Source organism: Streptomyces pallidus (ex Mingjun et al. 2026), from assembly GCF_051550185.1.
Classification (GTDB): domain Bacteria; phylum Actinomycetota; class Actinomycetes; order Streptomycetales; family Streptomycetaceae; genus Streptomyces.
In genome coordinates this window covers 7,485,626-7,597,490 of the sequence record NZ_CP196181.1, presented here as the reverse complement: position 1 = coordinate 7,597,490, position 111,865 = coordinate 7,485,626, and the positions used below count along the sequence as shown (strand labels likewise).

Annotated in this window: 103 protein-coding genes and 5 pseudogenes (3 of these 108 running past the window's edge); 51 read left to right on the top strand and 57 right to left on the bottom strand. The window is 72.5% G+C overall.

Features of this window, described 5'->3' with window-relative positions; genetic code table 11:
* Position 1 (top strand): annotated as a pseudogene (locus ACSHWO_RS34030) (transposase family protein); its annotated part reaches 149 nt to the left of the window's first position; the annotation flags it as partial.
* Positions 1 to 555: the 3' portion of an ISAs1 family transposase gene (locus ACSHWO_RS34025; RefSeq protein ID WP_438318413.1), read on the top strand. 30 nt of this gene lie to the left of the window's left edge; 555 of the gene's 585 nt are visible here — the last part of the coding sequence; its start codon lies beyond the left edge, outside the window; it ends in the stop codon at positions 553 to 555. The pseudogene ACSHWO_RS34030 and the gene ACSHWO_RS34025, both read left to right, overlap by 31 nt.
* Before the next feature lie 86 nt (positions 556 to 641).
* Here ACSHWO_RS34025 and ACSHWO_RS34020 read toward each other — a convergent pair whose 3' ends face one another.
* Positions 642 to 1,253, bottom strand: coding sequence for a CGNR zinc finger domain-containing protein (locus tag ACSHWO_RS34020; RefSeq protein ID WP_438318410.1), 612 nt, complete (start codon positions 1,251 to 1,253; stop codon positions 642 to 644).
* A 104-nt stretch (positions 1,254 to 1,357) separates the two neighbouring features.
* Between ACSHWO_RS34020 and ACSHWO_RS34015 the strand changes: the two genes are divergently transcribed.
* The 4 genes from ACSHWO_RS34015 (at position 1,358) to ACSHWO_RS34000 (ending at position 5,648) form a co-directional block, all read left to right on the top strand.
* Positions 1,358 to 2,206 (top strand): SDR family NAD(P)-dependent oxidoreductase, encoded by an 849-nt coding sequence (locus ACSHWO_RS34015; protein ID WP_385809192.1) that lies wholly within the window; start codon positions 1,358 to 1,360, stop codon positions 2,204 to 2,206.
* 353 nt (positions 2,207 to 2,559) lie between these two features.
* The gene (locus ACSHWO_RS34010; protein ID WP_438318407.1) at positions 2,560 to 3,321 is read left to right on the top strand and encodes a maleylpyruvate isomerase family mycothiol-dependent enzyme; all 762 of its coding nucleotides are present in this window, start codon (positions 2,560 to 2,562) and stop codon (positions 3,319 to 3,321) included.
* A gap of 498 nt (positions 3,322 to 3,819) precedes the next feature.
* Positions 3,820 to 4,356: an ArsR/SmtB family transcription factor gene (locus tag ACSHWO_RS34005; protein ID WP_438318404.1), complete on the top strand. Its 537-nt coding sequence runs from the start codon at positions 3,820 to 3,822 to the stop codon at positions 4,354 to 4,356.
* A 17-nt stretch (positions 4,357 to 4,373) separates the two neighbouring features.
* Positions 4,374 to 5,648 carry an MFS transporter gene (locus ACSHWO_RS34000; protein WP_438318401.1) on the top strand — a complete coding sequence of 425 codons (1,275 nt, stop codon included), beginning with the start codon at positions 4,374 to 4,376 and terminating at the stop codon, positions 5,646 to 5,648.
* A 532-nt stretch (positions 5,649 to 6,180) separates the two neighbouring features.
* Here ACSHWO_RS34000 and ACSHWO_RS33995 read toward each other — a convergent pair.
* Entirely contained in the window at positions 6,181 to 6,357 is a 177-nt protein-coding gene (locus tag ACSHWO_RS33995; protein WP_438319336.1) for a DUF3117 domain-containing protein, read from the bottom strand.
* 298 nt (positions 6,358 to 6,655) lie between these two features.
* On the bottom strand, positions 6,656 to 8,005 hold the full coding sequence (locus ACSHWO_RS33990; RefSeq protein ID WP_438318398.1) for a diacylglycerol/lipid kinase family protein: 1,350 nt from the start codon (positions 8,003 to 8,005) through the stop codon (positions 6,656 to 6,658).
* 578 nt (positions 8,006 to 8,583) lie between these two features.
* Between ACSHWO_RS33990 and ACSHWO_RS33985 the strand changes: the two genes are divergently transcribed.
* Positions 8,584 to 8,871 (top strand): hypothetical protein, encoded by a 288-nt coding sequence (locus tag ACSHWO_RS33985; RefSeq protein ID WP_385809277.1) that lies wholly within the window; start codon positions 8,584 to 8,586, stop codon positions 8,869 to 8,871.
* A 48-nt stretch (positions 8,872 to 8,919) separates the two neighbouring features.
* Here ACSHWO_RS33985 and ACSHWO_RS33980 read toward each other — a convergent pair whose 3' ends face one another.
* From ACSHWO_RS33980 to ACSHWO_RS33965, 4 genes are all read right to left on the bottom strand, one after another.
* Positions 8,920 to 10,503, bottom strand: a complete 1,584-nt coding sequence (locus tag ACSHWO_RS33980) for an FAD-dependent oxidoreductase (protein ID WP_438318395.1) — start codon at positions 10,501 to 10,503, stop codon at positions 8,920 to 8,922.
* A 422-nt stretch (positions 10,504 to 10,925) separates the two neighbouring features.
* Positions 10,926 to 11,450 carry a VOC family protein gene (locus tag ACSHWO_RS33975; protein ID WP_438318392.1) on the bottom strand — a complete coding sequence of 175 codons (525 nt, stop codon included), beginning with the start codon at positions 11,448 to 11,450 and terminating at the stop codon, positions 10,926 to 10,928.
* Between the two features lie 80 nt (positions 11,451 to 11,530).
* Positions 11,531 to 12,169 (bottom strand): glyoxalase, encoded by a 639-nt coding sequence (locus ACSHWO_RS33970; RefSeq protein ID WP_385809338.1) that lies wholly within the window; start codon positions 12,167 to 12,169, stop codon positions 11,531 to 11,533.
* Between the two features lie 538 nt (positions 12,170 to 12,707).
* Positions 12,708 to 13,682, bottom strand: coding sequence for an AraC family transcriptional regulator (locus ACSHWO_RS33965; protein ID WP_438318389.1), 975 nt, complete (start codon positions 13,680 to 13,682; stop codon positions 12,708 to 12,710).
* A 142-nt stretch (positions 13,683 to 13,824) separates the two neighbouring features.
* Here ACSHWO_RS33965 and ACSHWO_RS33960 point away from each other — a divergent pair, with 142 nt between their 5' ends.
* Positions 13,825 to 14,541 (top strand): SDR family oxidoreductase, encoded by a 717-nt coding sequence (locus tag ACSHWO_RS33960; RefSeq protein ID WP_438318386.1) that lies wholly within the window; start codon positions 13,825 to 13,827, stop codon positions 14,539 to 14,541.
* A gap of 113 nt (positions 14,542 to 14,654) precedes the next feature.
* Here ACSHWO_RS33960 and ACSHWO_RS33955 read toward each other — a convergent pair whose 3' ends face one another.
* The 4 genes from ACSHWO_RS33955 to ACSHWO_RS33940 form a co-directional block, all read right to left on the bottom strand.
* Positions 14,655 to 15,371: a hypothetical protein gene (locus tag ACSHWO_RS33955; protein ID WP_385809391.1), complete on the bottom strand. Its 717-nt coding sequence runs from the start codon at positions 15,369 to 15,371 to the stop codon at positions 14,655 to 14,657.
* 176 nt (positions 15,372 to 15,547) lie between these two features.
* Positions 15,548 to 15,919, bottom strand: coding sequence for an STAS domain-containing protein (locus ACSHWO_RS33950; RefSeq protein ID WP_438318382.1), 372 nt, complete (start codon positions 15,917 to 15,919; stop codon positions 15,548 to 15,550).
* Positions 15,920 to 16,210: 291 nt separating this feature from the next.
* Positions 16,211 to 16,615, bottom strand: a complete 405-nt coding sequence (locus ACSHWO_RS33945; protein WP_361083557.1) for a transglycosylase SLT domain-containing protein — start codon at positions 16,613 to 16,615, stop codon at positions 16,211 to 16,213.
* 525 nt (positions 16,616 to 17,140) lie between these two features.
* Positions 17,141 to 18,973 (bottom strand): glycoside hydrolase family 15 protein, encoded by a 1,833-nt coding sequence (locus ACSHWO_RS33940; RefSeq protein ID WP_438318379.1) that lies wholly within the window; start codon positions 18,971 to 18,973, stop codon positions 17,141 to 17,143.
* Between the two features lie 214 nt (positions 18,974 to 19,187).
* Between ACSHWO_RS33940 and ACSHWO_RS33935 the strand changes: the two genes are divergently transcribed.
* The 3 genes from ACSHWO_RS33935 (at position 19,188) to ACSHWO_RS33925 (ending at position 21,235) form a co-directional block, all read left to right on the top strand.
* Positions 19,188 to 19,961 carry an SDR family oxidoreductase gene (locus ACSHWO_RS33935; protein WP_438318376.1) on the top strand — a complete coding sequence of 258 codons (774 nt, stop codon included), beginning with the start codon at positions 19,188 to 19,190 and terminating at the stop codon, positions 19,959 to 19,961.
* A 10-nt stretch (positions 19,962 to 19,971) separates the two neighbouring features.
* Positions 19,972 to 20,178, top strand: coding sequence for a hypothetical protein (locus tag ACSHWO_RS33930; RefSeq protein ID WP_438318373.1), 207 nt, complete (start codon positions 19,972 to 19,974; stop codon positions 20,176 to 20,178).
* Positions 20,179 to 20,935: 757 nt separating this feature from the next.
* Positions 20,936 to 21,235: a DUF6342 family protein gene (locus ACSHWO_RS33925; protein WP_438318370.1), complete on the top strand. Its 300-nt coding sequence runs from the start codon at positions 20,936 to 20,938 to the stop codon at positions 21,233 to 21,235.
* 118 nt (positions 21,236 to 21,353) lie between these two features.
* On the opposite strand, the gene ACSHWO_RS33920 is transcribed toward ACSHWO_RS33925, so the two are convergent.
* Together ACSHWO_RS33920 and ACSHWO_RS33915 are read right to left on the bottom strand one after the other, a co-directional pair.
* The gene (locus tag ACSHWO_RS33920) at positions 21,354 to 23,762 is read right to left on the bottom strand and encodes an ABC transporter substrate-binding protein (protein ID WP_438318367.1); all 2,409 of its coding nucleotides are present in this window, start codon (positions 23,760 to 23,762) and stop codon (positions 21,354 to 21,356) included.
* Positions 23,763 to 23,872: 110 nt separating this feature from the next.
* Positions 23,873 to 24,415 carry a GNAT family N-acetyltransferase gene (locus ACSHWO_RS33915; RefSeq protein ID WP_438318364.1) on the bottom strand — a complete coding sequence of 181 codons (543 nt, stop codon included), beginning with the start codon at positions 24,413 to 24,415 and terminating at the stop codon, positions 23,873 to 23,875.
* A gap of 281 nt (positions 24,416 to 24,696) precedes the next feature.
* On the opposite strand from ACSHWO_RS33915, the gene ACSHWO_RS33910 reads away from it, so the two are divergent.
* Entirely contained in the window at positions 24,697 to 25,785 is a 1,089-nt protein-coding gene (locus ACSHWO_RS33910; RefSeq protein ID WP_361099572.1) for an alpha/beta hydrolase, read from the top strand.
* Between the two features lie 121 nt (positions 25,786 to 25,906).
* Here ACSHWO_RS33910 and ACSHWO_RS33905 read toward each other — a convergent pair whose 3' ends face one another.
* Positions 25,907 to 27,136, bottom strand: coding sequence for a GNAT family N-acetyltransferase (locus tag ACSHWO_RS33905; RefSeq protein ID WP_438318360.1), 1,230 nt, complete (start codon positions 27,134 to 27,136; stop codon positions 25,907 to 25,909).
* A gap of 464 nt (positions 27,137 to 27,600) precedes the next feature.
* On the opposite strand from ACSHWO_RS33905, the gene ACSHWO_RS33900 reads away from it, so the two are divergent.
* Positions 27,601 to 27,822: a hypothetical protein gene (locus tag ACSHWO_RS33900; protein WP_438318357.1), complete on the top strand. Its 222-nt coding sequence runs from the start codon at positions 27,601 to 27,603 to the stop codon at positions 27,820 to 27,822.
* 159 nt (positions 27,823 to 27,981) lie between these two features.
* Here ACSHWO_RS33900 and ACSHWO_RS33895 read toward each other — a convergent pair whose 3' ends face one another.
* Complete coding sequence (locus ACSHWO_RS33895) at positions 27,982 to 28,404, bottom strand: MarR family winged helix-turn-helix transcriptional regulator (RefSeq protein ID WP_438318354.1); 423 nt, start codon at positions 28,402 to 28,404, stop codon at positions 27,982 to 27,984.
* Between the two features lie 157 nt (positions 28,405 to 28,561).
* Between ACSHWO_RS33895 and eno the strand changes: the two genes are divergently transcribed.
* Positions 28,562 to 29,860 carry a phosphopyruvate hydratase gene (eno, locus tag ACSHWO_RS33890; protein ID WP_438318351.1) on the top strand — a complete coding sequence of 433 codons (1,299 nt, stop codon included), beginning with the start codon at positions 28,562 to 28,564 and terminating at the stop codon, positions 29,858 to 29,860.
* Between the two features lie 13 nt (positions 29,861 to 29,873).
* Here eno and ACSHWO_RS33885 read toward each other — a convergent pair whose 3' ends face one another.
* A complete protein-coding gene (locus ACSHWO_RS33885; RefSeq protein WP_438318348.1) occupies positions 29,874 to 30,785 on the bottom strand; it encodes a LysR family transcriptional regulator in 912 nt (303 codons plus the stop codon).
* Positions 30,786 to 30,918: 133 nt separating this feature from the next.
* Between ACSHWO_RS33885 and ACSHWO_RS33880 the strand changes: the two genes are divergently transcribed.
* From ACSHWO_RS33880 to ACSHWO_RS33870, 3 genes are all read left to right on the top strand, one after another.
* Positions 30,919 to 31,410: a cupin domain-containing protein gene (locus tag ACSHWO_RS33880; protein ID WP_438318345.1), complete on the top strand. Its 492-nt coding sequence runs from the start codon at positions 30,919 to 30,921 to the stop codon at positions 31,408 to 31,410.
* 280 nt (positions 31,411 to 31,690) lie between these two features.
* Positions 31,691 to 35,809, top strand: coding sequence for an nSTAND1 domain-containing NTPase (locus ACSHWO_RS33875; RefSeq protein ID WP_438318342.1), 4,119 nt, complete (start codon positions 31,691 to 31,693; stop codon positions 35,807 to 35,809).
* A 168-nt stretch (positions 35,810 to 35,977) separates the two neighbouring features.
* Positions 35,978 to 36,334 (top strand): hypothetical protein, encoded by a 357-nt coding sequence (locus ACSHWO_RS33870; protein ID WP_361099593.1) that lies wholly within the window; start codon positions 35,978 to 35,980, stop codon positions 36,332 to 36,334.
* Positions 36,335 to 36,411: 77 nt separating this feature from the next.
* Here the strand turns inward: ACSHWO_RS33870 and ACSHWO_RS33865 are convergent, their stop codons facing one another.
* On the bottom strand, positions 36,412 to 37,155 hold the full coding sequence (locus tag ACSHWO_RS33865; RefSeq protein WP_438318339.1) for a hypothetical protein: 744 nt from the start codon (positions 37,153 to 37,155) through the stop codon (positions 36,412 to 36,414).
* A 554-nt stretch (positions 37,156 to 37,709) separates the two neighbouring features.
* Between ACSHWO_RS33865 and ACSHWO_RS33860 the strand changes: the two genes are divergently transcribed.
* From ACSHWO_RS33860 to ACSHWO_RS33850, 3 genes are all read left to right on the top strand, one after another.
* The gene (locus tag ACSHWO_RS33860; protein ID WP_438318336.1) at positions 37,710 to 38,825 is read left to right on the top strand and encodes a glutamate--cysteine ligase; all 1,116 of its coding nucleotides are present in this window, start codon (positions 37,710 to 37,712) and stop codon (positions 38,823 to 38,825) included.
* A gap of 239 nt (positions 38,826 to 39,064) precedes the next feature.
* Positions 39,065 to 39,706, top strand: coding sequence for a GNAT family N-acetyltransferase (locus ACSHWO_RS33855; protein WP_438318333.1), 642 nt, complete (start codon positions 39,065 to 39,067; stop codon positions 39,704 to 39,706).
* Positions 39,707 to 39,955: 249 nt separating this feature from the next.
* The gene (locus ACSHWO_RS33850; RefSeq protein ID WP_438318330.1) at positions 39,956 to 41,152 is read left to right on the top strand and encodes a hypothetical protein; all 1,197 of its coding nucleotides are present in this window, start codon (positions 39,956 to 39,958) and stop codon (positions 41,150 to 41,152) included.
* 372 nt (positions 41,153 to 41,524) lie between these two features.
* Here ACSHWO_RS33850 and ACSHWO_RS33845 read toward each other — a convergent pair whose 3' ends face one another.
* The gene (locus tag ACSHWO_RS33845) at positions 41,525 to 41,872 is read right to left on the bottom strand and encodes a DoxX family protein (RefSeq protein WP_404242726.1); all 348 of its coding nucleotides are present in this window, start codon (positions 41,870 to 41,872) and stop codon (positions 41,525 to 41,527) included.
* 221 nt (positions 41,873 to 42,093) lie between these two features.
* A complete protein-coding gene (locus ACSHWO_RS33840; RefSeq protein ID WP_438319335.1) occupies positions 42,094 to 42,942 on the bottom strand; it encodes a sigma-70 family RNA polymerase sigma factor in 849 nt (282 codons plus the stop codon).
* 222 nt (positions 42,943 to 43,164) lie between these two features.
* Here ACSHWO_RS33840 and ACSHWO_RS33835 point away from each other — a divergent pair, with 222 nt between their 5' ends.
* The 3 genes from ACSHWO_RS33835 (at position 43,165) to ACSHWO_RS33825 (ending at position 44,517) form a co-directional block, all read left to right on the top strand.
* A complete protein-coding gene (locus tag ACSHWO_RS33835; protein WP_361099611.1) occupies positions 43,165 to 43,650 on the top strand; it encodes a DUF2975 domain-containing protein in 486 nt (161 codons plus the stop codon).
* The gene (locus ACSHWO_RS33830; protein WP_062039671.1) at positions 43,650 to 43,871 is read left to right on the top strand and encodes a helix-turn-helix domain-containing protein; all 222 of its coding nucleotides are present in this window, start codon (positions 43,650 to 43,652) and stop codon (positions 43,869 to 43,871) included. Before ACSHWO_RS33835 ends, ACSHWO_RS33830 begins: the two co-directional genes overlap by 1 nt.
* Before the next feature lie 205 nt (positions 43,872 to 44,076).
* Complete coding sequence (locus tag ACSHWO_RS33825) at positions 44,077 to 44,517, top strand: carboxypeptidase regulatory-like domain-containing protein (protein WP_385849542.1); 441 nt, start codon at positions 44,077 to 44,079, stop codon at positions 44,515 to 44,517.
* A gap of 46 nt (positions 44,518 to 44,563) precedes the next feature.
* On the opposite strand, the gene ACSHWO_RS33820 is transcribed toward ACSHWO_RS33825, so the two are convergent.
* Both ACSHWO_RS33820 and ACSHWO_RS33815 read right to left on the bottom strand, forming a co-directional pair.
* Positions 44,564 to 45,082 (bottom strand): hypothetical protein, encoded by a 519-nt coding sequence (locus tag ACSHWO_RS33820; RefSeq protein WP_438318325.1) that lies wholly within the window; start codon positions 45,080 to 45,082, stop codon positions 44,564 to 44,566.
* Positions 45,083 to 45,177: 95 nt separating this feature from the next.
* The gene (locus ACSHWO_RS33815) at positions 45,178 to 46,254 is read right to left on the bottom strand and encodes an RNA-guided endonuclease InsQ/TnpB family protein (RefSeq protein ID WP_438319334.1); all 1,077 of its coding nucleotides are present in this window, start codon (positions 46,252 to 46,254) and stop codon (positions 45,178 to 45,180) included.
* 32 nt (positions 46,255 to 46,286) lie between these two features.
* Between ACSHWO_RS33815 and ACSHWO_RS33810 the strand changes: the two are divergent.
* Positions 46,287 to 46,481 (top strand): annotated as a pseudogene (locus ACSHWO_RS33810) (IS200/IS605 family transposase); the annotation flags it as partial.
* A gap of 62 nt (positions 46,482 to 46,543) precedes the next feature.
* Here the strand turns inward: ACSHWO_RS33810 and ACSHWO_RS33805 are convergent.
* Entirely contained in the window at positions 46,544 to 46,723 is a 180-nt protein-coding gene (locus ACSHWO_RS33805) for a hypothetical protein (protein ID WP_438318322.1), read from the bottom strand.
* Positions 46,724 to 46,999: 276 nt separating this feature from the next.
* Positions 47,000 to 47,713 carry an SDR family oxidoreductase gene (locus ACSHWO_RS33800; protein ID WP_361099623.1) on the bottom strand — a complete coding sequence of 238 codons (714 nt, stop codon included), beginning with the start codon at positions 47,711 to 47,713 and terminating at the stop codon, positions 47,000 to 47,002.
* 228 nt (positions 47,714 to 47,941) lie between these two features.
* Between ACSHWO_RS33800 and ACSHWO_RS33795 the strand changes: the two genes are divergently transcribed.
* Entirely contained in the window at positions 47,942 to 48,724 is a 783-nt protein-coding gene (locus ACSHWO_RS33795) for an aquaporin (protein WP_438318319.1), read from the top strand.
* A gap of 66 nt (positions 48,725 to 48,790) precedes the next feature.
* Positions 48,791 to 49,018 (top strand): hypothetical protein, encoded by a 228-nt coding sequence (locus tag ACSHWO_RS33790; protein WP_361099629.1) that lies wholly within the window; start codon positions 48,791 to 48,793, stop codon positions 49,016 to 49,018.
* Between the two features lie 82 nt (positions 49,019 to 49,100).
* On the opposite strand, the gene ACSHWO_RS33785 is transcribed toward ACSHWO_RS33790, so the two are convergent.
* Entirely contained in the window at positions 49,101 to 49,649 is a 549-nt protein-coding gene (locus ACSHWO_RS33785) for a YceI family protein (RefSeq protein WP_404242740.1), read from the bottom strand.
* Positions 49,650 to 49,883: 234 nt separating this feature from the next.
* Between ACSHWO_RS33785 and ACSHWO_RS33780 the strand changes: the two genes are divergently transcribed.
* The 4 genes from ACSHWO_RS33780 (at position 49,884) to ACSHWO_RS33765 (ending at position 54,292) form a co-directional block, all read left to right on the top strand.
* On the top strand, positions 49,884 to 50,975 hold the full coding sequence (locus tag ACSHWO_RS33780; RefSeq protein ID WP_438318315.1) for a PP2C family protein-serine/threonine phosphatase: 1,092 nt from the start codon (positions 49,884 to 49,886) through the stop codon (positions 50,973 to 50,975).
* 31 nt (positions 50,976 to 51,006) lie between these two features.
* Complete coding sequence (locus ACSHWO_RS33775) at positions 51,007 to 52,326, top strand: PIG-L family deacetylase (protein ID WP_438318312.1); 1,320 nt, start codon at positions 51,007 to 51,009, stop codon at positions 52,324 to 52,326.
* 212 nt (positions 52,327 to 52,538) lie between these two features.
* Positions 52,539 to 52,838 (top strand): TetR-like C-terminal domain-containing protein, encoded by a 300-nt coding sequence (locus ACSHWO_RS33770; protein ID WP_438318309.1) that lies wholly within the window; start codon positions 52,539 to 52,541, stop codon positions 52,836 to 52,838.
* 140 nt (positions 52,839 to 52,978) lie between these two features.
* Positions 52,979 to 54,292, top strand: coding sequence for a hypothetical protein (locus ACSHWO_RS33765; RefSeq protein ID WP_385849534.1), 1,314 nt, complete (start codon positions 52,979 to 52,981; stop codon positions 54,290 to 54,292).
* 51 nt (positions 54,293 to 54,343) lie between these two features.
* Here ACSHWO_RS33765 and ACSHWO_RS33760 read toward each other — a convergent pair whose 3' ends face one another.
* On the bottom strand, positions 54,344 to 56,479 hold the full coding sequence (locus tag ACSHWO_RS33760) for a transglycosylase domain-containing protein (protein ID WP_438318305.1): 2,136 nt from the start codon (positions 56,477 to 56,479) through the stop codon (positions 54,344 to 54,346).
* Positions 56,480 to 56,749: 270 nt separating this feature from the next.
* Here ACSHWO_RS33760 and ACSHWO_RS33755 point away from each other — a divergent pair, with 270 nt between their 5' ends.
* From ACSHWO_RS33755 to ACSHWO_RS33725, 7 genes and pseudogenes are all read left to right on the top strand, one after another.
* On the top strand, positions 56,750 to 57,889 hold the full coding sequence (locus tag ACSHWO_RS33755; RefSeq protein WP_361099646.1) for an amidase domain-containing protein: 1,140 nt from the start codon (positions 56,750 to 56,752) through the stop codon (positions 57,887 to 57,889).
* Positions 57,890 to 58,047: 158 nt separating this feature from the next.
* Complete coding sequence (locus ACSHWO_RS33750; RefSeq protein WP_438318301.1) at positions 58,048 to 58,992, top strand: MerR family transcriptional regulator; 945 nt, start codon at positions 58,048 to 58,050, stop codon at positions 58,990 to 58,992.
* A 96-nt stretch (positions 58,993 to 59,088) separates the two neighbouring features.
* On the top strand, positions 59,089 to 59,505 hold the full coding sequence (locus ACSHWO_RS33745; protein ID WP_438318298.1) for an SsgA family sporulation/cell division regulator: 417 nt from the start codon (positions 59,089 to 59,091) through the stop codon (positions 59,503 to 59,505).
* Between the two features lie 343 nt (positions 59,506 to 59,848).
* Positions 59,849 to 60,022 (top strand): annotated as a pseudogene (locus tag ACSHWO_RS33740) (MBL fold metallo-hydrolase); the annotation flags it as partial.
* 376 nt (positions 60,023 to 60,398) lie between these two features.
* Positions 60,399 to 60,665: a metal-sensitive transcriptional regulator gene (locus ACSHWO_RS33735; RefSeq protein ID WP_361099655.1), complete on the top strand. Its 267-nt coding sequence runs from the start codon at positions 60,399 to 60,401 to the stop codon at positions 60,663 to 60,665.
* Between the two features lie 127 nt (positions 60,666 to 60,792).
* On the top strand, positions 60,793 to 61,152 hold the full coding sequence (locus ACSHWO_RS33730; RefSeq protein WP_385848879.1) for an STAS domain-containing protein: 360 nt from the start codon (positions 60,793 to 60,795) through the stop codon (positions 61,150 to 61,152).
* A gap of 145 nt (positions 61,153 to 61,297) precedes the next feature.
* Positions 61,298 to 61,777, top strand: coding sequence for an ATP-binding protein (locus ACSHWO_RS33725; RefSeq protein WP_438318294.1), 480 nt, complete (start codon positions 61,298 to 61,300; stop codon positions 61,775 to 61,777).
* A 35-nt stretch (positions 61,778 to 61,812) separates the two neighbouring features.
* Here ACSHWO_RS33725 and ACSHWO_RS33720 read toward each other — a convergent pair whose 3' ends face one another.
* The 3 genes from ACSHWO_RS33720 to ACSHWO_RS33710 form a co-directional block, all read right to left on the bottom strand.
* Complete coding sequence (locus ACSHWO_RS33720; protein WP_438318291.1) at positions 61,813 to 62,745, bottom strand: SigB/SigF/SigG family RNA polymerase sigma factor; 933 nt, start codon at positions 62,743 to 62,745, stop codon at positions 61,813 to 61,815.
* 102 nt (positions 62,746 to 62,847) lie between these two features.
* A complete protein-coding gene (locus ACSHWO_RS33715) occupies positions 62,848 to 63,153 on the bottom strand; it encodes a hypothetical protein (protein ID WP_438318288.1) in 306 nt (101 codons plus the stop codon).
* Positions 63,154 to 63,235: 82 nt separating this feature from the next.
* Entirely contained in the window at positions 63,236 to 63,760 is a 525-nt protein-coding gene (locus ACSHWO_RS33710) for a hypothetical protein (protein WP_438318285.1), read from the bottom strand.
* 235 nt (positions 63,761 to 63,995) lie between these two features.
* On the opposite strand from ACSHWO_RS33710, the gene ACSHWO_RS33705 reads away from it, so the two are divergent.
* The 3 genes and pseudogenes from ACSHWO_RS33705 (at position 63,996) to ACSHWO_RS33695 (ending at position 69,333) form a co-directional block, all read left to right on the top strand.
* A complete protein-coding gene (locus tag ACSHWO_RS33705; RefSeq protein WP_438318282.1) occupies positions 63,996 to 65,585 on the top strand; it encodes an alpha/beta fold hydrolase in 1,590 nt (529 codons plus the stop codon).
* Between the two features lie 50 nt (positions 65,586 to 65,635).
* Positions 65,636 to 65,734: pseudogene (locus ACSHWO_RS33700) on the top strand (VOC family protein); the annotation flags it as partial.
* A gap of 179 nt (positions 65,735 to 65,913) precedes the next feature.
* Positions 65,914 to 69,333, top strand: coding sequence for a BTAD domain-containing putative transcriptional regulator (locus tag ACSHWO_RS33695; protein ID WP_438318279.1), 3,420 nt, complete (start codon positions 65,914 to 65,916; stop codon positions 69,331 to 69,333).
* A gap of 9 nt (positions 69,334 to 69,342) precedes the next feature.
* On the opposite strand, the gene ACSHWO_RS33690 is transcribed toward ACSHWO_RS33695, so the two are convergent.
* On the bottom strand, positions 69,343 to 70,281 hold the full coding sequence (locus ACSHWO_RS33690; RefSeq protein ID WP_385848886.1) for a TIGR03619 family F420-dependent LLM class oxidoreductase: 939 nt from the start codon (positions 70,279 to 70,281) through the stop codon (positions 69,343 to 69,345).
* A gap of 105 nt (positions 70,282 to 70,386) precedes the next feature.
* Positions 70,387 to 71,070, bottom strand: a complete 684-nt coding sequence (locus tag ACSHWO_RS33685) for a hemerythrin domain-containing protein (protein ID WP_438318275.1) — start codon at positions 71,068 to 71,070, stop codon at positions 70,387 to 70,389.
* Positions 71,071 to 71,210: 140 nt separating this feature from the next.
* Here ACSHWO_RS33685 and ACSHWO_RS33680 point away from each other — a divergent pair.
* A pseudogene (locus tag ACSHWO_RS33680) lies at positions 71,211 to 71,944 on the top strand (hypothetical protein).
* Between the two features lie 67 nt (positions 71,945 to 72,011).
* Here the strand turns inward: ACSHWO_RS33680 and ACSHWO_RS33675 are convergent.
* The 5 genes from ACSHWO_RS33675 to ACSHWO_RS33655 all read right to left on the bottom strand — a co-directional run bounded on the left by ACSHWO_RS33675 (position 72,012) and on the right by ACSHWO_RS33655 (position 77,131).
* On the bottom strand, positions 72,012 to 72,422 hold the full coding sequence (locus ACSHWO_RS33675; RefSeq protein ID WP_438318272.1) for a MarR family transcriptional regulator: 411 nt from the start codon (positions 72,420 to 72,422) through the stop codon (positions 72,012 to 72,014).
* A gap of 64 nt (positions 72,423 to 72,486) precedes the next feature.
* Complete coding sequence (locus tag ACSHWO_RS33670) at positions 72,487 to 73,149, bottom strand: deoxynucleoside kinase (RefSeq protein WP_361099680.1); 663 nt, start codon at positions 73,147 to 73,149, stop codon at positions 72,487 to 72,489.
* Positions 73,150 to 73,539: 390 nt separating this feature from the next.
* Complete coding sequence (locus ACSHWO_RS33665) at positions 73,540 to 74,169, bottom strand: histidine phosphatase family protein (protein WP_438318269.1); 630 nt, start codon at positions 74,167 to 74,169, stop codon at positions 73,540 to 73,542.
* Positions 74,170 to 74,246: 77 nt separating this feature from the next.
* Entirely contained in the window at positions 74,247 to 76,082 is a 1,836-nt protein-coding gene (gene asnB, locus ACSHWO_RS33660) for an asparagine synthase (glutamine-hydrolyzing) (protein ID WP_438318266.1), read from the bottom strand.
* Positions 76,031 to 77,131: a hypothetical protein gene (locus ACSHWO_RS33655; RefSeq protein WP_438318263.1), complete on the bottom strand. Its 1,101-nt coding sequence runs from the start codon at positions 77,129 to 77,131 to the stop codon at positions 76,031 to 76,033. Before ACSHWO_RS33655 ends, asnB begins: the two co-directional genes overlap by 52 nt.
* A 120-nt stretch (positions 77,132 to 77,251) precedes the next feature.
* Here ACSHWO_RS33655 and ACSHWO_RS33650 point away from each other — a divergent pair, with 120 nt between their 5' ends.
* On the top strand, positions 77,252 to 77,752 hold the full coding sequence (locus tag ACSHWO_RS33650; protein WP_438318260.1) for an NUDIX domain-containing protein: 501 nt from the start codon (positions 77,252 to 77,254) through the stop codon (positions 77,750 to 77,752).
* Here the strand turns inward: ACSHWO_RS33650 and ACSHWO_RS33645 are convergent.
* Together ACSHWO_RS33645 and ACSHWO_RS33640 are read right to left on the bottom strand one after the other, a co-directional pair.
* Complete coding sequence (locus tag ACSHWO_RS33645) at positions 77,709 to 78,809, bottom strand: hypothetical protein (RefSeq protein WP_438318257.1); 1,101 nt, start codon at positions 78,807 to 78,809, stop codon at positions 77,709 to 77,711. The genes ACSHWO_RS33650 and ACSHWO_RS33645 overlap by 44 nt on opposite strands.
* Positions 78,810 to 78,937: 128 nt before the next feature.
* Positions 78,938 to 79,639, bottom strand: coding sequence for an SDR family NAD(P)-dependent oxidoreductase (locus tag ACSHWO_RS33640; protein WP_438318254.1), 702 nt, complete (start codon positions 79,637 to 79,639; stop codon positions 78,938 to 78,940).
* A gap of 162 nt (positions 79,640 to 79,801) precedes the next feature.
* Here ACSHWO_RS33640 and ACSHWO_RS33635 point away from each other — a divergent pair, with 162 nt between their 5' ends.
* Both ACSHWO_RS33635 and ACSHWO_RS33630 read left to right on the top strand, forming a co-directional pair.
* Complete coding sequence (locus ACSHWO_RS33635; protein ID WP_404242805.1) at positions 79,802 to 80,368, top strand: hypothetical protein; 567 nt, start codon at positions 79,802 to 79,804, stop codon at positions 80,366 to 80,368.
* Entirely contained in the window at positions 80,365 to 81,348 is a 984-nt protein-coding gene (locus ACSHWO_RS33630; protein ID WP_438318250.1) for an aminoglycoside phosphotransferase family protein, read from the top strand. The genes ACSHWO_RS33635 and ACSHWO_RS33630 overlap by 4 nt, the downstream gene beginning before the upstream one ends.
* 47 nt (positions 81,349 to 81,395) lie before the next feature.
* Here ACSHWO_RS33630 and ACSHWO_RS33625 read toward each other — a convergent pair whose 3' ends face one another.
* The 14 genes from ACSHWO_RS33625 to ACSHWO_RS33560 form a co-directional block, all read right to left on the bottom strand.
* A complete protein-coding gene (locus ACSHWO_RS33625; RefSeq protein WP_438318247.1) occupies positions 81,396 to 82,538 on the bottom strand; it encodes a hypothetical protein in 1,143 nt (380 codons plus the stop codon).
* A 54-nt stretch (positions 82,539 to 82,592) separates the two neighbouring features.
* Entirely contained in the window at positions 82,593 to 83,408 is an 816-nt protein-coding gene (locus ACSHWO_RS33620; protein ID WP_438318244.1) for a histidinol-phosphatase, read from the bottom strand.
* The gene (locus ACSHWO_RS33615) at positions 83,405 to 84,193 is read right to left on the bottom strand and encodes an SDR family NAD(P)-dependent oxidoreductase (RefSeq protein ID WP_385848898.1); all 789 of its coding nucleotides are present in this window, start codon (positions 84,191 to 84,193) and stop codon (positions 83,405 to 83,407) included. Before ACSHWO_RS33615 ends, ACSHWO_RS33620 begins: the two co-directional genes overlap by 4 nt.
* Positions 84,190 to 85,194, bottom strand: a complete 1,005-nt coding sequence (locus ACSHWO_RS33610; RefSeq protein ID WP_438318241.1) for a hypothetical protein — start codon at positions 85,192 to 85,194, stop codon at positions 84,190 to 84,192. The genes ACSHWO_RS33615 and ACSHWO_RS33610 overlap by 4 nt, the downstream gene beginning before the upstream one ends.
* The gene (locus ACSHWO_RS33605; protein ID WP_438318238.1) at positions 85,191 to 86,381 is read right to left on the bottom strand and encodes a methionine adenosyltransferase; all 1,191 of its coding nucleotides are present in this window, start codon (positions 86,379 to 86,381) and stop codon (positions 85,191 to 85,193) included. The genes ACSHWO_RS33610 and ACSHWO_RS33605 overlap by 4 nt, the downstream gene beginning before the upstream one ends.
* A gap of 33 nt (positions 86,382 to 86,414) precedes the next feature.
* Positions 86,415 to 87,482: an inositol-3-phosphate synthase gene (locus tag ACSHWO_RS33600; RefSeq protein WP_438318235.1), complete on the bottom strand. Its 1,068-nt coding sequence runs from the start codon at positions 87,480 to 87,482 to the stop codon at positions 86,415 to 86,417.
* Between the two features lie 104 nt (positions 87,483 to 87,586).
* Positions 87,587 to 88,603, bottom strand: a complete 1,017-nt coding sequence (locus ACSHWO_RS33595) for an NAD-dependent epimerase/dehydratase family protein (RefSeq protein ID WP_438318232.1) — start codon at positions 88,601 to 88,603, stop codon at positions 87,587 to 87,589.
* Positions 88,600 to 89,043, bottom strand: a complete 444-nt coding sequence (locus ACSHWO_RS33590; RefSeq protein WP_438318229.1) for a type II toxin-antitoxin system RatA family toxin — start codon at positions 89,041 to 89,043, stop codon at positions 88,600 to 88,602. Before ACSHWO_RS33590 ends, ACSHWO_RS33595 begins: the two co-directional genes overlap by 4 nt.
* 38 nt (positions 89,044 to 89,081) lie before the next feature.
* Positions 89,082 to 90,251, bottom strand: coding sequence for an acyl-CoA dehydrogenase family protein (locus ACSHWO_RS33585; protein WP_438318226.1), 1,170 nt, complete (start codon positions 90,249 to 90,251; stop codon positions 89,082 to 89,084).
* 162 nt (positions 90,252 to 90,413) lie between these two features.
* Complete coding sequence (locus ACSHWO_RS33580) at positions 90,414 to 91,067, bottom strand: HAD family hydrolase (RefSeq protein WP_438318223.1); 654 nt, start codon at positions 91,065 to 91,067, stop codon at positions 90,414 to 90,416.
* A 41-nt stretch (positions 91,068 to 91,108) separates the two neighbouring features.
* Entirely contained in the window at positions 91,109 to 91,891 is a 783-nt protein-coding gene (locus ACSHWO_RS33575) for an ABC transporter permease (RefSeq protein WP_385848906.1), read from the bottom strand.
* A complete protein-coding gene (locus ACSHWO_RS33570) occupies positions 91,884 to 92,903 on the bottom strand; it encodes an ABC transporter ATP-binding protein (RefSeq protein ID WP_385848907.1) in 1,020 nt (339 codons plus the stop codon). The genes ACSHWO_RS33575 and ACSHWO_RS33570 overlap by 8 nt, the downstream gene beginning before the upstream one ends.
* Positions 92,893 to 93,462 (bottom strand): hypothetical protein, encoded by a 570-nt coding sequence (locus tag ACSHWO_RS33565; RefSeq protein WP_438318220.1) that lies wholly within the window; start codon positions 93,460 to 93,462, stop codon positions 92,893 to 92,895. The genes ACSHWO_RS33570 and ACSHWO_RS33565 overlap by 11 nt, the downstream gene beginning before the upstream one ends.
* Positions 93,459 to 94,502, bottom strand: coding sequence for a hypothetical protein (locus ACSHWO_RS33560; protein ID WP_438318217.1), 1,044 nt, complete (start codon positions 94,500 to 94,502; stop codon positions 93,459 to 93,461). The genes ACSHWO_RS33565 and ACSHWO_RS33560 overlap by 4 nt, the downstream gene beginning before the upstream one ends.
* A gap of 325 nt (positions 94,503 to 94,827) precedes the next feature.
* Between ACSHWO_RS33560 and ACSHWO_RS33555 the strand changes: the two genes are divergently transcribed.
* Positions 94,828 to 96,102 carry an aspartate aminotransferase family protein gene (locus tag ACSHWO_RS33555; protein ID WP_385848910.1) on the top strand — a complete coding sequence of 425 codons (1,275 nt, stop codon included), beginning with the start codon at positions 94,828 to 94,830 and terminating at the stop codon, positions 96,100 to 96,102.
* Positions 96,103 to 96,131: 29 nt separating this feature from the next.
* Positions 96,132 to 97,082, top strand: coding sequence for a class I SAM-dependent methyltransferase (locus ACSHWO_RS33550; protein WP_438318213.1), 951 nt, complete (start codon positions 96,132 to 96,134; stop codon positions 97,080 to 97,082).
* 165 nt (positions 97,083 to 97,247) lie between these two features.
* Here the strand turns inward: ACSHWO_RS33550 and ACSHWO_RS33545 are convergent, their stop codons facing one another.
* Both ACSHWO_RS33545 and ACSHWO_RS33540 read right to left on the bottom strand, forming a co-directional pair.
* Positions 97,248 to 97,952, bottom strand: coding sequence for an IclR family transcriptional regulator (locus ACSHWO_RS33545; protein ID WP_438318210.1), 705 nt, complete (start codon positions 97,950 to 97,952; stop codon positions 97,248 to 97,250).
* A gap of 548 nt (positions 97,953 to 98,500) precedes the next feature.
* Positions 98,501 to 101,329, bottom strand: a complete 2,829-nt coding sequence (locus ACSHWO_RS33540) for a LuxR C-terminal-related transcriptional regulator (protein ID WP_438318207.1) — start codon at positions 101,327 to 101,329, stop codon at positions 98,501 to 98,503.
* 363 nt (positions 101,330 to 101,692) lie between these two features.
* Here ACSHWO_RS33540 and ACSHWO_RS33535 point away from each other — a divergent pair, with 363 nt between their 5' ends.
* Positions 101,693 to 102,022 (top strand): hypothetical protein, encoded by a 330-nt coding sequence (locus tag ACSHWO_RS33535; protein ID WP_385848914.1) that lies wholly within the window; start codon positions 101,693 to 101,695, stop codon positions 102,020 to 102,022.
* 67 nt (positions 102,023 to 102,089) lie between these two features.
* The gene (acs, locus tag ACSHWO_RS33530) at positions 102,090 to 104,045 is read left to right on the top strand and encodes an acetate--CoA ligase (protein ID WP_438318204.1); all 1,956 of its coding nucleotides are present in this window, start codon (positions 102,090 to 102,092) and stop codon (positions 104,043 to 104,045) included.
* An 83-nt stretch (positions 104,046 to 104,128) separates the two neighbouring features.
* Here the strand turns inward: acs and ACSHWO_RS33525 are convergent, their stop codons facing one another.
* The 4 genes from ACSHWO_RS33525 to ACSHWO_RS33510 form a co-directional block, all read right to left on the bottom strand.
* The gene (locus ACSHWO_RS33525; RefSeq protein ID WP_438318201.1) at positions 104,129 to 106,918 is read right to left on the bottom strand and encodes an AAA family ATPase; all 2,790 of its coding nucleotides are present in this window, start codon (positions 106,916 to 106,918) and stop codon (positions 104,129 to 104,131) included.
* A 129-nt stretch (positions 106,919 to 107,047) separates the two neighbouring features.
* Positions 107,048 to 108,451, bottom strand: a complete 1,404-nt coding sequence (locus ACSHWO_RS33520) for a DUF2252 domain-containing protein (RefSeq protein ID WP_438318198.1) — start codon at positions 108,449 to 108,451, stop codon at positions 107,048 to 107,050.
* A gap of 151 nt (positions 108,452 to 108,602) precedes the next feature.
* A complete protein-coding gene (locus ACSHWO_RS33515; RefSeq protein WP_438318195.1) occupies positions 108,603 to 109,178 on the bottom strand; it encodes a hypothetical protein in 576 nt (191 codons plus the stop codon).
* The gene (locus ACSHWO_RS33510) at positions 109,175 to 110,125 is read right to left on the bottom strand and encodes a LysR family transcriptional regulator (protein WP_438318192.1); all 951 of its coding nucleotides are present in this window, start codon (positions 110,123 to 110,125) and stop codon (positions 109,175 to 109,177) included. The genes ACSHWO_RS33515 and ACSHWO_RS33510 overlap by 4 nt, the downstream gene beginning before the upstream one ends.
* A gap of 58 nt (positions 110,126 to 110,183) precedes the next feature.
* Here ACSHWO_RS33510 and ACSHWO_RS33505 point away from each other — a divergent pair, with 58 nt between their 5' ends.
* The 3 genes from ACSHWO_RS33505 to ACSHWO_RS33495 form a co-directional block, all read left to right on the top strand.
* Positions 110,184 to 110,996, top strand: coding sequence for an NAD(P)-dependent oxidoreductase (locus ACSHWO_RS33505; protein ID WP_438318189.1), 813 nt, complete (start codon positions 110,184 to 110,186; stop codon positions 110,994 to 110,996).
* Positions 110,997 to 111,257: 261 nt separating this feature from the next.
* Positions 111,258 to 111,641, top strand: coding sequence for a twin-arginine translocation signal domain-containing protein (locus ACSHWO_RS33500; RefSeq protein ID WP_438318186.1), 384 nt, complete (start codon positions 111,258 to 111,260; stop codon positions 111,639 to 111,641).
* A 36-nt stretch (positions 111,642 to 111,677) separates the two neighbouring features.
* Positions 111,678 to 111,865, top strand: the 5' end (the start) of a protein-coding gene (locus ACSHWO_RS33495) for a DUF2809 domain-containing protein (protein WP_438319333.1). The gene runs 244 nt beyond the window's last position; only the first 188 of its 432 coding nucleotides appear in the window; it begins with the start codon at positions 111,678 to 111,680; its stop codon lies beyond the right edge, outside the window.

Below are 111,865 nucleotides of genomic sequence, written 5' to 3'. Positions count from 1 at the left end.
CGCCCGGCTCGGCATCCGCGCCCACGGACCGCTCGGGGTCCGCACTCCCACCCAGCTGCGGGTCCCGACCAAGACCAACGAGGTCACCGGCTTCGCCCGCCTGCTCGCGCCGACCGCGAACGCGGGCACGGGCGGCGCGAGACCCGCTCCACCCGCGTGCTCACCGTCACCGACCTCCACCTGGACTTCCCCCACGCGGTCCAGGCCGCGAAGATCCTGCGGCACCGCACGGACGTCCGCACGGGCAAGGTCACCCGCCAGACCGTCTACGTCATCACTGACCTGACGGCCCAGCAGGCATCCCCGCAGGGGGTCGCGCACCTCGCCCGCTCACAGTGGACCACCGAGAACCGGCTCCATTTCGTGCGCGACACCACCTTCGCCGAGGACGCCTCCAAGATCCGAACGGGGCACGGCCCGGAGAACATGGCCACCCTGCGCAACCTCGCCATCGACACCCTCCGTCGGGCCGGGAACCGCAGCATCGCGGCTGGCCTGCACGAGGTCTCCTACGCGCCCCACACCCGTCCCCTCAACCTACTCAGGCTGCCCTGACCAGCAACAACCTGTGGCCACGACAACTATGAGCCAGCCCTGGACGGCCGCCGGATTCCGACGGGGTCACCCGTGGAGCCGCGGCGTCACGCCTCGGGATGCGCCTCGCTCACCCGGCGCTGCCGCTGGCGGTAACTGCGCATGGACACCTGGGAGCCGCACCCGGTACTGCAGTAAAGCCCCGCCCCATTGCGAGTGCGGTCGAAGAAACCGAAATGGCACGGCGGGTTGCGGCAGGCCTTGATGCGCCCCCAGTCACCGGTCTGCGCGGAGGTCGTCACCGCGGCCAGTACGGTCCCGAACACCCGCGGCACCCCTGCCTGCGGCGACGCCAGCTCGACACCACCGGCTGTGACCACGGTCGCCAGCGGGTAGAGCGCACCCGCGCGCCGCAGGTGTTGTTCGGCGTGCTGGAGCGGCTCGCCCAGGCTCTCCTCATCGCCCGAGTGCGCGAGCAGCAGCGTCACCAGGGCGTCACGCAGCTCGCGCGCGGCCGCGGCATCGGCATCGGTCGCCACGGTTTCGCCGCCGAACTCGTCGTGCTCCGCGAGCCATGCCGCGAACGAGTGCCCGTCCCCGAACAACTCGCGCCGGCCACCTCCGTCCGCGCGCGTGTTCACGAACGCGAGCACGGTCTCCACCACCGGCATGACGGTGCGGGGGCTGGGTTTCGCAGATCCGGCTGCAGCGCTGCTCATCACCCCATCCTACATCGACAGGAAGAGGCGCTAAGCCGCCTAACAGGCAACGTGCAGCGCGGCTCCACTTGACTCGTTATGAGCTAACCGCTTACGGTCGCAACATGAACGAAGCACTGAACCAACAGACCAGCCCCCGCACATGGCTCATCACCGGCGCGACGTCCGGCATCGGCCGCGAACTGACCCTCCAGGCGCTGGCGAACGGCGATGCCGTCTCGGCGATCGCCCGCGACACCGCCCCCCTGGACGAACTGACCGAAGCGCACGGCGACCGACTGCTCCTCATCCGGGCGGACGTGCGTGACGAGCAGGCCGTCCGAGAAGCGGTGGAGCGCACGCTCTCGCGGTTCGGCCGCATCGACGTCGTGGCCAACAACGCGGGCTACGGACTCTTCGGAGCCGTCGAGGAAGCCTCCGACGCGCAGGCCCGCGCGGTGTTCGACACCAACGTCTTCGGAGTCCTCAACGTGCTCCGCGCAACCCTGCCGGTACTCCGCGCCCAGCGATCCGGACACGTCCTCCAGGGTTCATCGGTCTACGGGCAGTCCGCCCACCCCGGCGTGGGACTGCTGGCCGCGACCAAGTACGCGGTCGAAGGGCTGTCGGACGCACTGGTGGCCGAGGTCGCACCGCTCGGCATCAAGGTCACGATCATCCAGCCCGGAATGACCGCCACCCCCTTCCTGTCCAACCTCCACGTCGCCGCCGGCCTCGACGACTACGACCAGACCGTCCGCGAAGTCCACAAGGGCATCGGAGAACTGCCCGCATCGGCGTTCTCCTCCGCAGCCCGGATCGCCGAAGGCATCCGAACCGCGGTCGACAGCCCCAACCCCCCACTGCGCCTGGCCCTCGGCACCTCCAGCGCCACCGGCATGCGCACCGCCCTGCAGGCCCGCACCGCAGACCTGGACCACTGGAACCGTGTGACCGACGCCGTCGACAGGTGACCACGACGGGCCTCGGCGCTGACGCAGCCGAGGCCCACCGGCGACGCAGTCCGCACAAGGACCACCCGGGCCGCGGTGCGGTCATGAGTGCGGGCCGGGCAGTGCGGGTGAGCAACCCGTCCGCCACGCCGCGCCAAACGGCCGGCCGGCACCAGGGTGCAGCAGCCGGGGCCGCGTCGGGCGCCACCTCCGAGGCCGGCTCGCTCCCGTGCACGGGGGCAGCGTGAGCGTGCCGGCGTTTGACATCTTCAGCGCGCGCCCTCTACCTTCAGCGTTACTTGAGGATATGAATCATCTACTTCCTTAAGCATCCTCGCCACCGAGGGCGGCACGATCAGAGGAAGGCCACGCACATGAACCCCGCCCAGCACGGAGCGGCCGTCGCAGCCGAGACGGCCGGACTCGTCGCCGCGGTCAGCGGAGCCGACCTCTCCGCCCCGGTACCGACCTGCCCCGCGTGGACGCTCGCCGACCTCACGCAGCACATCGGCAGCGTCCAGCGCTGGTTCACCGAACTGCTGCGCCAACGCATCCAGCAGCCGCCGACCAGCCGTGAGGTCGACCTCCGCCTGCCGGCGCACCCCGACGGCCTCCCGGACTGGCTGGCCGCAGGTGCCGCGGAGGCGGCCGAGGTGTTCGCCGCCACCGACCCGGATGCCCCCATGTGGGCCTGGGGAGTCGACCAGCATGCCCGGTTCTGGGTCCGGCGGATGCTCTTCGAGACCCTCGTCCACCGCGCCGATGCCGAACTCGCCCTCGGGATCCCACCGCACATCGACCGCGAGTTGGCGGTCGACGGCATCGATGAGTTCCTCACCAACCTGCCGTTCGCGTCCTCCTTCGCCCCGCTGACCACCCGGCTGCGAGCCCCGGACCGGACCATTCGCTTCAGCTGCACGGACGGCGACGGCGAGTGGCTGGTGCGCTTGCGCCCTGACGGCTTCGCCCTGGTGGCTCGCCGCGGCGAACCCCATGCGGCCGACGCCGCGGTCAGGGGAACGGCCGCGGACCTGCTCCTCCTCCTCTACGGCCGCCTGGCCCATCGCAGCGACGCCTTCGACCTGCTCGGCGACCGCGCCCTGCTCGCCCACTGGTTCGCCCACGCGGCCTTCTAGACGCAGGCGGTCGCCTCGCACACACCCGTCTCCCCGAGACGAGTGGCGCGCGGTCACCGGACGTGCCGGAGCCGGTGGGTGTGATGTCCCGGGCGGGGACCGCCGGGCTCGCGCCCTTGCCGTCCGCGGCGCCCACGAGCATCTTCCTGCGGGCTTCTGCGGGGCCTTTGAACTGGCCGAATACCCCCGACAGGACGAGGACGCCCGGACCGGCCGGGGTGCCGGAGGTGTACCGGCCGATGGCTGGCCGGGAGTTGCGGATCTTCGGGCTGTAGGTGTTCCCGAGCCCTTCCCTGCCCTTCGTTTCCGAGGCGTCCTGGGCCAGTTCGAACGTGCCGCCCACCAGGGTCTTCGGGCACGATGAGCCGGTACTCGGCCTTGGGGAATCCGGCTCCGCTCACCCTGGACGCGGCATCGTCCGTCACCCCCTCCCCACCCTTCTGGAGGACCGGGCGAATTCCCTTGCGCAATGGTCAAGATTCGTTGACCATTGCTCGCATGCCTACCGATGATCTTCCCGAGACGTTTCACGTCACCACGGACGAGCAGCTGCGCGCCGTCTCCAATCGCACGCGCCACCGGATCATGGCCGTGCTCCGCTTCGAGCCGGCGACGATCACGCAGATCGCCGAGCGGGTGGGCCTCGCGAAGGGGAGTTCCAGCTATCACGTGCGGCTGCTGGAGCGGGCCGGCCTGGTGAAGGTGGTACGCACGCGCAAGGTGCGGGGTGTCACCGAGCGGTACTACGCGATGGCCGCGCGGGCGATCGTGCTGCCGGATCCCGGCGAGGGAGGGCCGGATGTGCTGATGCGGCATGCGGTGGCGGACCTTGAGGCGTCGCCAGTGGGTGAGCGGCACGTACGGATGGCGCATCTGCGGCTCACCGACGAGCAGTTCGCCCAACTGGGGGCGCGGCTGGAGGCACTGGCGGACGAGTACCGGGAGCTGTCCGATCCGTCGCTGCCGGACGCGTCACTCGTCTTCGCGCTGTTCCACCCGGCATCGCGCGAGCAGGCCGACGAGGGCGCCAAGTGACGTCGGAGGTGCGGAAGTTGCCGACCGGGTTCGGGCGGCTGTGGACTGCACAGACGGTGTCCTCGCTGGGTGACGGGGTGTCGCATGCCGCGCTGCCGCTGCTCGCGTTGACGTTGACGCGGGATCCGATGGCACTCGCCGTCGTCACGGCCGCCGGGACGCTGCCGTGGCTGCTCTTCGGGGTGCTCGGCGGTGCGCTGGTGGACCGGTGGGACCGTCGGCGCACGATGTGGGTCGTGGACGCGGCGCGTGCGGTGCTGCTCGCGCTACCGGCGGCAGCGGCCGTGCTCGACGTGCTGAGCATTCCGCTGCTCGCGGCCGTCGCCTTCCTGCTCGGCCTCGGCGGACTCTTCTTCGACACGGCCGCCACGGCCTATCTGCCGGATCTGCTCGGCCGCGACCCCGCGCTCCTGGAACGGGCCAACTCCCGCCTGCGCGGAGCTCAGACCGCCATGTCCGGCTTCGCGGGGCCACCTGCGGGCAGTGCGCTGCTCGCGCTCGGGCGGGCGGTTCCGCTGCTGGCCGACGCGGGGTCGTTCCTGCTCTCCGCGCTGCTCGTACGGTCCCTTCCCGCCGTGCCCCGGCCGGTGCCGGAGGTCCGCGAGTCGTTGGTCCGGCAGGCGCGGGCCGGGGCGTCGTACGTCTTCGGGGACCGCTTGCTGCTCGGGCTCGCGCTCCGCCCGGCGGTCGGGAACGTCGCCTTCCTCGCCGTGGAGACCGTGCTCGCGCTCTTCGCGCACGACCGCCTCGGCATCGACACCTACGGCTTCGGCCTGCTCCTCACGGCGGAGGCCACCGGCGGTCTGCTCGGCGCGGGCATCGCCTCCCAGCTTGGCCGACGGCTCGGCACCGGCACCGCGCTGACCTGCACGGCCGCCGTCGAAGGGCTTGCCGTCCTGGGTCTTGCCGCTGCCCCGAACCCGTACGTGGCCGGGCTGGCGCTCGCCGTCTGCGGGGCCGGCATGGGTGCCACGATGGTGCTGGCGCCCTCTCTCCGGCAGGCGATCGTCCCGCCCCACCTCATGGGCCGGGTCGCCTCCACCTCCCGCATGCTGGCCATGTGCGCCGCCCCCTTCGGGGCCCTCGTCGGCGGCTGGCTGGCCACCACGTACGACATCCGCACCCCGCTCTACGCCGCCGCCGGCCTCCTCCTGGCGATGACGGCCGTCACGGCCACCATGACCAGCAACCGCCGGGTCGAGGAAGCGCTGCGCGCCGCTGCCCCGGTCGGCGGTCCGGACCTTCCGGCAACCGCGGAACGCGCCCGGAAGAGCGCGTCCGACGTGCTGTGACGCCTGCGGCGAAGGCACCGCAACACGTCGGGGACCGGCTCCCGGGGGAGCGCCCCGGGTCAGGAGTACGCGCGCCGGCCGGTCGTCGAGCTGTCGAGCGCCTGATCGCGGAGGGGGTCCCGGCCACCCGGCCGGCACCAGGCTCTCCGGTGACATCCCCTCCACCCGCGACCGCCGATTCACGTCAACTCCCCTTCGACGGCCCGAACTGACGGGACATGGAAGGCGGGAGCGGGCGACCCGCGTATGGAGTGCGCGCGATCGGTTGCGACGCTCGCGGGAGGGGCGACCCAGGCCGCCGCCGACACCACAGCGCGAGGTCGTCATCAAGGCCCCGGCGGGCCATCCGTTCAAGGTGCGCCTGGCCGCCTACCACTCCGACAGCACCGCCGTGATGCACAAGGACATCGCGAAGCTCCAGCCTCCCGGCCGGAGGGGGCAGCCGGCCCGGACGGTCACCCGACCGGGCCGACCCGTTCCCGTAGTTCGAGGTCCCGCCCAGGGGCCCGCGAACAGGGCCTCCTGGTCGGTCTCACCGACGGGCCGCGTCAGCCGACGACGCGTTCCCGAGTTCGTCGGCGAGGGCACCAGCCTCTTCCGGGGTCGGTACGACTACGAGCCGACCGCCGCCTTCGAGGGGCACGCGCATCACAATGCCCTGCCCTTCCTTGGTGGCTTCGAGCGGACCGTCTCCCGCTCGCGGCCTGATCCTGTCACGAGGCAGTTCGCCATCGCCGGCGGACAGCGCACCCGTCCCGTTTGCCCTTGTTCATGGCTGTGCACGTCCCCGGAGCATTGAGTGTCCTCCCTGCACGATGGGTGGAAGCGCCCGCGGAAACACCGGGGCAAGATGCCGCACCAACGCTGCGGGAGTGGTCTTCTCCGCCCGCAGCCGCGACAACGGATGTCGGCTGTGGCGGCCGCCGGGGCGCCGGACTGATCCAGAGCGGCGCCTCCCGCTCGCGCTGAACGTCTGGACGGGCGTCGGCCATCTGACGGCGACCGGTTCACGAAGGCGTGGTCCGTCGGATGCGCCCCCACGCGAGGTCGATGACCCGCCGCCAGTCCACGGGCGGCCCGGGCACGACGACGCCCGGACGGTCGCGCGGCACCAGGACCCGCAGCGCGCCCGGGTGCAGCGTGCACACGACCGGGGTGGGCATCCGCAGTGCTTCGCCGTCGACCGCCACGGGGATCTCGTCGGTGTCGGCGGTCACTTCGACGCGCTGTGCGGTCATGACGGTCAGCCCCGTGGACTGCGGGCCCCGCACAGCCAGATCGGCCGCCTGCGCCGCATCCTCCACCCGGACGCCGAGCACTCCCAGTAGCCCGTCGTCGAGATGCGGTCGTCGGCCGCCGCGACCTAGCCCGTCGGGCAAGGCGTACGGGTTGTTGCTCACCAGCAGAGCCTGCTGGGCCGAGAGCGCCGTGCCGTCGACCTGCGCGTCGAGTCGCGGCGCCCCTTCGCCGACCAACAGGTCCGGCATGAGGGCCAGTGCGGTACCCGCCTTGTCGTCGCGGTACTCGGGCCGTTGTACGACATCGGCATACACGCCGAAGGACACGGTGTTGACGAAGGGCCGGCCCGAGACTTCACCAAGATCGACCCGGAGCTCCTCGCCGTCGGTCAGGGCGTCGAGACAGCGCGAGGGGTCGGAGCGGTCGAGGCCCAGGTCCATGGCGAAGTGGTTGCGGGTGCCGGCGCAGATCACGAGGAACGGCAGGCCGTGCTGGGCGGCGACGGCCGCGACCAGGGCCTGGGTCCCGTCACCACCAGCAACGCCGAGCAGGTCCGCGCCCTCGGCCACGGCGGCCCGGGCCAGTGCGGCCACATCGGCCGGCACGGACGGATCGAGCAGAACGACCCGCGCGCCGAGATCCTCGGCACGCTCGACCAACCCGAAGCGGCCGACCTTCCCGCCCCCCGACTGCGGATTCATGATCAGGGCCGGCTGCTTCGGCCGGGTGGCGGGGATCGCCGCCGGACGCGACCGCTCCGGACTCGTCCTGCGCAGCGCAGCCCGGGCGCAGGCCAGCGCCGTACCCCAGCACAGGCACAGGACCAACGCCGTGAGCCATAGACCGTCGTGTGCGAAGACCACCAGGACGGCGAGAGGTGCCGCGGTCGCGAGCAGCCCCCCGAGGAGTCGCGCGGCCCCACGACGCGTCACGAACCACCACACCCCGACGGAGCAGAGGACCAGACCGAGGAACCCTGCCGTGACGACGACCAGCCCGCCGTCTCCCAGAGCGATCACCAGGACGACCAACGAACCCACCGCGGCGAGCACGGCCAACCGTGCCAGCAGCCGCCCGGACCCACTCCCGCCCGAGCTCGCCTCACCCGTCCCTCCCATGGCTTCCTCTCCGCGCCGTGGCCGATGACGACTCCGGTCCTGGGCACCAGCCTGCACGCGCGCTGCCCGGTGAGCACCCCAGCGGGGCCGCGAGGATGAAGCGGGCGAAGCCTGCCCGGGCCGCCGCCCCCCTCCTTCGGCACGAACCCCCGGAGCAGGGCGGAACCCGAACACCACTGCCAAGGACGCAACCCCACGAACCGTCGCGGTACCCCTGGATTCTGGTTAGCCTTGATCAACTGTTGCTCTCGCAGGAGGAGTGGGGGGACGTGAGCGGCGTAGGTGACGAGGAACCGGCGCGAGCCGAGCAGGCACACCCGCAGTCGGACGGTCCGGGAAGCGATCCACCCAGATGGGCCTGGTGGGTGATCGGAATCGTGATCCCGGTCTTGGGCATCGCGGCCACCGTGTGGACCACCTCCACCAAGTCTCCTGGCTCCAGCCCTCCCCCAGCCCGGACTCCACACACCACCGCGCAGGGAAATCCGGCACCCACCCCGTCGCCGGCGCCCCCTCTCGCCGCGTCCTCCTCCATGGGAGCCATACCGACGGTGTTTCTCGGGGTGTGGGAGGGAACCGTGGACGACGGCTCCGTGCAGCTACAACGACGCCTGACCATCCGGCAGGGGAAGGTCGGCGACGAGGTGGTCACCACACGCACCACCAGCGGCAACGTCCAGTGCAGAGGAGCGGGCACCCTTCTGGGCGCCGGCGCGGACACGGTCGAACTCGACACGGTCGTCACCGAAAGCATCCCCAGCGGCAGGTGCCACAGCGTGGGCGAGCAGACGCTCACCGCTCTGGACGACAACCGGGTCCGCTACCAGGCGGGGAAGCAAACCGGGATCCTCACCCGCAAGGGCTGAGGCAATGGCCACCGTCACTCCTTCTCGCTGAGGCGCTCGCGGGCGGGCTCACGGCCGACCGGAACCTGTGTGCAGGGGTGCGGGTCCGGGGTGGGCGGAGCCGGTGGGTCCGGCCGCGGCCGGAGCACCGAACCAACGGCTCGCGGCCCGCTCGAACTCCTCCCGATCAGGTTCCCGATCACCTGCCCAGGCGATCACACCGTCGGGCCGCACCAGCACGGCACCTGACCCGAGGTCGTTCCTCGCCGTCCCGGCCGCGTACCGTATCCGGCGCTCCCAGCCCGTCGCCGAAGCCTGCAGGCGCTGTCCGACGCTGAAATCGAGCACGACGCCCCGGCCGTCCACCATGAGGTCGCCGAGGCGGGTGCCGTCCTCTAGACGGAAGTCAGGGGCGCTGCGGCCGACCAGCGGATGGTCGCTGCCGAGGTCGTACCGGATCCACGATCCCGACAGCTTCTCGAACACGTAGGTCGCTCCGTCACGGGTCCCGATGAGATCGCGAACCACTGCCTGGATCGCCTGGGCGTACGGGTCCGGCCTCATGGTCGCCACCTGGGCGCGCGACCAGTCGAGCACCGCCGCACCGATCGGATGGCGCTCGTCGGCGTACGTGTCGAGAAGCCGGTCCGGCGCGTGGCCGTGCACGGTCGCGGCGAGCTTCCACCCCAGGTTCACGGCGTCGCCGATGCCGGTGTTCAGCCCCTGGCCGCCGAGGGGCGAGTGGATGTGCGCGGCGTCGCCAGCGAGGAGGACGCGTCCTTGCCGGTAGGCCGTCGTCTGCATCGCCCGATCGGTGAAGCTGGAGGCGATGTGGACCGTACGGATGGTCACGTCGGTGCCGGACACACGGCGCAGCACCGCCTGGAGGTGGTCGCGGGTCGGCGGCTTCGAGCGGTCGAACGCACCGCCGTCGAAGTCCGTCATGGCGATGTGCCCGTCGGTGGGCATCCGGATGTACATGCCCGTCGGCGTCAGGTGGAAGCCGGGGCGCAGCTTCTCGGGATCGGCGAGCGTCGCTTGCATGGTGTAGCCGGTGAACTGCGGCTCGGTACCGACGAAGTCGAAGCCCGCGAGCCTGCGCACCGTACTGCGTCCGCCGTCGCAGCCGACGAGCCAGCGCGCCTCGTACGCGTCCGCGCCGGCTTGCGCGACCACGCTCTCCCCGTTCTGCGAGACGGCCGAGACCGTGACGCCGCGCCTGATGTCCACTCCGAGCCTGGACGCCTGCTCGGACAGCACCGTCTCGACCGCTTCGAGGTCCGTCATCACGGCTTCGAGTGCCGGGCCGGGCAACCGGAACGGCAGGGCGTCGACGTCGACCCGGGCCCCGTCGAGCATCATGCCGGCGAAGTGTCCGAAGAACCGAGGACGTGACGGCGCACCCGCTGCGGGGGCCGCACCGAACACCTCTTGGACGCCCGAGGCCGTCAGCAGCGGTTCCAGCATGCCGCGTCGGTAGAACGCCTCGACCGACGCGGCGGACAGCCCCCGCCTCCCGAGCGGGGCCGCCCGGAGCGGGGAGCCGAGCCCTGGCTCCCGTTCGAGTACCAGTACGGAACACCCTGCGAGGCCGAGCTCGCAGGCGAGGGCCAGACCGACCGGACCGGCCCCCACGATCACTACGTCATGCACGACAGATCCCCTCCTCGAACTCCGAGCCGGATGGGTACCCGGCTCGACCTCTCGAAAGGTGTCAGCCCCCACCGACATCGCAGCGACAGCCCCGACAAGCCACCGACAGGCCGCCGACACCACCGGCTCGGCGGCCCGATCCGGGCACGTCGACACCGGTGTGGTGGAAGCCCGTCGACCCCCGAGCCGGCGCCGCGACGCCTCACGTGCCCGTCGTACGGGGGCTCAGCCGCCCGGCCCGCCTCCGGTTAGGCCCGGTTCAGGTAGGCGATACCGGCACGGACGCGGCGCTTGGTGTCACCGTCGTCGGCGACGTACGCGCCTTCTTCAGCAGCCTGCGCTAGAGGAGCTGCGCCCTTCCGCGGGCGCCGTGCGCGGCGGGCGGCCGTGACACGGAAGCGCCACCCGCGCGACAGGGGGCGTCAGTCGGCCGGCCGCAGCGGGGCACGGGAAATCCCGGACGCGCGCCCGCTGAGCGCGGTGTCGAGCGTCCGCTGTGCCACGCGCATCGACTCGACGTACTTCGGCTCGGACATGCGCTGCCACGCCGTGTCCGGGTCGACGTCCTCGACGTGGCTCATCACCCACCAGATGTTCCCGAACGGGTCGCGGACGCGGCCGCCGCGGTCCCCCCATGCGTTGTCGCCCACCACGGTGATCACCTCCGCCCCGTGCGCCACGGCAGCCGCCACCGCCGCGTCCGCGTCAGGGACGTAGACACGCAGCAGCGAGGGCATCACGGGCCAGTCGGGGCGACGGTCGAAGGCCAGGACGACCGTGTCGCCGATGCGGATCTCCCCGTGTCCGATGGTGCCGTCCTCCACGGCCACCCGGGCCAGTTCCTCACCGTCGAAGGCAGCGGCGACGAAGTCGAGCAGCGCTCCCGTGTCGTCGGTGACCACCCACGGTGCCACGGAGGTGTACCCCTGGGGTGTGGTGTGTTCCATCGGACTTCCCTTCCGTGCCTCCCGCGGTCTTCCCGCGCAGTGGGCACGACCATACGGCGCAGCCAGGCCAGAAGAGTGGGTTACGCGGCGGTCTCCCAGACGAACCCGTCGGGGTCGGTGAAGGTGTCGGTGGTGCTGCCGAGGGTGATGCGGTGCGAGCCGGTGCCGTCGGCGGGGACGCCGAGGTCCTTGGCCAGGGCGCGTCGCTTGTACAGGGCGAGCTTGACGGGGCTGGAGGCGTGGGCGGCGAACTCGGTGTACTTGCCGCCGAAGCTCTTGGTCACGGTCAGGCCCCGGTCGACGTAGAACTGCCGGGTGGCCTTCACGGCCTCGACGCCGAGCAGCAGGACGATCTCGTCGATGTCGCGGGTGTCGGGGCCGGTGTCCTTCTTCGCCGAGGTCGCGATCTTCCAGATCGTCCCGTCGGGGGCCTGGACGACGCCGCTGTAGCCCCACAGTGACTTCGCGGCGGGCTTGAGGACGGTGGCGCCGGCGTCCACGGCCGCGCGGAGGAAGCCGTCGACGGTGGCCGGGTTGGACACCGTGAGCCCGAGGGTGAAGCCGCGGAACCCGGCGGAGTGCGCCTCCGAGGCCCGCAGGCGTATGTACGTGTCCACGCCGAAGGCGGTGTAGAAGCGGCGCGCGGCCTCGGGATCGGCCACCTCCAGGGTGACGGACGCGAGGGACGTGGGGGCTGAGGTGGAAGCGTTGGTTGCCATGACCGTCACGCTAGGGGCTGCGCGGCGGCCGGGGCTTCTCGATTCCTGACCGGTCTCGCGACCCGCCTCACCCGCTCGGGCAGCCACGGCCCGCCGGTCGGGTCAGACGGGGGCTCCGGGGTCCGGCAGCACGCAACGTTCGTCGTGGCGGAGTTGCTCCGGCGATACCGCCACGACGCCGCCGCTCGCCGCAGCCCCGAGTCGGTCGGCCGACTCGCCCGTCTGTGCCGCGGGGACGCCGGAACTCAACGGGAACGGGCGGCCCTCCGCACCGCGCGCCCTTCCGTCCGACCTCCCCTCGGCGCCGCGGCCCGTCTGGTCAGGCGCCGTCGATGCGGATGAGCAACGCCCGGGCGTCACCGGTGCGGACGTTGTCCGGGCCGAGGCGGGTAGGCGAGGGGCGGCCTCGTCCCCGCGGGTCGCCGTGCGGCCCTGGTGGATCGCACTCTGGTCGCGCAGGACACCGCCGGCCGTACCCGACCCCGCGGGCTCCAGCCCGCCCCGCAGGCCGGGGCCTGTCCGTAGGCCTCGTCGCCGGTCACCGCGATGGCCCGGCCGTCACCGTCAGTTGTATCGGCGTCGCTACGTCGCCTGCCGTCTCGACCTGCTTGCGGTAGGCCCCCGGCGGCGATCCGAAGTGCCGTTTGAAGGCCTTGGCGAAGGCGAACTCCGACGTGTACCCCGTCTGCTGCGCGATCGTGCTCAGCGGGGCCGGCGATCGGTGCAGCAACCGCGCCGCGGTGGCCATCCGCCAGTTGGTCAGGTAGGTCAGCGGCGGCTCGCCGACCACCGAGGCGAAGCGGCGGGCGAACGCCGCACGGGACAGACCGGCGCGGGTGCCCAGCGACTCCACGGTCCACGGACGGCCGGGATCGTCGTGGATCGCCTTCAGGGCCGGGGCGACTGCCGGGTCGGTCAGCGCGGCCGCCCAACCCCGGGTCCGCTCCTTCGGCAGTTCGGCGTACCACGACCGGAGGATGTACAGCAGCAGCAGATCGACGAGCGCCGTGACGACCGCATCGGAGCCCGGCTGCGGCGCGTGGAACTCGGCGCACAGCTGATCGACCGCCGAGCGCAGTGCCGGGTGGCGGCCCGGAACCGCGGGGAGGTGGATGACCTCCGGTAGATCGCTGAACAGTGGATGCGGGCGATCGACGTCGATCGCGTACGCGCCGCACACCAGCACCGTGTGCGGCCCTGGTCCGTCCACGGTGACCCGGCCGATCGGCGAGGAACGGTCCACGCGCTCCGGTACGAAGTCCACCGGATCGCGGCCCGGCACATCGCACAGCACGTGTCCGCTGCCGCGTCGCAGGAACGCGATGTCGCCGGGTCCGAGCGCGAGGGGTTGGCCGTGCGGTGGCAGCAGGTGGCAGTGACCTTCCAGGACCAGATGGAATCCGGCTCCTGAGATGGGTTGGAACCTCAGGGCCCACGGGGCGTGCGCGTCGGTGCGAGTCACCATCGGGCGTCCCGTGCGCAGGACTTCGAGTGTGTCGCTCAGGATGTCCACAGCGCTACTCTAGCGCCTGCGACGCGAGACGATATGACAGGGAATCGAGACTTCAAGTCATTCATCGTCTCGATGTGGAGGCGTACGTTCTTGCCATGGCGGTGCCGAACCCCGGCACCGCATCGACGAAGGAACGGATCCCATGTCTCTGGCCGGCAAGAAGATCGTGATCATCGGTGGAACCTCCGGCATCGGCTTCGCAGTAGCCCAACAGGCCGCGGCGGCTGGCGCGGACGTCGTGGTCGCCTCCAGCAGTCAGGACCGCGTGGCCGCCGCGACGAAGCGGTTGGGCGAGCCGACCGAAGGCCGCCGCCTGGACGTCGCCGACGGCGACGCCATCGCCGCGTTCTTCGAGCAGGTCGGGGAGTTCGACCACCTCGTCTACACCGCGGGCGAATCTCTGCTGATCAAGCCGTTGGTCGAGACCACCCCGCAGGAGGCCAGGGCCGTCTTCGAGCGCCGGTTCTGGGGCGCGTTCCTCTCCGCCAAGTACGCTGCACCGCGTCTGCGCGACGGCGGCTCGATCACTTTCAGCTCCGGCGTCCTCGCGATCCGCCCCCTGTCCGGAACCGCGCTCACGTCAGGGATCACCGGCGGCATCGAGGCCCTGTCCCGGGCACTCGCCGTCGAACTCGCCCCTCTGCGGGTCAACGTGATCCAGCCCGGTGTGATCCGCACCGAGCTGTGGGACGGCAGCGTCCCGGACCCGGAGGCCTTCCTCCAGGGCGCCGGAGCCGAGCTGCTCACGCGGCGTGTGGGCACTGCCGAGGAAGCCGCGGCGGCCTATCTCTTCGTCTTGTCCAACGCCTACGTCACCGGCACCACGCTCGCGGTAGACGGCGGCGCGGCGCTGGTGTGACGCAGACGCCACGCATCACGAGCCCGGGTGTTGCGGCGTCACCGTTGCCGACGGCCTGGTGCAGAAGCCGGGTGAGACGTCGACGTGGACACGGCGCAGTGCGCCCGATTCGGTCAGGCCAGTTCCTTGTCGTTGTGGACGTGCCGCGCCCTCGGCACTCCCCCGTACCGGCCGGACTTGCCCGCCGGCGCGGACCGCATGGCGAGCTCCGCCTCCGCGCGCCGCCCCTCACCCTCGTCCACGGGCAGCACGTCGCTCCAGTAGATGTCGAGCATGGTGCGGAGCGTTACCTGTTCCTGCTCGGCGCCGACCGGTACGGTCAGCCGGTCCAGCATCCGCCACAGCTCGTAGTCGCTCTGCGCGGCGATACCGCCCTCCCTGGCGTGGTCCGCCTGGTGCCGGTGGACCGCGAGGGCGAGCCTGCGCAGCGTCTCGCGCTGCTCCTGTGCGAGCCGGTGGTTGGCAGACCGATTCACCGAGCGCTGCACCTTGCCCAGTTCGGAGATCGCCCGCTGGATCATCTGGTGGAAGTTGGCCGCCCGCTTGCGCCAGCTCTCGTACTCGGCGCGGGTGGCGAACCACTCCCGCTTGCCCGCCTCGCCGCGGGAGAAGCACTCCGTCTGGAAGAGCTCGCGCTCCGCCTTGCGCTTGCGCAGCACGTTGCCAGCGCGCTGGTGGACGTTGGTGATGATGTCGTACGTGCGCGCCAGGTTGTCCGGGTGGGTCAGAGCCGTCCACACCTCGGGGTCGCGGGCCGGGGGGTGGGAGTTCGCCACGATCAGGTCCTCGTACTCCTTGTCCTCGAGGTCGGCGATGTCTCGGGCATCCATCAACGGGCCTCCAAGCCGGTGGCAGGCGGTGTACCCATGGTGACGGATTGTTCCGCCTCAGGTGGTGCGATGCCCGCAATCCGGCCGAGGTCGACGGCGGGTCCGCCCCCGGGACGTGATCGCCATCGCTGCGGAGGAGGACTGCTCGGGAAGCCGCCTGGCGGAGGGGCCCTTGCTCAGAACGGCGGCGCGGGCTCGATGGTGAACAGGTGCTGGGTGCCGGTGTGTTCCAGGAGGCGCAGGAACTGTTCTCGTGGGGCCGCCAGAAAGAGGCGCTGGCCGGTTGCGGCGACCGCGGTCCGGGCGTCCAGCAGAACGTTCAGGCCCGAGGAGTCGCAGAAGGACAAGTACTGCAGATCGACCACCACGTCACTCAGGCGCGGCTCACCGGCCAGCGCCTCGAACAGCGCCTGGCGGAAGGCCTGGGCACGGGAGATGTCCATCTCGCCGTGCGGGCGGACCACGGCCGTACCGCTCCGGGCATCGACCTCGATGTCCGGACTGCCCTTTTCGCCGTGTTGGTGCACGTAGGTCCTCTTTCCGGTCATTCCACCCTAGGCACAACGGGCGGGGATCGACCAGTGCTACCCCGGCACCCCTGAGGTGCCGGCCGGCCGGCCACCACCTGCCTGGGCGGTTCCCCGCCGCCTCACCGGCCCGCTGCGGCAGGCCGCTGAACGCTGCCGGGTCCGCCGTCCACCGCCCAGCGTTGGGCCACCCGCCACCCAGGCACTGGAAACCGGCATGAGCGACCGGTCCTCGCCGGATACGCCGGGACGCCCGTCCGGGAGGATCCGGCCGAGCGTCGTGGCGTGTCGTGTCTGCAGCTGGTGACCGGCTTAGTACCAGTGGTTGGCCTGCCAGAAGTTCCAGGCCTGGACCGGGGAGCCGTAGCGGGAGTTCATGTAGTCCAGACCCCACTTGATCTGCGTGGCCGGGTTGGTCTTCCAGTCGGCACCGGCGGAGGCCATCTTCGACGCCGGCAGGGCCTGGACCAGGCCGTACGCGCCCGAGGAGGCGTTCGTGGCGGTGTGGTTCCAGCCGCTTTCATGGGAGACGATCTTGTCGAAGGCCGCGAACTGCGCCGGGTCCTTGATCATCTGCTGGGCGATCGCCTTGGCGCTCGTCGGGGCCGCCTGGGCGGGAACCGTGGCGAGCATGGAACCGGCGACACCCAGGGCGACGACGGAACCCGCGAGGGTCTTCTTGGAAGCGGCGATGCGGCGGATGACGGAGCGGGACACGGAAAGCCTTCCGTAGGGGACAAGGACGATCGCGGCATGCCGGGGACATGCGTGAGCCACTCACGCGAGGGAGAGGGGTTCGTCTGCGGCCCGGGGAACCCGTGCCGGCTGGCGACGCATCCAGTTCTACCGACGCCCCCACGGCCTGGCAACGACCCCGCCTACTAGGCACCCCCGTGGTCTCGGCCTTCTGCGGCGACGGCAGTGGCGGAGAGATCCGTGCAGGTGGGGCCGGCATAGGTGGGCGAGATCGGGTGCCTGAGGAGCTACTAACGCGTCTCGTATGTGACGTGGCTCCTGTGGGACGGGTCACCGCAGGAGCGCCCGGATCTCACGTGCTGTAGCTATCCGCTCGCGCGGCGGAACCGGCCGGGGACCTCGCCCCCGACGACACATCGGCAGTCGGCGTAGCCCCACGGCCCGGGCCGCTGGCGCGGCGGGTTCCCACCGGCCTCCACCTGTACGCCGACGGCCGCTGCCGCCCGCTGCGACGGGAACACGGGCGCCGCCCGGCCGCCGGTGGGCTCAGCCGAGGGCACGGTCGAGGTTGAAGGCGGCGCTGATCAACGAGAGGTGGGTGAACGCCTGGGGGAAGTTGCCGAGTTGTTCTCCGGTCCGGCCGATCTCCTCGGCGTAGAGGCCGACGTGGTTGGCGTAGGTGAGCATCTTCTCGAAGGCCAGTCGGGCCTCCTCCAGGCGTCCGGCGCGGGTGAGCGCCTCGACGTACCAGAAGGAGCAGATCGAGAACGTGCCCTCTGCACCCCGCAGGCCGTCCGGGCTGGCCGTCGGATCGTAGCGGTAGACGAGGGAGTCGGAGACCAGATCGGCGGCGAGCGCGTCCAGGGTCGAGAGCCACTTCGGGTCGGTGGGTGAGATGAACTTGGCCATCGGCATCATCAGCACGGATGCATCCAGTACGTCGTCCCCCAACCCCTGGACGAACGCCCCGCGCGTGGCCGACCAGCCCTGTCGCATGATCTGCCGGTAGATCGCGTCCCGGCTCTGCTGCCAGCGGGAGAGGTCGGCCGGCAGGCCACGCCGGTTGGCCATCCGGACGGCCCGTTCGATCGCCACCCAGCTCATCAACCGCGAGTAGACGAAGTTCCTCCGGCCGCCCCGGGTCTCCCAGACGCCCTCGTCGGGCTGGTCCCAGTGGTCGCAGAGCCAGTCGACCACGGTGCCGACCTCGTCCCAGTGATCGCTGCTGATGGGCTGCCCCCATTTGTCGTACAGGTAGACGGAATCGATCAGTGCTCCGTAGATGTCCAGTTGGAGCTGCTTGGTGGCGGCGTTGCCCACCCGTACCGGAGCCGATCCCAGGTACCCCTCGAGGTGGGGCAGCTCGGACTCCGGCAGCTCGCTCCGCCCGTCGATGCCGTACATGATCTGCAGCGGACCGGTGGGTCCGGCGCCCCGCAGGATGCCCCGGTCGGACAGGAAGCCCATGAACGCCTCGGCCTCCGAGGTGAAGCCCAGGCGGAGCATGGCGTAGACGCAGAAGGCGGCGTCGCGGACCCATACGTACCGGTAGTCCCAGTTGCGCTCACCGCCGAGCTGCTCGGGCAGGCTGGTCGTCGGAGCAGCCACGATCGCACCGGTCGGCACGTAGGTGAGCAGCTTCAGCGCCAGCGCGGAGCGGTGCACCATCTCCCGCCACCGGCCGCGGTAGCGCGAGCGGCCCAACCACCGGCCCCAGAACCTGACCGTCGCCTCGAACTGTTCCTCCGCCTCGGCGCGCGGACAGGCCCGCGGGCGGACGTCATCGCTGATCTTGTCGAGGGCGAACACCACGGACTCGCCTTCGAGGAGCTTGAAGTGCGACCACACGTCCGTGCCGTCGCACTCGAGCGGCGCGGTGGAGGTCAGCGCCAGCGAGATCGACGGAGACTCGAAGACGGCCTCATGGGCTTGCGCGCGTACGGTGTGCCGCTCGGTGCCGTAGCCGAAGCGAGGAGCTATCCGCGCCGCGAACGGAAGGGTCCCCCGAACGCATATCACCCGGCGGATCAACCGGTGCCGGGCCGTCTCGCGCGACTCGTCGACGACCGGCATGAAGTCCTGGATCTCCGCCACCCCGTCAGCGGCGTAGAACCGCGTGATCAGCACGTTGGTGTCGGGGAAGTAGAACTGCCGCGTGCGCGTCGGCACGTCGGCGGCCAGCTCGAAGGATCCGCCCCGGTCGGCGTCAAGGATCGAGGCGAACACGCTCGGCGCGTCGAAGCGCGGGCAGCAGTACCAGTCGATCGTGCCGTTGGTCCCGACGAGCGCGGCAGTGCGGAGATCACCGATCAGGCCGTGCTCGGAGATCGGCAGATAGCGTGAGCCGTCCACTCGCCCGGCTCCGTTCCCGAACTCCATGCCGGCCTCCCTACCGTTTCGCCGTGGGCAGGTGCGGGGTTCGAAGAGAACTGGTCTTTCATGTTAGATCGCCCCCTGATGCCGGCGCAGCGAGCCGGAGGACCGCTCGGACAATTGTTCGCATTGTGTCTTCCGCTTTACATACAAGGCCGAATGCGATCACTTCGGGATCATGTGTCCTGTAACGGATGCACATCCCGACGAAAGGCGCGTCATGAGGGTCGCAGTCATCGGTGGTACCGGGCTGATCGGACCGCAGATCGTCAAGATTCTCAACGCCGCCGGTCACGAGGCGGTACCCCACGCACAGTCCACCGGAGTTGACGTCATCAGCGGCCAGGGACTGGACGAGGCGGTGGCGAAAGCCGACGTCGTCGTCAACCTGACGAACTCCCCGACCTTCGACGACGCCTCTGCGGCCTTCTTCCAGACCTCGATGGACAACCTTGTGGCCGCGGCCCGGAAAGGCGGCGTCGGCCACTTCGTCATCCTCTCGATCGTCGGCGCGGACCAGGTTCCGGAGCTGGACTACTACCGGGCCAAGGTGCTCCGGGAGGACGTCCTCGCGGCCGGGCCCATCCCCTACTCGATCGTCCGGGCAACGCAGTTCATGGAGTTCGTGGCCGCCGTCCTGTCCTGGACCACCGACGGCGACACCGTCCGGTTGCCCAGCACGCCGATCCAGCCGATCGCCTCCAAGGACGTGGCCGACGCGGTGGCGGAGATCTGGGCGCAACAGTCTGCTGAGGCGCCCGTTCACAGCGAGCGGGAGCTGGAGAGCCGTGGCGTGGGTCAGCCGTGGTCCTCCCACTCCGCTCTGCAGAACCGCGGGAGCGGCGTGTGTGCTGGTTCCGGTCGGGAGGCTGCGCAAGCATGGCTGTATGCCGATGTGGATCCGCGTGTCCGACGAAGACCTCGATCTGTGGCAGTACTTCGAAGGCGACGGGGGAGGGCAAGTAACACGGCAGGTGGATCTGCGCGGCCGTGACGGCACTCCGGTGACCGCCGCCTCCCTGGACGAGGTGCTGCGGTTCCAGGAGCGGTCGGACATCGACACGATGAGCCGCTACCAGCAGCGATACGGTGCGATCGCCGAAGGCCGGCTCACGATTCGGGACGGAGCGCGGCGGGGCGGTGAGATTTCGGCGGAGGAGTTCGAGCGGGTCTGGCTGGACGCCCGACGCGCCCTCGGCTCCACACCCTGAGATCGGCGTGGGTGATCGTGCGCTTCCGGCTCCATCCGACGGAGAAGACGCGGGTAGCCCGCATCCATGCTGCGGCGCCCCGCCCGGCAGTCTTCGGAGCCGGGCGGGGCGCCGCTGTGCGCCGGGCGTGTTACAGCAGGGCGATCGAACTCGCCCGGTCGTTCATCGCGCCCGAGGTACGAGAAGGCTCTGGCAACACCGTGGGTACTTCCGTCTCCAGCCGCATGGGCCAATTGCCGCGGTTCAGCGCGGGATGCGTGGCGCTATGCGTGGTTGTTGACCTGCCGGACTCCTGCGCACTTCAACGGCTTCCGCTGACGGCTGTTCACGGTTCGCCGTCTTCCGCGCTGACCTGCGCAAGGCCGTTCCATGGGACCAGTGCACGAGCCCGGCGCCCCTGGGAGCGGTGGTGGACGGAGCCGCTCGAAGCGCCGGCAGCCTGCGCGACCTCCGCCGGGTTACGGCCGCCGAATCCCTCGGGCCGCCCGGCACAAACGGCACACCACGAAAAGCAGACGCCACAGCCGACTCGATCAAGAATGGTCACTTCCGATACGAAGTGAACGTTTTTGAAGTTTGATCCCTACAGATGACCGAGCTGTATAGGCTTTTGATCGGTTCGGGTGATGCCGCTGTCACCCGACCGAGGAAGTTCTTTCACTGGGGAGCGGGCACGTCCTGACGGGCTTCTTGCACGGAACGACGCGGCCGGAGCCCGCGAGGCGGAAACAGCCCGCCCAACTCGAGGGGAAGCCTCATGGCTGAGATCGATCTCGGACTGGCGTCGGACTGGGACGAGGGTGACACCCACGGCCGCATCAAGCTGCGGCAGAACCAGACCTACCCGAACTCGCCCAAGAAGGACGTGCTCATCAGCTCCCCGGTGAGCATCGAGCTGTCGGTGAACACGAACTACTCCAGCTCCCAAGAGGCGGACAAGATCTACTTCACGACCCACCACGGCTCGACGAAGAAGATCATCGCCGTGCTCGACTCCGACGGCAACCTGCACATCGCCGGTCGTCTGATCACGGACCAGAAGGACCTGTCGTACTGAGCAGCGACACGGGCATGACGGGCGTCCGGGCGTTCCAGCCCGCCTGACGGCCGGGGGCGGTGACGGATCGACATCTGTCGCCGCCTCCGGCATGCGCGGACGGTCTGCCCCGTCGGGTTCAGCGTGCGGCCGGTCCGCTCGTCACGGACGCCCAACTGCCGCCGGTCACCGCGTACACCGTCAGCTGACGGGTGACTGCGTCGCCGCTCCCGTCGAAGGCGACGCGGCCGGTGACTCCGCCGAAATCCAGCCGCGCCACGGCCGGTGGCAGCTTCGCCCGGGCGTCGCCGGGGAGGGAGCCGCCGTTGGCCGTCACGACCGTCTTCACCGCCTCGATGAGGGCCCAGGTCGCGTCGTACGCGTACGGCCCGTACCAGCCGGCCGCTTCCGGATAGCCCGCCTTCCGGTACCGGGCGAGGAAGTCCTGGCCGGCCGCCGATCCCTCGGCGGGCACGCCGATGTTGGTCGCGAGGTCGCCCTCGGCCTTCGGGTTCGTCGTGAGGTACTGCTGGTCGAAGATGCCGTCGCCCCCCATCAGGGGGACGGTGACGCCCGCCTGCTCGAGCTGCTGGGAGAGCGGTGCTGCGGTGTCGTAGTACCCACCGAAGTAGACGGCTTCCGCTCCCGAGGACCGCACTCTTTCTGCAAGGCCCGCGAAGGCGCGTTCCGCGGGATCGACCTGCTCGGTACCCACGACGGTCCCGCCGAGCTTCGTGAATTCGGCCGTGAGACCCGAGGTGAGGGCGGTGCCGTGGGCACTCGCGTCGTTCACCACGTACAGCTTGGTCTTCTTCGCCTCGCCGTGCAGGTACCGGGCGGCGAACGGCCCCTGGTCGACGTCCGTTGCGATGGTGCGGAAGTAGGTGGGGTAGGGACGCGTCCTGGTGCCGGAGGCCCAGGCGGGTCCCAGCGTGAGCACCGGGTCGGTGTTGCCCGGCGACACGACGGCCATGTTCGCCCGGGAGAGCGGCGCCACCAGCGTCTTGGCGACGCCGGAGTTGAGGGGGCCGACCACTCCCACGACCTGCTCGTCGGACACGAAGCGGGCGGCGTTGGACGCACCCTTGGCGGGGTCGGCCGCGTCGTCCAGGGCCTTGATCTCGAAGTTCACCCCGGGGACGTGCCCGGTTTCGTTGGCGGTCCTGGCCGCCAGCTCGGCCGAGTTCCTGATGCCGACGCCCATGGAGGACAGCCCGCCGCTGAGCGGTGCGTCCACCCCGATCACCACGGTGGTGGAGGAAGCCGCCGACCCGCTGCCGCCCGCCCCGCGCCCGTGATGCGTGTCCTCGTCACGGGTGAGGGTCCAGGTGAGGACGGAGCCCGTGGCGAGCGTGGCGAGGACGGCGGCCAGGACCACGGAGCGCCGGGTGGGGGGCCGCCGCCGGGTGGACGCCCGCTCGCCGTCTCCCCTCCCGGGGGTGCCCCCCTGCGTGACCGGCCCTTCGGCAGGGGGCACGGGCGGGGCGGTCGGCCGGGCCGGCAGGGGGCGCTGCGGGGCGCCCACTGCGGATCCGGAGTCCAGGACCGTCCGGGTCTGCGGTGACGGCGTCGTCGACGGCGGTTGCTGCTCCGGCGCCGTTGGAGCGGGAGCGGGCGTCCCGGCGTCCGGTGCCGGTACGGGGGTCGACCGCGGGTCGGGAGTGCGCGGGTCGGGAGTGCGCGGGGAAGCCGGCTCGGAGGCGGATCCGCGGGGGCCGGGCGCGGAGGACCGCAGTACGGATGCCAGCATCGCGGCCGCTTCGCCGGCACTCACGCGCTGCGCGGGGTCCTTGGTGAGGAGTGCGTCCAGCACGGGTGCGAGCGGGCCGGCGTGGACCGCCGGCCGATGGGGTCGGGTGAAGACCGCCACGGCGAGGGCACGGAGCCCCTCCGCATCGAACGGCGGGTGCCCCTCGACGGCGTGGTACAGGGTCGCGCCGAGCGCCCACAGGTCGTTGGCGGGGGTCGGGCGCTTGCCCTCCAGCTGCTCCGGCGGCATGTAGTGCGGCGTGCCGATGACGATCCCGCTGTGGCTCAGCTTGGTCGTGGCGTCCGCGAGGTGGGCGATGCCGAAGTCGGTCAGGACGACGCGGTCCTTGGCCAGGAGCACGTTGTCCGGCTTGATGTCACGATGGATGATCCGCGCCCTGTGCGCCTCGGCCAGCGCGTCGAGCACGGCGGCGCCGATCTCGGCCACCCGCTGGACGGGCAGTCGCCCCCCGCTGCGGAGGACAGCGGCCAGGGACTGCCCGCGGACCAACTCCATCACGATGACGGGGGCACCCTCGTGCTCCACGACGTCATGGATCGTGATGATCCCGGAGTGGCTGAGGGTGACCGCTGCGCGAGCCTCGCCGATGAACCGCCGGAGCAGCGCTGTGCGATCGGCGGCCTCCATGCCTGGCGGGAAAAGGATCTCCTTGACCGCCACCTCACGTCCGAAGAGGTGCTGGTCGAGGCCACGCCACACCCGGCCCATACCACCCTGGCCGATGCGTTCGACCAGCTGGTACCGGCCGGCGATGAGTTCGGGGTTCTGCTCGGTCACGCGCACACTCTAGGTCCTGCCGAGCCGATCAGGTGGCGAGAATTTGGCTTGATCACACCCATCACGAGTGCCCCTGCCGAGCCGGACCAGGCGTGCGCGCGCGAACCGGGTCAGGGGCGGTCCAGACCCCAGGTCTGGAGGGAGTAGGGCCGCCCCTTCTCCTCACCCGTGATGAGCGGCACGTCGAGCAGCCTGAAGCCCGCCCTGGTGGCGACGGCGACGCTGGCCGCGTTCTCGGCTTCCAGTTCCAGGATCACCTGCTCGGCACCCAGCTGCTCGAAGGCGTACGAGGCCATCACCCGCACCGCCCGCGCCGCAAGCCCCTGGCCGCGGTGCGCCGGGCCGACGGCGTACCCGAGCTCCGTGCCTTCGGGAGCGCGCCGCAGCATCACCTCGCCGAGCGGCGCGCCACCGTCGACGGTGATGGCGAGCAGGATGGTCGTGCCCTCCGCCCGGAGCCGCCGGCTCCGGACCAGTCGTGCGTCGGCGGCGGCAGCGTCGAAGGGCGAGACGATGGGCGTCCAGTAGGCGATGTCGGCGTGGTCGAACAGCTCGGGCATCGCGGCCAGGTCCGCCTCGGTCCAGTCGCGCAGGACGAGACCTTCCCCGGATATCTCGATCCGCTCGGGAAAGGACGAAGTGGCGCCGCTCATGGTGGGTGACCCTCCTTGGCCTGTACAGGACGAGGCAGGATAGCCGGAGGCAGGCGAGGTCCCACCAGCGATTTTCCCCGACCTCCCCTCCTGTGTCCTGCGTCCTGCGGCGTGCGCGGTGAGCCGCGGCGGCGGGGGACGGCGGCTTGGGCACACTCATTTGAAGCCTAAACGACATTTGTTGCATATTTTTGCAACCCGACGGTCGAGAAACGCCTCCAAAGAGGAGGACCCACAAGTTCTGCCCACCCAGGGCAGCCGCACCGTTCGGAGCGAAGTTCGTGCACGATTACTCGCAGTCGCAGCAGCCGAGGCGATCCCGCAGGAAGGTGTGGATCGGCTCCGCGGTGGCCGTGGCCCTGCTCGCCGGCTCCTGCGCCGGGTTGATCTACTGGACGACGGACTGGTTCGACGGGAACGGCGAATCCGTCAGCTACGCGAAGCCCTCCACCGGAACGGAGAAGGGCAAGGAGACCGGCAGCGGGAAGCAGGCAGCCGCGCCGAGCGCGGACCCGGACGTGTCCCTCCCCACGGGTCCCTTCGCCGACTTCAAGCAGACGGTCAAACTGGACGACGGCACCCGCATATCCAAGGCCCGGATCAAGGGCGCCAAGTCCGGGTTCGAAGGCAGCGTCTGGGTGTGGACGCCCAAGGAGTACGACCGCCCCGAGTACGCGAAGAGCGCCTTCCCGGTCATGATCGCACTCCCCGGAGGCAACGGGAACGCCGACAACTACTGGGCGACCCTGCCGAAGCTGGGCCTCCAGGAGGCCATAGCCCAGGGCGCCGCAGCAGGCAAGAACCTCCCGTTCATCCTGGTCATGCCGATCCTCAACCCGGACAACAAGTACTACTACGACGGCTCCGACATCCCGGGCCAGGCCAAGATGGGCACCTGGATCGGCGAGGACGTGCCCGACCTCGCCCGGGCCAACTTCCGCACCTACAAGTCCCGCGAGGGCTGGGCCTTCATGGGCAACTCCTCCGGTGCCTTCGTCGGCCTCAAGCAGCTCCTGCAGAAGCCGGACCGCTTCCGGGCCGTCATCGCCAACGGCGGCGAGATCGTCCCGGACTCCCCGCTCTGGAAGGGCCATCAGGCGGAAATGGACGCGAACAACCCGGAGAAACTCGCCCCGAAGCTGATCACCGACAAGGGCCCCGAGGTGAACGTCTTCTTCCAGTACGGCACCAAGGAGGGCGGCCGCGACCGGATGGAGAAGTTCCAGCAGCAGTTCGGCAAGGGCCCGATCAAGGTCACGATCCACGAGATCCAGGGCGGCGACCACAACGGCTGGGACTACGTCCGAGGCATGAAGGAAGGCCCCCTGGAAGAGCTCAGCAAGCTGATGAAGGGCCCGAAGCCGCAATAAGGACAGGTGGACGGGCTCGGCGCGCCCGTCCACCGAGGGGAGGACGGGCCGCCGGAGGCTCGTACCCCGCCGGACGAGACCTGTGCGGGGTCTGCGCGCGTGGTCAGAACCAGTCGCGTGGTCAGAACCAGTGCAGGCAGTGCGGGGAGCGCTCGGCGCGGAACAGGGCGTCGGCGAGGGTGGCCGCGCCGGGGCGGTGGGCCCGGACGTGTCCGGCGCTCACGAGCGTGCTCGGGGCGGTACCACCGAGGTAGACCGAGCCCAGGTCGCTGACGTCCAGGGACAGGTCAGGCTCCCGGTCCGTGGCGACGCAGTCCGCCTTGCCGTCCCGGACGGTCAGCAGGTAGCGGCCCTGTTCCCCGAGGAACGGGTCGTCGACGTCGAGGACGAGCTCGCCGTCCGTGAACCAGCCGCGCGCGGTCAGCGCACGCGGGACGTCCAGCAGCCGCACCCACAGCCAGTCGGTGTCGCCGCTCACCTCGCCCGCGCGGAAGTCAGCAAGCTGCCAACGCAGCGCGTGGCCGGGCGGGACGTGCTTGAACACGACCTTGGTGACCAGGTCGTGTTCAAGCACGAACCGTGCCAGGGCCGTGAAGACGGCGTCGTCGGTGGCGATGGTCTCGTCGACCGTCAGGGTGCCGGACTCCACCGAGTAGCTGGCGTACCCGTCCGGGACGCCGTCGGGGTCACGGTGGACGGCGACGTGACGCGGCGCCGGAGAGACCGGGGGCTGCCCCGCGCGCAAGGCCCACCAGCGGTGCGGCCGGGACAGCGCGCCGGGCTGGGCGCGCCGGTACCGGTCGTAGACCTCCTCCAGGATCTCGCCGCACTGGGTACGCCGCAGCAGCTCGACCGAGCCGGTGTCCGACCCGGTCGCCGGGGCGCCGGCCGTTCCACGCGCCCTGGGGAGGGAGAACGCGGCCTGGTGGCGCGGAACCGTCAGCCGCTGCGTGTAGGTCGCCGGCCCGTAGCCGAATCTGCCGTAGATCGGGGCCTCGGAGGCCAGCAGCACGGAGAGGAACTCCCCACGGGCCCGCAGTTCGGCGAGCTGATGCCGCATCATCGCGCTGAGCACGCCGCGGCGCCGGTGCGAGGGCAGGACGCCGACGGCGGTGACTCCGGCGGCCGGCACGAGGGTCTCACCGGGAAGGGTGAGCTCGAAGGAGTACGCGGCCGCGGTGCCGACGGGCCGCCCGTCCGCCGTGCTGGCCAGCAGGCAGCGGTCCGCTTCGAGCGCCGACCACCAGAGCCCGCCGCCCTCGATCGGGGTTTCCGGGAAGCGCCCGAACGCTGCATGGACCGTGTCGACGAAGACGTCGAGGTCCTCATTCGTCGTGGGACGGATCTCCATTGCTGCCACTGCCTCCTCGCAATACCGGCACCACGGCTCATGGTGTCCGGCCACAGTGCAACGTCGACCCGTGGCCGGGGCAAGCGAATTACGGCCGGACCGCGGCCACATCGGCGGTCGCCACCCGCGGCCCGACCGGCATCACCGGCACCTGCTCAGCCGCTGGGCCGAGCCGGCACGTGATCCGAAGTCGACCTGCTGTGGAGAATTGTCACTGTGCGCCGGGGGGGTGATGAGGGGGAGGTAGGAAAGTTCGCTCTTTGTAGCCGCTCGGGCCCAGGTCACCCGCGACAACTGCCATGACGTTCGCCGTGCTTTCCTCCGCGATCCGCTGTTCCGCGAGACGATGCTCCACGCGGACCGGGAACGCGACTGGTGGATGTTCCACGACGTCCCGTGGCAGACGCCGGACTCACCGTCGGGGGCATGCGGCGCGGGCTGCGACCGTCGACGGGTACCAGGTGGTGAAGCTGCCGAACGCGAACGTGCCGAACCTCCAGCGGCGGACGGTGTACTGCCCGGCGGGGAAGATCGCCGTCGGCGGCGGTGCCGAGGCACAGGGCGACGACGCCGTCCTGGTCGCTTCGTTCCCGACGGATGACGGGCGGGGCTGGATCGGTCTCGGACGTCAGAACGCGTACAGCAGCGTGGGCCTCTCTGTCTGCGCGATCTGCGCATACGCCTGATCTCCCGCACGGCCGCTGCAGCCCGCTCTCCGTCGAGGGCGGGGTGCAGCGCTGTCCGGCAGCCCCTCTGGTCAAGGGCCGACCGGGCCTCAAGGAGGGTTCGCCCTTGGGGTCGGCGGCGGCTAGTGCCGTGACCCGAAGGGTCTGCCGGACACGGAACTAGCGCGCGGCCAGCCGCTCCATCAGGGCCGCGCTGCGAGCGAGCAGCTCCCGTTCGGCTGGCGTCAGCTCGGCGTCGATGGCCAGGGCCAGCCATCCGGCCCTGCGGCCGCGCTCCGCTTCCAGCGCGACCCGGCCGGCCTCCGACAGCTCCAGCAGGGTCTTGCGACCGTCCGTGGGGTGGGCCCGGCGGGTGACCAGCCCCTGCTCGACGAGGAGGCCGACCGCACGGGCCATCGACTGCGGCCGCACGCGCTGATCGGCCGCGAGATCGCTGGTGGTCATGGCGCCGTCGCGGTCCAGAACGCCGAGCACGGCGACCTGCCCGTGCGGGATCCGGTCCTCGTGCTTCACGCGCCGCGTCAGCTTGCCCATCGCAATACGCAGTTCGGCGGCGACGGTGGCGGCATCCGGGGAGGTCATAGGGCACTTTAACCCGGAAAGGCCATTGCACAGCCGAACTGAACAGCAGGACTGAACAGCAAGACTGAACAGCATTGCTGTACAGTTTCGCGACGTCGGGCCGAGCGCCAGCGTCGTCGCAGCCGGGGCCCGGCAGACGACCACGGGAAGGACCCCCATGCCCGCACGCCGAGACGAGCCGACCACCGTCCGCAGCGTCACCGCCCGCGCCGTCCTCGACAGCCGCGGAAACCCCACCGTCGAGGTCGACGTCGTCCTCGCCGACGGATCCCTGGGACGCGCCGCCGTCCCCTCCGGCGCCTCCACCGGCGCCCGCGAAGCCGTGGAACTGCGCGACGGCGACCCCCGGCGTTGGCACGGCCGGGGTGTCGAACGCGCCGTGGCCCACGTGAAGGGCGAGATCGCGGATGCCGTGACAGGGCGCAACGCCGACGACCAGGCCGGCCTCGACGCCGCGCTCGTCGCGCTCGACGGCACGCCCACCAAGGCGCGGCTCGGCGCCAACGCCCTGCTCGGCGTGTCCCTCGCCACCGCGAAGGCCGCCGCCCACTCGCACCGCCAGCCGCTGTACCGCTACCTGGGCGGGGTCGACGCCCGCGTGCTTCCGGTACCGATGATGAACATCGTCAACGGCGGCGCCCACGCCGACAATCCGCTGGACTTCCAGGAGTTCATGATCGCGCCGCTGGGTGCGGGGTCCTTCGCGGAGGCCGTCCGGATGGGATCCGAGGTCTTCCACACGCTCCGCCGCGACCTGCTGGCTGCGGGCCACTCCACGGGCGTCGGCGACGAGGGCGGCTTCGCGCCCGCGCTGCGTACGGCCGAGGAGGCGCTCGACTTCGTCATGGCCGCGATCGAGAGGACCGGCTACCGGCCCGGCGCGGACGTCGGCCTCGTCATGGACCCGGCGTCGTCGGAGTTCTACCGTGACGGGGTGTACGCGTACGCGGGAGAGGGCGTCCGGCGTACGTCCGCCGAGCAGGTCGACTACCTCGCCAAGCTGATCGACGCGTACCCGATCCTCTCGGTGGAGGACCCGATGGCCGAGGACGACCTCGACGGGTGGCGCGAGCTGACCGCACGGGTCGGGGACAGGTGCCAGCTGACCGGGGACGACGTGTTCTGCACCAACGAGGCCCTGGTACGGGAAGGCATCCGCACGGGCGTGGGGAACGCCGTGCTGATCAAGGTCAACCAGATCGGCACGCTGACCGAGGCGCTCGGAACGGTCGGCACTGCGCGGAGGGCCGGCTGGGCAGCGGTCATGTCCCACCGCTCCGGCGAGACGGAGGACACGACCATTGCGGATCTGGCCGTCGCCACCGGGTGCGGGCAGATCAAGACCGGGTCCTTGTCCCGATCGGACCGCACGGCGAAGTACAACCAGCTCATCCGGATCGAGGAGGAGCTGGGGGCCTCCGCGACGTACGGATACGCCGCCGCGCCCTCCGCGTAGGAAGCCCAGAAGCTCAATCGGGAGGCGGAGTCCTGGTCGGTGCCGTTTCCGGCTCCACGCCGTGCAGGGCCGCCAGGAGATGCCGCAGGGCCGGATCGGGTGGCCCCGGACGGACGGCCAAGGACGTCGTCACCCTCAGGCCGGCGAGCGGGCGCAGCACCACCCGGGGGATGGACGGCAGGCCGTGGACCTCGTAGAAGACGGTCCATGAGGGCTCGTGAGCCGTGCCGATCGCCGTGAGCGTGGCCTGGAGGCCGGTGAAGGGAGGACCTGCCGGCGGCATGGCGCCTGCGCTGCGGCACGCGTCGCTGATCAGATCGTGGAAGTAGGGGTTGTCCGGGCGCGGGGCGAGACGAAGGGGAAGCCCCGCCAACCGGGCCAGGTCCAGGCTGGGTTCGGCCGACAGCGGATGGCCTTGGGGCAGGGCGACATGGAGCGGGTCGCTCCACAGGGGCAGCAACTCGAGGCCGGCGGCCCCCGGCACGGCCCGTACCAGAGCGGCGTCGAGCTCCCCGGCGCGTACGGCGGCCAGCCGGTCGGCAACCGGAAGCCGCTGCAGCCGTACCTGGAGCCGGGGCGCGGACACGGCGAGCAGCGCCAGGGCGCGGCCCAGCCGGTCCCGGGGGCCGTGGACGCCACCGATGCGCAGCATGCCGTCATCCCCCGCGGTGATGTCGGCGGCCACCCGCACCGTGCGGTCGGCAGCCGCCAGGACCGCGCGGGCCTCCGGGAGCATCCGCTCGCCCGCGGCGGAGAGCCGCACCCGCCGGGTGGTGCGCTCGAAGAGGCCCACGCCCCAGGCGCGTTCGAGCCGGGCGATCTGCTGACTGACGGCTGACGGGACGATGCCCAACTGTTCCGCGGCCCGTCCGAAGCCGCCTTGTTCGGCGACCGCCACGAAGTACCTGAGCTGCCTCAGCTCCACCCGTCCGCCTCCCGAGCGATTCGTCACGACCGGTGATCTCTGTCTTCCCCAACCGACTGTGGATCACGGCTTCTTCCCGGCGTCGAATGGAACCGCACCCGGAAAGGGCCGCGGACGGCAGGAGTGACGAACCATGAGCGACACCCGACAGCCCCTGATCGCGCACGCCGAGCAGGCCGAGCGGATCGGATTCCCCCAGGGCGGAGGCTTCCTCCTGCTCGCCGATGCGTGCGACACCGGCGGGGTGGCGGGCGTCAACCGCCTCACCCTCCCGCGCGGTGCCACCGGCGCCCGCCCTCACCACCACACACGGTCGACAGAGCTGTTCTACGTGCTGGACGGGAGCGCGTGGTTCACCCTGGACGGCCGCACGACGACCGTGACCTCCGGCGGACTCGTGTCCGTACCGCCCGGCCTCCCCCATGCGTTCGGCGCCTCCCCCGGAGCGACGGCGGATCTGCTCATCCTGCTGACGCCGGGGGTGGACCGCTTCGACTACTTCCGCACGTTGGGCCGTATCCAGCACGGCCTGGACACCTTCGACAGCCTCCTGGCCGAACAGGACCACTACGACGTTCACTTCGAAGACGAAGGCCATGTCCTGCGCTCCGGCGGTGGGAGGTAGGGGCTGAAGTGATCTGCGACGATCTCCGCGATCGCAGCGGCGTCGCGGGAACCGTAGAGCGCGATCACGGGGATGCCCAGCCTTCGGCGATGACCGGGCGGCCGGACACGAGGGCGCGTAGGTCGTCGTGGCGGTGGGCGGGATGCGCAGGAACGCTTGCCGTGGTGCGCGCGGCGTACGGAAAAGAGACCGGTTCGCGGCGGACCGCGGGGTGACGGTCCGTCCGGGCGTGCACGATGCCTGCGCATGCGTCCCACCGACACCCTAACGCGGAGGCGCGATGGACCGTCCGCCACAACCGTCACCCGCACCCGAACCGGGTGCCGGCCCCTGGCCCCTCCCCTCCCCGGACCCGCCGGCGGCGCCCCCGGACCCGCCGGCCGCGCCGGCCGGTGGTCCGACGCCCCGGGAGGAGTTCGCCGCCGATCTGACCCGGCTGAGGGAGGAGGCGGCCCTCACCGTGCGGGTGCTCGCCGCCCGTGTGCAGTCCCCCGGCGCGCACACCACCATCGGCGGCTGGCTGGCCGGGCAGAGCCTCCCGTCGCTCGGCTCGCTGCAGCTCTTCCGGCGGGTACTCGAGGAACTGGGCGTCAAGGACCCCGTGGAGATCGCCGGGTGGCTGGAGCGACTGGCCGACCTGCGCCGGGCGCGCACGCCGCGAGCGGCCCGGGGCGTGGCACCGTACCGGGGGCTCGCCCGGTTCGAGGAGCACCACGCGGACTGGTTCTTCGGCCGGGACCGGCTGCGGGACGTGGTGGTCGAGCGGCTGCTCGCCGACGGGCCGGACTTCCCCCACCTCCTGGTCGGCGCCTCCGGCTCGGGCAAGTCGTCGCTGCTGCGGGCCGGGGTTCTGCCCCTCCTGCGCGCGGCGCACGGGTTCGTCCCCTGCCTGCTGGCCCCGGGACGGGCCCCGGCATCGGAGCTGGTCCGGGCCGTGCGCACCATGACGAGCACCGCCGACTCCGCGACGCTGGCAGCGGTGGCGGACGGGGCCTGCGCCGCTGCGGACGCCGTGCCCGAATCCGCGGCCGGGCTCGCCGTCCACCTGCGGGACTGGGCCGAACGCCGCGACGTCCGTGTCCTCGTGGCCGTGGACCAGTTCGAGGAGGTCTTCACCGTCTGCCAGGAACCCGCCGAGCGGCAGCGGTTCCTGGCCGTCCTGGCCGCACTCCCCTCCCCCCGCGTCCACGTCCTGGGCGCGCTGCGCGCCGACTTCTACGCCCAGGCCCTCCAGGAGCCCGCCCTCGGCACCGCCCTGCAGCGCGGCCAGATCGTGGTCGGGGCGCTCACCACCGAGGAGATCCGCAGCGCGGTGCACGGGCCGGCCGCGAAGGCCGGGCTCACCGTGGACGAGGGCTTCGCCGACCTGCTGGTCTCGGACCTGCGGGACTCCGGCGCGGGCGGGCTGCCGCTGCTCTCGCACGCCCTGCTGTCCACCTGGGAGCGCGGCCGCGGCAGCGTCCTCACCCTCGCCGACTACCGGGCGGGCGGCGGCATGTCCGCCGCTGTCTCGGCCAGCGCGGAGGAGGCCTACGCCGCACTCAGCGAGGGTCGGCGCGACCTCGCCCGGGCCCTGTTCCTGCGCATGGTGATGGTAGGGGACGGGGTGCCGGACACCCGCAGGGTGCTGCCGCTGCCCGGCCCCTCCTCCCCCGCGGACGAGTGGCGCGACGAACGCGCCGAGCAGGTGTACGAGGTGCTGGAGTGCTTCGTGGACCGGCGTCTGGTCGGCCTGGACGGCGACGGGGCCCGGATCACGCACGAGGCGCTCCTCACCGCCTGGCCGCGCCTGCACGGCTGGATCGAGGCCGACCGCGCCGGACACCTGGTGTGGCAGGACCTGGCGCGCGACGCGGAACGCTGGCGGTCGGCGGACCGGGAGCCCTCGCTGCTGTACCGCGGTGCCCGGCTGGCGCTGGCCGCCCGGTGGGCCGAGCACGGCGGCCGCGGCCACGAACTCATGGCCACGGAGCATGAGTTCCTCCTCGCGAGCCGGACCGCGGAGGAGCAGCGGGTCCGCCGGGAACGGCAGCACACCAGGCGGCTGCGGCAACTGCTGGTCCTGCTCACCGTCCTCGCGACGCTCGCCGGCTGCCTGGCCGCCGTGGCGCTGGTGCAGCGGCGGGACGCCGAACAGCAGCGCAGGACGGCCCTGTCCCGGCTGGTCGCGGCCCGCTCGGAGCGGCTGCGGGGCAGCGACCTCGCCCTGGCCGCCCAGCTGAGCCTGGTGGCGTACCGGACGGCACCGACGGCGGAGGCGCGGGCGGCGCTGACGGACACCTCGGCGATGCCCACGGTCACCCGGCTGCTGGCGTTCCGCGGTGTGGTGCAGGCGGTCGCCCTCAGCCCGGACGGGCGGACGCTCGCGGCGGCCGGGCTGGATCGCACGGTCGCCCTGTGGGACCTGCGCGACCCGGCGCGGCCGCAGCGCCTGGACGCTCCGTCGCCGCCGTTCGCGGACACCGTGTACGCGCTGGCGTTCAGCCCGGATGGCGGGCTGCTCGCGGCGGGCGCCGGCGACGGGACCGTACGGGTGTGGGAGCCGCCCCACACCAACGCCGCGGCTGCCTCGCCGGCCGGGGGCGCCTCGGTCGGGACGGTGTTGCCGGGGCCCTCGTCCGCCGTGTACGGGCTGGCGTTCGCCCCGGACGGTGCCCGGCTGGCCGCCGGGTCGGCCGACGGCGGGGTGTACGTGTGGGAGCGCGGCACGGCGGCCCGCCCGGCGGCGTCCGCACCGGACGGCACCGGCCCGGTCGCCGGCGGCGGTACGGGAGCCGGTACCGGCGGCTTCGGACCGGCCCGCCGGCTCGGCGGGTCCGACCGGCCCGTCCACTCGGTCGCCTTCCGGCCCGGTGGCCCGGCCGTGCTCGCGGCCGGCGGGGCGGACGGCGCGGTCCGGCTGTGGGACGCCTCCGGCAGCGGCGAGCCGGTGCCCCGGCAGCAGCCGCTGACCGGGGCCGGCGGGCCGGTGTTCGGGCTGTCGTTCAGCCCCGACGGCCGGCGGCTCGCGGCCGGCAGCCAGGACCGGTCCACCCGGCTGTGGGCGGTCCCCGACCCCGGGGACGGCGCCCCGCCTCCCCCGGACGTCCTCGCCGGTGCCCCCGCGACCGCGGACGGGCCCGCCAGCTACGTGAACACGGTCGCGCACAGCGCCGACGGACGGTGGCTGGCCACCGGCAGCGCCGACAACCAGGTGCGTCTGTACGACGCCGCCACCCGCACCTCCCTGGGCTCGTTCCCGCACCCGGGGCCGGTGACCTCCCTGGCGTTCCTGCCGGACGGGCAGGGCATCGTCAGCGGCGCCGCCGACGGCACGGTACGGATCTGGCGGATGCCCGCACGTCCCCTGCACGGCGTGCAGGGGACCGTCAACGCCGTCGCGTACAGCCCGGACGGAACGCTGCTGGCGGTCGCGGGCCGCGAGGTGCACCTGTGGGACGTGCGCGATCCGTGGCTCCCCCGCCCGGTGGGCACGCCCCTGGCCAACCCGACCGGCTACTCGGGCACACTGTCCTTCACTCCGGACGGCCGCACACTGGCCGTGGGCGGCCGCGACGGCAAGGTGTGGCTGTGGGACACGAGCCGACCGGACCGGGCCGCACCGCGCGGCGAACCGCTCGCCGGTGGCACCGGAACCGTCCAGTCCGCAGTGTTCTCGCCGGATGGCCGGACCCTGGCGGTCGGCAGCGAGGGCCGTACCGTCCGGCTGTGGGACACCCGGGACCCGGACCGGCCCCGGACCGCGGGCGAACTGACCGAGCCGACCAACTTCGTGTACTCGGTGGCGTTCAGCCCGGACGGCCGGCGGCTGGCCGCGGGCACCGTCGACAAGCAGGTGCTGGTGTGGCAGCTGCCGGCGGAGGGCGGCGCCCCGCGGGCGGAGGCCACGCTCCAGGGACCGGGGAGCTACGTGATGTCCGTGGCCTTCAGCCCGGACGGGCGGACGCTCGCCGCCGGCACCGGCGACCGGGACGTGTGGCTGTGGAGGTTCGACGGCCCGGCGGACGGTGGAGGTCCGGTGAGCGCCGGACCCCCGCTGACCGGCCCGAGCAGCTACGTCTACGCGCTCGCCTTCGCACCGGACGGCGCGACCCTGGCCGCCGCGAGCACCGACGGCACCGTATGGCTGTGGGACACCTCCGGGGCCGGCCGCGCCGGATCGAAACCGCCGCAGGCCCGGGCGGTCCTGAACGGCCTCGGCGGCAAGGGGTACGCCATCGCGTACAGCCCGGACGGGCGTTCGCTGGCGGCCGGCGGCTCGGCCCCCGCGGCGCTGGTGTGGAGCACCGGTGCCGAGGACGCCGCCCGGCACGTGTGCGAGCGGGCCGGCTCTCCGATCACCCGGGCCGAGTGGGCGTCCCTGCTCCCGGGCCTGCCGTACGCACCACCCTGCCCCTGACCTCCCGTCGCCGTACGGAGTTGTACGGAGCTGCGTCCGGACCCGTCCGACCTGCGGTTCCGTGCTTCCGCCGGGCGGGTCCGGTCGGGCTTGCTGGTGGAGCGCCGCCAAGCGAACGTACGCAACCCGGCGGCGGATCCGACCACCACGACGCGAAGGAGCACCACCATGCGACGCTTCACCAACAGCCTGCGGACGCGGACCGCGCTCGCAGCGGCCACTGCGGGCCTGGCCCTGACCGGCATGCTCGCCGGTGCCGGCGGGGCAGAGGCCGCCGGCAGCTACATCTCGTCCAACAGCGGTGGGGCGAACGTCCGCTCCTGCGCCAACACCGGCTGCGGCTCGTACGGCTACCTCGGCAACGGCACCGGAGTGGGCATGCAGTGCTGGCTGGACAGCCAGTGGGTGTACCCGCCGAGCTCGAACTACGCCTCCAACCGCTGGTTCCGGGTCTCCAGCCCGGTCGGCACCGGGTACGTGCACTCGTCGCTCGTCGCCGCGCAGACGTCCGTGCCCCACTGCTGACCCTTCCCCCGCAGCGCACGGCCGAGGCCGCTCCGGATCCCTCCGGGGCGGCCCCGTACCGCGAGCGGCCCGACCCCCTACACCGCCTGCGGGGCCGCGGGGGTGGCGGGCAGGGCGCAGGCGGCGTGGTCCGTGCGGTGGCGTTCGAGGTCGAGGGCGAGGTCGGCGCGTTCGCGGCGGGCCGTGTCGGCTTCCTCGCGGACCTTGTCCAGGCGCTCTTCCAGCTGGGCGACGCGCTCGCGGTAGCGCCCGAGCTCGGCCCGTACGAACTCGACGTCGGCGATCTGCTGGGCGGTTTCCGTGCGGATCCGCCCCGTCTCCTCTTCGAAGCCCTGCTTGGCCTTGTCGAGCTCGGCGATGGCCTGCTCCGCCGCCTCCTCCGCCAGCACGGTGCGCTGCTCGGCAGCCAGGGTCCGCTGGGCGGAGGCCTTGGTCACCGTCTCGATGCGCGCCTCGGCGGCCACGGAGTCCGTGATGATGGCCAGCTCTTCGATGTAGACCGGCAGGTCCGTGACCAGACGGGACATCAGGGCCAAGAGGTCCTCCCGCGTCCCGGATTCGTTCGGGACGGACTCCACCACGTCCTCGACGGGCTCGGGGGCGGCCATCGCAGGGGCCGCTGGTGCGGGTGACGTCGTTGCCTTGGCGGCCTTCCTGGCTTCGGCCGCCTGGCGCTTCTCCTCCTTGCGCTCCTGTCGCTTCGCGCGGAACCGGCGGAAGGCGCCCAGGGAGTTGTGGTCCGGGTGGGCGCAGTAACGGGGTGCCGGGGCGTCCGGCGTGGGCGCTTCGGCGTGGTTGGTGCAGTCCGGGTAAGCGCACACCGGAAGAGTTTCAACGGCCCCAACGGTCATGTTTCCGTCCTTCGAGTTCAGGAGACTTGCCGATCACGCTAGACGCGGGACCGGGTCAACGGGCGCTGTGGAGAGGCCTCGTAAGCGATCGGTAAGATCACGCGGCTCCTCGCATCGGGCCGGGTGGACGAGCCGCTGCCAGAGGCGTCAGGGGGCGCGCTTCGACGAGGCGCAGGCGCCGCCCCCCGTGCGCGGACGGCCCGCGCGTAGCAGGCGGCGGCCTCGTCCGCCGGCATCACGGGCCGTCCCTCCTGTCGGCCCGTCGTCACCAGCCGGGGGCCGAGGAAGCCGCGTACCGCGTGGACCCTCGCGACCGGTGTCTCGCCGAGCGCACCGCCGCCCGGTAAAGGAGCCGCGCCACACGGTCGTGCACCGGACGCGCCTCTGCCACCCGGGCCGCCCCGGCTGGTGTGCTGAAGCCTGGACCTCCGTGGTCGACGGTGCGCCGGGGCCGCCCGGCCGCGCATGAAAACGGAAAAAGCGGCAAGCGGTCCCGGTGACGGGCCAACAGAACGGACGGACGTATGCGCAGTGTGGGCGTGGAAGAGGAACTGCTGCTGGCGGACGCGGACACGGGCGAGCCGCTGGCCGTGTCGAGCGTGGTGCTCGCCGCGGCGGACCGGGCCGCCGCAGGACCCGTGGCCGACCCGGGCGGCGACGGCCACGCCTTGGAGTCCGAGCTGCAGGAGGAACAGGTCGAGTTCGCCACGCGTCCGGTGACGAAGATGGGCGAGCTGCAGGAGGAGATCGTCCGCCACCGCGCGGAGGCGGCACGGCACGCGGCCACGGCCGGGGCGGTCGTCGCCGCCTTGGCCACCTCACCGCTCCCGGTCCGGCCGTCGATGTCGCCGGGACGCCGCTACGAGTGGGTGGCACGGAAATTCGGCCTGACCGCTCAGGAGCAGCTCACCTGCGGCTGCCACGTCCACGTGTCGGTGGAGTCGGACGAGGAGGGCGTCGCGGTCCTGGACCGGATCCGGCCCTGGCTGGCCTTGCTCACCGCGATGAGCGCGAACTCGCCGTTCTGGCAGGGTGAGGACACCGCGTACGCCGCATATCGCAGCCGGGTGTGGAACCGGCTCCCCTCCGCGGGCCCCACCGACGTCTTCGGGTGCGCCGACGGCTATCACGCCGAGGTGCGGGCCATGGTCGAGTCGGGCGTGCTGCGGGACAGGGGAATGGTCTACTTCGACGCGCGGTTGTCCGCCTCCTACCCCACCGTGGAGGTCAGAGTGGCTGACGTCTGCCTCCACGCGACGACGCCCGTCCTCCTGGCCGCCCTGGTACGGGGGCTCGTCGAGACGGCGGCCCGCTCCTGGCGGGCCGGCGAACCGCCCGCCCGGATCAGCACCGGCCTGTTGCGCCTCGCCAACTGGCAGGCCGCCCGGTCGGGCCTCGACGGGCCCGTGCTGAACCCGGCGTCGATGCTGCCGACCGCGCCCGTGGCCGCGCTGGACGCACTGTGCCGACATGTCGAACCGGCCCTGGCGGACGCCGGTGACCTCGACCTGGTCCGGGCCGGAATCTCCGAGCTCGTCGAGCGCGGCAACGGGGCACGCGTCCAGCGGGAGCTGCTGCGCTCCGAGGGGTCGTTGGCGGCCGTCGTGCGGGAGTGCGCGCGGATCACGACGTCTCGGTAGACGACTCGTACGTAGCGCCTTCCGCGAAGAGGCGCCTGATGGAGGCGGCAGCCTCTTCGTCGTCCATGGCGCCGTGTGTGGCGGCGAAGTCCCTGAGGGCCTGGTCGACGTCCTTGGCCGTGCGGCCCGCGTCACCGCAGACGGGGAACACGTGGCGCGGTGATGTCGGACCCGGATGATGTAATGACCCTTGCAGGAATCGACTCATTACATGCGGCTTATCACATGCAGGGGGAACCATGTCCGAGGACCAGCTCACCGGCTGGGTGAAGCAGTGGATCGACGGCTGGACCGTCTCGCGCGGCGCGGCCGACCCGGTCGGGGAACCGTGGGGGTGGACCATCGCCGTGGGGCTGTCGAAGGAGGTCGCCCGGCACGTGGTGCCCCTGCCCACGGAGGCCGATGTCCGCAAGCTGGCCGCCACCGCCCCGCCGGCCACCTGGCTCAAGCTCTTCGCTCCGGACGAAGCGGTGCGGCCCTGGGTGGGGGACGAGTGGGAGACGGACATCGCCGGCTTCCTGATGACCCTGCCGCTCGCCCCGGTACCGACCGGGCCGCCGCCGGCCGGGTACACCGTGACGTCCTGGAGCCGGGGCGGGGTGGTCAAGACCCTGGTCCGCACCGGGGACGGGCGGCTGGCCGCGAGGGGTCAGGTGGGCCTGGCCGGCCGCACCGCGGTCGCGGACCAGATCGAGACCGCCCCGGACCAGCGGCGCCGGGGCCTGGGCGCCCTGGTGATGCGCACACTGCAGAACGCCGCGTGGGAGGCGGGGGCCCGAGAGGGGGTGCTGGTGGGCACGCCCGACGGCAGAGCCCTGTACGAGGCTCTGGGCTGGACCCTCCGCTCACCCATGGTCAGCCTGGTCCGCCGGGCGGACTGACGGCAGGGCGGGAGCGGCGGGTGGCGGTGCCGGCGCCGGCGCCGGCCGTCAGCGCGTGCCGACGAAGGGGGCGGCCGTACCGGGACCGTGCCGTACTCGTGGCCGACCGCCCACTGTTTGGCCGATCGGAACTGATGTACAAGTGGGTGCTCTGCACCATCCGGCCGACCGGCCGGCCCGGTTCCGGGAGGCCGCCGCGGCCTGCCGAACCGTGCTCGCTTCGATCGATAGGTCGTCTCAGGGGGCGTCATGCACATACGTTTACGTGCCTGGATTCTGGTGGGCGCGGGCCTGCTCGCCGTGGGCGGCGGTCCGGCGTACGGGGCTGACACGTCGTCGGGCGGGTCGGCGGCGGCGGCGGCCGTGCAGTACACCGTGCAGGACCTCGGCACCCTGGGCGGAAGCCGCAGCAAGGCGACCGCCATCGACGGCGACACGGTCGTCGGGAGCTCACTCACGAGCGGCGACGCCGTCGAGCACGCCTTCGCGTACGACCTGCGCAGGCACACCATGACCGATCTCGGCACGCTCGGGCGCTCCAGCCGGGCGACTGATGTGGAGGGTCACCACATCGTCGGGGAATCGAACCTCGCCGCCGACGGCCCGACGCACGGATTCGCCTACGACATCCGGACCCGCCAGCTCGTCGACATCGGCACTCTCGGCGGCAGCAGCACCAACGTCACCGGCCTCGCCGGCGACACCGTGGTGGGGACGTCGTCGCTGCCCGGCGATGTCGTCACCCACGCGTTCGCGTACAGCCTGCGCACCCGGACCATGACCGATCTCGGCAGCCTCGCAGGCCCGTCGGGCAACAGCACGGCGGCGGCCGTCAGCGGTGCGGTCGTCGTGGGCAGCTCCTCCCTGCCGAAGACGCCGGCCACCACGACACACGGGTTCGCGTACAACCTGCGCACCCGGACCATGACCGATCTCGGCACACTCGGCGGAGGCTCCAGCACGGCCAACGCCATCAGCGGTTCGACCGTGGTCGGGCAGTCCCGAACGGCCGGCAACCGCCTCAGCGGATACGCCTACGACCTCCGCACCGGCATCCGCACCGACCTGGGGTCCCACTTCCTGACCAGGCAACTGATCAGCGGGAGCACCGTGGTGGGCGGCGACGGCCTGGTCGCCAGCTCGTTCGACCTCACGACGCACACGAGTGCCGTCATCGGCTCCGGGCGAGGCGTCACGGAGGTCAGGCAGATCACCGGGAGCGTCATGGTGGGTGACAACTTCGCCCCCAACTCCTTCGCCTTCGTCGCCCACGCCGACAACGGCGACTTCACCTACCTGCCCTCGCTCGGCGGCCTCAACTCCGCCGCGGCGCAGGTCAACCGCGAGGGCGTCATCGCGGGCAGCGCTGCGCTTCCGCCCGCTGACCCGTTCACTGCCAACGGCCCGTTCCACGCCGCCGTCTGGGTTCCGCACACGGTGGCGTGAGGGAGCGGATCGCAGAACGGGAAGGGCGGGGCCCTGGTGCATCGGGGGCAAGACGCTCCCCTACCGGCACGACGAGCGTTCCCGCCGCCGGTACGGCCATGCCGAGCTGAGCTTCATCCGCGTTGCGCTGCTGCGCGTCCTGTTCACGCACGCCATGCTCGTACGGCCCCACTCGCGCTCGGTCGACTGGCCGTGCCGGGACCCCCGCTGGCCGACCCGCGCCGTCGGACCGTGCAGATGTTCCTCGACCTCGGCCGGTCCTTCCCCACCGAGTACCCGGTGGCCGCGCCGAGCACCTGCGTGTGATCGCCCGAGCCTCCGGAACGCGCCTGCTCCGGCAGCGGTCACCCCTGGCCCCCTCACCCGTCCGGGTCAGGCGGGGAAGCCGAGGGCGAGGGCGGCGACGACCGGGGCCATGTAGAGGAGCGGGAAGGCCACGTGCGGGTAGGCGTGGGCCCGGATCACGGTGATGACGGCGCCCGTGAAGTACAGGATCAGGCCGATCGCCGCGAGGAGGCCGATGACCGGGACGAACAGGCCGACCAGCAGGCCGACGGCGCCGGCGCTCTTCGCGAGGCCCAGCCGGGTCCACCAGGTGCGGGGGACCTGGAGCTGGGCGAGCGAGTCGAGCACCCACCGGGCGCCGGTGAGGACCGAGTAGCCCGAGAAGCCGGCCATGAGGGCGGCGATGACGGTGACGACGGTGGCGGTGGTGGACATCCGGTGCTCCTTCGGCGGGGCCGGGCCGTTTCCCGGCCGGCTGCTTCGTCCTTCACCCCCATGACCCGCGGGCGCGCAGATGTGTGACGGGACCGCCCGAGATTCCGAGAAACCTTCTCGGGTGTCCGGGTGTCCGGGTGTCCGGGTGTCCGGATGTCCGGATGTCCCGTGCAGGCCGGCTGCGGGGCCGTTCGCGTGACTCCCGCAGCCGGGGCAGGTCCTCAGCCCAGGGCGGCGCTGAGGTCGAGGGTGCGCAGACGGTCGGGGTCCACGATGACGTCGATGGCGACGATCAGGCCGTCGCTGACCGTGAAGGCCATGACGGACAGCGGGATGCCGTTGGCCGCGACCACGGCGCCGGCCGCGCCGTTGATGAGGGCCGGACGTACGAAGGGGGCCATCCTGCGGTAGGTGGCTGCCTGGGAGGCCACGGTGTGCGCGCCGTTGAGGACGACCGTCTGGCCGGCCCGCTTGGGGCCGCCGTCGGAGCGCAGGACGACGTCGGGGTGGAGGACGGCGACGAGGGCGTCGAAGGCCCCGTCGCGGGAGGCGGCGAAGAAGGCGTCGACGACCTCGCGCTGGCGGATGAGGTCCGGGTCGGGCGACGGGGCCTGCCCCTGGACGCGGCGACGGGCTCGGCTGGCGAGCTGGCGGGTCGCGGCCGAGGTCCGCTCGATCAGCGGAGCGATCTCGTCGAAGGGCACGGCGAACATGTCGTGCAGGACGAACGCGACGCGCTCGGCCGGGGAGAGGGACTCGAGGACGACGAGCAGGGCGAGTCCGACCGAGTCGGCGAGGAGCACCTGCTGTTCGGGGTCGATGCCACTGGGGTCGCTGACCACCGGGTCGGGTATGCGGACGCCGTCTCCGGTGCCGGTCCGGGTGCCGGTGCCTGTGTCGAGGGGTTCCTCGCGACGGGTTTCGCGGGTGCGGAGCATGTTCAGGCAGATCCGTGCCGTGACCGTGGTCAGCCAGCCGCCGAGGTTTTCGATCCCGTCGACGCCGGTGCGGTTCAGGCGCAGCCAGGTCTCCTGAACGGCGTCCTCGGCTTCGGCGAAGGAGCCGAGCATCCGGTAGGCCACTGCGCGCAGGCGCGGGCGGTGTTCTTCGAAGAGGTCTGTCACCCGTGTTGATCTATCACCTGCCGTTGGTCGCGGAGGCCGGCGGGTGGCCCAGTCCCGTCCCGCTCCACGCTTCCCCGTCCCCGAACCCGGGCGCTCTCCGTCCCCGACCCTTGCCCCACCTATCGACATTCGATAGATTTCCATCGCAACTCGATGGAAGGATGGGTCGTGGGAAAGCTGACAGTGGGTGCGCTGCGCGCCGTGCTCGTGGTGGTGCTCGCCGGCACCGGGTTCGTACAGGCGTTGATGGTGTGGGCGTTGGCCACCGACCCGGAGGACGGGTCGCTGCCGCTCACCCCGCTGCGCGTGATCACGATCCTGGGCATGGTGTCGGTCCAGGTCGCCCTGGTCTGCGTATGGCGACTGGTGACGATGGTGCGACGCGGAACCGTATTCTCGCACGCCGCCTTCCGGTACGTGGACGGCGTGATCGGCTCGATCGTGGCGGCCGCCCTCGTGTGGTTCGCGGTCACGGCCGTCAATGCGCCGGGCCAGCGGGAGGACCCGGGCGTCACCGTGATCATGGCCGGGGTCGGCGTGGCCATCCTGGGGGTGGCGCTGATCGTGCTCGTGCTGCGGATGCTGCTCGCCCAGGCCGTGGCGCGCGACGTCGAAGCGGCGCAGATGCAGGCCGAGTTGGACGAGGTGATCTGATGCCGATCGCCGTCGACATCGACGTGATGCTGGCCAGGCGGAAGATGTCCGTGGGCGAGCTCGCCGACCGCGTCGGGATCACGCCCGCCAACCTGGCGGTGCTCAAGAACGGCCGCGCCAAGGCGGTGCGCTTCGCGACGCTCGCCGCGCTGTGCGAGGTGCTGGAGTGCCAGCCGGGCGACCTACTGCGCTGGGAGGCCGAGGACGCCGCAGGTGAATGACCTGCCCGGGCATTCCGCGGCCACAGCGCAGCAGTGCGCCCCGGCACGAGGTCGTCGTGCCGGGGCGTGCCCGTGCCCGGGTCGACCGCAGGAACCCGTGTCCGGATCACACGACTGGCGGCAGTAGTGGGGCACACACAGACTGGATGCAGGGCTGGCCTTCCAGCGGTAGCCGACCGGGAGGGAGACCCAGATGTTCGGGCACGTGCGGGCAGTCTCTGACAGCAGCCCCATCTTCATGATCAAGGTCAGCGTCTATCGCAGTGGTCTGACCGAGATCGACCACGTCTTCACCGACGAAGCGGGCCAGTACAGCGTGGCGATCCCCGAGGGGGAGACGATCACTGTTCGATTCGACACGCACCACTCGCTCACCAATGCCATGGACTGGCAGCCGTCCGTGGTCGTCAACGTGATCGCCAGCGACACGACTCCCCTGGACCGCTACCTGCTGCCCACGGGTCAGGACTTCGGCGCGGCGTCGGACATGGACGCTCTGAACGGGTACGTGATAGCAGCGGCCGTGGGTGAGGACGAGGCATACGCCGCCACAGCGGTGCGGCGCCTGTCCATGCTCAAACAGCCGAGCCTGGTGCTCCAGGAACTGGAGCAGAGGCTTCTGGAGCACTTCAGCGGGTTGACCTGATGCAGTGACCGCGCCCCGGGGATCACGTCACGGACGGTGGAACGCGTCACGCGTGGTTCGCGGCGTGGGCAGAGGCCGCACGGTAGCAGGCGGAGTGGACGGAGAAGTCGAACCTCGGCTCCCTCTCCCCGCGCTTGAGGGTGGCCTTCACCGAGAAGTGCTCCGCCTCGTTCGCTGCGTAGATCTCGGCGTGCTGGTCCGAACTGTCGGCCTTGGTCTCACTGATGATCGTCCAGCCGTTCCCGACGAGCGCCTTGTGCAGGGTCTCCATGCCGTTGCCGACCTGCTCTCCGGTCAGGCCGTACAGCGACCAGGAGTGATGCATCATGAAACGGTCGTCGCCGCCGTACGTGTCACAGTTGCCGCCGCTCATGTGGGACTCGATGACCCGGCCCTTGACTCCGGTCATTTCCACCAGGCGGCTGGAGACCTCCCTCGTCTTCTTGCGCACCGGGTCGGGATCCATCCGGGCCGGCGTGTAGCCGAGTTGCGTGGGGTCCGCCCCACATCCCACGGACAGCACCGACAGCGACGCGACGGCGACCGCGACAGCCAGACCCCTCACGGCTGAGACGACGCGGCGACCGCGTGCGCTTCGCGCGTCGGCCGGGTTGTGCCTGGCCGCCCTGTCCAGCGAGCACTCCGGCCTGGTTCCGATGCTCAACGAGTGATCCCTCCAGCAGTGGGTGCAGCTTCCGGAGCATTGACGTGCTCCCCGCCCTGAAGGACGGGGATTCCAGCCCGGGCCGTCTGGCCCTTCCGGGGGCTTCCTGCTTCACGGCGCTGTGCGGGCACAGGTGCCCGTCTTACCGGCGCTCCACAGGCGTTTAGCCTGTCCGCCCGTCCGGCGGCCAGGATGTTGCGTGCGGCGTTGACGTCGCGGTCGTGGACGGTCCCGCACTCGTTGCATGTCCATTCGCGGACGTGCAGGGGCTTGGGGCCGTCCTTGATCCCGCAGGTTGAGCAGACCTGGGAGGTCGGCTCGAAGCGGCCGATCCTGCCGAAGTACCGTCCGTGCTCGGCGGCCTTGTACTCCAGCATGCCGAGGAACGCCGACCATCCGGCGTCGTGCACGGACTTGGAGAGGCGGGTGCGGGCGAGCCCGGACACCGTGAGGTCTTCCACGTACACCGCTTGGTTCTCGCGGATGATGCGCGTGGATTCCTTGTGGTGCCAGTCCCTGCGCCGGTCCGCCACGCGGGCGTGCTGGCGCGCCACCTTGACGCGGGCCTTGGCCCGGTTCTTCGACCCCTTGGCCTTGCGGCTGAGGTCCTTCTGCAACCGCTTGAGCTTGCGTTCGGCACGGCGCAGGAAGCGCGGGGAAGCAATCTTCGTGCCGCCCGAGAGGACCGCGAACGCCGAGAGGCCGAGGTCGATACCGGCCTCGGCGGTCGTCTCGGGCAGGAACTCGGGATCGGTGTCCACGACGAACGAGGCCCAGTACCGGCCGGCCGCGTCCATCGTGACCGTGACCGAGGTCGGGGCGGCCGGAAGGGGACGCGACCAGCGCACCCGCAGGTCTCCGACCTTGGCCACGTACAGACGGCCGTTGTCGCGCAGGCCGAACCCGTGGGCGGTGGGGCGGATGGACTGCCGGTTGTCCCGCTTGGACTTGAACCGGGGCGGCGCGACCTTCGGGCCCTTCCGCTTGCCGGTGACGGAGGCGAAGAAGTTCCGGTACGCGGTGTGCAGGTCTCTGAGGGACTGCACCAGGACGACGGAGGACACCTCGGCCAGCCACGCCCGTTCGTCGGTGCGCTTGGCGGCGGGTGTCCGGCCTCGTGAACAGCCTCAAGGGCGTGTCCGCCCGCATCCTGCGCCGGGACTTCACCGGCCGCGTGAACCGGGCGATCATGCACGGCCCCTTCTGGTCGCCCAGTTACTTCGCGGCCTCCTGCGGCGGCACCCCGCTCACGGTGGTACGGCAGTACATCGAACAGCAGCGCAGACCGCTTCAGCTTCGCTCTGCGGACCGTACCGGCTTACCCCGCCCTGAAGCACGGGGCTTGCGCCGGGCACATCACGGTTAGGGTATGGGCACCGACAACTGCGGCTGCTTGCGGGTTGGCCAACAGACGGGCCGTCCAGTCGGGGTCAGGCTGATGCCGAGTCCGGCGGCCTTCGCGACGGCCGCGTCCGCGGTCCTGCCGTAGAGGAGGAGCTTCGACAGGGGCGACCAGACGAGCGTGGCGCCGCGGTGCGCCATGTCCGCCAGTTGGTCCGCGGTGAGCCCGACACCGTGGACGACGACGAGTCGGGGGCCAACGAGACCGATCCGCCTCGATACGGCCGGACCGGATCCAGACGCGGCCGTGCGGCCGCACGTCACCTGCGTCGTTCATCGTGACCACCGTCCCGGTGAGCACCACCCCGGGCCCGGTCCCGACACGCGGCGCCGCGGCCGGAACACGGGAGAGAGCAGCCGCGCCGCACACCGCAACCCCGGCCGGCACCGACCCCCGACGGACTCGGACGCGCTCTGCTAGACGATCTTCTTGTCCAGCACCAGGTCGTGGCCCACGACGAACGCGGCCTCGGCCGAGCACAGCCAGATCACGGCGTCGGCGACCTGCTCGGGGGTGGCCCCTTCCGCGTGGGAGGACCCGGGCTCGTGCGCCGGGCCGGGGCTGATCGCGTTGATGCGGATGCCCTTGCCGATGTACTCCTGCGCGGCGGCGCGGGTCAACGTGGACATCCCCGCCTTGGACGCGGCGTAGGCGCTCTGCCCGACCAGGAGGCCGGTCCGCGCCATGTTGCAGGCGGTGTTGACGATGGTGCCGCCACCGAACGCCTCCATGTGGGCGAGCTCGTGCTTCATGGCCATCCATACGCCGGTGAGGTTGGCGGTCAGGATCTCCGTCCAGTCCCGCTCCTGGATGTCGGCGAGGTTGCTGGTCGGCCCGGACACGGTGGCGTTGTTGAAGGCGATGTCGACGGTGCCGAACCGTTCGACGCTCGCGGCCACCATACGGGCGGACTCCTCCGCGCGACCGGTCGCGATGTCCGCCACCACCGAGTCCGCCGTGCCGCCGGCGTCACGGATCAGCTTGAGCGTGCCCTGCAGTTCCTCCGGGTCCGGTCCGGCGAGCATCACGGCGGCGCCCTCGCGGGCGAACGCGACCGCCGTGGCCCGGCAGATTCCCCCGTCACCCGACCCGGCGACGAGAACGACCCTTCCAGCGAATCGTGCGGACATCGATCGCGTTCCTTCTTTCCGTGGCTCTCGTGCTCTTCGCGAGGGGCGGCCTCGGCCCACTCCCGGAGTCTCGGAGAGCCGCAGATCGCCGGTCCATCGCCGCCGGTGCACTCCGTCAGGTGGCCACCGCTTTCGAAGTCCGCGGCGCAGTGGGTCCTTGACGTCACTTGACGGAGTGTCGTATGCAGGCGTTGCCGCGCACGCTCGGGCGCGAACAGATTCCACAGAGTGACATCGACATCCTTGGAAACCCAGATGCTGCCGCCTCCTGCCGCACCCGCACCCGCCTCCGCGTCGGCTCCCGCGCCCGCGCGACGCACTCCGCTCGCCCTGGTCGCCGTCTACGAGTTCGCGCTGACCACCGGTCTGCTGTTCGTCGTGGTCACCGCCGCGCGGTGGATGGCCGGGCCCGGCACACCGCTGGCCGAACTGCTGCCCATCTTCACCTCCCAGCTGGTGGTGATGGGTCTGCTGGTGGGTGCCATCGTGACGGCCGTGCTCGGCCCGTCCATGCGGCACGGGACCGCGGGGCACCTCAATCCCGCGGTCAGCATCGGCCTGTGGATGCTGCGCGTCTTCCCCGGCAAGGCGGTGCCGCCGTTCGTGGTGGCCCAGCTGGCCGGTTCGATGGCCGGTGCGACCCTCGCCGGTCTGGTGTGGGGCGACGCCGCCGGGAAGGTCGGGTACGCGGCGATGGCGCCCGCCCCGGGCTGGGGTTCGGGCGCCGTGTTCGCGGTGGAGGCCGCGGCCATGGCCGTGATCATGCTGATCGTGGCGTTCCTCGGGACCCGCCCGCCCCTGCTGCGGTTCCTGCCGCCGTTGATCGGCGTCTGCGTCGCCGCCGTCATCGTCTTCCTCGGACCGCTGTCGGGAGGCGGCGCGAATCCGGCCCGGCAGTTGGGGCCGGCTGTGCTCGCCGGCGCCACCGGTCATCTGTGGGCGTACCTGCTGGCGCCCGTCGCCGGCGCCGCGGTCGCGGCGGCGCTCGCCCCCCTGATGCGGCGGCGTTGACCCGCAGTGACGCCGCGACATCGCCCTCGGCGTGCTGGAGCGCCGCCGCACCGCCAGAGTGGAGGCATGAGCCCTGAGCTGCGTGTGATCGTCTATCCGCCGGACGCCGAGGGCGGGCGCCGCGTCCGCGTCGACGGCGCGATCCTCGGTCGCGCCCTCGGGCCCGACGACCTTCTGGAGTTCCTGCGACGGGCCGGCCTGGACCCGGACGGCGTCCGGCTTGACGATGCGCTGCTGATCGAGTGGCGCGGAGGCGGGCCAGCAGTGTGGAGCCCGGACACCGGCGGCGCGTGATCGCGGTGGAGCGGGGTCGCCGCCCCGGCAGGGTGGCGACCCGGGTGTCCGTGTGGTGGCGTGGCCGCGCGGTCGGGCGCCGCTACTGCTTGACCGCCGAGATGTCGAACTCCAGGACGACCTTGTCGCCGACCAGCACGCCGCCGCCTTCCAGGGCCGCGTTCCAGGTCACGCCGAACTCCTTGCGGGAGATGGTCACCGATCCCTCCAGACCGACCCGCAGGTTGCCGTAGGGGTCGACGGCGTTGCCGGTGTACTCGAAGTCGATGGTGACCGGGCGGGTGGTGTCCTTGACGGTCAGGTCGCCGGTGACACGGTATTCGGTGTCGGATCGCGGCTCGACCGAGGTGCTGCGGAAGGTGATGTCGGGGAAGGTGGGCGCGTCCAGGAAGTCGTTGGTCCGCAGGTGCTGGTCGCGTTGTTCGACGCCGGTGTCGATGCTTTCGGTCTTGATGACGACCTGAGCGGTGGAACGGGCCGGATCGGAGCCGTCCAGGTGGGCAGTGCCCTCGAACTCGTGGAACGCGCCGCGGACCTTGGTCACCATGGCGTGGCGGGCGACGAACCCGATCCGGGTGTGGTTGGGGTCGAGAACGTAGTCCCCGGTGAGCTCGGCGGTGCTGACGGTCATCGTTGACGTGCCTCCGTAAGGCCGGGATCCCGGCGGCGGTACGCCCGGATCTGTTCCGGACCCACGTTAGGGTCCGCCCCCCGCCCCGGCCCGCCGGAACGCACGGTGCGGCAGCAGAATGCACTCTGACCAGCGACCTCGGGCCACCGGCCGCCACCGATTCGGTCGTGTGTTTGATTTGCGGGGGCGTTCCCCAGAGCGCTATGCCCTCATTGCGCACATATTCTGGGAAACGTGATCGAGTCTGGACGGCCGCAGCCCCGTCGGCGCCCCGGCCCGGGAAGGCTTGTGCGGCTGTCGCCGGTCATCCTGACCGTCGTGATCGCCAGCCTGGCCTACGCCACTCCGCCGGAGATGGCTTTCAGCCGCCTCCTGCCCGCGGCGCCGGCCCTGGCCGCAGCCATGTGGCCGGTCCTCCCCACCGTCCTGCTCGGGACGGTCTGCCTCCTGCTGATGATCGGCCTCAGCCTCGTCTTCCCCGACCTGGGAACGTGGTGGACGGCCGCGGGGATCATCGCGGTCACCGTGGCCGCCGCGTACGGCAGCCACGTCCGCCTCCAACGGGAGCGGACCCTCTTCCAGGTGCGGCTCGTCGCCGACGCGGCGCAGCAGGTGGTGCTGAGTCCCATGCCACGCCGCCTCGGGAACGTCGAGATCGAGTCGCTGTACCTTGCGGCCGCGGCGGAGGCCCGCATCGGCGGGGACTTCTACGAGGTGGTCGACACGCCGTTCGGGGTCCGGCTGCTCATCGGTGACGTGCGGGGCAAGGGCCTGCCGGCCGTGGGGGCGGCCGCAGCGATCGTCAACGCGTTCCGCGAAGCGGCCTACAGCGAGCGCGACATCGTCGAGGTCGCCCGGAGGCTGGACATCAGCAGTACCCGTTACAACGCGGCGTTTCCCCCGGAGGGGCCCATGGAGCGCTTCGCCACCGCCCTGCTCGTCGAAATCCCCCACGAGAGCGGACACATCGACGTCCTCAACTGCGGACACCCTCCGCCGATTCTCCTCAACCGCACGATGCTTCGCGTGCTCGAGTCCGCCAGCCCCTCGCCGCTGCTCAGCCTCGCGGAGCTGATCGGCGACCACTACAACGTCGACACCTTCGACTTCGCCCCCGGCGACCTGCTGCTCCTCTACACCGACGGGATCGCCGAGGCCCGCGCCCGGGACGGCGAGTTCTTCCCGCTGGCGGCCTGGATGCGCCAGCAGCCCCCCACACCGCCCCGCGAACTGCTCACGGCTCTCCACCGCGACCTCCTCCGCTACAGCAGGGGACGCCTTGACGATGACATCGCCGCCCTCGCCGTACGCCGGCGCGAGCAATAGCGTGCGGGAGGTGAGGAGGGGGCGTCGGCGGATGCTCCTGGTCACGCTGGGGCTGGGCCTGGGGCTCGGCGGGATCGCCCCGGTGCTGCAGACCGGGCCCGCCCAGTCCCCCGGGGTGCAGCCCGCCGCGTTCCGGCGGGGTGCGGAACCGGACACGGAGTGCCGGAGCACCCTGGTCGGCGTGGCGCACCAGGACGACGACCTGCTCTTCATCAGTCCGGAGGTACAGCGGCTCATCCGGGCCCGGTGCGCCGTCGGCGCCGTCTACCTGACGGCCGGCGACGCTGGGCGCTCGTTCACCGGAGATCCCTACGCGCGGCGCCGGGAGCAGGGCGTGCGGGCGGCCTACGCGAGGATGGCGGGGGTCCCGGATCGCTGGCGCCGGGCCGACCTCACCGTACGGGGGCGCAGCCTCGTGTCCTTCGTGCTGAGCGGCCGACCCGACGTGCGGCTCGTCTTCCTCAGGCTGCCCGACGGGTTCCCGAAGGGCGTCGGCAGCCCGCGGTACTCGGGGCAGAGCCTGTTGAAGCTGTTCCGCGGGCAGATCGCAGCGATCACGCCGGTGGACGGGTCGGCCTCCTACACGGGGGAAGAGCTGACCTTGACGCTGTCCGAGGTGATCGCGCTGCGGCACGCGGAACGCGTCCTCACCCTCGACTACGACAGCGCCACGTTCGGCCTCGGTCCGCCGCATCCCGCCGATCACAGCGATCACGAGATGACGGGGCGGTTCTTCAGGAAGGCCGCGTTCCGCGCTCCCGCCCGCCCTGTGGTCACGCCGTACGTCGGCTACGGGCTCCCCCTCCTTCCGGCGAACCTGACGGCACGGCAGCGCCGTGACAAGGAGGCCGTGTACGCCGCCTACGTCACGGACGCCGGCTGCTTCACCACCCCGTGCCCGACCGGGTTCACCCTCAGCCGCAGCTTTCGGCAGTGGATGCAGCGGGAGCACCGCAGGGTGCACCGGCAGCCCGGTCCCGGGGAGGTCATGTCGGCGATCGGCCGCACCGGTACGACGGCCGTCGTCGCGCGCTGCCTCGCGCGGGACCTCACCCGGCCGGCCCAGGGAGCGGTCATGACGGCCGACTGCGACGGCGGCCCGGGCCAGCGGTGGACCCTCGTGGGCGGCACCATCAGGGCTGCCGGGGCGTCCGCCTGCCTCACGGCCGCTGCGACGGTCACCGTGTCCCCCTGTGACGGATCGGTCCGCCAGGTGTGGTGGCGCGACGCCGACGGAAGGATCGGATCCGGGGAACGGTGCCTCCACCAGGACGACCTGGCCGTGCTGCATCCCCGGCTCGGTCTGCGGTCGTGCAGCCCCTACCAGCCCGAGCTGCGCTGGCAGTGGTGACCCGCCCCTCCCGCCGGACCGCCGCGCGCCGGCACGTCCGCGCGCATCAGGGCAGGGGGTAGAGCACGCCGGTGAGCCGTTCCGAGAGGGCCCACAACCGGTCCCCGACACCGGAGCGGTGGACGGCGACCTGCGCGCGCTGGCCCGCTCCCTCGTCTCCTCCATGACCGCACCCGCGGGCCGGGCATTGCTCGCCATCGCGCTCGGACGCCATGCGCCTACCCCAGCTCGCCCAGGCCAAGAAGGCGCTGTTCGAGGACCGCTTCCGGCGCGCGGAACCCGTCGTCACCCGAGCCGTCGAACGCGGCGAACTGCCCGCGGGCACCGACCCCGCCGAGCTGCTCAAGGCCCTGGCGGCCCCCATCTACTTCCGGCTCGTCCTCACCGAGGAACCGGTCGACGAGACGACCGCCGACCGGGCAGTGGACGTCGCCCCGGCCGCCGCGCACGCCCGCACGCTGCCGGCCCCGTGCCGGACCCAGCCCACGGCGGGCCCACATTTCGGACTGTGACGCAGGACACGTGGTTATGAGATGGCTGTGAAGCAGCGTGTTGGAGGGGTCCGGGGTACGGAAGGAGTGCCGACAAGTTCTATATTCGTACGAACCATCCACGCGCGGCGCGGCTGCGGCGATCAGGGGGGACGACTGCGTTGGCCGATACCGACGCCGCTCCGAGCACCCGGGGCACCCGGGCGGAATCCCGCAGTACCCGCAAGGTACGCAGGAAGGCACAGAACCGCAGGCGCCTGGCCATAGGCATCGCGGTGGCCGCCCTGGCCGGGGCCGGCACCACCGCGTACACCCTCACGCTGGGCGACTCGGGGGCGGCCCAGCGCGACGCGAAGCTCGCCGCCTCGAACGGGGCGGCCGCCGCAAAGGCCGAGGAGCCCTGGGACGGCAAGGTCAAGGTCCTGGGGGACGGCTCCACCTCCTACACCGGGCCGCAGCCGGGGCAGCTCAAGCCCGAGCGGCTGAAGCCGGGCGAGAAGCCGCCGCAGTTCGTGGTCTTCTCCTGGGACGGCGCGCTGGAGGGCGACGACCACCTCTTCTCGCACTTCCGTCAGGTGGCCAAGCAGAACAAGGCCCACATGACGTTCTTCCTCACCGGCATCTACCTGCTGCCGGAGGACAAGAAGATGCTCTACCGCCCGCCGCAGCACGGCCAGGGCGCGGCCGCCATCTCGTACCCGACCGTCCCTCACGTCAAGAGCACGCTGACGCAGCTGCGCGGCGCCTGGACCGACGGCAACGAGATCGGTTCGCACTTCAACGGGCACTTCTGCGGGCCCAAGGGCGGCGGGGACTGGAGCCCCGCCGAATGGAAGAGCGAGATCGACCAGACGTATTCGTTCATCAAGAACTGGAAGACGAACACCGGGTTCACCAAGGAGGCGCCCCTGCCCTTCGACCCGGACCGGGAAGTGGTCGGCGGCCGCGCGCCCTGCCTGGAGGGCCAGAAGAACCTCCTGACCGCGATCAAGCCGTACGGCTGGCGCTATGACGCGAGCTCCTCGGGCGACTTCCAGCTGTGGCCGTCCAAACAGGACGACATCTGGAACTTCCCCCTCCAGCTGCTGCCCCTGCAGGGCAAGGAGGTGCAGGTCCTCTCCATGGACTTCAACTTCCTCTACAACCAGTCGGGCGACAGCACCCAGGGGGACCCGGCGAAGTTCGCCGCCTGGCAGGCGCAGACCCGGGGCTCGTACATGAACGGCTTCAACCGGGTCTACAACGGCAGCCGGGCGCCCATGTTCATCGGCAACCACTTCGAGGACTGGAACGGCGGCATCTACATGAAGGCCGTCGAGGACGTGATGAAGGACGTGTGCCCGCGTCAGGACGTCCGCTGCGTGTCGTTCCGGGAGCTGGCGGACTGGCTCGACGCCCAGGACCCGAAGGTCCTGGCCCGACTGCGCTCGCTCGACCCGGCGCAGGCACCGGACTGGACCGATCTGATCAAGTAGGCGCCCCGCCGGCGGCCGCCGGGCGGGGTCCCCCGCCCGGCGGCCGGCGGCCTACTTCACCGCCTTGATGTAGTCGGCCCACAGGCGTACCGCCCGCTCACTGCCGAGCGTGTTCGGGGCGTCGCCCCCCAGCCCCGTCAGCGGCAGCGGAACCAGGTCGGTCAGCGACATCCGGTAGACCACCACGGCCGTCGACTCCTGCTCCGTACTGGCCACGAACCAGCCCGCCGTGTTCGCGGCGGTCGTTCCGGTCTTGCCCGCCGCTCCCGGGTGCGCCTTGCCGACCGCCTTCGCCGAGCCCTCGGTGACGGCGTCGCGCAGGGCGTCCGTCACCGCGCGGGCGGTCTTCTCCGTCACGGCCCGGGTCGGCTTCGGCGCATCGAGCCGCACCGCGGCGCCGTTGCGGGTCACCGAGCGCACGGAGTAGGGGTCGGTGTGCATGCCGTCGGCGGCGAAGGTCTGGTAGGCGCCGGCCATCCGGATCGCGCTCGGCATCGAGTTCTCCCCCAGCGCGAAACCGGGGATCCGCGGCCCGAGGCTCGATTCGAGCAGCCCCGAGCGCAGGGCGAACACCTCCACCCGGTCGAGGCCGACATCGAGGCCGAGCTGGAGCATGGGGGTGTTGACGGAGTTGGCCACGGCCTGGCGCAAGGTCACCTGGCCCCAGTTGCGGCCGCCGTCGTTGCGTCCCTTGAGCACCTTGCCGCTGCGGTCCCAGTACGGGCCCTCGGGCGTCTGCACGGTCACCTGGTCGTTGCCGTCGTAGACGGAGGAGGCGGACACCGGGGTGCGCGCCTTGCCGCGGGTGCGCACCACGCCTTCGTCGAGCGCGGCCGCGTAGACGATCGGCGTGAACGCCGTGCCGACCGGGATCGTCGTCGCGTTCGACTCGTTGAAGCCCTGCTTCAGGTAGTCGGGGCCCCCGTACACGGCGAGCAGCCGCCCGTCGGGGGCGACACTTGCCGCACCGATCTTGGCGAACTTGTCGGTGTCGGGCCGCCGCTCGGCGTCGAAGTCCTTCTGGGCCTCCTGGACCGCGGCCGTGAGGGCCGTCATACGGGCCCGGTCGAAGGTGGTGTAGATCTGGTAGCCGCCGAGGTCGAAGTCGGACTCCTTGAGGTGGCTCGCCTTGATCGCGTAGGCCTTGGCCATCTCGACCAGATAACCGGTCTGCGCGCCGGGGATGCCGACCAGGGACGAGCTGGAGGGCTCGGGGAACTTCGTGTAGGTGGCGCGCTCGGCCCGCGAGAGCTGGCCGGTCTCGACCATGCGGTCCAGGATCCAGCTCCAGCGCTCGACGGCCCGCTCGTGGTTCTCCTTGCTGAGGGTGGGGTCGTACAGCCCGGCGCCCTTGAGGAGGGAGGCCAGGAAAGCGCCCTCGCTGGGATTGAGCTGCGAGACGTCCTTGCCGTAGTACGCCTGGGACGCGCGCTGGATGCCGTAGGTGCCGCGCCCGAACCAGCTGGTGTTGAGGTAGTCCTGAAGGATTTGCTCCTTCTCGGTCTGGTTGTCCAGCTTCAGGGCGAGCAGGATCTCGGTGAACTTCCGGGAGAGGGTGCGGTCCTGGTTCAGGTAGGCGTTCTTCACGTACTGCTGGGTGATGGTGGAACCGCCCTGGGTCTCGCCGCCCGTCACGGCGGCGCGCACCGCGCGCAGGAAGCCTGAGGGCGAGACTCCGGGGTCGGAGTAGAAGCTCGCGTTCTCGGCCGCGAGGACGGCTCCCTGGACCTTGGGGGGCACCTTCTCCAGTGGCATCTCCTGGCGGCTGACCCAGCCCGTCCGGGCCATCGTGGAGCCGTCGGCCCAGTAGTAGACATTGTCCTGTTGTGTGGCGAACGAGTTGAGGTCGTCAGGTATGTCCGTTATTGCGTAGGCGATCGTGACGAAGCCCACCATGCCCAGGAACGCGCACAAGCAGGCGCCCAGCCACTGGCGCCACGAGGGTATCCACCGGCGCCAGCCGGTGCGGCCCGGCCTCGGGAAGTCGGGCCGCAGGCGCCGCAGCTGCGGTCGCGCCGCGGAGACGGCCGGTGCGAGGGCCTGCGCGACGCTCTGCGCCACGCCCTGGAGCCGGGCGTTCCGCTGCCGGGGCCGACGGCGCGCCCCGGACTTCCTGCGGCCCGACGCGGCCACGTCGCCGCCTTCCGGAGCCGTCCGCCCGTCCCGAGATCGCCCTCTAGTGGCCATATCCTTCCCGCCCACTCCGAATGCCCCCTCTGCTGTGCTTTCCCGCACACCCTAGAGGCACTTTCTGTGAGGTCGGGCCGATGGTGGGCGGCATCACGCCGTGTGATCGACGAGCGGTCCACAGTGATCAAGCGGAGGCGGCCAACCCGGCGAACGGGGCGACTCCCGCCGGGGCGCCGCCTGCCAAGCGGAACGTGACTAAACAGTCGCGTAGTTGTGCGAAGATTCCGTCCCCCGGTTCGTGCGGACCGGGTGACAAGGGGAAACAGAGTGATACCTAAGAGGTTCAGGCCCGCCGCCATCGCGGCCCTGACCGTAGCCCTGGCGTCCGGGAGCATGCTCGCGTACTCCGCGACCGCGGAAACCGGGCCCCGCGAGGCCGACCGCGCCACCGCCGACGCCTTCGCCCGCATCGCCGACGACATCCTCTCCCAGCGCACCCAGGCGCTGGTCGAGGACCAGGCGGGGCGCCCCGGCTCCGGCCCGGGCGCCACGAAGACCCGCATGTCGGCCAAGCTGAAGAAGGACGAGGACGCCGCGCTCCAGTCGCTGCGCTCCCGCAAGACGCGGCTGGCGGAACTGGGCGAGGCGTACACGGGCGGGGACACCCGCGTCGTCGTGGACAAGGCCACGGTGGCCGGCGGCAAGGCGGTCGTCCAGGTCACCGAGCAGACCACGCTCACCTACAAGAAGCTCCGGGGGGACGAGCCGGAAACCACCGACATCGGGACGAAGTACGAGCTGACGCTCACCAGCAAGCGCGGCGGTTCCTGGGAACTGACGTCGATCAAGTCCCAGAACAACGGACTCGTCGCCGTCAACGAGCCGGTGACGGCCGCGGCTGCCGTCGTCAAGGACGACGGCAACCAGTACCCGGACGGCACGCCCGCGTCCACGAAGTACCCCGCTCCGGCGAAGCCCAAGGCGAAGACCGGCGGCGCCTACGACTACGCCGCGATGGCGAAGTACGCGGAGAAGTACTGGAGCAACTACAACCCCGCGTACCGCAAGTTCAACGGGGCCGGGGGCGACTGCACCAACTTCATCAGCCAGGCGCTGAAGGCGGGCGGCTGGAAGGCCGTCCCGGGATCCTCCACGGACTACCGGAACTGGTGGTACGACGGCACCCGCCAGAGCGACTCCTGGGTCGGCGCGAACGAGTGGGCGTGGTTCACGCTCTCGAACCAGCGGGCCGCGAACCTGGCGAACGTGTACCAGGCGGACATCGGCGACATCGTGCAGGTGGACTTCAACAAGGACGGGTCCAAGGACCACTCCATGATGGTCACGTACCGGAGCGGCAACGGAATGCCGTACCTCACGTACCACTCCACCAACACGTACCGCAAGTCGCTCGCGAGCATCATCGCGGCTTACCCGAACGCGGTCTACTACGCGTACCGCACCTGACGGGTGAACCCTTCGGCCTCTCCTGCCGGGAAGCCCCCCGGCAGGAGAGGCCCCCGTCTTTCCGGGCGGCGGCCCGAATCCCCTCGTCGTGGTCACGCGTGAGATCGACCGTCCGGGCGGCTTGACCCTCCAGTGGCTGGAGATCGGAGAGTGGACGCATGAACGGCACCACACCCCCGCACTCGATCGGCAGTCTGTCGGCCGCTACCGGCATCCCCGTACGGACGATCCGGTTCTACTCGGACACCGGACTGCTGCCCCCGAACCACCGCACCCCGGCCGGACACCGCCGCTACGACGAATCGGCGGTCCAGCGGCTGCGGACCATCGGGGTGCTGCGGGAGTTGGACGTCGATCTCACCACCACCCGCCGCGTACTCGACGGCGACCTCCTGCTCGCCGAGGTCGCCGCCGCACACGCCGACGCCGCCGAACTGCAGATCCGTGCACTTCACATGCGTCTGAAGATCCTGCGGCTCATAGCGCGGCGCGGCGCCACCCCCGAGGAGACCACTCGCATGCACCGCCTCAGCCAGCTCGCCTCAGACGAACGACGCCGCCTGGTGGCCGACTTCCTCCAGGACCTCGACGGCGACGCCCCCGCCGCGAGGAGTGCGGCCGCCGCCCTGCGCACCGCCGTTCCCGACCTCCCCGACGACCCCTCCGACGCGCAGCTCGCCGCATGGATGGAGATCGCCGAGCTCATCGCCGACGGGGACTTCCGCACCCGCCTGGCCCGCGCCGCGGTGCCGCCCGCCGACGAGGACGCCGTGCCCGGTGTCGCTCCCCACACGGCAGCGGACCTCGTACAGCACGCCAGGCAGGCCGTCACCGCCGCGCTGGCGGCCGACACCGCCCCCGACAGCGACGGGGCCGCACCCGTGGTCGATGCCGTGGTGGCGCGCTTCGCCACCGCACTCGGCCGCCCGGCCGGCCCCGAACTGAGGGAATGGACGGCCCGGCAGTTCGAGCTGGGACACGACCCGCTCGTCGCCCGGTACTGGCGCCTGGTGTGGACCGTCAACGACTGGCAGGTCGTCCCCGGGCACCTCCCCTTCCAACCCTGGCTGATCGAGGCACTGCGGGCGCCCGGGCGGTCCTGAGCCGGGCCGGCCCTGGCGGCCCGTTTGGCGCGGCACGGGCGGGGCAGGCGTGCGGCCGACTCCCGCCGGCCCTCACCCCATCCGGAGGCCCGTTCCATGTCCCGTGTGTCCGCCGACATCGACGTGCAGCTCGCCGCCGCAGGCCAGACGCCCGTGCCCCTGCGCGCCCGGCTGTCCTACGCCCCCACCGACCCCTTGGCGGTGCGGGCGGAGTTCTTCCACCGCACGGTGCGCCTGGCGTGCTGGCATTTCGACCGCCAAACGCTGACCGAAGGCCTGCACCGGCCGGCCGGAGGAGGGGACGCGTTCTTCCGCCCGGTCACCACCGCCGCCCATGGACGGACGGTGCGGATGGAACTGCACGGCCGGAACACGCACGGGCCCGCCAAGGCGGTGTTCCTCGCGGACGCGCCCTCCCTCGACCGCTTTCTGGAGCGGACCCGTGCCCTCGTCCCGCCGGGTACCGAGGACGTGGACGTCGACGCACTCCTCGACGCACTCCTCGCGGGCTGACCCGACGGCCTGCGGGCGGCCGAGCGCGGAGCGAGCTGCCGTCGCGCCTCCGAGCGCCGCGAACGAAACTGCCCCCGGGGTACCCGCGCCAGAGGCGAGACATACCCCCGGGGGTAATATTCGCGCCGAACGGGATGTTCGGGAGTCCTTCAGGGACATCATCGAGACCAGGGGCTCGGCAGCCGCAGCTGCCTGGTGTGCCGTGCGAAGACGGCGGTCGCGGTGGACCTGCCGCGCGACGGGGACCGCGTACTCGGCGCGGCAGCCGTGACCGTGGACGAGGGGCTCGTCCTGCGGGCGCCGGCCACTCCCGGCCACACCCCGCACCCCGCGCAGCTTCCCGCGTCTGGCGGACGTCCCCGGCGGGACGGTGCGGGTGCACTGCGCCGGTGGGATGCGTGCGGCGGTCGCCGCCTCCCTGCTGGACGCGGCCGGTCGCGACGTCACGGCCGTCGACGACACGTTCGACGCCGCCCGCGACGCCGGCCTGCCCCTGGCCACCGACGCGGACCGATGAGCCGCCCGCCGGCGGGTGACCCGCAACGCCACCCGACAGCGCACCGCACCCCATCAGCAGGACGGAGTACGCCGACCTGACCGCGACCCGCACCCTCGACGTCGACCAGGTCCGCAGCCGGTTGGACGAGCTGACCGTCCTCGACGTGCGTACGCCCGGCGAGTACGCCCCCGGCCACATCCCCACCGGCCCGGCCCTCGGTCGTCTGCGCCCGCCTTCTGCCTGGCCTCCGCGGGCGGGCCCGCCCTCTCCGGCCTCGCACGGCCGGTCTCGAAGCCACCCTTGCGGCGCTCCGCGACCGCCGACCCGAACACCCCCTGCCCGGATACCCCCTGGGGTACCATCAGGGCTGAGCACACGAGTCCGGGAGGCACCGGTGAAAGTCGACGACGACGCGGCCAACGCGGTCCTCAACCGCCTGCGCCGCGCCCAGGGACAGCTCTCCGGCGTCATAGCCATGATCGAATCCGGTCGCGACTGCAAGGACGTCGTCACCCAGCTCGCCGCCGTCTCCAAGGCACTGGACCGCGCCGGCTTCAAGATCGTCGCGAGCGGTATGCGCCAGTGCGTGAACGACTCCGGCGAGAACCAGGCCCCCATGACCGAGGAAGAACTCGAAAGACTGTTCCTCGCCCTCGCCTGACGGGCACACCCGCCGCAGACCCCCGACCCTGGGTGTGGCCCTCCGGGCACGCCTTGCGTAAGGTCGAAGGGCACTCTCTGGAGGAACGACGCCGATGCCAGCCGAGAAGGAGCAGGGAGCCGGAGTGATGGCCGCGTACCCGCAGGGGGCACCGCTCACGGTGCAGGTCCGTCGCACGCCAGCAGGCGGGGCGGTCTGCGGTGTTGCGGGCGACCTCGACATCGAGACCCTCGCGCCCGCGCAGGAGCTGCTGTCCGGCTTGGTCGGACAGGGCCCGCGTGTGCTCGTGGTCGACCTCGAACGGGTCGGGTTCTGCGATTCGTCCGGCCTGAACCTGCTGCTGAAGACGCGTGCGGCGGCGCTGGCGGCGGGCATCGATTTCCGGCTGGCCGCGGTCGCCCCGGCGGTGATGCGCGTGCTCGAACTGACGGGCGCGCAGGCGGTCTTCTCCATCCATGCGTCGGTGGACGCGGCGCTGGCCTCATGAAAGGCCCGTAGGTCCGGCCGCCGGAAGGGCATAGCCCGAGCCCCTCGGGGCACGGGCATAGTCCGAGCCCCTCGGGGCATCCGACCGGACGAACCGCAATGAGCGGTGCACGACTCACGCCGACACCGGAAAGGGGTACCCGCACATGACGACCAGCCCGCGCACCCTGGGTGACGGCAGCCCCGGCGAGAGCACGCTCCCGCCGAACGGCCAGCGGCGGCGGATGCTGCTGGCCGGTCTGCCCAAACCGGTGGCCCGCGCCCGCGCGTTCACCGCGCGGGCGCTCGACGACTGGTCCTGGTCCGCGGCGTCGTACGGGGTGGACGAGGCGGTCACGGAGGACATCGTCCTGGTCGTGGCCGAACTCGTGGCCAACGCCATGCTGCATGCCGGGGGCCCCCTGGAGCTGGTCCTCGACGCGTCCCCGTCCCGGCTGCGCATCGAAGTAAGTGACGGCGACGTCTCCCTGCCCGCCCCGCGCCTCCCCCACCAGCCGGCCCAGCCCGGCGGACACGGCCTGTTCATCGTCCAGCGGACCTCCGACCGCTGGGGTGCCGAGGCGCACGAGCAGGGCAAGGCCATCTGGGCGGAGTTCGATGTCGCGCGGCTGGCACCCGGCCGGTAGGCCGGCCGGGGACCGCTGAGCCGAGCGGGAGCCCGTCAGGAGGCCAGCATGCCCTCGCGCAGGCGGGCCAGGGTCCGCGACAGCAGGCGGGACACCTGCATCTGCGAGATGCCGAGCTCGGCGCCGATCGCGGCCTGGGTCATCTCGCTGCCGAACCGCATGGAAAGGATCCGCCGCTCGCGTTCTTCGAGCCCGGCGAGCAGCGGGGCCAGGGTGGCGAAGTCCTCGAAGAGCTCCATGGCGGGATCGGACTCGCCCAGCCGGTCGGCGAGCGTCCGGCGGCCCGGGCAGGCGGAGCCGGGCTGTGCGTCGGCGTCCGCCGCGGCGTCGAGGGACTCGGACGCGTAGCCGTTCGCCGCGACCATGCCCTCGATCACCTCCTCCTCCCCGATGCCGAGGTCGCCCGCGATCTCGGCCACGGTCGGGGCGCGGCCGAGGAGGTCGCACAGCGCCTCCCGGCTCTTGGCGATTTCGGCGCGCAGCTCCTGGAGCCGCCGCGGCACGTGCACCGCCCAAGTGGCGTCACGGAAATACCGCTTGATCTCACCGACGATGAACGGCAGGGCCAGGGTGACGAATTCGACGCCCCTGTCGGGGTCGAACCGGTCGATGGCCTTGATCAGCCCGATCGTCCCGACCTGCACGATGTCGTCCAGCTCCACCCCGGCCTGGGCGGTCCGGTTGCGGAAGCGGCGCGCGGCGTAGCGGACCAGCGAGACGTTCATCTCGATGAGCGTGCCCCGCACGTACTGGTACTCGCGGGTGCCCTCCTCCAGCGAGCGCAGGCGCACGAGGAACTGCTTCGACAGCTCCCGGGCGTCGGCAGGAGCCATCTCCCGCGGCTGGGCGCTCAGCGGCAGCGCGTCGACGGGGCCGGCCCCCTCCCCGGTTCCGACGCTCGTTCCCGGCACCGCCTCGGCGGGGTCGGCCGGGCGTACGGTCTCGGCAACTGCTGCGGAGCGAAGCATGATGGGGCCCTTCTGCTGACGGCGGACGGCTTTGCGCGCACCTGCCCCGCATCCGCGGGATTACGCGGACAGAAACCGTTTCCGGTTGCCCGACGGGCCAGTTCAGGCCACCGGTGGCCGGTCTGCGCCGGGTACCCCCAGGGCAGTCAGGAGGGTCGTGGAGAGTTCTTCCGCGAACAGGGCCGACCCGGTGAGTGTTCGCCGAACGGCTTCCTCGTCGGGCGTCAGGCCGGCAGCGGCCGACCATGCGAGCGCGCCGGCCACGGCCGGTTCGACGGGGAACTTCCCCAGGGGTATCTCGTAGCGGTCGGCCATCTGCCGGTTGAGGAGGCCCTTGCCGGCCGCCCGCATGAGCGGGTGCGGTTCCCCGGTGGACCGGGCCGTCAGTGTTCCGCCTGAGTTTCCCATGGCTGGCACGGTAACGGACGGGTCTGACAAGCCGATTCGTGCCGCCCGACCCCGGCGGGGGAAGCCGGGAGGTCAGGTGGTGTCAGTGCCCCAGCGCGGCTTTGGTGGCGACGATGACGAGGCCGAGTACGAGGTTGACCGCGCCCTCCCCCGCCGCCATCCGGCGGGACGCCCCTGCTCGGATCGCGCCCAGGGTCGCCCAGGCCACCTGCTGGGCCACCGCGACGACGAGGGCCAGCCACGCCGTGCCGGTGTAGCCGAGTCCGAACAGCGGGCTGATCGCCGCCGCCACCGCGGGCAGCACCGCGGCTTCCACGATGGACCACTCACGCCTCGCGACCCGCCGCACCTCCCGACGGTCGACGGGCCTGCCGATCACCCTCTCCCCGGCGAGGTGCGCGTACACGTGCGCCGCCCAGAACACCACGCCCGTGACCAGGAGCAGCACCACCAGGTGAAGCCGGGGAAAGTCGCCGACGCTACCGGCCGCGGCCACCACCGAGGCCGCGAGCAGGGAACCGTACACCGCGCCCGCATAGTCCGTCCGACCCGGACGGTGCGACTCCTCGCCCGCGGGTCGCCCCGTCGGGGCCGGAGAACTGCTCACCGATCCACTATGGAGGAGGAACAAGGATATTTCGGTTATCTGTGCCGGACGTGCCACCCTGCCGGACGTCGTCAGGGGGCTGGGCGCTGCCCACCGCATCGGCCGCTGGAGGGAAACCCGGCCCGCCGGCGCTGCGGCCCGAGCCCGGCTCGCGCGGGACGGTGAACCGCGGTTTCGTGGTCCCAGGGGCCTTCGTCCTGCCAAGGCCCCCGACGCGACGGGAGGAGGGCGGACCATGCCCCGACCCGGACCCGCAGGCGCCCGTCGCCACCGCACGGTGGCGCTCGTCGCCGCGGTCGTCTCCTCGGCCGTCCTCTGCTGCCCCGGAGGCACGGCCGCCACCCAGGACGCGCCGCCGCCCACAGCAGGCGTGCCCCGCCTGGACTGGAGTCCCTGCACGCCCGGCAGTCCGTACGACTGCGCCACGGCCCGCGTCCCCCTCGACCACGCCGACCCCGGCGGCCGAGCCGTCGACCTGGCCCTGGTCCGCAGGAAGGCGACGGACGGCGCGCGGCGCATCGGAACCCTCTTCGTGAACCCCGGCGGGCCGGGCGGCCCGGGCACGGTGCAGGTGCCGCAGAACTACGACTCCTTCCCGGAAGAACTGCGGGAGCGCTTCGACATCGTCAGCTGGGATCCCCGCGGCATCGGCAACAGCACCGCCGTGAACTGCTTCGACAGCACCGACGCCGCCGAGACCTGGGGGCGGTCCAAGCCGGCCGGCTTCCCCGTGGGACAGAAGGAGCGCACCACCTGGATCGAGGCGTACGAGGACCTCGGCCGGCGCTGCGAGAAGCGCGACGCCGACCTCCTGCGCCACGTGTCGACAGCCGACACCGCCCGGGACCTCGACCTGCTCCGGCAGGCCGTGGGCGAGCCCCAGCTCAACTACTTCGGCGTCTCCTACGGCACGATCCTCGGCGCCACCTACGCCAACATGTTCCCCGACAGGGTTCGCGCCATGGTCCTGGACAGCAACATCGCGCCCTCCGCATGGACGAACGGCGGCCGACCGGACGCCCGGACGACCACGCTCCTGCGCATGGGCTCCGACCGCTCCGCCGCGGCCACCCTGGACCGGTTCCTCGACCTGTGCGGATCCGCCGGCACGGACCGCTGCGCCTTCTCGGCCGGCAGCCCGGAGGCGACCCGTGCGAAGTTCGACCGGCTGCTGCAGCGCCTCAGGGAACGCCCGGTGGGCACGTGGACGTACGCCAGGACGGTCGCCGACGCGGTGAGCGGCCTGTACGTCGTCGACCCCGGCTGGGCGGACCTCGCCCGCCGCCTCCAGGACCTGTGGCAGGGCCGGGCCCCGAAGCCGGCCGCGTTCCCGCCGCCGCCGCCCGTCGCGCACCCCGCCCCGTACCTCGGCGACGAGCAGGCGGCGGCCGTGTGGTGCGGCGACAGCCCCAACCTCCGCGATCCCGCCGCCTACCACCGTCTGGAGGAGGGCAGCGCAGCGCGGGTGGGCGACGCCGGCCGCTACTGGACCTGGGCCGCGGAGCCGTGCGCCACCTGGCCGGCCCGGGCCGCCGACCGGTACGACGGGCCGTGGAACCAGCCCACCGCGCACCCCGTCATGGTGGTCGGCACCAGGTACGACCCCTCCACGCCGTACACGGGCTCCGAGGCCATGGCGAAAACGCTGGCCGACGCCCGCCTGCTCACCCACGACGGGTACGGCCACACCGCCCTGTTCAACAACGCCAGCAGCTGCGTGAAGGCGTACGAGAGCCGCTACGTCGTCGACGGCACCCTGCCACCTCCCGGGACCACCTGTCGGCCGGACGAGCAGCCCTTCTCCAGAAACCGCCGCGCGGGATGACGCCGGTGGCGATCGGTCCGAGGATCGGGAAGACTCCGCGCATGGTTTCGAATCCCGACGGTTCGGGCTGGGCGGTCCTCGCCGATCCCGAGGGCAACGAATTCTGCGTCCTGCGCTCCGAGTCCGACCGGGCCGCCGCGCATCCATGACGCTCCCGTGCCGCGGCTCTCGGCGCCGACCGGGCCGGAGCACTGGTCCGCGGACGCCGTGCACCCGACGGCGGCCGGGCACGCCCAGGACGCGGACAGACGGTGCGTCACCGTCTGTCCGTGCTGCGCGGTGCCGTGGACCCGCCGGGCTGCTATGTGCCGTCTACGATGTTCCTGTCATGGTCACATTGAAGGTGCTCGGCTCGTTCCGGGTCGAGGTAGACGGCCGTCCGGTCGATGCCGGAGGCCGGCTCGCCCGGATGGTTCTGGTCCAGCTGCTGCTCGCCCGGGGGGCGGTCGTGCCCACGGAGCAGATCATCGAGCGGTTGTGGCCGACGCGCATCCCGTCGAGCGCGCAGGCGTCGCTCCACGCCTACATCGCGCGTCTGCGGCGCGTCCTGGAACCGGAACGGGCGCCGCGCACGCCGGCGCGGCTGCTGGTCAGCGCGCCCTACGGCTACGCCCTCGCCGTGGAGCACGACGCGGTGGACGCCTGGGTGTTCGAGGGCCGGGTGGCGTCCTGCTCAGTGCCGGAGTTGCCCGCGCACGCCGCCGCCGAGTGCCTCGCCGAGGCGCTGTCCTCGTGGGGCGGGCAGCCGTACGCGGAGTTCTCGGACGAGCCGTGGACCGCCGGCGAGCGCGCCCGCCTGGAGGAGTTGCACCGCACCGCCCGCGAACGGCTCGCCGCGGCGCGGCTGGGCTGCGGCCAGGCCGCCCAGGCCCTCGCCGACGCGGGCGCACTGACCCGGGAGCAGCCGCTGCACGAGGAGGGCTGGCGGCTGCTGGCCCTGGCGCTGTGGGCCCGCGACCGCCAGGGGGACGCCCTGGCTGCGCTGCGCCGGGCCCGGCACGTCCTCGACGAGGAACTCGGCGTGGAACCCGGGCCCGCCCTGCTGGAGCTGGAACAGGCCCTGCTGCACCAGCGTCTGGACGTGCTGCACCGGGCGACCGGGGCGCCGGTCGCGGCCGCCGCGCGCGCAGAGGTACCGACCGCCGCGGTGGCCCTGCGAGATCAGGCGGTGGTCGTCGGACGGGCGACGCCGACGGTGCTGACGGCCGACCGGCTCCTGGGCCGGGACGAGGAGCTGGCCGGGCTCGCCGCCGCGGCGGACCGGGCGCGCGGCGGCCGGGCGCAGGTGGTCGTGGTCTCCGGTGAGGCGGGCATCGGCAAGTCGAGCCTGCTCGAGGCCGTCGTCCGGCAACTGCCGGAGGAGGGCTGGCTGGTCGGGACCGGCCACTGTCCCGAGACCGACGGCGCCCCGCCCGGCCGGGCCTGGTTCGACATGCTGCCGGGGCTTGCGGTGGCCGCGCCGCCGGGCCCGTACGCCGGTGAGCTCGCCCCGCTGCTGGCTCCGGGCACGGAAGGGGACTCGACGCAGCCGGACGGCAGCCCGGCCCGGCGCTTCCGCCTGCACAAGGCGCTGCTCGGCTGGCTCCGCGACACGGCCCGGCGCCGACCGCTGGCGATCGTGCTGGACGACCTGCACCGGGGTGACCAGGAGAGCATCGAGCTGTTCCTGCTCTGCGCCGAGCAGCTGCGCGACGTGCCGCTGCTCCTCGTGGGCTCGTACCGCACCGGCGAGGGCGATCTCACCGGGGCGCTGGCACGGCTGGCCGCCTGCTCGCCCGTACGGCTGGCGCTCGGCGGGCTGTCGGACGACCAGGCGAAGGAGCTGCTGCGGCGCGGCGCGGCCGGCATGAGCGAGCACGCGGCGGTGGCCCTGGCCGAGCGGGCCGGGGGCAACCCCTTCTACCTGCGCGAGAGTTCGCTCCTGCTGGCCGGTGAGGGCGAGCAGCAGGCGCTGGCCCGTGTTCCGCAGGGGGTCCAGGACGTGCTGCGGCGACGGCTGGCCCTGCTCGCGCCGACCGTGACGGCCGGTCTGCGGCTGGCGGCGGTCGCCGGGCGGGAGGCTCCGGTCGCCCTCCTCGTGCACGCCGCGGACAGTGATGCGGAGCAGCTCCTCGACGCCCTGGACGCGGGGGTCACCGCCGGACTGCTCACCGAGCCGCGGCCGGGCACGGTCCGTTTCACCCACGCCCTCGTGCGGGACGCGCTGGAGGGCGACCTCACGCGCCTGCGGCTGGCCCGGATGCATTCCCGTCTGGGCAGGGGGCTGATCGCCCTCGGCTCGGACGACGTCGCCGCCACCGCGCACCACCTCCTGCAGGCGGCCGCGGTCGTGACCACCGACGCCGGGCCGGCGGTCCGGCACGCCCGGCTGGCGTGCGAGCAGGCGGTACGCCGCTACGCCCCGCAGAACGCCGAGGCCCTCCTGAACGCGGCCCTCGGACTGCTCGCCGACCATCCGGCCGCCTTCGCGGACCAGGATGCCGCCCTGTTGCGGGTGATGCTGCTGGGGCAGCTGGTGGACTGCCGGATCCGTATGGGGGCCGTGGTCCCCGCCCGCGAGGCACAGGAACAGGCCGTACGGGTGGCCCGTGCCGAGGGCCGGGCCGACCTGCTGACGGCGGCCTACACGACGTGGACCGAGCCGACGCCCTGGCGCGTGCGCCCGTACGCGGCGTCCGACCCGGAGGCCGTCGAGGAGCTCGGGGAGCTGCTGGCTGATCCGGGGCTGACCGACCGGCAGCGGTGCCTGCTCCTCGACCAGCTGGCCGACGCGCTCGACGACACCGATCCCCGCGCCGTGGCCGTGGCACGGCAGGCCGTGGACCTCGCCCGGACCGTGGGCGAGCCGCGGCTGCGGGGCCTGACCCTCACCTCGCTGCTGCGCAAGGTCGACTGTGAACTCGAACCCGCCGCCTACCTGGAGCTCCACCGGGAACTCGTCGAGGTGGCCGATGCCCAGGACAGCCCCGAGTACTCCTGGATGAGCGCCTACACCGCCGCCCGGATCGCCGCCGCCGGCAACGACCCCGCGGAGATGGAGCGATGCCTCGAACGGGCGGACGGGATCGCCCGTACGTACGAGCTCCAGGGCGCGTTCGCGGTGGCCAGGCTGCGCCGTCCCATGCTCGCCATGGCCCGGGGGCGGTTCGAGGAGGCGGAGGAGGCCATGGGGTCGGCGGTGGCGGAGCTGCGGGCCCGGGGGGCGGTGGACCTCAGCGGGCTGGCCGCCCTGGGCGTCGGGTGCATGCGGCTGCAGCAGGACCGGCTCGCCGAGATGGTGCCGGTGCTGCTCATGGTGTGGGAGCTGTACAAGCCGCACAACGAAGCCCTCGCCGCGCTCGCGCTGCTGGCCGCCGGACGCTCCGAGGAGGCCCGGGAGATCTTCGGCCAGCGCGTGCCGCTGCGGCGCGACTTCGCCTACCCCATCCTGGCCGGGATCCGCGGCCTGGCCGCCATCACCTTCCGCCACAGGGCGGCGGCCACCGAGGTGTACGAGGACCTGCTGCCCCTGGAGGGGCTGGCGGGCGGTGCGAGCAGCCTGAGCCTCGCGTTCCGGCCCGTCGCGCAGACCCTCGGCGAACTGGCCCAGTTCCTGGGCGACCCCGACCGGGCCCGGAGCCACTACCTCGAAGCCGCGCGGGTGGCGGCCGCGTGGGACTCCCCCCACTGGGCGGGCGCGGCGCGGAGCGGACTGGCCGGGCTGCCGCCGGCGTCGCCGCCCGCGTCGCCGTCGCCGTCGCCCGCGTAGCGGTAGCCCTCACCGCTGGGGCGGCCGGTGGGCGGGGGGCTCGGCCAGTTCGGCCATGAACGCCGCCGCGAGATCGAGGAACTGCTCGGGCGAATCCGTCGTCAGCTGGAGGTCCACGAGCACCTCGTCGGTGTCCTCCCCGCACATCGCCCTGAGGTGGTCGCAGATCTGGCGTACGGTCCCGCGGTGGTGGGTCTCCGAGGGGTCGGCCTCGGCCGGGGTGACGTCGGCGTTCACGCGGAACACCCGGCGCAGTGCCGCCGGGTCCCGCCCCGCCCGCTCGGCGGCCGCTACGGCGACCGCCCAGAGGCCGCCCAGGTAGGGCAGCGGCATCGAGGCTCCGAGCCAGCCGTCGGCGCGCCTGCCGACCCGTTCCAGTGCGGGCGGGGTGAAGCCGCCCAGCAGGATCGGCGGCCTCGGGCTCTGGAGGGGCTTGGGGAGCACGGTCGACTCGGGGATCGTCCACAGGGGGCCGGTGTGGACGACCGGATCGCACCGCCATACGGCGTCCAGGACGTCGAGGGTCTCCTCCAGCCGCGCGCCGCGACCCCGCCAGGGCACCCCGGCGGCCGCGTACTCCTCCCGCATCCAGCCCAGCCCGATGCCCACCTCCAGCCGCCCGCGGCTGATCAGGTCGAGGGTCGTCAGCGCCCGGGCGAGTACGACGGGCGGCTGCCACAGGGCGTTGAGCGTGCTGCTGCCGAGACGGACCCGTTCGGTGGCCGCGGCCGCCACGCCCAGGGCGAGCAGCGGGTCGAGATGGGTCCCGTACCGGACGGGCATCTCCTTGCCGCCGGCGTAGCCCTCCGCGGGCGTGAGCGGTGCCAGGAGCCGGTCGGCCACCCAGAGACCGTGGCAGCCCAGCGCTTCCAGGGCCGTGCACATCCGGGCGGTGCTGTGGGGGTCGGCGAAGGGGCCGAACTGGGGGACGGAGAATCCGATGCGCATCGGTGGGAGTTCCTCGATCGGGACGGAGCGGGACGGGGATCCGGGGCGGGGTCGGGGCCGGGGGATTCGGGGCGGGGCGGGCGGCGCGACCGCCCCGGCGGCGTGTCAGGCGGTCGTGCGCCGGCCGCGGATCCGGTCGGTCTCGCGACGGTACCGGCGCCGTCCGACGACCTTCCACAGCATCCGGGCCGGGACCGGCAGCCGGGCGAGGAACTCCTGACGCTCCTCGGGCGAGCTGTCTTCCAGGATCGCGCCCAGGGCGATCATCAGCCGGTTCCGGGGCGTTTCGGCCAGCCCGCGCTCCCCCACCGCACGCCACTGCTCCTGGCCCACGTGGAGCGCGACCAGGGGCATGACCTCCCGTTCCTCCTCGTCGAGGTGGGCGCACAACTGCCGGTGGTGCCTGCGCAGCGCCTCGGCGAGCTCGTCGCGGTCCTCCGGCAGGGCCCGGGGCTGCCAGCGGTCCATGTGCCGCTGGACCTCGGCGATCCCCTCGTCGAGGCCGCGGTGCTGCGCCTCCATCGCCAGGACCTGCTCGGCGTCGAGGTCCAGATGGGGCAGCAGTACCGGCCAGAGCACCTCGTCCTCGCCGGTGTGGTGGGCGTGGAGGCCGATGGAGTACAGCCGCCAGTGCTCGGCGAGGATCCGGGAGCGGGCGGTGTCGGCGGGACGCACCTCCTGGACGAGTTCGGCCAGCAGGCGCGACTCGCGACGGAACACCTGGTGGATCATCGCCATCTCGCGGGTGTAGGGGTGCACGGTGGAGTCGGAGGTGTTGCTCGAAGTCATGGCACCCAGTCTTCGGAGCCTTGTTGCAGGGCACTTGCACCCGACTTGCCCCGGCCGGGCCCCGGGGCGGGTAAGGGTGGACGACCGTCGTCCGCGGCCCCGTCCGGGACATTCGATGGGCCGGTCGCTGCCGAGCACGTTTGTTCGTCTTCGTGTGTGCGGGGTGCGGCGCTGCGCTGACCGCCCCGTTGTCCCAGGTCGCCCTGCCTGCCCACGCCCAACAGAAGTACGGGAACGGGATCCAGCTCCCGGTGCTCATGGAGCCCGGCACGTTCGCCGTGCACCCGGAGCCCCGGGGCCGCCGTGGCGGACGTGGGAGGACGTCGATCCGGACGAGGCCGCGGCCTGCCCGTGGCGAGCAGGATCGACGACTGCTCGCTCTGGCACGCCGTCTGGCTCGCCCCGACGGCCGTGCGCAGGCTCCCCGCCGAGGGCGCCGACATCGGCGACACCGCACCGCTCTCCTGGGCCGAGCTCGCGGCGACCGGGAAGGGCACGCCCCCGTTCGAGCCGCTCACCACCTGGGGGACGCTGCCGGGGACGAACCACTGGTGGGCGTGGAGCCCCCGGTGGGAGGCGGCAGCCGGCCAGGCCCTGGCCCACCTGTCGGCGGCCTCGGGAGGCCGGCCGGTCACCGTCCCGGACGGCCCGACCGCGCGGGTGTTCCGACGCGCCCTCGACGCCCTGCTGCCCGCAGGTCCACCCGTGCGGCGCGCGGTCCTCGCCGGACCGGACGTCCCGCCCCCGCCGCCCGTTCCGGGCCGACCCGGGGGTGTTCCACCACACCCTGGCCCGGCTGCCGGCCGTCCGCAGCCCGTGGCTGCGCGAGATCCTCGAACACCTCACGCACCACGTGCGCGCCGGCCTTTTCTGAGGGTCGTCCCGCAAGGACCGCTTGGCGCATCCGCGGCCGGGGCGTTCTGCTCCGGCCCCGCTGCCCGTCAGGCGACCGTCCCACCCGCGTTGCGGATCAGCTGCCGGAGCACCTTCACCGTGGTGACGTAGTCCGTGTCGTCGATGCCCTCGTGGAGGGCGGCGCGGATCGCGGGAGCGTTGCGGGCCATGTCGACGCGGGCCTGCTCCCCGTCCGCGGTGAGCCACAGCCGGTCCTGGGCGTCCCGGGTCAACCAGCCGCGTTCCAGGAGCGGCCCGGCCTCCACCGCCAGGTCGTCTTCGGGCCGGATGTAGGAGGCCGTGGCCTCCCGCAGCTCGGGCAGGGTCATCCCCTCACCGTCGGGCGAGATGTCGTTCACCGACAGGTTGCGCAGCAGCCAGAACTGGGGCTGGGTGTAGACCTTTTCGGACCCGGGCCCCGTGACCGTCTTCCGGGCCGAGCTCGCCGCGTGGCGCACGCGGCCCCGCGCCGTTGAGCCGGCCGCGCCGCGCGACGGCGCGGCCGGCCTCGTGCTTCGGGCTTCAGCCCCGGCGACCGGACGCGACCAGGGCGTCCTTGACCTCGCGCACCACGCGGGCCGCGTCCTCGGCGTTGTTCACCACGTCCGTGTTGTTCATGTCGACGACGAGGACCTCGCTGGCCGAGTAGTGCTCGTGCACCCAGTCGTCGTAGCCGGACCACAGCGTCCGGTAGTACTCGACGAGGCTCTCGTCCTGCTCGAAATCGCGGCCCCGCAGCCCGATGCGGTGCAGCACCGTCTCGAAGTCCGCCTTGAGGTAGACCATGAGATCGGGTGCCTTGCGGTACGGCAGGCCCTCGATCTCGCGCATCATCTCGTCGAGCAGCCCCTCGTACACCTGCATCTCGAGGGAGCTGATCCGGCCCAGGTCGTGATTGACCTTGGCGAAGTACCAGTCCTCGTAGATGGACCGGTCGAGGACGTTGTCCCCCTGCTTGTACGCCTCCTTGATCGCGGCGAACCGCGTCTGGAGGAAGTAGAGCTGGAGCAGGAACGGGTAGCGCTTCGCCAGGATCTCCTCGGGGCTCGCCGTGTAGAAGAGCGGCAGGATCGGGTTGTCTTCCACGCTCTCGTAGAAGACCTGGCTGCCCAGCTCCTTGGCGAGCAGTTCGGCCACGCTCGTCTTGCCGATTCCGATCATGCCTCCGACGCAGATCACTGGCATACCTCACTTCTCCCTGGGGGTCTTCTGTTCGCGGGCGGGTGGGTCGGGCGCCCCGCACCGCTGAGACGCATGTCGCCGGTCACCCGATTCCCCAAGACCTTCATGATCAGCGTCTTTTGATCCCGTCCGGACCAAGGACCCGGCGCAGGCCGCTCTCCTCGGCCCGGCCGGACAAACCGCTCCCCGTTGTCGCGCACAGCTACGAGCCACTGACCCGCGGCCGCCTTGAAGCATAAATGAGGATTCGCCCCGGGTCGGCCGGGCGGCGACAGCCGCATCACCTTGCTCTGCGGCTGCGCGGGCGGCCGGACGGCCGCCGCCGCGCGCGGGCCGAGCCGTCGGGCGCCCGCGCCCGGCTCGGGGGCGAGGAGAATGTGACGCGCGTCTCCCTCAGTCTTCGAGGTGGCGGGTGTCTCCGAGGCGGACGAGCTGGCGGTTGTGGAAGAAGTCGTCCTCGCGCAGGTGGGTGATGCTCCCGGACGGGGCCCGGAGGTTGACGTGGCCGAGCGACTCGACCGGCATGCCGATCCAGGCCGCGACGACGAAGGTCAGGGCGAAACCGTGGGTCACGATGACCTGGTGCTCGTACGGACGGCGCAGGATCTCTTCCATGGCCTCGTAGATCCGGCCGGCGAACGCCGCCCGCGTCTCCGCTCCCTCGATGCCCTCGTCGTGCCCCATCCGGTCGCCGGTCGCGGGCGGCGGGACGAACCTCTTGTCCAGCCACTCCTGCGGCCTGCCCTCGGCCTCTCCGTACGACTTCTCCCGCAGCCGCGGGTCCAGGACCGTCTCCACGCCGAACAGCGCGGCGATCTCCTGCGCGGTGCGCCGGGTCCGCAGGAGGTCCGAGGAGATCAGCTCGACCTCCGCGCCCGCGGGGATTTCGGCCCTCAGGGCGCGGGCGATCGCGGCCGCCTCGCGCAGGCCCTCGGCGGTGAGGGTCGAATCGTGCCAGCCACCGACCAGGCCCTCGACGTGGTGACTCGCCTCCGGGTGGGTGACGACGTGGATGCTGCGCACCGGCGCGCCTCTCTCTTGAAGGGTTCTGCCCGACTTCGGGACGTTACCGCGCGTGCACGGCCCGGATGGGCGTCTTGTCAGGGAAGGGCCAGTTCCAGGACCATCAGGCCCCACACCAGACGGGCCTGGTCGCGGTGCACGGCGTGTTCGTCCAGGACCTCGCGCACCGCGGCACCGCTCAGGAGTCCGGCGCTGCACAACCGGGGCCGGGCCAGGACGTCGGTCGCGAACTCCCAGAGCGTGGTGCCCGGGGCCAGGAAGGCCTCGACGGGGAAGGTGAAGGGCTGCTTCTGCCGCGTCCGCACCGATTCCGGGACGAGCGGGCCGCCGGCGTCCCAGAGGATCTGTTTGCGCCGGCTCTCCGTGGTCTTCAGCCCGTCGGGGGTGCGTCGCGCGAAGTCCGTGACGGCCGGCTGGCAGTAGGGGACGCGGCCCTCGATCGCGTGGGCCATGGAGAGGTGGTCGAGCTTGCGCAGGTTGAGGCCGGGCAGTTTGTGCAGCCGGTCGAAGGTCAGCAACTGCTCCAGGCGCGAGGGGGCCGGCCGGCCGAGCAGTTCCCGTGCGCGTTCGCGGCTGCTCCCGGCGGAGTCGAGCAGCGCCCGGTACTCGGGGGTGTAGAGCCGGCGGTAGCGGGCCCGCGGGACCAGTGAAAGCCGGTCCAGGTAGCGTTCCCGCCAGGTGTCGTCGCCGGCGGCGAGCGCGGTGCTGTAGCGGCGGTAGCCGCCGAACTGCTCGTCCGCGCCGTCGCCAACGAAGCACACCCGGAAGGACCGCTGCGCGATCTCCCGGAAGAGGACGTACGCGCTCAGGGCGTGGGGGGTCGCGTTGGGGGAGCCCAGCGCCGCCACCACGGGCGGGACCAGGTCGGGCACGTCCGCCTCCCGGATCTCGACGACTTCGAGCGGGATGCCGGCGTGCGCGGCGGCGTCCCGCGCGTAGTCCTCCTCGTCGGAGGGGTGGCCGCCCTCGTGGGTCACGTGGAAGCCGGTCACGTCGGGGCGCCGGCGGGCCAGCAGGGTGGCGAGGACGGCCGAGTCCAGCCCGCCCGAGAGCTGTACGGCCACCGGCGCGGACTGGCTGGACATCCGCTCCACTTCCTCCGTCAGCAGTGAGCCGAGGCGCTCCGCCGTGCAGGTGTCGTCCGGCGCGGGTGCGTCCCTGCGCCGCCACGGTCCGACGGTGGCCAGACGGCCGTCGTGGACGAGGTGTTCGCCCGGCCTGAGGGAGGACACCCCGCGGTGGAGCGACGTACCGGGCGGCAGGCACTGCCAGTTCATGTAGTGGTCGACGGCGAACGGATCGACCTCCGGGCGGCCCGTCCGCAGGGCGGCGAGGCCGCCGGGCTCGGAGGCGAAGGTGACGCCGTGCGCGGTGGCCTCGTAGTACAGGCTCTTGACGGCCAGCGGGTCGCTCCACAGTTTCAGCCGCCGCCCGGAGCGCAGGTCCACCAGGGCGATGGCGTACATGCCTTCGAGCCGCTCCACGAAGCGGTCGCCGTGCAGTTCGTAGTAGGGCAGCAGCACCGAGCCGTCCGAGTCGCCTTCGACGTGGACCCCGTGCGCGGCCAGCTCCCGCCTGATGGCGCGGAAGTTGTAGATCTCGCCGTTGAACACGGCGTGCACCGAGCCGTCGGCGTTGGCGAACGGCTGCCGGCCGTGCGCCGGGTCCTGGATCGCGAGGCGGTTGCAGCCCAGGCCCCAGCCCCCGCCCCGTACGTGGGCCTGCCGGTCGGGGCCGCCCGACAGCTGGGCGTCGCGCGCGGCGTCGAGCGCGCGCACGTCGCGATCGGATCCGAAGTAGCCGTAGATCCGGCACAAGGGCGTCTCCCCCCAGGCGTTCGACAAAGGGCCCGACGGCCCGGTCAGGCGGACTTGTTGTTCTCCCCGGCGGGCGCCGCGCGGCCCTTGGCCCATTCCCGGATCGGCAGGTGGTGCGCAGCGGCGTCGCGTGCGGTCATGGCGGAGAGCAGCTCGCGCAGGGAGGGGAGGCCCGGTTCGGCTTCGCGGGCGCGGAAGCAGTACTCGTTGGAGATCTCGGCGTTCCAGGTCATGCTTTCGTGCAGTTCGTTCCTCAGCAGGTCGAGGAACTCCGTGCGGCCGACGAACGCCTCGGCCTTCTCGCGCCCCGTGCGGATCTCGGCGAAGGCGAGGTCGATGAGGTCGAGCCATTCCAGGACCGCGGCGGCCGGGTCGCCCGCGGCCCCGGTGCCGTACGCGTTCAATGCGCGGAACCGGGACGTCAGTTCGGTCGGCAGCGGGGAGCGTGCGAGGAAGCGGCCCAGGTACTTCGGGTTGCGGTTGGTGTTGCCGTGGACGTGGGTCAGGCCCCGGAAGGTGTCGACGCCGAGCTTGCGCGCCGCGATCAGCGCCGCTTCGTGGTCTCCCTGCGCCCACATGCCGGCCAGGTCGCGGAAGTCGGGGTAGCTGCCGACCGCCGCCCGGAAGGCCGTGTAGGCGATCTCCCCGGGACGGACCCGGGCGGCGAGCTCCTCGAACTCGGTGGCGTTCGTGAGCGGGACCGCGTACGTGAGCCGTGACAGGACCCGGAAGTCGACGGCCGACGCAGCGAATCCGGAGGACTTGCGGGCGCGGGTCCGCATCTGGGCGTAGAGCTGGTCGTGCGCGGCCAGCATCGCGAAGACCTCCTGGACCGTCCAGTACTCGACGTCCACTCCGAGGAGGCTGTGGGGGAGGTAGTCGAAGCTGGCCTTCACCCGGTCGCCGCTGGTGTAGTACCGCATGTGCTGGTCGCGGGGGAAGGTGTCGCGGTGGAACCGCTCGTCCTTCGACCGGGCGAGGACGCAGAAGTCGAAGTCCGAGGACGGGGTGCCCGAGCCGTCCACGAGCGAGCCGGACAGCACCAGGATGTCGTCTTCCACGAGGTGGATCTTCGCGAGGACGGCCTCCTCGTCGAAGTCGTCCATGCCGGTGACCGCGGCGACGTGGGTACGGAAGGAGAGCACGGCTGCCCTGCCCCTCTCTGTCGGGTGGGGCGTCCCGCCGGGGGCCGGCCGGGACGAGCTGGTGGAGCGGGTGGAGCTGGTGGAGCGGCGCCTCGTGCGGCGCGCGCGTAGGGTGTTGCGGTGACTTCGCTGAAGCTTCGGCACTCGGTGCGCGCGATCGTGCTGGACGAGGAGGACCGCGTGCTGCTGTGCCGCTTCGTCCTCCGGGAACCGGCCGGGAGGGTCGTCCTGTGGGCGGCGCCCGGCGGGGGCCTCGCCCCCGGGGAGGGCCCGCTCGACGCCCTGCACCGGGAGCTGCGCGAGGAGGTGGGCCTCGCCCTCGACGGCGGCGATCCGCCGCACGTGTGGCACCAGGAGATCGTCGATCCCGCCGTCAGCCGGGGGTACGACGGTGTCGTCAACGACTACTACCTGGTGCGCACCGCGTCCTTCGCGCCGCGCGGGGAGCTGACGAACGAGGAGCTCGCCGCCGAGAACATCACGGGCACGCACTGGTGGCGGGCCCCGGAGGTCGTCGGGTACCGCGGCCCGGACCTGTTCTCCCCGCGCGATCTGGGCACCCCGCTCACCGCCCTGCTCACCGGTGGCGTCCCTGAACGGCCGGTGCGGCTCGGGCTGTGAGGCGGTGCTCCGCCGGGCGTCCCGGCGCCGGCACCCGGGGGCGGAGGTGGGCCGAGAGCCGCGCGACCTCCCGGCTGACGTCCCTGAACGCGTACCGGAAGCGGAAGGTGGGCAGTGCCGTGAGGGCTTCGCGGGTCCGGTTGTCGGCGCCGGCGCCGTCCGGTGCGTGGCCGAAGATGTTGAGGTGTTTGTTGGGCAGGCCCAGGACGTGCCGATCCAGCAGTCCGGCGCGCTCGGCCGGCGGTACGTCCGTCACGCCCGTCTCCGACGGGTCGTCGGCGAGGCTCAGGTGGACGATCGCGTCGACCCCGGCCGAGCGGCCGATGCGGGTGTCGAGCAGGGCCGCGTACTCCCAGGGGTAGATCAGGGCCGTCCCGTGCTCCTCGACACCCGACTCCTGCAGGCTCGCCAGCGTCCGGTTCGCGGGGTGGGTGAGCGAGGTCAGCACGTCCCGCGCCTTCTCCCGGCCGAAAAGCAGGTCGAGGGTGTCCAGCCGTACGGAGACCGACCGCGGCCACCCGGCGCCGAGCACGCCGCTCCCGTCCGGTTCCGCCGTGAGGCTCACGTCGTCGTTGCACACCATGACGCCCGCGCCGCGCAGCACGCTCGCCATGACGAAGGTGGTCTTGCCCGCCCGGCTGCCGCCGACGAGCGCGATGCCGAGCCCGTCCAGTTCCACGAGCCCCGCGTGCAGGAAGAGCATGCCCCGCCGGCTCGCCGCCGAGCGGTGGATCGCCCGCGTGGCCCGCAGCAGGGACTGGGTGACCCAGTCCTCGCCGGCAGGGGCCCGGTGGTAGAGGGTCCTGTGGGCGTGGTCGACGGCGTACTGGACGCCCACCTCGCCCTGCGCGGTGACCCTTTCCGGTACGGCGCTGCGCGGGGGCTCGATCCCGGCGACGACCTCCCAGGCCCCGGCCGGGCAGGGGCCCGGTTCGAGGGCCAGGTAGGGACGCGCCAGGCGGTCGATGTGCTCGGCCACGGACGGCGAGCACGTCAGGCCGGTCCTCGCGACGTGTGAGCGGACGGTGTACCGGTGGGCGGGTGTGCTCGAAGTCATGCCGTCTGTCACCCCCGTGTCTGGGTGGGGGCCCGCAGTCGCGCCGGGTCCCGGTCTGCTCGGTCGATCATGACAAGGACCGCGGGGCCTGTCCCGGGCGATTCCGCAGAGCGGAACGGACATGGGAATCAGTCGGGGTCCGCGACCATCGGCCCGCGGGTGTCCCAGCCCAGTTCGTCGAGCCCCCGGAAGAACCTGCCGTTGGACCGGGCGGCGGGCACGTCCAGCAGCCGTACCAGGTCGTCGGCCGCCGGAGCGGGCTCGTGCGGCGCGGCGGGCGTTCCCATGTCGGTCCGGATCCATCCCGGGCAGTACGCGAAGGCGGCCAGGTCTCCGGGGGTGGCGGCGAAGTGCCGGGCCACCGACAGGACCAGGGAGTTGGCCGCCAGCTTGGAGGACCGGTAGGCGAAGGAGGCCCCGTCGGCGTCCTGGAGGCGTCCCATGCCCGAGGAGACGCAGACGATCCGTCCCGAGCCGCGGGCGAGCATCCGCGGTGCGTACCGCAGCACCAGGCGGGCGGTGCCGAACAGGTTGACCTCGAAGGTGTCCCGCAGGTCCCGCGGGGTGAGCGAGAACAGGTCGCCGTAGCCGCCCCGGGGGTCGTCCAGGTAGACGCCCGCGTTGTTGACCAGGACGTCGACGTCCTCGCCCGCGAAGAGGTCCTCGGCGAGCGGCTCGCGCAGGTCGACGACCCGGTAGTCGTCGACGTGGTCGCCGCGCGGCGACGGCGACAGGCCCACGCCCAGGACGCGGTAGCCGGCGGCTGCGAGCGCACGGCACAGTTGGGCCCCGAGGCCCCGGGAGACACCGGACACGAGTGCATTCGGCATGGCGGCGAGCGTAGCCGCAGCGCGGGGATCTGTCCGGACCGCGCCACCGGGACGGGGGCCGGCGGGGCGTTTCCGTCCTCCCGTGCGCGGTGTTGCAGGGCGGGCCCGGCGGTTAGGCTGGTGCGCCCGGTCAAGGGAGACCCGAGGAGGGGGACGCGGCGGATGCACACGCACCGACTGCTCGTCACGGGGCCGAGCGGAGCGGGCAGTACGACCCTCGGCCGCGCGCTCGCGACCCTGTGGGCGGCCGCTCACGCGGACGTGGACGACTACCTGTGGCTGCCGACCGTTCCGCCCTACACCCACAAGCGGCCCGTCGGGGAACGCCTGGCGCTGATGAACGCGCTGTTCGTGCCGCGGGCCTCCTGGGTGCTGTCCGGGACGCTGCGGGGCTGGGGCGACAGCGTCATCGCGCAGGCCGACGGCGTCGTGTTCCTCACCATCGACCCGCAGGTCCGGATGGAGCGGCTGCTGCGCCGCGAGGTCGTCCGGTACGGGGAGCACATCGAGTCCGGCGGCGCGCTGGAGACGGCCCACCACGACTTCATGGACTGGGCGCGGGGCTATGAGGACACCGACGTGCCGGCCCGCCAGTCGAAGGACGAGCGGTGGCTGGCGGGGCTCACCTGTCCGGTGCTGCGGCTGGACAGCGCCCGGTCACTGGACGAGCTGGTCTCGGCGGTGACCGACTGGTTCGAGGGCGGGGCGGCGGCGGGCCGGCCTTCGTGACCGGGGCCGCGCGGCCCACGGTCGCCCGGGTCGTGGAACTCGTCGCCGCCGGGCAGGCCCGGCCCCTCGACGGCCGGGGCCTCAACGCCTCGTGGCGGGTGGAGTGGGGCGGCCGGCCGCTGTCGGTGAAGGTGCACTGCCCGGAGCGTTCCTCCGCCACCGAGCTCCGGCGGATCGGGCGTGTGGACGCGGCCCTGCGCGGCGCGCCCTGGTACCCGCCGGTGCTCGACGCGGGCTTCGACCGGGCGGAGCGGCCCCGGCTGGTGGTGGTGCGTCCGTACGCCCCCGGAGCGCCCTCGGACGACGCGCGGCGGCACATCGCCGGGGTCGTCGACGTCCTGGCGGACCTGGCGGCGCGCGCGGACGGGCTGGCGGCCGAGGACGCGCTGGTCGGGGACTACGCCTCGGCGTGGCTGTCCGGGGCGGAGGCGGAGCGTTCCCTCGTGGAGCCGCTGCTGACCGGTCGGTGGCGGGACCTGGGCCGCGCCGTGGACGGTCATCTCGGCGAACTCCGCTCAGCTGCACTGCGGTTGACGGAGCAGGAGGGCCTGCTGGTGCACCACGGCGACCTGCACGGCCGGAACCTGGTCTCGGACGGCTCCGGCCGGCTGACGGTGATCGACTGGGACGAGGCCGGGTTCTCCCGGCGGCCGGCCGACGCGGGCAAGGCGCTGTGGCTCTCCTGCCGCCTCGGACGGGGTGACTTCGTCCTGGACCCCGGGGCGACGGGACGCTTCCTGGCCGGGCTGCGCACCCGTCTGGGGACGCCGTACGCGGACGCCCCCGACCTGGCCCGGCTCGGCGCCCTGTGGTTCCTGCCCAGGCACGGTCACGTCACCCTGCTGGGGCGGCGCGACGCGGGCCTGGGTGCCTGGTACCTCGGCTGGGTCGAGCGCTTCTGGGCGCGCTTCAGGGAGAACCTGGACCTGGTCGCGGGGACGGCCGCGGAGCTGGAGACGAGCCGCGGGGCCGCATCCTGAGCCGCCTCCCGAGCCGCCTCCCGTGCCGCCTCCCGGCGCGGCCGCCTTCACCTGCGGACGCGGTCCTCGAAGTCGGCGGCGAGGGTCGCCACGTCGGCCGCGCTGCCCACGGAGCAGCGCAACACGGGCAGTTTCGCGAGGTGTTCGAGGAACGCGTCGAGCGAGGGGGGCGCCGCCCGCCGCCGGACGGGGACGTCCAGCCAGTCCTCGCCGTACAGGTTGTCGTCCAGGGAGAAGCAGTTCCGGGTGATCACTTCGGCCGTGTGGGCGGGGCTCGCCGGGCCGAGGGAGTAGCCGGCCCCGCGGTCCACCCGGGGCAGGATCACTCCGGCCAGCGGTGCGTCCGGGACGACCCGGACGCCGAGGTACCGGCCGACCTCCTGCGAACTCAGCTTCAGCTTGTCCTCGCCGTGGAAGCGGTCCCAGTCCGATCCGGCCGGCGGGAGGCCGGCCCGTACGGACCAGGACCCGAAGTCGGTGACGCCCATGACGTCGAGGGAGCCCTTGTTGATGGCGAGCGGCAGCGGACAGGCCGTCACCCGGTAGCCCGCCTCACCCCGGTCGAGGTGCATGCGGTCGTTGCCCATCCAGCCCGCCGAGGGCAGCAGCCGGGCCAGGGCGATGGCCGTGGTCGACTTGCCGGCGCCGGAGTCGCCGATGACGAGGTAGGCGCCGTCCTCGTACACGAACGCGGAGGAGTGCAGGACCAGTGAGCCCGCGGCCTTGGCGATGCGGGTGGCCACGTCACGGACGATGCGGGTGAGCCACCGGTCCCCCAGCCCGGACCGGGGGCGCAGGAGCGTCACCCGGCCCTCGGTGCGGACCAGGGCGGCCACCTCGTCGGAGTTCTGGTCCCGGAGGACGAAGACGGTGTGGCCCTCGCCGTCGAAGCGGGGCTGCCGGTAGTGGCGGGTGAGTTCGTACTCGCCCCGTCGGGCGGTCTCGGCCGCCCGACGGAGCAGCCCGGTGACTTCCGAGGGGTCCTGGGCCACGTCCACGACCGTGAGGTCCGGCTCCGCCTCCGGCCCGGTCTCGCTCACGCCGAGCATGCCCGGCGGGCAGAAGGTCTCCGAGACCAGGCCGTCGGCCTCGGGCGAGTTGGTGACGATCTTCAGCGTCTGGTCCCGGACGCGCAGGTGCCGGGTGGTCGCACGGTCCGGGTCACGGGATACGAGGTCACTGACGAACACGAGGTCTCCACGGAAATGGCGGCGTAGGGCGGGCAGTGGGCAGCGGTCGGCGGGTCAGAACAGCGGGCGGGTCACGGCGGCGCCGCGTCGGAAGACGGTCCAGGTCCGGAACCCGATGTCCCCGAGGACCTTGACCACCTCCGGGTACTGGTCGGCGACGCGTTCGGGGACGTGCGCGTCGGAGCCGAAGGTGATCGGAACCCGGAAGTGGTGGGCCCGTTCGAGCAGGTCGAACTCGGGGTACCAGCCGCCGCACAGCTTCGTCCCGCCGGAGGTGTTGATCTCCATGACGGCCCCGGAGTCCCTGATCGCGCGGAGCATCTCGTCGGAGGCGGCGGGCGCGGGTACGGCGCCCAGCCGCGGATGGTTGCCCTTCAGCGCGTCCACGTGCCCCATGACGTGGAACAGGCCGGAGCGGGCGCATTCGGCGACCGCCCGGAAGTAGCGCGACTTGACCGCGCCGAGGTCGTCGTCCTCGACGGTCTCCCAGCGGGTGGCGTCGAAGATGTCCCGGCCCTCGAACATGTGGACCGACCCGATGACGTAGTCCAGGGGGTACGCGCCGAGCGCCTTCGTGTACGGGTCCATCCGGCCGCTGAAGAAGTCGGCCTCCGTGGAGACGAGGATCTCGATGCTGCCCGCGAACTCCTCCTTGAGGGCGAGGGCTTCCGCGATGTAGGAGGGGAACTGCGACTTCGGCATCGCCACCCGCGGGAGTGCGTGGTCCTCCTCCTCCGCGAACATCGGGGTGTGGTCGGAGAGTCCGAGCACCCTGACGCCCCGGTCGAGGGCGGCCGTGACGTAGTCCCGCAGCGATCCCGTGGCGTGCCCGCAGCGCTGGTGGTGGGTGTGCAGATCGATCACGTTCACACCGCCAGGTATCCGCCGTCGACGGCGAGGTCGGTGCCGGTGATGAAGCCGGCCTCGGCCGACAGCAGGAAGGCGATCGGCGCCGCGATCTCCTCCGGGTCCGCGAACCGTCCGAGGAGGAACCTGCCGCCGTGCTCCGGGGCCGCCTCGGCGGAGGCCCGGTCGAGGCCGAGGGCCTCGCGGTGATAGCGCTCGTTGTTGGCGTTCCACACGGTCCCGGGGCTCACGGAGTTGACGCGCACGCCCCGGGGCGCCAGTTCCTGGGCGGCGCAGCGGGTGAAGCCCAGCACCGCCGACTTGCCGGTGTTGTAGGTCAGGTACCCGCTCTGCGCGACGTGCGCCGAGATGGACGCCATGTTCACGATCGCGGCCCCGGTGGCGTCCGGGGGCAGCGCGGCGACGAACTCCCGCGTGACCAGGGACAGGCCGACGACGGTCGGATCGAGGGCGGCGCGCCACTCCTGCGGGGTGGCGTCGAGGCCCTTGAAGACGAAACCCGCGGCGAGGTTCACGAGCAGGGTGGGCGCGGGCCAGCCGGCCGGGACCCCGGCGAAGGCCGCCCGTACGGCGTCCTCGTCGACGACGTCGCCCACCGCGAGGCCCACCTCGTGCCCGCGCTCCCGCCAGTCCTTGACCGCCGCCCGGCCGTGCTCGGCGCTCTTGTCGAGGACGAGGACGCGGCACCCTTCGGCGCACAGCCGCGCGACGACCGCGGCGCCGATGCCCTGGGCCCCGCCGGTCACCACCGCGGTGCGTCCGGCGAGCCCCCGTTCTAGCGTGTTCATGTCGTTCCCAGCCCCTTTCCGGTGGCCCATGCGCGTACCCGGTCCAGTGCGTCCTCGCGGTGCAGCCCCTCGGTCGCCCCGTGCGGCGAGAACGTCTCCCCGGAGTCCTCGGTGAGGTTGTGGTCGGCGGCGAGCGCCACCGTCGCCGCCTGCGGCACCCCCCGCTCGGCGAGGTCCTTGCCGAAGGCGGTGCTCCCGACGCCCCGCCCGTCGGCCGCGGCGAAGTACCGCCAGGCCTGGAACATGCCCTCCAGGTGGCCCGCCGACAGGTGGACGGCGTTGCGGCCCTCGGAGAGGGCGGTGCCCCGGCTCCGGGCGAGGGCGCCCAGTGCGCCCCGCAGGGAGTGCGGGGCCGCGTGCGCCGGGTGGAGCGCTCCCAGGACCTCGCTGCGCAGGACCTCGATCTCGCGGGGGCTGTGGCATTCGAGGAGGCCGACGAGGTCTCCGGCGCGCGTGTAGCCCTCGGCGAGGGCCGGCAGGAAGCCGTTCAGCACGGACACGGGGGCGCCGTTCAGCACGGTCACCGATGCGTACGAGCCGGAGCCCAGCTTGTGGACGCCCGCCGAGCGGCAGCGTTGGTCCAGGTCCCGCGGGGTGAGGCCCGCCTCCCGCGTCATCGCCTCGTACGCCCCGAGGACGTCACCGGTCCCCGCGGTGGTCATCAGCGACCGCAGTTCCCGCCGGGCACCGGAGGTGAGCGCTTCGGGCCCGTCGGCGGCCAGCCGGTGCAGCCGCGGGTAGTGCAGGAGCAGGTACCCGCGCCGGGCGAAGTCCCCCGCAGGTACGACGGCGGCGCGGAGTACGCCCACGTCCGCCCCGCCGAGCACCCGCGCCGCCCCGGCGGCCGCATCGGCCGCCAGGTCGGGGGTCATGACCTCCGGCTTGACCAGCACCACGAAGTGGCTGCCGGCTGCGGGCGGGGCGAGCTGCGGCCCGGTGTCCGTACGCGTTCCGGTGGTGCGCGCCCGCGCGACGAGGGCGCGCACCTCCTGGGCGCTCACCACAGGGTGATGCCCTTCTCGATCAGCTCGACGGTCAGGTCGGCGGAGCTCGCGACGGTGGCCTCCACCAGGGCCCGCAGGGCCGGCTCGTCCGCGCCGGGGGTGGTCACGACGACCTCGTCGGGGTGCTCCAGCGGGGCCTCCTTGGAGGTGAAGACGTGCACCTGCGCCGGTCCGCCGCATTCCTCGTGGACCTGCCGGGCCAGCCTCATGGCCATGACGTTGTAGATCTTCCCGGTGTGGTCGAGGGGGTTCTTGCCGGCGGGCGCCTCGATACTCATGGGGCGCATGGGGGTGATGAGGCCATTGACGCGGTTTCCGCGGCCCACGACGCCCACGTCGCCGGTGTCGGCGACGGAGCCGAGCGCGGTCAGGTAGGGGCGGCCGTTGCGGTCGGTGGCGTTCATCAGGAGCCGGACGTCGCGGATGCCCAGGGAGGCGGTGTACTGCTCCAGCTCTCCCTGCACGACGGCCTTGCGCGCCAGGTAGTGGTCCATCGACTCGATGTGGGCCGCCAGGAAGGGCATGTTGACCACGAGGCTGAAGGCGTCGCGGCGCCGGCTGCCGAAGACCTTGACGTCCCACCCCGAGTCCGGGTGCCGCTCCTTGAAGGAGGCGCCGTTGACGAGCTGCTCCAGTCCGAGGACGACGCTCTCCAGCCGCGAGAGCGGGGCGTAACCGTGCAGGAGGTTCGTGTCGTTGGACACCAGCCCGCCGGAGCGCAGCGGGACGAGGTCCCGCGAGGAGCCGGGCTGGTAGCGGGAGCGGCCCCGGCCCGAGCCCTGGTGGTCGACGACGCCGAGCTCGACGACCAGGTGGCGGGAGGCGTCGAAGCCGGTGGTGACCTCCGCCAGGACGTCCGCGGCCGCTCGGAAGAACAGCTCCTGGACCGGGATGTCGACGGTCCCGACCCGGAAGGCGGCCTTGCCGAAGACCATCACCCGGTAGGGGGAGGTGAGTTCGCCCCGCAGGTAGTCGGTGTCCGCGCCGCCGCCGTAGAGCGTCACCTTGTCGAACCAGTGGTGGGCGACCCCGCCGAACTCCTTGAGGCAGTGCAGGGAGTAGTAGCGGGACATGCGCTCCGCGATGGCGTCGCACATGGTGTCCGGGTGTCCCACTCCCTTGCGCTCGACCAGTTCGTAGGGCAGGTCCTCGATCGACCGGGAGTCCCGTTGTATGGACAGCATTGACCGTCTCTCTGTTCGGTGACCGGGGGTGTCTCAGGAGGCGAAGTCCAGGAACGCGGTCCTAGCCTCGGACTCGGGCAGACCGCGCGGGGGGCTCTTGAAGAGCAGCGGGGAGGGGGCGTCGACCGTGCCGGACAGGCCGCGGTCGCCGGCGGTCTTGGCGGCGCGTACGGCGTTGGCGATGACGCCGGCGGCGTTCGGGCTGTCCTCCACGGTGAGTTTGATGTCGATGCGCACTTCGGAGCCGAGCACGGACTTCGCCGTGACGTTGGCGAAGCACAGCTTCGTGTCGGCGAGGTGGCCGATGAACCCGGAGGGGCCCGCCACACCGTCGACGTCGGTCATGCCGGCCGCGCGCAGCGCGTTGGCCTTCGAGGTGAACTTGGAGGCGGAGCGGGCGGTGTCCGCGAGGTTCAGGAAGTCCGTGTTGCCTCCGACGTTGAGCTGGTAGGTGCTCTCCAGTTCCAGTCCTCGGCTGAGGAGCAGCTCGATGAGGGCGGTGTGCAGGCAGGTGGCGCCGAGGTGGCTGCGCAGGTCGTCGCCGAGCAGGACCACGCCCGCGTCCGCGAACCTGCGGGCGACGGACTCGTCCCGGGCCAGTTCCTCCGGGGTGCAGTTGACGACGGCGCTCCCGGCGGTGAGGGCGGCCTGGGCGAACATCCGGATGGACTGGGAGGCGCCCGTGGGCAGGGCGATGACCAGGACGTCGACCTCGTGCTCGACGAGGGCCTTGGCCACGTCCTCCGGGGTGGCGTCGCGTACGGCCGGGGCGGGCCGGACGACCGCGCCGAGCGGGCCGACGAGGCCGTCGAGCACGGGCGCGGGGAGGACCGGGGCGTCGCGGTCGGCGCCGAGGGCGGTGAAGCCGGTGGCGGAGATGGCGGGAGCGGCGAACGCTTCCGCGAGGGGCCGTCCGACCTTCGCCTCGTCCACGTCGAACGCGGCGACGATCCGTACGTCGGCGAGGCGGTAGCCGCCCAGTGTGTGGCACATCAGTCCCGGCAGTTTGGTGTCCGGGGCGGCCTGTGCCTGGGCGACGAACTGGGCGAAGCTCCATGCGCAGTTCCCTGCGCCGGCGAGCGCGACACGAATGTCCTTCATGACGGATCGTTCCTTTCTGGGCGAACGGCAACACTCCGAACCCGGCGGGTCGGCGTCCGCCCCCGGGCAGTCCCCTGCGGCGCCGTGTCCGCGGTGCGTACCGGTCAGGTCCGCCACGGCCGGGGGATCCGGCGGGCGGCGGTCTCGTGGGTCTCGGCCCAGCGGCGTATCGACCGGTGGAGGACCAGGCTGGTGTCGGGCACCCGGTGGGTGACCTCGAACGGTTCCGTGACCGACAGGTAGCCCTGGTACGCGCGGAACGCCGTGACCCGCAGCAGTTGCGCCCGGTCCAGGTGCTCCTCGGCGAAGGGCAGGTAGAAGCGGTTCCACTGCTCGGGCGTCATGGACGGGAGGCGCTCCAGCAGGGGTACGCCGTGCCGGGCGCGCCAGCCGTTGAGGGCGGCGCGGACGGTCTCGAAGACCTGGGTGACCGGCTGGGCCCGGTCGCCGCGTCCGAGGACCGTCACTCTCGTGCCCGTCGGGGCGCCGCCGGCGACGAGGCGTGCGACGTGCCAGGCCACGTCGTCGGTGCTGACGATGTCCAGCAGGGCCTTCTCCTCGGCCACCATCGCCGGTACGGCGCCGCTGCACAGGGACGTCGGAAGCCAGAAGAAGCCGCTGTAGCGGTCCAGGAAGCCGTCGGCGCGGGCTCCCATCACCACGGGGAAGCGCACGATGTCGGCGCTCTCACGGGTGGCGTGCACCAGCCGTTCCGTCGCCGCCTTGGACCACTCGTACGAATTGCGGTACGCGTCCGGGGAGGTGGAGGTGATGTCCCCGGCGAGGCCGGTGGCGTAGGAGGAGGAGAGGTGGATGAGGTGGGTCTCCGGTCCGACCAGGCCCAGCACCGCCCGCAGCGGGGCGACGTTGGCACGTTCGGCCTCTTCGAAGGGCAGGTTCCAGCGGGTGTCGGCGGCGCAGTGCACCACCGCGTCCCAGGGGCCGCGCAGTGCGGGCGGCGGCTCCTCCCGGCCGGCCTGCCAGAGGTGCTGCCGGGGTCCGGTCCCGCCTCGGCGGCTGACGCCGTGTGCCCGCTGGCCGGCCGCTTCGAGCACGCGCATCACGGCGCCCCCCACGGCGCCGGTGGCGCCGGTCACCAGGATGCGTGCGGGTCGGGTCACGAGACCGTGATCCGCCGCTCGATGGCACGGAGCATGTGTTCGGAGTTCTCGCGCAGGGCCTTGGCGGCGACCGGGTTCAGCATGTCGGCGAGCAGCGGTATGCCGATCTCGAAGTCGACCGAGAAGACGACGACCGAGGTGCCGTCACCCGCGTCGTCGACGCGCCAGTACCCGGTGAACTCGTCGAGGTCCCCGGAGACCTGGGAGAACGACATGACGCGTCGGTCCTCGTCGAGTTCGTCCTCCTCGACCCATTCGAGCACGGAGCCCTTCAGCAGGACGGACCACTCGCTGGTGCGGGTGCCGGTCTCCGACTCGCCGAGCACGGCCACCGATTCGACGTTCTCCATGTAGTCGGCGTAGTCCTCGAGCCGGGTGACGGCGCGCCAGGCGTCGGCCGCCGGGGCCTTGATGGGCAGGTTGACCTCGACGTGGGGCATGGTTGTTGTGTCTCCTTCGGACAGGGGGCCGGGCGGGCTCAGCCGGCCGGGTCGAAGCTGATCTCGCGTCCCGTGCAGAAGGCACCGACGACGTCGTCGCACGTCAGCAGCGACGGCGGGTGGTGGTGGACGGCGAGTGAGTCCACGAGGAGCGAGGCGGCGGCCTGCCCGCGCCCGTAGAGGCGGCTGCCGATGACCGGGGTCACAGCGGCCAGCACCCGGTCGCGGGTGTCGCTGAGCGTGGCCCGCAGGCCGACCGCGGCGGCCAGTGCGGCCCGCCCGGCGACTGCACCGGACTCGACCTCCCTGCCGAGTTGGCGGCAGGCCCCGCCGAGGGCCAGCAGTTCCCGGGTGGCGCGGCCGAGGAGGGCGGTCCTCGCGCCGTACGTCCCCGCCCCGGCCACCTGCCGGTACGCGACGTCCAGGAGGCTGCTGAGGACGCCGTGGTACGTGGCGCTGAGCAGGACCGCGAACCAGACCATCCCGGATATCACGTTGTCGTCGATGACGTCCGCGGGGCCGCGGTGGAAGACGAGCCGGTCGTCCACCTCCACGTCGCGCAGGACGAGTCCGGCCGTGTCCGAGGTGGTCATGCCGAGCGAGGCCCACTCCCCCTCCACGGTGAGGCCCGGTGACGAGCGGGGGCACAGCGCGAGGATCGTGTCGTCGGTTCCGGCGACCCGGGCCGTCAGGCACACGAGGGTGGCGGTGGTGGCGAGGGAGCAGGGGAACTTCACGCCCGAGACCCGGTACCCCTTGCCGGTCGGGACCGCCTCGGAGCGGCTGCTCATGAAGTTGGGGCTGCCGCCGGGCTCGGCGAACGCGGACGCGACGAGGGCACCGGTCCGGGCGATCCCCTCCAGCAGCATCCAGCTGGAGTCCCGGTGGCGGCGCCAGTAGTCGGCCATCAGCCCGACGGTGAAGGCGTGCATGTTGAGCGCGATCGCCGCCGACGGGTCGGCCATGCCCAACGCGCGCTGCGCGGAGGCGACTTCGACGAGGGACGCGCCCGCACCGCCGAACTCGCACGGGACCGGCAGGGCCGCGTAACCGCTCGCGGTGAGGTCGCGGATCCGGTCGGCGCCCGAGGCGTCCTCGCGGGGCGGGCCGGGTGTCCAGAGCGTGCTCCAGCCGGCGTTCAGGAGGGCCAGGTGGGGGGCCTCGGCGTCGCCGGCCCGCTCCGTCGCGTCCGCGGCGGCATTGGTCATGCCTCTCCCCTCGGGGTTCGGTTGCGTACGGATCGTCGTCGATCGGTACGGGATGAAGACAAGCAGACGGCGGCGGGATTATCAGTAGGTGTTTCTTTGTGCGGAACACGAATCGACGGGAGTGCGGCCGGGGCTGCGGAAAAGGCGTTCCTCGGCGTTCCGTCAGAGTTCCAGGAGGGCGAGGAGTTCCGCCGGGTCCGGTTCCGCGGGATTCACGCGTACGGTGTCCCAGCCGAGGGCTCGGGCGGGCTCGATGTCGAGTTCCCCGGAATCCCCGACCATGACCCGCTGTTCGAAAGCGCCCTGCCCGATGAGCCGGAATGCGCGGGGGTCGGGCTTTTTCGGGCCGCCGTCGGCCGTGAACAGGGCCCGTTCGTAGACCTCGGGCACGTCCAGGCCCTGGAGGAGCCTTCGCATGAGGGGGCCCGGCAGGTAGCAGTTGGACATGAGGCGGACGGTGTGCCCCGCCGCGGCGACGCGGCCCATCGCGTCCGCGACCGGCTCGCACAGGGTGTACTGGCCGGGGTCCTCGCAGCCGAGCCCCTGCCACAGCGCCCGCTCCAGGTCGGCCTGCTCGCGCCGTTCGCCCCGCTCCCGCAGGGCCGTCTCCAGCAGGCCGAGGGTCGGCGGCTGGAGCGCGGACGGGTCGGACATCGCCGTGAGGACGGCACCGAGGACCGTTTCCACGACCTCGCCGGCCCGCCGCGGGTCCAGGGCCAGCGCGTCGGCCACGCAGGCGGTGAAGTGCTCCGCTCCCGGGAGCGGACGGGACAGGACGAGCGTGTCGAAACAGTCGAAGACCACGACGGCGGGCATGACGTCCCCCTCTGGTGTCGCGCGGCGGGCGGCGGGCGGCTTCAGGACCACGACAGCTTGCGGTGGTGGACCCGGAAGAAGAGCAGGGTCACGACGGTCAGGCCGGCCGCGAACGCGCACAGCACACCGGCCGGCAGCAGCACGGCGCGTACGCCGCCGCCGTCGAGGATGACGGTGGAGAAGCCGCGCATCGCCCAGTAGCTGGGCACGCCCGGGGCGAACGGGCGCGCCCACTGCGGCAGTGCCGACAGCGGGGTCAGCGCGCCGCCCAGACCGGCGAAGAGCAGGGCGAGGAGGTTGGCGAAGACGCTGAGCTGGGCGATCGTGCGGCAGAGCGCCACCAGGGCCATGCCGACGAGGACCACGCACAGGGCGAGGGGCACACCCACCACGACGAGTGCGGGCCACGAACCGCGCACCCGCAGTCCGAACAGCAGGCCGCCCGCCCCGAAGACGACGGCCAACTGCACGACCGCGACGGCCAGGGGCACCACGATCCGCCCCGCCACCAGCTCGTACGGTCTGGCGGGGCCCGCGCGGAGCCGGTCCCAGGTGTTCCAGCCGTGTTCGCGGAACATCGCGAAGCCGACGACGGTGACGAGGAAGAACAGGAACATCACCGCCATACCGGGCACGGCCTGTTCGGCTCCGGTGGCGTCCTCGACGTCGCCGGCCCGCAGGGCCGCCCGGAACAGCGGCTGCATGAAGCCCATGAGGAGCAGCGGCATGACCGTGCGGACGACGAGCGGCGCCGGGTCCCGTACGAGGAGTCTGGCGTCCTGCCGGACCAGGGCGGCGATGCGGCGCACCGACCCGTCACCCATGGCGCCCCGCCTCCACGGTCCGGCCGGCCGCGGCGGTGGGCGTGCCCGGCGCACCGGGCTCGGGGGCGGTCTGCTGTCGCTGACCGGCGAGGGCCAGGAAGACGGTCTCCAGGCTGGGCCGCAGCACCCGCAGGTTGACCAGCCGGGGCAGGGAGTCGCCGAGGGCGCCGAGGACCTCGGGGGCCGCGAGGTGCGGCTCGGGGGCCCGGACGCGCAGTACGTCCCCGGCGCGGGTGACCGGCCAGGGGACGCGCAGGGGAGGCGGGGTGCCGGCGAAGGTGAGTTCCACCGCGCCGTCGCCGTGGTCGCGCACCAGCTCGGCGATGGTGCCGCGGGCGGTGAGACGGCCGTGGTCGAGTACGGCCACGCTCGCGTCGAGCTCCTCCACCTCGCCGAGGTAGTGGGTGGAGTAGCAGACGGCCGTACCGGCGGCGGCCAGCTCGCGGACGTACGCGATGAGCCGGGTCCGGGTCTCCACGTCCACTCCGGCCGTCGGCTCGTCGAGCAGGAGCAGCTCGGGCCGGTGCAGCAGGGCCATCGCCGTGTGCACCCGTCGCTGTTCGCCTCCGGAGAGCCGGCCGACGCGGCGTTCGAGCAGGTCGGCGAGGCCGAGCGGCTCCGCGACCTCCTCGATCCGGCGTTCCGCCTCCCGGCGGCGCAGCCCGGCCAGTTCCGCGAAGAAGCGGAGGTTCTGCCGCACGGTCAGCGGCGGGTACACGCCCAGTTCCTGGGGTGCGAGGCCGAGCCGGAGGCGGGCCCGGCGCGGTTCGCGGACCGGGGAGACGCCCCGTACCCGGATGTCCCCCGCATCGGGCCGCAGCAGCCCCGCCACCAGGGACATCAGGGTGGTCTTGCCCGCGCCGTTGTGCCCGAGCAGACCGACGATCTCGCCCCGGGCGATGTCCAGGCTGACGCCCTCCAGGGCGGTCGCCCGGCCGTACCGCTTGGCGACGCCGCGCACGCTCAGCGGCAGCGGTGTGTGCGCAACGGGGCGCGTCGGATCAGTCGGCACGGCGCGTCCAGGCTTCCGGGAGGAGGTCGGGGAGGCCGACGCGCTGGAGGTGGGGCTGCCAGGTGCGGGCGAGCTTGAAGCCCTTCATCAGGCCGCTGCCGGAGCGGACGTCGGGCAGCGGTTCGCGGTATCCGAGCAGGGCCTCGGTGTCCCGCAGGTGGTCCCGGAGCCGGTCCAGCCACGCCTCGCCGCGCCCGGGGTCGCCGGTCGCGGCTTCCCGGCCCTGCGCGGCGAGCAGCAGCCCCGCCTCGACCTCGTCGGCCGGGACGCCGGCGAAGGGGTCGGAGGCGGCCTCGTCGCGGCCGTAGCTCAGTTCGCCCTCGGTGCGCAGCCCTCGTACGGACAGGGAGAGCTGTACGAGTTCGTAGGCCATGAGGACGGCGACCTCGGTCTGGCCGGCGGCGGTGGCGCCCTCGATGTCCTCCAGGCGGGCGCGGCAGCCGAGCAGCAGACGTGCGGCGCCGTGCGCGCGGAACGCGAGGAGTCGGCGCAGGTCGGTCGGGGCGGCCCGGCCGGACGTCGGGACGGCCGGGCCGGTGGTGCTGCCGCGGGGCGTCACGCGGGTACCTCCGGGTCGGGGTGGGCCAGTCCGAGCCACACCATGTCGCCGGCGAACAGGGGCAGCAGGTCGTCCGGCGGTGCGGAGCCGGCGGGGCCCGACCAGAGGACCGCGTCGCTGTCCCCGGGCGGCAGGTCGGACCGGAGGACTTCGAGGGCGCGCAACTGCCACCGGTCCACGACGGTCCGGTCGTCCAGGACGGTGGTCGAGATGCCGGTGGACCACCGCAGCACGGCGTGGAGCGGGGCTGCGTCGCCGAGCAGGCGCTCGACGAGGCCCAGGCAGTGGGGGACCCGCTCGCGCGGATCGAGGGGTGGGGCCAGCGCGTCGCGCAGGACGGCGAGGCCCTCGGTGTCGTCGAGGGCCTTGAGTTTCTCCCCCACCCACTTGGCGGGGAAGTAGACCTGCCCGCCGGCCGCCGCCCGCGCGTTGAGCGCGGCGACCACGGCCTCCCGCGCCCGGGCCGCCGCCGCCATGGGCCTGGCGCCGAGCAGCCAGCGGGAGGCCTGCGCGAGCCGGTGCGCCTCGACCGCCCACCACTGCTCCACCAGGTCGGCGAGCCAGGGGCGGCGCAGGGCGGCGTACCAGGCGTCCCAGGGCTGCGCGGCGACCAGCGGCAGCCCGAGGGCGAGCCGGTTGGCGGTGTTGATGGCGCGCCGCCTGTGGTTCCAGCCGGGTTCGCCGACGGAGGCGAACCGGGGCCAGGGCTCGGCGCGCAGGGCGGCCGTGGTCTGCCGGACGGCGCTCGCCCGGCGGATGTTGACGTCGATCAGGGTGCCGTGTTCGTGGGACTGGATGGGGAAGCGGGTGAGCCGGTCGTTCTCCACCAGGACGAAGAGGTCGAGGTCGCTGCGGTGGTTGCCGAAGCCGGCGAGCACCGATCCGGCGGCGACCGCGAGCGCCGGGCTGCCCATGCCCTGGTCCGCCTCCTGGCGCACGGCGTCCCTGCGGATTCCGCGCTGTTCCAGAAAGGAGTCCAGGCGGTGTTCCAGCGTTGCCGGATCGGGAAATGCGTCGGCACGTTCCGAGGTGGTCTGCATGGAGTTCGGTGCACCTTTCCGATGCGACGGCCGACGGGGGCGGGAGAGGTGTCCGGGTGGGTCCCCGCGGGTTCTTCGAGGCGGGCGTCACCGCATTCCGCTTCTACGGGCCGGTATTCCTGCGGATTCGGATTCCCGGGTCCGGGGGCGCCTGTTCCCCGCTCAGCCTTCCAGGGCTCCGCGGTCTCCCGCAACGACCGTTCCGACAGCCGGAACGCGGCTTCTCACCGGCGGAACGGAACGCTAGAACCGTCCATGGACGGATCCCGTATTCCCATCGCGCCGGCGCCGGGCCGCCGATGCGGACGAGGAGAGGACGGCACCCATGACCGCTGGCGACGGGCACGGGACCGCCCGGGGGGCGCTCGACGCCACGCGCCGCCACCAGTCCCCCCAACTCGCCCTGGTCTACGGGATGAACGGCTCCGGTGCGGTCGAGATGCGCGGCGAGGGGGCGCGTCTGCTGCTCTCCGACGGCCGCAGCGCCCTGGACTTCGGGAGCTACGCCGTGACCCTGCTCGGGCAGCGGCACCCGGCCGTCGTGGACGCCGTACGCCGTGAACTGGACGCGATGCCGGTGTCGACCCGGGTACTGGCCAACCGTACGACCGCCGAACTGGCCCGGCGGCTGGCGGACTGGGGCGCTCCGGGGCAGCTGACCAAGGTGTGGCTGGGGACCAACGGCTGCGACGCGGTCGAGGCGGCGCTCAAGCTGGCCCGTCTCGCCACGGGCCGCACCCGCGTGCTCGCGGTCGAGGGCGCCTACCACGGCAAGTCCCTCGGCGCGCTGGCCGCGACCTGGAACGCACGCTACCGCCGCGGCCTGGAACCCCTGCTGGGCGGCGTGACCCACATCGCGGCGGATCCGGCGGCGGTGGCCGCCGCCTTCGCGGACGGCGGCGTGGCGGCCGTCCTCGTCGAGCCGGTCCAGGGCGAGGGCGGGGTACGGCCGTTGGAGCCCGGTCTCCTGCGGGCCCTCGCCGACGCCGCGCACGCGCACGGCGCGTTCGTGATCGCCGACGAGATCCAGACGGGGCTGCGCAGGTGCGGGCCCCGGCTGGTCAGCACCGACGTCGGCATCCGTCCCGACGCGGTGCTGCTCGGCAAGGCCCTCGGCGGCGGCGTCCAGCCGTTGTCCGCGGTACTGGCCACGCCGGAGCTGTACGCGCCGCTGACGGCCGATCCGTTCGTGCACACCACGACCTTCTCCGGGCATCCGCTCGGTGCGGCGGCCGGCCTGGCGGCCCTCACGGCCGTCGAGGAGCTGGCGCCGCGCGGGGCCGCGCTGGGCCGCCTCTTCGCCGAGGGCCTGACGCGGATCGCCGGCCGGCACCCCGGCCTGGTCACGCACGTGCGGGGCCGGGGACTGCTGTGGGGCGTGGAGTTCGCCACGCCCGCCGCGGCCGGGGAGGTGCTGATGGAGCTCGGCCGCAAGGGGCTCGTGGTCTCGCCGTGCCTGGGCCGCCCCCAGGTGCTCCGGCTGCTGCCGCCCCTGGTCGCCTCGGACGAGGAGGCCGAGGAGGCCCTCGCGATCCTCGACTCCGTCTGCGCCGCCGTGCCCGACGAGTTCCGCCCCCCGGGGGCGGAGCCAGTGCTGTGACCACCGCACCCACCCCGAGGAGCGTCCCCATGCCGGACACCGGCCCGCACACCGCGGAGAAGGAACACGGCACCGGACGGGTGCCCGCGCCCGAGCGCACCCCCGGAGCCGGTTCTCCGGCCGGCCAGCGGGACGCCCAGTACCGCTACCACCGGGAGCTGTTCCCCGCGCTGCACGACTGGGAGCGCACCGAACGCAGCGTCGTCGAGTTCAGCGGCGAGGAGGGCCCCGCCGGACTGCTGGGCATCGATCAGATGGGCCACTTCGGGCCGCAGGGCTGCGACCTGGTCGCCGGAGCCGTGATCGCCCGCGGCGGCGGCCCGTTGGACCTGTGCGAGCTGGGCAGTGGTTTCGGCGGGGCCCTGCGCCACGTGGTGGACCGGATCACTGCCGGCGGGCTGGCCGTGCGGCGTGCGCACGGTGTCGACCTCGTCCCCGAGCACTGCGCGGTCAGCCGGAGCATCAACCGTGCGCAGGGGCGCACCGGGATCACGGACATCTGCGCCTCCGCCACCGCCGTTCCGCTCGCCGACGCCTCGCTCGACGTGGTGCTGGTCACGGGTTCCATGCCGCACTTCCCCGCGCCCGGCGAGGTGTTGCGCGAGGCGGGACGCCTGCTGCGGTCCGGCGGGCAGCTCGTCCTGACCGAGGAGGTGAGCCTGACGCCCGGCGGTGAAGAGCCCTCGGAGGGGTTCCGCGCCACCCACCCGCGCGGGGTGTTCTACACGACCCCGCTCGACGTCCGGCTGCGGGAGCTGGAGCGCGCGGGCTTCGCGGACGTGGTCCGCACCGACCTGGCGCAGTGGGCGGTGGCGCTGCTCACGGACCGTCTGAAGGCCGTCCGCATCTTCCGGGGCAGTGTGGCCGGCATCTACGGGGCCGGGCCGACCGACCTCATCCGGGACACGCTGGAAGCGGCCCGGACGGAGTTCCTGGCAGCCCGGCTGTCACCGGCCCTGATCACGGCCCGGCGTGCCTGACGCGCCTGATGGGCCCGCGGTCCCCGACGCGGGTCTCCCGACGCGGGGCCGCGGTATCCGCGGCGGCGGCGCGGCCGGCGGGCCGGGGGCTGGCCGGAGCGGTGCCCCCGCACCCGCGCGACGAGGGGCCCGCGCGGGCACGACGGGGCTCGGCGCAAGGGGCCTTCACGGGGCCGGAGCCATGTCGGGGGTCCGCTGGAGCGCGCGTGAGACGGCGGCGCACGTCGCCCTCAGGTGCGAGACCGCCCCGACGGCCTGGAGCCGCCCCTGGGGACCGGTGACGGCCAGGGCGCCCACCGCCGTGTTCGATGCCGTGAGCACGGGAGCCGCGATGCCGACGGCGCCTGTCGCGCTGCGCACGGCCACGAACCCCTGGTGCCGTACCCGGCCGGCATCTCCTTCCGACTCCCCCCACGAGGCCGGGAAGGGCGCGGGCTGATCGCCGGCGAACGCGCGGAAGATCCGGGTCGCGGCCTGCACCGACGCCCAGGCCTCGTCCTCGGTCCCGAGCTCGGCGCCCCCGCCGTGGACCCGGCGCACGGCGTCGACCAACGCCGCGTCCGGGCCGGACGCGTCGGAAATGAAAATGAATACATTCGCACGAGTGACATGGTGAAGCTGTTCCGCGTACGGAAAGGCCAGACTGCGCAGCTTGAGCTGACGGGGAACGCGCGCGCCCAGCGCGAAAAGCGCGACACCCAGCCGCAGCCCCCTCTCCCCTCGCTCCAGCATTCCCTCGTCAACGAGTTCCGAGATGATCCGATGAGCGGTCGCCTTGGGCATATCGGCTCTGCGTGCTATTTCGGAGAGCTGAAGTTCCGGCTCACCCGGCCGAAAGCAACGCAGCACGCTCAAACCGCGCGCGAGCATCGAACGAGGGTACTGAACGGACAAGGACACCTCCCATGAGGGCCTGCTGGAACGGGTGAGGAAGCGCCGGTCGGACCGCCGGCGGGGCACGAAACCGCCATTGTTTCCCACTCGTCTCGCGCGCAGCGAAACCGAACAGGGGGCGGTTCCTGGCGGTCGAGGTGGTGCACGACGCACGAAGCCCCTGAATCGCGGCCCCCCTTCCGCCACTTCCCGCATCACCACCAACGGCGCCGGAGCCGGCAGCCGAATGATGTACAGGAAGAAAACTTTAGCAGTCCACGAATAGTCGGAATGACTTTGCCGCAACGATCCGGTCATTCTGCGCACGTTTATGGGGAGGGGTTTGGAACTGCGGCTCCACTGTTGGTGCAGGGAAAGGCGCACGGGCCCGATGCGGCCGGGGCGGACACCGAAGCCCGCCAACAGCGGACAAATGACGGGAACCAGTCATCTGCGGCGTGCGCGCCGCCGGCGGTCTTCAGCGGCGTCCGGTCCACTGCTGGATGCCGCTGTGGGCGGGTCCGGCCTGCTTCCGCCGGTCGCGGTCAGGCGAGGGCGTCCGCGAGTTCCCGGCGTCCCTTGATGCCGAGCTTGGCGTAGACGTGGGTGAGATGGATCTCCACGGTGCGCAGCCCGACGAAGAGGTGCCCGGCGATCTGCCGGTTGGTCATGCCGTCGGCCGCGAGCGCGGCGACCCTCCGCTCGGTCGGGGTGAGCGCACCCACCCCCTGGAAGGTGCGGGTGCGCGGCCGGTCGCCGAGCGCGCGCAGTTCGCGGAGCGCGGCTTCGGCGAGGCCGAAGGCCCCGCACGCGTGGGCGATGCTGGCGGCCTCCTTCAGGTCGGCGCGTCCTTCGGTGACGCGGCCGCAGCGGATGCCGACCAGCCCCCGGTCCGCGAGCGCCTGCGCGTAGCGGAACCGGGCCGGCGACTGCTTCAGGATGCCGACCGCCTCGTCGAGCAGCTCCCGGCCGCGGGGGCCGCCGGTGACCAGGCCGAGGGCGCGCAGGGCGACGCCCTGCATTTCGGGCACGGCCCAGGTGCGGGCGAGTTCCACTTCTTCCTCGGCGAGCCGCAGGGCCTCGTCGGCGCGGCCGAGCCGGGCGTGTACGAGCGCGGCCTCGGACCGCCAGGGGTAGAAGCCGGGCCCGGGCATGTTGCGGGCCCCGGTCCTGGCGCCGCAGTCCAGGAAGTCGGCGAGCGCGTCCTCCGGCCGGTCCTGGGCGGCGCGGAGCCAGCCGCGGGCGATCAGCGGGTAGTCGTTGATCCAGTACGGCTGGAGGTGTCCGTCCATGCCGCTGCGGTCCAGCAGTGACTGGGCCTCGTCGACGAGGCCCTGCCGGGTCAGTGCCTCGACGAGGGTGGCGACGGCGAACACGGTGTGGCTGGCCCCGAGCGGTACGCCGACCTCCTGGAGCGCCTCCAGGGCGGCCTCGGCGTCGGCCCGGCAGTCCGGGATGCGGCCCATGCGGGCGTTCGCGTTGCCGCGGGTGCTGATGGCGTGGGAGTACTGGAAGACGGCGCCACGGGCCCGGGCCTCGGCGACCGCCGCGTCGGCGTACTCGTGGGCGAGGTCGGGGCGACCGGCCGCGCCGAGGGCCAGGACGGCGCAGTGGTACACGACCGACTCGTCGTCCGCGGGCGCCATGCCGTTGCCCAGGGCGAGCCGGGCCAGGCGGACCACCTCGGCCGGGTCCTCGCCGACCATGGCACCGCGCAGGCTCAGCAGGGCGGCGAGGGGGCGTACGACGGAGGCTTCGCCCGCCTCGGACATCGCCAGGGCCATCAGCCGGGGGTGGGTGCGGGCCGCCGAGGAGACCTCGACGAGGCTGACGAAGAGGAAGTCGATCTCCAGGCGGAGTGCGTAGGCGGGGTCGACGGGCCGGATGGCGGTGCTGGTGCGTTCCAGCACGTCCAGGGCGTCCAGGTAGCGGTCCACGGCGAAGAGCGCGCCGGCGAGCCGGCGGGCTGCGGAGGTGCGCTCCCCCGGGCCGTTGCTGAGCCGGAGGCTGCGGCGGAGCCCTTCGATGGCGGTGGGGACGCTGGACTCCAGCTCGGCCTCCCCCAGGAGCGACAGGACGGCGGAGCGCTGGCGTTCCGTCAGCGGTTCACGCAGGGCGGAGCGCAGGAGACGGGCCGCCCGGTCCGGGGTTCCCGCATCGGTGGCCTCCACGGCCGCGCGGCGCAGTACCTCGGCCGCGAAGGGCAGGCCCGGCGCGGCGTGGACCACGTGGTGGGCCACCTGGTCGGGCGGCGCGGCGCGACCCAGGAGGAACCGGGCCGCGAGGGCGTGGAGTTCCTTGCGCCGGCTCGGCGGAACGGACTGCTCCACCGCGTTGGACAGCAGTGTCGCGGCGAGGCGGACGCCGCGGCCGCAGCGGCGCAGCAGGCCGGCGCGTTCGAGTACGTGCGCGGTGTCCTCGGCGGCGGGGAGGGGGACGCCGGTGACGTCGGCGACGAGCTCCACCGGCTGTGGCGTGCCGAGGACGGCCAGGGCCCGCGCGAGCGGCTCGGCGTGCGGTCCGCTGCTGCGGAGCAGCGAGGCTGCGGTCGGAGCGAGTTCGAGGGCGAGGCCGCGTACCGCGTGGGTGACGGCTTCCTCGCCGGTGCGGTCGGCGTCCAGGGCCGCGAGCAGGGACAGGAGCAGGAAGCGGTTGCCCCCGGTGGCCTCCAGGCAGGCGTGGACGAGCGGGCCGTCCGGCGCCCGTCGGCCGGCCGCGGCGAGCAGGGCGCGGATCGCGTCGGGCGAGAGGGGAAGGAGGTCGAGCTGCTCGTGGAAGAGCGGGAGGAGGGCTCCGAGCGCCTCCTCGTCCACGGCTTCGCCGGGGCCGAGGGTGGCGATGACGGCGGGTGTCCGTCCGTCGGCGTCAGCGCGGCGCATCAGCCTGCGCAGGGCCCGCAGTGAGGCCCCGTCCGCCCACTGGAGGTCCTCGATGGACAGGAGGTGTCGGCTGCCGGGGGTGGCGAGCAGCGCGGCGAGTTCGGCCGGATGCCCGTCCGCGGAGTGCGCGGGCGGCTGGACGGCGCTGTCGGGCCGGGCGGCTGCATCGGGCCGGGCTGCGGCGTGGAGCTGCCGCAGGACGGCGGACTGGTCCCGACCCGCGGCCCGCTCCGCCCAGGCGGCGAGCACCGTACGGCCTTCGGCGCGGGCCTCGCCGAGGAGGGTCCGGACGAGCGTGCTCTTGCCGCTGCCGTGGCCGCCCCGCACCAGCACGAAGGCGTGGTCGCTGTCCGTCACCGGGCCGCTCGCGGCGGCGGTCGCCGCGGGGGCCGTACCGCCGCCGATACCCAACATGCGGTGCAAGTCGGCGAGTTCGGCTTCCCGACCGATCGGATCGGACCGCCACGCGGGGCCGGACGCTGCGTCGCCGGTCACCCTCCGCCCACCTGCACGGATCGGATCGACGAAGGTGCTGCGGACGACACGGACGCCCCCTCTCACGCTCGCGGCCGTCGCCCGCCGACCGCCCCGTCCGATTATCGCACCGACCCGGGTGGGCCTACCGAAAGAAACCCCGCACCGCCGAAAGATCTGGACCTTACGGTGCGTGACCCTGGCCAGGGCGTCCCCTCGTTTGATGAGATCGCATCAACCCTGTCGGCGAGTGTCGTCGTCCCGCCACAAGCGGGCACCTCGCCGTACGGACACGTCCACCGGACCGGCCGCGACCGGCCGCCGCCGGGGGCCGCGGACGGGCCCGCCGCAACGCCTTCGGAAGAACGAACCACGGGGAACACCTTGACCACTCCACAGCCCACGGGCGCCGGATCGCAGGCGCCCTCCGCCACGCGGCATCCGCTGTCGCCGGACCGGGCGTGCTGCTGCGCCGGCACGGGATCCGCGGACCGGTCCGGCACCAGCGGCATCGCCGTCGTCGTCCTTTCCTGCGCCGTGCTGCTGAGCGTGACCGTCGTGTGCCTGCTCACGGCCCGGCTCTTCGCCTGGGACGACACCACGCACGTCCGCATGCCGCAGTGTGCCCAGGCACCGGACCGGGTGGCACCCGCACCCCCGTACCAGCGCGACCGCCGCCACTCGGTGCCCGCGGGCGCCTGCACCACCGGCTGACGCGGCCCGATCCCGCCACCGGCCCCCTGCACCCACAGCTGTACAGCACCACACGAGGAGAACGAACGTGACGAACGAGAGCCTGGCCAATCTGCTCAAGGAGGAGCGGCGGTTCGCACCGCCCGCCGATCTGGCCGCCGCCGCGAACGTGACGACTGCGGCGTACGCGCAGGCCGAGGCGGACCGGCTGGGTTTCTGGGCCGAGCAGGCCCGTCGCCTGTCCTGGGCGGTGGAGCCGACCGAGACCCTGGACTGGACCAACCCGCCCTTCGCGAAGTGGTTCGCGGACGGCACGCTGAACGTCGCCTACAACTGCGTGGACCGGCACGTCGAGGCCGGCCACGGCGACCGGGTCGCGATCCACTTCGAGGGCGAGCCGGGCGACAGCCGCGCGATCACCTACGCCGAGCTCAAGGACGAGGTCTCACGCGCCGCGAACGCCCTGACCGAGCTCGGTATCGGCGCCGGCGACCGCGTCGCGGTCTACCTGCCGATGATCCCCGAGGCGGTCGTGGCGATGCTCGCCTGCGCCCGGATCGGCGCCGCCCACTCGGTGGTCTTCGGCGGCTTCTCCGCCGACGCCGTCGCCTCCCGCATCCAGGACGCCGACGCCAAACTGGTCATCACCGCCGACGGCGGCTACCGCCGCGGCAAGCCCTCCGCGCTCAAGCCCGCCATCGACGAGGCCGTCACCAGGTGCCCGCAGGTCGAACACGTCCTCGTCGTGCGCCGCACCGGCCAGGACACCGCGTTCACCCCCGGCCGCGACCTGTGGTGGGACGAGACCGTCGGCCGCCAGTCCACCCAGCACACCCCGCAGGCCTTCCACGCCGAACACCCCCTGTTCATCCTCTACACCTCCGGCACCACCGGAAAGCCCAAGGGCATCCTGCACACCTCCGGCGGCTACCTCACCCAGGCCGCCTACACCCACCACGCCGTCTTCGACCTCAAGCCGGAGTCGGACGTCTACTGGTGCACCGCCGACATCGGCTGGGTCACCGGCCACTCCTACATCGTCTACGGCCCCCTCGCCAACGGCGCCACCCAGGTCATGTACGAGGGCACCCCCGACACCCCCCACCAGGGCCGCTTCTGGGAGATCGTCCAGAAGTACCGCGTCACCATCCTCTACACCGCCCCCACCGCCATCCGCACCTTCATGAAGTGGGGCGACGACATCCCCGCCAAGTTCGACCTGTCGAGCCTGCGCGTGCTGGGCTCGGTCGGCGAACCCATCAACCCCGAAGCCTGGATCTGGTACCGCAAGCACATCGGCGGCGACCGCTGCCCGATCGTGGACACCTGGTGGCAGACCGAGACCGGCACCATGATGATCTCCCCGCTGCCCGGCGTCACCGAGACCAAGCCCGGCTCCGCCCAACGCGCCCTGCCCGGCATCGGCGCCACCGTCGTCGACGACGACGGCCACGAGGTCCCCCACGGCGCAGGCGGCTACCTCGTCCTCACCGAGCCCTGGCCCTCCATGCTCCGCACCATCTGGGGCGACGACCAGCGCTACCTCGACACCTACTGGTCCCGCTTCGAAGGCCGCTACTTCGCCGGCGACGGCGCCAAGAAGGACGACGACGGCGACATCTGGCTCCTGGGCCGCGTCGACGACGTCATGCTCGTCTCCGGCCACAACATCTCCACCACCGAGGTCGAGTCCGCCCTCGTCTCCCACCCCGCGGTCGCCGAAGCCGCCGTCGTGGGCGCCGCCGACGAAACCACCGGCCAGGCCATCGTCGCCTTCGTCATCCTGCGCGGCACCGCCAACGAAGACGCCGACCTCGTCGCCGACCTGCGCAACCACGTCGGCGCCACCCTCGGCCCCATCGCCAAGCCCAAGCGCGTCCTGCCCGTCGCGGAACTCCCCAAGACCCGCTCCGGCAAGATCATGCGCCGCCTCCTGCGCGACGTCGCCGAGAACCGCGAACTCGGCGACGTCACCACCCTCACCGACTCCTCCGTCATGGACCTCATCCAGAGCAAGCTGCCGAGCGCACCTTCGGAGGACTGACGCCGCACGCCCCCGGGCGGGTAGGGCCGGCCCGGCGGATCCACCGCCCGGCCGGCCCGGGCCGAGCTCCCGCCCGCTCGCCCTCAGCGGCGTACGGAGCCCGGTGCCGCCAGTGCGTCCGCCAGGCCCGGCCGTCCCTGGATGCCGAGCTTCCCGTACGCCTTGGTGAGGTGGACCTCGACGGTCCGCAGGCCCACGTACAGGCGCGCGGCGATCTCCTTGTTCGTCAGGCCCTCGGCTGCCAGTGCGGCGACCCGGCGCTCGGACGGGGTCAGTGCCTGCGCGCCCTCCTCGGCCGGGGCGTCCGGACGGTAGCCGGCAGCCCGCAGTTCGCACTCGGCGGCGTCGGCAACGGCGGTGGCCCCGCAGCGGCGGGCGCTGACCACCGCGGAACGCAGGTGCGCACGGGCGTCGTCGAGGTGGCCGGCCTGCCGCAGCCGGGCCCCGCAGTCGGCCAGCGCCTGTGCATGGGCCAGCCGGGCCGCGGTCGGCTCCAGCAGCGCGACCGCCTCGCGCAGCAGCACGAGGCCGTCCGGACCGGGGGTGACGAGGCCGAGCACGCGCAGCGCGTTGCCGGTGATCTCGGGAGCGCCCCATGCCCGGGCCAGTTCGGCCTCCTCGGCGGCGAGCTCCACGGCCTGACGGGTGTCGCCGAGGGCCGCACGGGCCAGGGCGGCCTCGGAGCGCCACGGCAGCACGGCCGGACCCGACATCAGGCGGGTGGTGGCCCGCTCCCCTGCGCGCAGCAGGTCTTCCAGGCCTTCTTCGACCCGGCCCCGGGCGACCTTGAGGCGTCCCCGGACGAGGGCCGTGAAGTCGTTGGCCCAGTGCTGCCCGAGGGTGCCGGTGAGGCCGTGCTCGGCCAGCAGGTCCTCGGCCTCCGCCAAGCGGCCCTGCTTGGTCAGGGCGTCGGTGAGCATGGCGACGCTGTGGCTGGTGGTGGGGCCGGCGCCGACGCCCCGCAGGGCGGCGATGGCGGCGCGTGCGTCGGCCTCGCACCCGCGGACGTCGCCCAGACGGTAGTTGACGCCGGCCCGGAGCGTGGTCAGGTACGCCTGTCTCAGCGCGGCCGCCTGTCCGCGGGATCCTTCCAGGCTCGCGTTGACGTGCGCCAGGGCGAGGTCGGGGCGGCCGGCAGCGGAGAACGCCAGAACGGGCGCGGTGTACACGTACGACTCGTCGCCCTCCGGGCAGACCCCGCCGGCCAGTGCGTCCCGGGCGTGGGCGAGGGCGTCCTCGCGGCAGCCGCCGCCGTCGATCAGGCAGCGCAGGGACAGCAGTGCGGCGAGGGACCGCTCCGCCGGCGAACCCTGCGCCGCGGCCGGGTCGAGTTCGCGCAGCCGCGGCAGGGCGGCCGCGGCGGTGTGGATCCGGCCGAGCTGGCCGTACAGCAGGTCGATCTCCAGCCGGAGGGCGTGCGCCGGTCCGGTGTGGCGGATGCGCTGCGCGGCGCGTCGCAGGACGTCGAGCCCCTCGGGGTACCGGTCGAGGGTGAACAGGGCCCCCGCCAGTGACCGGGCGGCCGCGGCCTGTTCGCCGGGCACGGTGGCGAGGTCGAGGGAGCGTCTGAGCGTGTGGACGGCGGTGGGGACGCAGCGGGCCAGTTCGGCCTCGCCGAGGGAGGCGAGGACCTGGGCGCGCAGCTGTTCCCGCAGGGGTTCGCGCAGGGCCCGGCGCAGGCAGGCGACGGCGGTGGCGTTCTCGCCGTGCTCCAACGCGTCGTCGGCGGCGTTCAGCAGGGCCTCGGCGGTGCCGTCCTGTCCGATCGGGCTGCCGATCAGGTGGGGCACGACCTCGGCCCACGCCGCGCCCTGGTCGATGAGGAACCGGGCGGCCCGGGAGTGGAGTGCCTGGCGCCTGCTCGGCAGGACCTCTGCGGCGACGGCCGCGGCGAGCAGCGGGGCGCTGAAGGTGCTGCCGTGTTCGCCGGGGACCATCGTGCCTGCGAGCGTGAGGGCGTGCAGGCCGTCCTCGACGACCTGCTGCTCGATTCCCGAGGCGAAGGCCAGGAGTTCGGCGGCCGGGGGGTGCGGGCCGACGAGGACGGCGGCGGCCTCGGCGGTGGCGAGCACGCCGGGGCCCATCGTGCGCAGTGCGGCGTGCACGGTGCGGCCGGTCCCGGCCGGTACGTGGCGGTCGAGGGCGGCGGCCGTGGCGGCGTCGGGTACCACCGCGGCGGAGCGCAGCGAGCGGAGGAGGGTGTGCAGCAGGGCCGGGTTGCCGCCGGTGGCGGTCCGGCAGGCGGTGACGAACTCGGGCGCGGGCTCCGGTCCGGGACCGGTGCCGTCCTCGGCACCGGCGCCGAGGACGGTGTGGACGAGCCGTGCGACGTCGGCGTCGGTGAGGGGCGTGAGCCGGATGCGCCGGTGGAACAACGGCAGCAAGGTGCCCACGGGATCCTCGTCCGACGGCAAGCGGCCCGGGCCGTGGGTGGCCACGACGGTGACGGGCAGGTCGTCGAGGCGACGGAGGAGGGTTTCCAGCCAGGCGGCCGAAGCGGCGTCGGTCCACTGGAGGTCGTCGATCCCGATGACCGTGCGGGGCGCGCGGCGGGCGGCGGCCGCGATCAGGCGGTGCGCCTCCTCCCCGACAGCGGGGCCGGGGCCGCCGAGGCCCCCGGGTCGGCCGGCTCTTGGGCTCGGGAGCTGCTCGACGAGCTGCCGGACCAGCCCCGACCGGGTGTGGGCGTCTGCCGGTTCGGCCATGGCGGACAGGACGAGGCCGCCCTCGCCGACGGCGCGGCGGAGCGCGGCGCCCAGCAGTGCGCTCTTGCCCGTGCCGCGGCCGCCGTGCACGACCACGGCGGTGGCCGGGGCGTCGGGGCGGGTCAGCTCGGCCAGGACCGCGAGCTCCTGTTGTCGTCCTGTCAGCACGGCTGCCGCCTCGTGTCCTGCCTCGTCCTGCCGACAACAGCACCGGGTGGTTGCGCGGCCGTGAGCTCGTATCTCCTGGCCAGATTATTACGTACGGTGAGGTGGCGCGGACCCGCACACTCCGTGCGGTCAGCCCTCGGCCGTGGGCACGCGGCCGGTTCGAGCGGCTTCGACGAGCGCGGCGTAGTCCCGCTGGTTCTGGTCCGCGTACGCCTCCGCGAAATCGACCAGCGCCCGGTCGAAGGTGTCGACCGTGCCGAGGTAGGCGGCGATGGCGACGGGGTCGCCGGAGCGCGCGTGGGCCCGGGCCAGGGAGGAACCACAGGCCCCGGCGAGCAGGTGCAGGCCCTGCGGGCGGATGTTCTCCGTCGGGGCGCCGCCCTTCCAGTCGTAGAGCTGACGGACGTAGAAGTCGCGGCTCCGGCCGTCGATGCCCGTGGCCCGGTCCCAGCCCAGGAAGATGTCGCTGGCGGCCTGCACCAGCCGCTGTCCGGCGACCACCCGCTGTCCCTGGTTGTCGTACGCGGTGGGCCGGGTGTAGGGGGCCAGTACCGATTCCCCGGCTTCCTTGGCCTGGAGGAGCAGCGGGTCGTCGTCGTCACGGCCGAGCAGCAGGATGATCCAGCAGCGCGTGCCCACGCTGCCGACGCCGACGACCTTGCGGGCCATGTCCACGACGTGGAAGCGGCCGAGCAGCTCCCGGCGGTCGCTGGGCAGGCTCTGCCCGTACGTGTCCAGGAGCGCGCGCACGACGGGGGCCTGGTCCGTCAGGTCCGTTCCGTCCTCCGTCGGGCCGGACTCGGCCAGCAGGTCGGACAGCGGGACGACCAAAGGCGGGTTCGGGGCGATCCGGAGCTTTCCGTCGACCCGGTGGGTGAGTTTGGCGAGGGCCTGCAGGTGGTCCTTGCCGCGGGCCTTGGCGAAGACCTCGTCGGCGCGGCGCAGCAGGCGTGCGCCGCCGTAGGCGGCGAGTTCGCGCAGGCCGGCGGCCTCGTCCTGGGCGTACCAGATGTCGAGGACGCGCAGGCCGGCGAGGTGTTGCATCCGCAGCCGGTACGCCGATACGGCCTCGCGCACCACGGCGGCCCGGTCGCGCCCGCTGAACCCTCTTTCGCGGCCCGCGACGGCGAGGCTGGCGGCGAGCCGTTTCACGTCCCACTCGAAGGGGCCGGGGTGCGTCTCGTCGAAGTCGTTCGCGTCGAAGACGAGGGTCCGCTCGGGCGAGGCGAAGAGACCGAAGTTCAGGAGGTGGGCGTCACCGCACAACTGTGCCGTCAGACCCGTGTGGGGTGCCGCGCCGAGGTCGGCGGCCATGACCGCCGCAGCCCCCCGGTAGAAGTGGAACGGCGACAGCAGCATCCGGCCGTAGCGGATGGGCACCAGCTCCGGCACGCGCGTGGTGCACTGCGCCCGGAGAACCTCCACCGGGTCGGGCCGCGCACTCCCCGGCTCGAACCCCGCGTGCTGTGAGCGCCGCAGGTTCGCGCGTGCGAGCTTTCCGCGCGCGGCACGTTCGTCCAGGGAAGTCGTCACCGTGCCGCCTCCTTGAGGAGCATCGCCCCCGATCGGCTGCGCTTCCATGCTCGCGTCCAGCGACCTTGATCGCCATGCGGGTCGCCTGGCCGTCGGTGCGGACCCCGTGCCCCCGTGCCCGGTCCGACACACGTGGTGATCGGCTGTGTGGTCAGCTCGCGGTCTGGTCCCCGTCGGGTACGTCCTCGACCGTGACCAGGCGGCGGGGCAGTTCGAGCCCCCGCGACACCGCACGGGCGACTCCTTCGGGGTCCGGGTGCGTCGGGTACGGCGGCCGTTCGTCCTCGCCGTAGGCCTCGATCGCCCTCACGAAGTAGCCGGGGTGCCAGGCGCCGACTGCTCCCTTGACCTCGACCGCCTTCACGGGGCGGTCGCCGACGAGGTGTTCGAGCGCGGCCAGGATCTCGTCGGACCGCAGTTCACCCGGTACCCGGAACAGGCTGGCATGGGCACCGGCGAGACCGCCGTCCCGCAGCCGCACGGTCACGGTGAGGCAGCTGGTGACGCTCGGATAGGTGATCACGCCACCGGGTTCTACCTCCTTGACCTGCCCTTCCGTCACCGTGGCCCTGTCGGGTGCCGTCGAGCGGACCGCCGCACGGGTTCCCGTGGAGGTCGTCTCGTGGCGGGCGCCGTCAGCGACAGCGGCCCCACCGGGTGAGGTCACGGACAGGGCGCCCACGAGGGCGACGAGGAGGACGGCCGTGCCGCGCTTGATATCGATCACAACCTGGCATTCTCCGTCATCACCCTCCGCTCCCGACCGCTCGGTCGCACCGCCGCCGCCGACTCCGCGGCCCCGCGCAGGTCCGTCAGGAAGGCCGTGGCCGCAGGGGACGGGGTACGGCCGCGGGGGGTGGCGGCGTAGACCTTGCGGTGGGGAAGGTCCGCCGGGTCCACCGGGACCAGCGCGATGTCCGCCCGGGCCGCCCCGGCCGCGAGGGCCGGCAGGACGGTGATGCCGAGGTCCGCCGCGACGAAACCCAGCTTGGCGGTCCAGTCGTTGACCCGGAACGCGACGCGTGGCCGGAACCCGTCGGCCAACGCCGGCGCCAGCAGGGTCCGGTCGGGGCGGACATCGCCTTCGATCCATGACTCGTCGGCCAGTTCGGCCACCCGCAGCCGGGCCCTCCCGGCGAACCGGTGCCCGCGCGGCAGCGCCACGTACATCGGCTCGTCCAACAGGAAGTGCAGTTCCGGTCCCGTGAGCGGTGTCCCGTCGGGGGCGCTGAGGACGGCCACGTCGAGGCCGCCCTCGGCGAGCAGGGCGACGTGCTTGGCCGTGGGACCCTCCGTGTGGACGACGGTGACGCCCGGATGGCGCGCCCCGAACGCGGAGACGGCGCGCGGCACGAGCGACACGTCGGCGGTGGCGAAGGCCCCGATCCGCAGCGTGCCGCCGCCCAGCGAGCGCAGTTCGTCCAGTTCGGCGCGGGCTGCGTGGAGCCGGTCCCGCATGCCCTGCGCGTGGGGCAGCAGCACCCGCCCGGCCTCGGTCAGCCGCACCCCGCGCGGCAGCCGGTCGAACAGGGCGGCTCCCCACTCCTCCTCCAGCGCCTGGATCTGCCGGGACACGGCCGACTGGGTGTAGCCCAGCCCGCGGGCGGCGGCGGTGAAGGACCCGTCCTGCGCCACGCGCAGGAACACCTCGTACAAGCTATGCGAGTCCGGCATGTCAGCCATGCTAGACATTCGCTTGTGGCATGGACGGCAGGTTTCCTACGGTCGGTCCATGAAGAAGAGCGCAGCGAAGACCGCATTCCTCGGGCTCGGCAGCATGGGCGCCCCCATGGCGGCCCGACTGCTCGACGCGGGGCACCCCCTGACCGTCTGGAACCGTACGGAGCACAAGGCGGCCCCACTCGTCGCAGCCGGTGCCCGGCTCGCGTCCGGGCCGGCCGATGCCGTCCGTGACGCCGAGGTCGTCGTCACGATGCTGTCCGACCCGGCGGCCGCGCACGCCGTGGCCGACGCCGTCGTCCCGGCACTGCGGCCCGGCACCCACTGGGTCGACACCTCGACGGTCGGCCCCGACACGGTCCACGCGCTGGCCGCACGCCTCCCCGAGGGAGTGACGCTGACCGACGCCCCGGTGATGGGCAGTGTGGACCGGGCGGCCGCGGGGACGTTGTGGATCCTGGCGGGCGGCTGCCCGCTGCCGGAGCCCGTCCGCACGGTCCTGGGCACGCTCGGCGAGATCACCGAGTGCGGGGCCACCGGCACGGGGGCGGCCCTCAAGCTCGTCCTCATCAACGCGGCGATCGGCGGCGTCGCCCTGGTCTCCGAGGCCCTCGTGCTCGGCCGGGCCCTCGACCTGCCCGCCGACCTCGTCCGCACCGAACTCGCCAAGGGCCCCTTGGCCGGCGCGGTCGCCCGCACCTTCGCCGAGGGGTCCCACTTCCCGATCTCCCTCGCCGCCAAGGACGTGGGCCTGGCCACGGCCCACGCCTCCCTGCCCGTCCTCGAGACCGTCGGCACCGTCCTCGCCGCCCAACCCCGCCCGGACACCGAGGACATCGGCACACTCCGGCTGCGACTCCGGTGACCGACCGACTCGACCGACCCGACCGTCTCCGGGCGGGCGGAGCCCTCAGCCGGTCGAGTCCGGCGCGAACGGGGGTGCCGGCGGGCGCCGGGGCGCCGGGAACGGGGCCGACCGCCGTCCTCACTGGGGCGGTCGTAACCACGGCCCGCTCCGGGGTGTGCAGGGGGAAACCGCCTGATCCGTCGAGGAGCAGGTACGTTGCCCAAGCCGTTGCAGAGCCCTCACGTCACATCCCCATCACCACGGCCACGGAGGCGAACCATGTCAGGAATTTCGCGGCGCTCACTGCTCGGATACTCGGGAACCGCCGCGGCGGGAGCGGTTCTCGCGTCCGGCGGCTCGGCGGAGGCCGCGGAGGCGCACGCCAAGGAGGCCAAGGCCACGGCAGCGGCGGCGGCGACGACCCAGGGCACCCAGGCCGCATCCGCGTTCCCCCGGGGGACCCAGTTCAAGGGCACGGGCATGGTCCCCGAAGTCGGTGGAGAGGTGGTGATCACCTTCAGCGTCTCCACGGTCGACGCCCCGGCCTCGTACGACATCCCTCCCATCGAGCTCGCCAACGCCCTGAACAAGATCGCGCAGGCCCACGGCTGGTCCCCGATCACCTTCTACGGCACACCCGCACCCGCGCCCCTCACCCAGTGACCGCTCGTCGGCTGACACCATGGCCCCGTGCCCCTCATAACCGGAACCCGTGACAGCGGCGCCCTCGACCCGGTACGGACCCGACTGGCAGCAGCGGGCGCGGCGGCGGTCACCGTCGGCCTGGGACTCGGGCTCAGGGCCTTGGCGACCGGGAGCGTGGCCAAGTACGGCGGCGACGCGCTCTACACCGTCCTGGTGCTCGCCCTGGTCGTCTCGGCAGCACC

Excerpts from the sequence above, each read along its gene's own strand:
- ACSHWO_RS33840 (WP_438319335.1), bottom strand. The coding sequence starts at position 42,942 with ATGCTCGGCTCCTTCGCCGAAGCCGAGGACGCCGTTCAGGAGACCTGG.
- ACSHWO_RS33940 (WP_438318379.1), bottom strand. The coding sequence starts at position 18,973 with ATGGAGTTCGGGAACGGAGCCGGGCGAGTGGACGGCTCACGCTATCTG.
- ACSHWO_RS33505 (WP_438318189.1), top strand. The coding sequence starts at position 110,184 with ATGAAGAAGAGCGCAGCGAAGACCGCATTCCTCGGGCTCGGCAGCATG.
- ACSHWO_RS33745 (WP_438318298.1), top strand. The coding sequence starts at position 59,089 with ATGTCCCGTGTGTCCGCCGACATCGACGTGCAGCTCGCCGCCGCAGGC.
- ACSHWO_RS34020 (WP_438318410.1), bottom strand. The coding sequence starts at position 1,253 with ATGAGCAGCGCTGCAGCCGGATCTGCGAAACCCAGCCCCCGCACCGTC.
- ACSHWO_RS33545 (WP_438318210.1), bottom strand. The coding sequence starts at position 97,952 with ATGCTCGCGCGCGGTTTGAGCGTGCTGCGTTGCTTTCGGCCGGGTGAG.
- ACSHWO_RS33750 (WP_438318301.1), top strand. The coding sequence starts at position 58,048 with ATGAACGGCACCACACCCCCGCACTCGATCGGCAGTCTGTCGGCCGCT.
- ACSHWO_RS33500 (WP_438318186.1), top strand. The coding sequence starts at position 111,258 with ATGTCAGGAATTTCGCGGCGCTCACTGCTCGGATACTCGGGAACCGCC.
- ACSHWO_RS33640 (WP_438318254.1), bottom strand. The coding sequence starts at position 79,639 with ATGCCGAATGCACTCGTGTCCGGTGTCTCCCGGGGCCTCGGGGCCCAA.
- ACSHWO_RS33875 (WP_438318342.1), top strand. The coding sequence starts at position 31,691 with ATGGACCGTCCGCCACAACCGTCACCCGCACCCGAACCGGGTGCCGGC.
- ACSHWO_RS33830 (WP_062039671.1), top strand. The coding sequence starts at position 43,650 with ATGCCGATCGCCGTCGACATCGACGTGATGCTGGCCAGGCGGAAGATG.
- ACSHWO_RS33895 (WP_438318354.1), bottom strand. The coding sequence starts at position 28,404 with ATGACCTCCCCGGATGCCGCCACCGTCGCCGCCGAACTGCGTATTGCG.
- ACSHWO_RS33510 (WP_438318192.1), bottom strand. The coding sequence starts at position 110,125 with ATGCCGGACTCGCATAGCTTGTACGAGGTGTTCCTGCGCGTGGCGCAG.
- ACSHWO_RS33585 (WP_438318226.1), bottom strand. The coding sequence starts at position 90,251 with ATGACCAATGCCGCCGCGGACGCGACGGAGCGGGCCGGCGACGCCGAG.
- ACSHWO_RS33690 (WP_385848886.1), bottom strand. The coding sequence starts at position 70,281 with ATGCGCATCGGATTCTCCGTCCCCCAGTTCGGCCCCTTCGCCGACCCC.
- ACSHWO_RS33855 (WP_438318333.1), top strand. The coding sequence starts at position 39,065 with ATGTCCGAGGACCAGCTCACCGGCTGGGTGAAGCAGTGGATCGACGGC.
- ACSHWO_RS33645 (WP_438318257.1), bottom strand. The coding sequence starts at position 78,809 with ATGACTTCGAGCACACCCGCCCACCGGTACACCGTCCGCTCACACGTC.
- ACSHWO_RS33775 (WP_438318312.1), top strand. The coding sequence starts at position 51,007 with ATGCTCCTGGTCACGCTGGGGCTGGGCCTGGGGCTCGGCGGGATCGCC.
- ACSHWO_RS34010 (WP_438318407.1), top strand. The coding sequence starts at position 2,560 with ATGAACCCCGCCCAGCACGGAGCGGCCGTCGCAGCCGAGACGGCCGGA.
- ACSHWO_RS33605 (WP_438318238.1), bottom strand. The coding sequence starts at position 86,381 with ATGCTGTCCATACAACGGGACTCCCGGTCGATCGAGGACCTGCCCTAC.
- ACSHWO_RS33575 (WP_385848906.1), bottom strand. The coding sequence starts at position 91,891 with ATGGGTGACGGGTCGGTGCGCCGCATCGCCGCCCTGGTCCGGCAGGAC.
- ACSHWO_RS33560 (WP_438318217.1), bottom strand. The coding sequence starts at position 94,502 with ATGCAGACCACCTCGGAACGTGCCGACGCATTTCCCGATCCGGCAACG.
- ACSHWO_RS33760 (WP_438318305.1), bottom strand. The coding sequence starts at position 56,479 with ATGGCCACTAGAGGGCGATCTCGGGACGGGCGGACGGCTCCGGAAGGC.
- ACSHWO_RS33705 (WP_438318282.1), top strand. The coding sequence starts at position 63,996 with ATGCCCCGACCCGGACCCGCAGGCGCCCGTCGCCACCGCACGGTGGCG.
- ACSHWO_RS33590 (WP_438318229.1), bottom strand. The coding sequence starts at position 89,043 with ATGCCCCACGTCGAGGTCAACCTGCCCATCAAGGCCCCGGCGGCCGAC.
- ACSHWO_RS33990 (WP_438318398.1), bottom strand. The coding sequence starts at position 8,005 with ATGGGAGGGACGGGTGAGGCGAGCTCGGGCGGGAGTGGGTCCGGGCGG.
- ACSHWO_RS33975 (WP_438318392.1), bottom strand. The coding sequence starts at position 11,450 with ATGGAACACACCACACCCCAGGGGTACACCTCCGTGGCACCGTGGGTG.
- ACSHWO_RS33850 (WP_438318330.1), top strand. The coding sequence starts at position 39,956 with ATGCACATACGTTTACGTGCCTGGATTCTGGTGGGCGCGGGCCTGCTC.
- ACSHWO_RS33580 (WP_438318223.1), bottom strand. The coding sequence starts at position 91,067 with ATGCCCGCCGTCGTGGTCTTCGACTGTTTCGACACGCTCGTCCTGTCC.
- ACSHWO_RS33960 (WP_438318386.1), top strand. The coding sequence starts at position 13,825 with ATGTCTCTGGCCGGCAAGAAGATCGTGATCATCGGTGGAACCTCCGGC.
- ACSHWO_RS33770 (WP_438318309.1), top strand. The coding sequence starts at position 52,539 with ATGCGCCTACCCCAGCTCGCCCAGGCCAAGAAGGCGCTGTTCGAGGAC.
- ACSHWO_RS33600 (WP_438318235.1), bottom strand. The coding sequence starts at position 87,482 with ATGAAGGACATTCGTGTCGCGCTCGCCGGCGCAGGGAACTGCGCATGG.
- ACSHWO_RS33800 (WP_361099623.1), bottom strand. The coding sequence starts at position 47,713 with ATGTCCGCACGATTCGCTGGAAGGGTCGTTCTCGTCGCCGGGTCGGGT.
- ACSHWO_RS33730 (WP_385848879.1), top strand. The coding sequence starts at position 60,793 with ATGGCCGCGTACCCGCAGGGGGCACCGCTCACGGTGCAGGTCCGTCGC.
- ACSHWO_RS33670 (WP_361099680.1), bottom strand. The coding sequence starts at position 73,149 with ATGCCAGTGATCTGCGTCGGAGGCATGATCGGAATCGGCAAGACGAGC.
- ACSHWO_RS33790 (WP_361099629.1), top strand. The coding sequence starts at position 48,791 with ATGAGCCCTGAGCTGCGTGTGATCGTCTATCCGCCGGACGCCGAGGGC.
- ACSHWO_RS33615 (WP_385848898.1), bottom strand. The coding sequence starts at position 84,193 with ATGAACACGCTAGAACGGGGGCTCGCCGGACGCACCGCGGTGGTGACC.
- ACSHWO_RS33685 (WP_438318275.1), bottom strand. The coding sequence starts at position 71,070 with ATGACTTCGAGCAACACCTCCGACTCCACCGTGCACCCCTACACCCGC.
- ACSHWO_RS33970 (WP_385809338.1), bottom strand. The coding sequence starts at position 12,169 with ATGGCAACCAACGCTTCCACCTCAGCCCCCACGTCCCTCGCGTCCGTC.
- ACSHWO_RS33845 (WP_404242726.1), bottom strand. The coding sequence starts at position 41,872 with ATGTCCACCACCGCCACCGTCGTCACCGTCATCGCCGCCCTCATGGCC.
- ACSHWO_RS33785 (WP_404242740.1), bottom strand. The coding sequence starts at position 49,649 with ATGACCGTCAGCACCGCCGAGCTCACCGGGGACTACGTTCTCGACCCC.
- ACSHWO_RS33715 (WP_438318288.1), bottom strand. The coding sequence starts at position 63,153 with ATGGGAAACTCAGGCGGAACACTGACGGCCCGGTCCACCGGGGAACCG.
- ACSHWO_RS33695 (WP_438318279.1), top strand. The coding sequence starts at position 65,914 with ATGGTCACATTGAAGGTGCTCGGCTCGTTCCGGGTCGAGGTAGACGGC.
- ACSHWO_RS33880 (WP_438318345.1), top strand. The coding sequence starts at position 30,919 with ATGAGCGACACCCGACAGCCCCTGATCGCGCACGCCGAGCAGGCCGAG.
- ACSHWO_RS33925 (WP_438318370.1), top strand. The coding sequence starts at position 20,936 with ATGGCTGAGATCGATCTCGGACTGGCGTCGGACTGGGACGAGGGTGAC.
- eno (WP_438318351.1), top strand. The coding sequence starts at position 28,562 with ATGCCCGCACGCCGAGACGAGCCGACCACCGTCCGCAGCGTCACCGCC.
- ACSHWO_RS33550 (WP_438318213.1), top strand. The coding sequence starts at position 96,132 with ATGCCGGACACCGGCCCGCACACCGCGGAGAAGGAACACGGCACCGGA.
- ACSHWO_RS33915 (WP_438318364.1), bottom strand. The coding sequence starts at position 24,415 with ATGAGCGGCGCCACTTCGTCCTTTCCCGAGCGGATCGAGATATCCGGG.
- ACSHWO_RS33935 (WP_438318376.1), top strand. The coding sequence starts at position 19,188 with ATGAGGGTCGCAGTCATCGGTGGTACCGGGCTGATCGGACCGCAGATC.
- ACSHWO_RS33720 (WP_438318291.1), bottom strand. The coding sequence starts at position 62,745 with ATGCTTCGCTCCGCAGCAGTTGCCGAGACCGTACGCCCGGCCGACCCC.
- ACSHWO_RS33555 (WP_385848910.1), top strand. The coding sequence starts at position 94,828 with ATGACCGCTGGCGACGGGCACGGGACCGCCCGGGGGGCGCTCGACGCC.
- ACSHWO_RS34005 (WP_438318404.1), top strand. The coding sequence starts at position 3,820 with ATGCCTACCGATGATCTTCCCGAGACGTTTCACGTCACCACGGACGAG.
- ACSHWO_RS33870 (WP_361099593.1), top strand. The coding sequence starts at position 35,978 with ATGCGACGCTTCACCAACAGCCTGCGGACGCGGACCGCGCTCGCAGCG.
- ACSHWO_RS33635 (WP_404242805.1), top strand. The coding sequence starts at position 79,802 with ATGCACACGCACCGACTGCTCGTCACGGGGCCGAGCGGAGCGGGCAGT.
- ACSHWO_RS33955 (WP_385809391.1), bottom strand. The coding sequence starts at position 15,371 with ATGGATGCCCGAGACATCGCCGACCTCGAGGACAAGGAGTACGAGGAC.
- ACSHWO_RS33860 (WP_438318336.1), top strand. The coding sequence starts at position 37,710 with ATGCGCAGTGTGGGCGTGGAAGAGGAACTGCTGCTGGCGGACGCGGAC.
- ACSHWO_RS34015 (WP_385809192.1), top strand. The coding sequence starts at position 1,358 with ATGAACGAAGCACTGAACCAACAGACCAGCCCCCGCACATGGCTCATC.
- asnB (WP_438318266.1), bottom strand. The coding sequence starts at position 76,082 with ATGGGCCAAGGGCCGCGCGGCGCCCGCCGGGGAGAACAACAAGTCCGC.
- ACSHWO_RS33950 (WP_438318382.1), bottom strand. The coding sequence starts at position 15,919 with ATGACCGGAAAGAGGACCTACGTGCACCAACACGGCGAAAAGGGCAGT.
- ACSHWO_RS33805 (WP_438318322.1), bottom strand. The coding sequence starts at position 46,723 with ATGGCGCACCGCGGCGCCACGCTCGTCTGGTCGCCCCTGTCGAAGCTC.
- ACSHWO_RS33905 (WP_438318360.1), bottom strand. The coding sequence starts at position 27,136 with ATGGAGATCCGTCCCACGACGAATGAGGACCTCGACGTCTTCGTCGAC.
- ACSHWO_RS33725 (WP_438318294.1), top strand. The coding sequence starts at position 61,298 with ATGACGACCAGCCCGCGCACCCTGGGTGACGGCAGCCCCGGCGAGAGC.